The 115,343-nt window shown below is 60.4% G+C and carries 100 protein-coding genes and 9 pseudogenes; 65 read left to right on the forward strand and 44 right to left on the reverse strand.

Annotation, left to right across the window (positions count from 1 at the left end; translation table 11 throughout):
- Both AACY42_RS17275 and AACY42_RS17280 read left to right on the forward strand, forming a co-directional pair.
- Window positions 1-161, forward strand: a pseudogene (locus AACY42_RS17275) (restriction endonuclease); the annotation flags it as partial.
- Between the two features lie 172 nt (window positions 162-333).
- Window positions 334-951 (forward strand): annotated as a pseudogene (locus AACY42_RS17280) (transposase); the annotation flags it as partial.
- Here AACY42_RS17280 and AACY42_RS28695 read toward each other — a convergent pair.
- The 3 genes and pseudogenes from AACY42_RS28695 to AACY42_RS17290 all read right to left on the reverse strand — a co-directional run.
- Window positions 916-1,071, reverse strand: a pseudogene (locus AACY42_RS28695) (nucleotidyltransferase domain-containing protein); the annotation flags it as partial. The pseudogenes AACY42_RS17280 and AACY42_RS28695 sit on opposite strands and share 36 nt — an antisense overlap.
- Before the next feature lie 63 nt (window positions 1,072-1,134).
- A complete protein-coding gene (tssI, locus tag AACY42_RS17285) occupies window positions 1,135-2,451 on the reverse strand; it encodes a type VI secretion system tip protein TssI/VgrG (RefSeq protein WP_339481155.1) in 1,317 nt (438 codons plus the stop codon).
- A gap of 150 nt (window positions 2,452-2,601) precedes the next feature.
- Window positions 2,602-3,705 carry a polyamine ABC transporter substrate-binding protein gene (locus AACY42_RS17290; protein ID WP_339481157.1) on the reverse strand — a complete coding sequence of 368 codons (1,104 nt, stop codon included), beginning with the start codon at window positions 3,703-3,705 and terminating at the stop codon, window positions 2,602-2,604.
- Between the two features lie 137 nt (window positions 3,706-3,842).
- On the opposite strand from AACY42_RS17290, the gene AACY42_RS17295 reads away from it, so the two are divergent.
- Window positions 3,843-4,634, forward strand: coding sequence for a response regulator transcription factor (locus AACY42_RS17295; protein WP_339481159.1), 792 nt, complete (start codon window positions 3,843-3,845; stop codon window positions 4,632-4,634).
- A gap of 28 nt (window positions 4,635-4,662) precedes the next feature.
- Here the strand turns inward: AACY42_RS17295 and argC are convergent, their stop codons facing one another.
- A complete protein-coding gene (gene argC / locus AACY42_RS17300) occupies window positions 4,663-5,592 on the reverse strand; it encodes an N-acetyl-gamma-glutamyl-phosphate reductase (RefSeq protein WP_339481160.1) in 930 nt (309 codons plus the stop codon).
- 113 nt (window positions 5,593-5,705) lie between these two features.
- Here argC and AACY42_RS17305 point away from each other — a divergent pair, with 113 nt between their 5' ends.
- The 3 genes and pseudogenes from AACY42_RS17305 to AACY42_RS17315 all read left to right on the forward strand — a co-directional run bounded on the left by AACY42_RS17305 (window position 5,706) and on the right by AACY42_RS17315 (window position 8,962).
- Entirely contained in the window at window positions 5,706-6,590 is an 885-nt protein-coding gene (locus AACY42_RS17305; RefSeq protein WP_339481162.1) for a LysR family transcriptional regulator, read from the forward strand.
- Between the two features lie 166 nt (window positions 6,591-6,756).
- Window positions 6,757-7,023, forward strand: a pseudogene (locus AACY42_RS17310) (hypothetical protein); the annotation flags it as partial.
- 79 nt (window positions 7,024-7,102) lie between these two features.
- Window positions 7,103-8,962 (forward strand): ABC transporter ATP-binding protein, encoded by a 1,860-nt coding sequence (locus AACY42_RS17315; protein ID WP_339481163.1) that lies wholly within the window; start codon window positions 7,103-7,105, stop codon window positions 8,960-8,962.
- 153 nt (window positions 8,963-9,115) lie between these two features.
- Here the strand turns inward: AACY42_RS17315 and AACY42_RS17320 are convergent, their stop codons facing one another.
- From AACY42_RS17320 to AACY42_RS17335, 4 genes and pseudogenes are all read right to left on the reverse strand, one after another.
- Window positions 9,116-9,559 carry an HIT family protein gene (locus AACY42_RS17320; protein WP_339481164.1) on the reverse strand — a complete coding sequence of 148 codons (444 nt, stop codon included), beginning with the start codon at window positions 9,557-9,559 and terminating at the stop codon, window positions 9,116-9,118.
- Between the two features lie 111 nt (window positions 9,560-9,670).
- A pseudogene (locus AACY42_RS17325) lies at window positions 9,671-9,886 on the reverse strand (hypothetical protein); the annotation flags it as partial.
- Between the two features lie 18 nt (window positions 9,887-9,904).
- Window positions 9,905-11,245: a sensor histidine kinase gene (locus tag AACY42_RS17330; RefSeq protein ID WP_339481167.1), complete on the reverse strand. Its 1,341-nt coding sequence runs from the start codon at window positions 11,243-11,245 to the stop codon at window positions 9,905-9,907.
- Entirely contained in the window at window positions 11,242-11,901 is a 660-nt protein-coding gene (locus tag AACY42_RS17335) for a response regulator transcription factor (RefSeq protein WP_339481169.1), read from the reverse strand. Before AACY42_RS17335 ends, AACY42_RS17330 begins: the two co-directional genes overlap by 4 nt.
- A gap of 131 nt (window positions 11,902-12,032) precedes the next feature.
- On the opposite strand from AACY42_RS17335, the gene AACY42_RS17340 reads away from it, so the two are divergent.
- The 7 genes from AACY42_RS17340 (at window position 12,033) to fnr (ending at window position 20,297) form a co-directional block, all read left to right on the forward strand.
- Window positions 12,033-12,362 (forward strand): PepSY domain-containing protein, encoded by a 330-nt coding sequence (locus AACY42_RS17340; RefSeq protein ID WP_339481170.1) that lies wholly within the window; start codon window positions 12,033-12,035, stop codon window positions 12,360-12,362.
- An 85-nt stretch (window positions 12,363-12,447) separates the two neighbouring features.
- Window positions 12,448-12,918, forward strand: a complete 471-nt coding sequence (locus AACY42_RS17345) for a DUF2271 domain-containing protein (RefSeq protein WP_339481171.1) — start codon at window positions 12,448-12,450, stop codon at window positions 12,916-12,918.
- A 25-nt stretch (window positions 12,919-12,943) separates the two neighbouring features.
- Entirely contained in the window at window positions 12,944-15,124 is a 2,181-nt protein-coding gene (locus AACY42_RS17350; protein ID WP_339481172.1) for a PepSY domain-containing protein, read from the forward strand.
- Window positions 15,114-16,079, forward strand: a complete 966-nt coding sequence (locus tag AACY42_RS17355; RefSeq protein WP_339481311.1) for an FAD:protein FMN transferase — start codon at window positions 15,114-15,116, stop codon at window positions 16,077-16,079. Before AACY42_RS17350 ends, AACY42_RS17355 begins: the two co-directional genes overlap by 11 nt.
- Window positions 16,080-16,329: 250 nt before the next feature.
- Complete coding sequence (locus AACY42_RS17360) at window positions 16,330-17,673, forward strand: OprD family porin (protein WP_339481173.1); 1,344 nt, start codon at window positions 16,330-16,332, stop codon at window positions 17,671-17,673.
- Between the two features lie 584 nt (window positions 17,674-18,257).
- Window positions 18,258-19,406 carry an HD-GYP domain-containing protein gene (locus tag AACY42_RS17370; protein ID WP_339481174.1) on the forward strand — a complete coding sequence of 383 codons (1,149 nt, stop codon included), beginning with the start codon at window positions 18,258-18,260 and terminating at the stop codon, window positions 19,404-19,406.
- A 138-nt stretch (window positions 19,407-19,544) separates the two neighbouring features.
- Window positions 19,545-20,297 (forward strand): fumarate/nitrate reduction transcriptional regulator Fnr, encoded by a 753-nt coding sequence (fnr, locus tag AACY42_RS17375; protein WP_339481175.1) that lies wholly within the window; start codon window positions 19,545-19,547, stop codon window positions 20,295-20,297.
- A gap of 183 nt (window positions 20,298-20,480) precedes the next feature.
- Here fnr and AACY42_RS17380 read toward each other — a convergent pair.
- The 3 genes and pseudogenes from AACY42_RS17380 to AACY42_RS17390 all read right to left on the reverse strand — a co-directional run.
- Window positions 20,481-21,024 (reverse strand): annotated as a pseudogene (locus AACY42_RS17380) (MBL fold metallo-hydrolase); the annotation flags it as partial.
- 111 nt (window positions 21,025-21,135) lie between these two features.
- Complete coding sequence (locus AACY42_RS17385) at window positions 21,136-22,026, reverse strand: universal stress protein (RefSeq protein ID WP_339481177.1); 891 nt, start codon at window positions 22,024-22,026, stop codon at window positions 21,136-21,138.
- A 67-nt stretch (window positions 22,027-22,093) separates the two neighbouring features.
- Window positions 22,094-24,466 carry a phosphoketolase family protein gene (locus AACY42_RS17390; RefSeq protein WP_339481179.1) on the reverse strand — a complete coding sequence of 791 codons (2,373 nt, stop codon included), beginning with the start codon at window positions 24,464-24,466 and terminating at the stop codon, window positions 22,094-22,096.
- A 170-nt stretch (window positions 24,467-24,636) separates the two neighbouring features.
- Here AACY42_RS17390 and AACY42_RS17395 point away from each other — a divergent pair, with 170 nt between their 5' ends.
- Window positions 24,637-25,620, forward strand: a complete 984-nt coding sequence (locus tag AACY42_RS17395; protein WP_339481181.1) for a zinc-dependent alcohol dehydrogenase family protein — start codon at window positions 24,637-24,639, stop codon at window positions 25,618-25,620.
- Here the strand turns inward: AACY42_RS17395 and AACY42_RS17400 are convergent.
- Complete coding sequence (locus AACY42_RS17400) at window positions 25,610-26,503, reverse strand: universal stress protein (protein ID WP_339481182.1); 894 nt, start codon at window positions 26,501-26,503, stop codon at window positions 25,610-25,612. The two genes, AACY42_RS17395 and AACY42_RS17400, sit on opposite strands and share 11 nt — an antisense overlap.
- 246 nt (window positions 26,504-26,749) lie before the next feature.
- On the opposite strand from AACY42_RS17400, the gene AACY42_RS17405 reads away from it, so the two are divergent.
- Window positions 26,750-27,313, forward strand: a complete 564-nt coding sequence (locus tag AACY42_RS17405; RefSeq protein ID WP_339481183.1) for a GNAT family N-acetyltransferase — start codon at window positions 26,750-26,752, stop codon at window positions 27,311-27,313.
- Window positions 27,314-27,364: 51 nt separating this feature from the next.
- Here the strand turns inward: AACY42_RS17405 and AACY42_RS17410 are convergent, their stop codons facing one another.
- A complete protein-coding gene (locus AACY42_RS17410; protein WP_339481184.1) occupies window positions 27,365-28,276 on the reverse strand; it encodes a universal stress protein in 912 nt (303 codons plus the stop codon).
- A gap of 100 nt (window positions 28,277-28,376) precedes the next feature.
- Window positions 28,377-29,627: an MgtC/SapB family protein gene (locus AACY42_RS17415; RefSeq protein WP_339481186.1), complete on the reverse strand. Its 1,251-nt coding sequence runs from the start codon at window positions 29,625-29,627 to the stop codon at window positions 28,377-28,379.
- A gap of 257 nt (window positions 29,628-29,884) precedes the next feature.
- Here AACY42_RS17415 and AACY42_RS17420 point away from each other — a divergent pair, with 257 nt between their 5' ends.
- Genes AACY42_RS17420 through AACY42_RS17430 form a run of 3 tightly spaced genes read left to right on the forward strand, consistent with a single transcriptional unit; the run spans window position 29,885 to window position 34,128 of the window.
- The gene (locus tag AACY42_RS17420) at window positions 29,885-30,808 is read left to right on the forward strand and encodes a universal stress protein (RefSeq protein ID WP_339481187.1); all 924 of its coding nucleotides are present in this window, start codon (window positions 29,885-29,887) and stop codon (window positions 30,806-30,808) included.
- 60 nt (window positions 30,809-30,868) lie between these two features.
- Window positions 30,869-33,616, forward strand: coding sequence for a cation-transporting P-type ATPase (locus AACY42_RS17425; protein ID WP_339481189.1), 2,748 nt, complete (start codon window positions 30,869-30,871; stop codon window positions 33,614-33,616).
- A gap of 32 nt (window positions 33,617-33,648) precedes the next feature.
- Window positions 33,649-34,128, forward strand: a complete 480-nt coding sequence (locus AACY42_RS17430) for a hypothetical protein (protein ID WP_339481190.1) — start codon at window positions 33,649-33,651, stop codon at window positions 34,126-34,128.
- 113 nt (window positions 34,129-34,241) lie between these two features.
- Here the strand turns inward: AACY42_RS17430 and AACY42_RS17435 are convergent, their stop codons facing one another.
- The 6 genes from AACY42_RS17435 to AACY42_RS17460 all read right to left on the reverse strand — a co-directional run bounded on the left by AACY42_RS17435 (window position 34,242) and on the right by AACY42_RS17460 (window position 39,033).
- Complete coding sequence (locus AACY42_RS17435) at window positions 34,242-34,529, reverse strand: cyd operon YbgE family protein (RefSeq protein ID WP_339481191.1); 288 nt, start codon at window positions 34,527-34,529, stop codon at window positions 34,242-34,244.
- Window positions 34,526-34,648: a cytochrome bd-I oxidase subunit CydX gene (gene cydX / locus AACY42_RS17440; RefSeq protein ID WP_339481193.1), complete on the reverse strand. Its 123-nt coding sequence runs from the start codon at window positions 34,646-34,648 to the stop codon at window positions 34,526-34,528. The genes AACY42_RS17435 and cydX overlap by 4 nt, the downstream gene beginning before the upstream one ends.
- A 23-nt stretch (window positions 34,649-34,671) precedes the next feature.
- Complete coding sequence (gene cydB / locus AACY42_RS17445) at window positions 34,672-35,808, reverse strand: cytochrome d ubiquinol oxidase subunit II (protein WP_339481194.1); 1,137 nt, start codon at window positions 35,806-35,808, stop codon at window positions 34,672-34,674.
- Complete coding sequence (locus AACY42_RS17450) at window positions 35,801-37,372, reverse strand: cytochrome ubiquinol oxidase subunit I (protein ID WP_339481196.1); 1,572 nt, start codon at window positions 37,370-37,372, stop codon at window positions 35,801-35,803. Before AACY42_RS17450 ends, cydB begins: the two co-directional genes overlap by 8 nt.
- Window positions 37,369-37,545 (reverse strand): cytochrome oxidase putative small subunit CydP, encoded by a 177-nt coding sequence (gene cydP, locus AACY42_RS17455; protein ID WP_014338536.1) that lies wholly within the window; start codon window positions 37,543-37,545, stop codon window positions 37,369-37,371. The genes AACY42_RS17450 and cydP overlap by 4 nt, the downstream gene beginning before the upstream one ends.
- Before the next feature lie 165 nt (window positions 37,546-37,710).
- A complete protein-coding gene (locus AACY42_RS17460) occupies window positions 37,711-39,033 on the reverse strand; it encodes a sigma-54 interaction domain-containing protein (RefSeq protein WP_339481197.1) in 1,323 nt (440 codons plus the stop codon).
- 227 nt (window positions 39,034-39,260) lie between these two features.
- On the opposite strand from AACY42_RS17460, the gene AACY42_RS17465 reads away from it, so the two are divergent.
- The 7 genes from AACY42_RS17465 (at window position 39,261) to AACY42_RS17495 (ending at window position 44,971) form a co-directional block, all read left to right on the forward strand.
- On the forward strand, window positions 39,261-40,139 hold the full coding sequence (locus AACY42_RS17465) for an MBL fold metallo-hydrolase (RefSeq protein ID WP_339481199.1): 879 nt from the start codon (window positions 39,261-39,263) through the stop codon (window positions 40,137-40,139).
- Between the two features lie 40 nt (window positions 40,140-40,179).
- Window positions 40,180-41,850: a TIGR01244 family sulfur transferase gene (locus AACY42_RS17470; protein WP_339481201.1), complete on the forward strand. Its 1,671-nt coding sequence runs from the start codon at window positions 40,180-40,182 to the stop codon at window positions 41,848-41,850.
- Window positions 41,851-41,878: 28 nt separating this feature from the next.
- The gene (locus AACY42_RS17475; RefSeq protein ID WP_339481203.1) at window positions 41,879-42,682 is read left to right on the forward strand and encodes a sulfite exporter TauE/SafE family protein; all 804 of its coding nucleotides are present in this window, start codon (window positions 41,879-41,881) and stop codon (window positions 42,680-42,682) included.
- A 43-nt stretch (window positions 42,683-42,725) separates the two neighbouring features.
- Entirely contained in the window at window positions 42,726-43,160 is a 435-nt protein-coding gene (locus AACY42_RS17480; RefSeq protein WP_339481205.1) for a YeeE/YedE family protein, read from the forward strand.
- Between the two features lie 2 nt (window positions 43,161-43,162).
- On the forward strand, window positions 43,163-43,582 hold the full coding sequence (locus AACY42_RS17485; RefSeq protein ID WP_339481207.1) for a DUF6691 family protein: 420 nt from the start codon (window positions 43,163-43,165) through the stop codon (window positions 43,580-43,582).
- Between the two features lie 13 nt (window positions 43,583-43,595).
- On the forward strand, window positions 43,596-43,784 hold the full coding sequence (locus tag AACY42_RS17490) for a YgaP family membrane protein (protein ID WP_057448108.1): 189 nt from the start codon (window positions 43,596-43,598) through the stop codon (window positions 43,782-43,784).
- Window positions 43,785-43,879: 95 nt separating this feature from the next.
- A complete protein-coding gene (locus tag AACY42_RS17495) occupies window positions 43,880-44,971 on the forward strand; it encodes an ArsO family NAD(P)H-dependent flavin-containing monooxygenase (RefSeq protein ID WP_339481210.1) in 1,092 nt (363 codons plus the stop codon).
- A 44-nt stretch (window positions 44,972-45,015) separates the two neighbouring features.
- Here the strand turns inward: AACY42_RS17495 and AACY42_RS17500 are convergent, their stop codons facing one another.
- From AACY42_RS17500 to AACY42_RS17530, 7 genes are read right to left on the reverse strand one after another with little or no spacing between them, the layout of a single operon-like run.
- Window positions 45,016-46,383 carry a sensor histidine kinase gene (locus AACY42_RS17500; protein ID WP_339481212.1) on the reverse strand — a complete coding sequence of 456 codons (1,368 nt, stop codon included), beginning with the start codon at window positions 46,381-46,383 and terminating at the stop codon, window positions 45,016-45,018.
- Window positions 46,380-47,042 (reverse strand): response regulator, encoded by a 663-nt coding sequence (locus AACY42_RS17505; RefSeq protein ID WP_092141796.1) that lies wholly within the window; start codon window positions 47,040-47,042, stop codon window positions 46,380-46,382. Before AACY42_RS17505 ends, AACY42_RS17500 begins: the two co-directional genes overlap by 4 nt.
- Before the next feature lie 11 nt (window positions 47,043-47,053).
- Window positions 47,054-47,698: a tetratricopeptide repeat protein gene (locus AACY42_RS17510; RefSeq protein ID WP_339481217.1), complete on the reverse strand. Its 645-nt coding sequence runs from the start codon at window positions 47,696-47,698 to the stop codon at window positions 47,054-47,056.
- On the reverse strand, window positions 47,695-48,504 hold the full coding sequence (locus tag AACY42_RS17515) for an SDR family oxidoreductase (RefSeq protein ID WP_339481219.1): 810 nt from the start codon (window positions 48,502-48,504) through the stop codon (window positions 47,695-47,697). The genes AACY42_RS17510 and AACY42_RS17515 overlap by 4 nt, the downstream gene beginning before the upstream one ends.
- A complete protein-coding gene (locus AACY42_RS17520) occupies window positions 48,491-49,165 on the reverse strand; it encodes a TenA family transcriptional regulator (protein ID WP_339481220.1) in 675 nt (224 codons plus the stop codon). Before AACY42_RS17520 ends, AACY42_RS17515 begins: the two co-directional genes overlap by 14 nt.
- A complete protein-coding gene (locus AACY42_RS17525) occupies window positions 49,162-50,643 on the reverse strand; it encodes an AMP-binding protein (protein WP_339481221.1) in 1,482 nt (493 codons plus the stop codon). The genes AACY42_RS17520 and AACY42_RS17525 overlap by 4 nt, the downstream gene beginning before the upstream one ends.
- Window positions 50,633-51,310, reverse strand: a complete 678-nt coding sequence (locus AACY42_RS17530; protein WP_339481222.1) for a thermostable hemolysin — start codon at window positions 51,308-51,310, stop codon at window positions 50,633-50,635. Before AACY42_RS17530 ends, AACY42_RS17525 begins: the two co-directional genes overlap by 11 nt.
- A 247-nt stretch (window positions 51,311-51,557) precedes the next feature.
- On the opposite strand from AACY42_RS17530, the gene AACY42_RS17535 reads away from it, so the two are divergent.
- Complete coding sequence (locus AACY42_RS17535; RefSeq protein ID WP_339481223.1) at window positions 51,558-53,264, forward strand: amidase; 1,707 nt, start codon at window positions 51,558-51,560, stop codon at window positions 53,262-53,264.
- Window positions 53,265-53,552: 288 nt separating this feature from the next.
- On the forward strand, window positions 53,553-53,951 hold the full coding sequence (locus AACY42_RS17540) for a VOC family protein (protein ID WP_339481224.1): 399 nt from the start codon (window positions 53,553-53,555) through the stop codon (window positions 53,949-53,951).
- A 163-nt stretch (window positions 53,952-54,114) separates the two neighbouring features.
- Here the strand turns inward: AACY42_RS17540 and AACY42_RS17545 are convergent, their stop codons facing one another.
- The 5 genes and pseudogenes from AACY42_RS17545 to AACY42_RS17560 all read right to left on the reverse strand — a co-directional run bounded on the left by AACY42_RS17545 (window position 54,115) and on the right by AACY42_RS17560 (window position 59,254).
- Complete coding sequence (locus AACY42_RS17545) at window positions 54,115-54,393, reverse strand: GNAT family N-acetyltransferase (protein WP_339481225.1); 279 nt, start codon at window positions 54,391-54,393, stop codon at window positions 54,115-54,117.
- 78 nt (window positions 54,394-54,471) lie between these two features.
- Window positions 54,472-56,526, reverse strand: a complete 2,055-nt coding sequence (locus AACY42_RS17550; RefSeq protein ID WP_339481226.1) for a 2Fe-2S iron-sulfur cluster-binding protein — start codon at window positions 56,524-56,526, stop codon at window positions 54,472-54,474.
- A 382-nt stretch (window positions 56,527-56,908) separates the two neighbouring features.
- Complete coding sequence (locus AACY42_RS28700; protein ID WP_445261749.1) at window positions 56,909-57,523, reverse strand: methyl-accepting chemotaxis protein; 615 nt, start codon at window positions 57,521-57,523, stop codon at window positions 56,909-56,911.
- A pseudogene (locus AACY42_RS28705) lies at window positions 57,497-58,264 on the reverse strand (PAS domain-containing protein); the annotation flags it as partial. The pseudogene AACY42_RS28705 and the gene AACY42_RS28700, both read right to left, overlap by 27 nt.
- Before the next feature lie 84 nt (window positions 58,265-58,348).
- Window positions 58,349-59,254 carry a transcriptional regulator GcvA gene (locus AACY42_RS17560; protein WP_339481228.1) on the reverse strand — a complete coding sequence of 302 codons (906 nt, stop codon included), beginning with the start codon at window positions 59,252-59,254 and terminating at the stop codon, window positions 58,349-58,351.
- Between the two features lie 113 nt (window positions 59,255-59,367).
- On the opposite strand from AACY42_RS17560, the gene gstA reads away from it, so the two are divergent.
- Complete coding sequence (gstA, locus tag AACY42_RS17565) at window positions 59,368-59,985, forward strand: glutathione transferase GstA (RefSeq protein WP_339481229.1); 618 nt, start codon at window positions 59,368-59,370, stop codon at window positions 59,983-59,985.
- Window positions 59,986-60,076: 91 nt separating this feature from the next.
- On the opposite strand, the gene AACY42_RS17570 is transcribed toward gstA, so the two are convergent.
- A complete protein-coding gene (locus AACY42_RS17570; RefSeq protein ID WP_339481230.1) occupies window positions 60,077-61,033 on the reverse strand; it encodes a threonine dehydratase in 957 nt (318 codons plus the stop codon).
- A 92-nt stretch (window positions 61,034-61,125) separates the two neighbouring features.
- Here AACY42_RS17570 and AACY42_RS17575 point away from each other — a divergent pair, with 92 nt between their 5' ends.
- The 13 genes from AACY42_RS17575 (at window position 61,126) to AACY42_RS17635 (ending at window position 78,087) form a co-directional block, all read left to right on the forward strand.
- Window positions 61,126-61,941: a helix-turn-helix transcriptional regulator gene (locus AACY42_RS17575; RefSeq protein WP_339481231.1), complete on the forward strand. Its 816-nt coding sequence runs from the start codon at window positions 61,126-61,128 to the stop codon at window positions 61,939-61,941.
- 242 nt (window positions 61,942-62,183) lie between these two features.
- Window positions 62,184-64,058, forward strand: coding sequence for a 3-dehydroquinate synthase (locus tag AACY42_RS17580; RefSeq protein ID WP_339481233.1), 1,875 nt, complete (start codon window positions 62,184-62,186; stop codon window positions 64,056-64,058).
- Complete coding sequence (locus tag AACY42_RS17585) at window positions 64,055-64,945, forward strand: UbiA family prenyltransferase (RefSeq protein WP_339481235.1); 891 nt, start codon at window positions 64,055-64,057, stop codon at window positions 64,943-64,945. Before AACY42_RS17580 ends, AACY42_RS17585 begins: the two co-directional genes overlap by 4 nt.
- Window positions 64,942-65,715, forward strand: a complete 774-nt coding sequence (locus AACY42_RS17590; RefSeq protein WP_339481237.1) for an EboA domain-containing protein — start codon at window positions 64,942-64,944, stop codon at window positions 65,713-65,715. Before AACY42_RS17585 ends, AACY42_RS17590 begins: the two co-directional genes overlap by 4 nt.
- 39 nt (window positions 65,716-65,754) lie before the next feature.
- Complete coding sequence (locus AACY42_RS17595) at window positions 65,755-66,639, forward strand: TatD family hydrolase (RefSeq protein WP_339481239.1); 885 nt, start codon at window positions 65,755-65,757, stop codon at window positions 66,637-66,639.
- Window positions 66,636-67,865 carry a metabolite traffic protein EboE gene (eboE, locus tag AACY42_RS17600; protein WP_339481241.1) on the forward strand — a complete coding sequence of 410 codons (1,230 nt, stop codon included), beginning with the start codon at window positions 66,636-66,638 and terminating at the stop codon, window positions 67,863-67,865. The genes AACY42_RS17595 and eboE overlap by 4 nt, the downstream gene beginning before the upstream one ends.
- Window positions 67,855-69,300, forward strand: coding sequence for an alkaline phosphatase family protein (locus tag AACY42_RS17605; protein WP_339481243.1), 1,446 nt, complete (start codon window positions 67,855-67,857; stop codon window positions 69,298-69,300). The genes eboE and AACY42_RS17605 overlap by 11 nt, the downstream gene beginning before the upstream one ends.
- The gene (locus AACY42_RS17610) at window positions 69,279-70,421 is read left to right on the forward strand and encodes a hypothetical protein (RefSeq protein WP_258690999.1); all 1,143 of its coding nucleotides are present in this window, start codon (window positions 69,279-69,281) and stop codon (window positions 70,419-70,421) included. Before AACY42_RS17605 ends, AACY42_RS17610 begins: the two co-directional genes overlap by 22 nt.
- 10 nt (window positions 70,422-70,431) lie before the next feature.
- Window positions 70,432-72,816, forward strand: coding sequence for a hypothetical protein (locus tag AACY42_RS17615; protein ID WP_339481245.1), 2,385 nt, complete (start codon window positions 70,432-70,434; stop codon window positions 72,814-72,816).
- A gap of 117 nt (window positions 72,817-72,933) precedes the next feature.
- Window positions 72,934-73,854 (forward strand): hypothetical protein, encoded by a 921-nt coding sequence (locus AACY42_RS17620; protein WP_339481247.1) that lies wholly within the window; start codon window positions 72,934-72,936, stop codon window positions 73,852-73,854.
- Window positions 73,855-73,873: 19 nt separating this feature from the next.
- Window positions 73,874-75,178: a hypothetical protein gene (locus AACY42_RS17625; RefSeq protein ID WP_339481248.1), complete on the forward strand. Its 1,305-nt coding sequence runs from the start codon at window positions 73,874-73,876 to the stop codon at window positions 75,176-75,178.
- Window positions 75,179-75,181: 3 nt separating this feature from the next.
- Window positions 75,182-76,999, forward strand: a complete 1,818-nt coding sequence (locus AACY42_RS17630) for a hypothetical protein (RefSeq protein WP_339481249.1) — start codon at window positions 75,182-75,184, stop codon at window positions 76,997-76,999.
- Between the two features lie 32 nt (window positions 77,000-77,031).
- Complete coding sequence (locus AACY42_RS17635; RefSeq protein WP_339481251.1) at window positions 77,032-78,087, forward strand: hypothetical protein; 1,056 nt, start codon at window positions 77,032-77,034, stop codon at window positions 78,085-78,087.
- Between the two features lie 324 nt (window positions 78,088-78,411).
- Here the strand turns inward: AACY42_RS17635 and AACY42_RS17640 are convergent, their stop codons facing one another.
- Window positions 78,412-79,008 (reverse strand): TetR/AcrR family transcriptional regulator, encoded by a 597-nt coding sequence (locus tag AACY42_RS17640; RefSeq protein ID WP_339481253.1) that lies wholly within the window; start codon window positions 79,006-79,008, stop codon window positions 78,412-78,414.
- A 511-nt stretch (window positions 79,009-79,519) separates the two neighbouring features.
- Here AACY42_RS17640 and AACY42_RS17645 point away from each other — a divergent pair.
- The 8 genes from AACY42_RS17645 to AACY42_RS17680 all read left to right on the forward strand — a co-directional run bounded on the left by AACY42_RS17645 (window position 79,520) and on the right by AACY42_RS17680 (window position 90,534).
- Window positions 79,520-80,533 (forward strand): SDR family oxidoreductase, encoded by a 1,014-nt coding sequence (locus AACY42_RS17645; RefSeq protein WP_339481254.1) that lies wholly within the window; start codon window positions 79,520-79,522, stop codon window positions 80,531-80,533.
- Window positions 80,534-80,614: 81 nt separating this feature from the next.
- The gene (locus AACY42_RS17650; protein WP_339481256.1) at window positions 80,615-82,135 is read left to right on the forward strand and encodes a class I adenylate-forming enzyme family protein; all 1,521 of its coding nucleotides are present in this window, start codon (window positions 80,615-80,617) and stop codon (window positions 82,133-82,135) included.
- Complete coding sequence (locus AACY42_RS17655; RefSeq protein ID WP_339481258.1) at window positions 82,125-82,736, forward strand: HAD-IB family hydrolase; 612 nt, start codon at window positions 82,125-82,127, stop codon at window positions 82,734-82,736. The genes AACY42_RS17650 and AACY42_RS17655 overlap by 11 nt, the downstream gene beginning before the upstream one ends.
- A gap of 3 nt (window positions 82,737-82,739) precedes the next feature.
- The gene (locus AACY42_RS17660; RefSeq protein ID WP_339481259.1) at window positions 82,740-84,503 is read left to right on the forward strand and encodes an FAD-dependent monooxygenase; all 1,764 of its coding nucleotides are present in this window, start codon (window positions 82,740-82,742) and stop codon (window positions 84,501-84,503) included.
- Between the two features lie 118 nt (window positions 84,504-84,621).
- Window positions 84,622-85,719, forward strand: coding sequence for an acyl carrier protein (locus AACY42_RS17665; protein WP_339481260.1), 1,098 nt, complete (start codon window positions 84,622-84,624; stop codon window positions 85,717-85,719).
- Between the two features lie 74 nt (window positions 85,720-85,793).
- On the forward strand, window positions 85,794-89,222 hold the full coding sequence (locus tag AACY42_RS17670; RefSeq protein WP_339481261.1) for a beta-ketoacyl synthase N-terminal-like domain-containing protein: 3,429 nt from the start codon (window positions 85,794-85,796) through the stop codon (window positions 89,220-89,222).
- A gap of 3 nt (window positions 89,223-89,225) precedes the next feature.
- Window positions 89,226-89,750 (forward strand): SRPBCC family protein, encoded by a 525-nt coding sequence (locus tag AACY42_RS17675; protein WP_339481263.1) that lies wholly within the window; start codon window positions 89,226-89,228, stop codon window positions 89,748-89,750.
- Between the two features lie 85 nt (window positions 89,751-89,835).
- The gene (locus tag AACY42_RS17680; protein ID WP_339481265.1) at window positions 89,836-90,534 is read left to right on the forward strand and encodes an outer membrane protein; all 699 of its coding nucleotides are present in this window, start codon (window positions 89,836-89,838) and stop codon (window positions 90,532-90,534) included.
- A gap of 72 nt (window positions 90,535-90,606) precedes the next feature.
- On the opposite strand, the pseudogene AACY42_RS17685 reads toward AACY42_RS17680, so the two are convergent.
- Window positions 90,607-90,735 (reverse strand): annotated as a pseudogene (locus AACY42_RS17685) (hypothetical protein); the annotation flags it as partial.
- A 203-nt stretch (window positions 90,736-90,938) separates the two neighbouring features.
- On the opposite strand from AACY42_RS17685, the gene AACY42_RS17690 reads away from it, so the two are divergent.
- Genes AACY42_RS17690 through AACY42_RS17705 form a run of 4 tightly spaced genes read left to right on the forward strand, consistent with a single transcriptional unit; the run spans window position 90,939 to window position 96,088 of the window.
- Window positions 90,939-92,645 (forward strand): molecular chaperone HscC, encoded by a 1,707-nt coding sequence (locus AACY42_RS17690; RefSeq protein WP_339481266.1) that lies wholly within the window; start codon window positions 90,939-90,941, stop codon window positions 92,643-92,645.
- On the forward strand, window positions 92,642-94,306 hold the full coding sequence (locus tag AACY42_RS17695; RefSeq protein ID WP_339481267.1) for a J domain-containing protein: 1,665 nt from the start codon (window positions 92,642-92,644) through the stop codon (window positions 94,304-94,306). Before AACY42_RS17690 ends, AACY42_RS17695 begins: the two co-directional genes overlap by 4 nt.
- Window positions 94,303-95,274 (forward strand): DUF3829 domain-containing protein, encoded by a 972-nt coding sequence (locus AACY42_RS17700; RefSeq protein WP_339481268.1) that lies wholly within the window; start codon window positions 94,303-94,305, stop codon window positions 95,272-95,274. The genes AACY42_RS17695 and AACY42_RS17700 overlap by 4 nt, the downstream gene beginning before the upstream one ends.
- A 25-nt stretch (window positions 95,275-95,299) precedes the next feature.
- On the forward strand, window positions 95,300-96,088 hold the full coding sequence (locus AACY42_RS17705) for a nucleotidyltransferase domain-containing protein (protein ID WP_339481270.1): 789 nt from the start codon (window positions 95,300-95,302) through the stop codon (window positions 96,086-96,088).
- Between the two features lie 87 nt (window positions 96,089-96,175).
- Here the strand turns inward: AACY42_RS17705 and AACY42_RS17710 are convergent, their stop codons facing one another.
- The 4 genes from AACY42_RS17710 to AACY42_RS17725 form a co-directional block, all read right to left on the reverse strand.
- Window positions 96,176-96,676, reverse strand: a complete 501-nt coding sequence (locus tag AACY42_RS17710; RefSeq protein WP_339481271.1) for a GNAT family N-acetyltransferase — start codon at window positions 96,674-96,676, stop codon at window positions 96,176-96,178.
- Between the two features lie 337 nt (window positions 96,677-97,013).
- Window positions 97,014-98,258, reverse strand: a complete 1,245-nt coding sequence (locus AACY42_RS17715) for a saccharopine dehydrogenase family protein (RefSeq protein ID WP_339481313.1) — start codon at window positions 98,256-98,258, stop codon at window positions 97,014-97,016.
- Window positions 98,259-98,283: 25 nt separating this feature from the next.
- Entirely contained in the window at window positions 98,284-99,381 is a 1,098-nt protein-coding gene (locus AACY42_RS17720) for a carboxynorspermidine decarboxylase (RefSeq protein WP_339481272.1), read from the reverse strand.
- A 254-nt stretch (window positions 99,382-99,635) separates the two neighbouring features.
- Complete coding sequence (locus AACY42_RS17725; RefSeq protein ID WP_339481273.1) at window positions 99,636-100,571, reverse strand: Ppx/GppA family phosphatase; 936 nt, start codon at window positions 100,569-100,571, stop codon at window positions 99,636-99,638.
- Between the two features lie 246 nt (window positions 100,572-100,817).
- Between AACY42_RS17725 and AACY42_RS28710 the strand changes: the two are divergent.
- From AACY42_RS28710 to phnE (AACY42_RS17750), 5 genes and pseudogenes are all read left to right on the forward strand, one after another.
- Window positions 100,818-100,892: pseudogene (locus AACY42_RS28710) on the forward strand (hypothetical protein); the annotation flags it as partial.
- A gap of 252 nt (window positions 100,893-101,144) precedes the next feature.
- A complete protein-coding gene (locus AACY42_RS17735) occupies window positions 101,145-101,996 on the forward strand; it encodes a putative selenate ABC transporter substrate-binding protein (RefSeq protein ID WP_339481274.1) in 852 nt (283 codons plus the stop codon).
- Window positions 101,993-102,790: a phosphonate ABC transporter ATP-binding protein gene (locus AACY42_RS17740; protein ID WP_339481275.1), complete on the forward strand. Its 798-nt coding sequence runs from the start codon at window positions 101,993-101,995 to the stop codon at window positions 102,788-102,790. Before AACY42_RS17735 ends, AACY42_RS17740 begins: the two co-directional genes overlap by 4 nt.
- The gene (phnE, locus tag AACY42_RS17745; protein WP_339481276.1) at window positions 102,784-103,611 is read left to right on the forward strand and encodes a phosphonate ABC transporter, permease protein PhnE; all 828 of its coding nucleotides are present in this window, start codon (window positions 102,784-102,786) and stop codon (window positions 103,609-103,611) included. Before AACY42_RS17740 ends, phnE (AACY42_RS17745) begins: the two co-directional genes overlap by 7 nt.
- Window positions 103,608-104,375: a phosphonate ABC transporter, permease protein PhnE gene (gene phnE, locus AACY42_RS17750; RefSeq protein ID WP_339481277.1), complete on the forward strand. Its 768-nt coding sequence runs from the start codon at window positions 103,608-103,610 to the stop codon at window positions 104,373-104,375. Before phnE (AACY42_RS17745) ends, phnE (AACY42_RS17750) begins: the two co-directional genes overlap by 4 nt.
- Window positions 104,376-104,565: 190 nt before the next feature.
- On the opposite strand, the gene AACY42_RS17755 is transcribed toward phnE (AACY42_RS17750), so the two are convergent.
- Entirely contained in the window at window positions 104,566-105,489 is a 924-nt protein-coding gene (locus tag AACY42_RS17755; protein ID WP_339481278.1) for a LysR family transcriptional regulator, read from the reverse strand.
- A 113-nt stretch (window positions 105,490-105,602) separates the two neighbouring features.
- Between AACY42_RS17755 and AACY42_RS17760 the strand changes: the two genes are divergently transcribed.
- The 5 genes from AACY42_RS17760 to yghU all read left to right on the forward strand — a co-directional run bounded on the left by AACY42_RS17760 (window position 105,603) and on the right by yghU (window position 110,473).
- Window positions 105,603-106,598: an aldo/keto reductase gene (locus tag AACY42_RS17760; protein WP_339481279.1), complete on the forward strand. Its 996-nt coding sequence runs from the start codon at window positions 105,603-105,605 to the stop codon at window positions 106,596-106,598.
- Window positions 106,599-106,720: 122 nt separating this feature from the next.
- Window positions 106,721-107,482: a substrate-binding periplasmic protein gene (locus AACY42_RS17765; RefSeq protein WP_339481280.1), complete on the forward strand. Its 762-nt coding sequence runs from the start codon at window positions 106,721-106,723 to the stop codon at window positions 107,480-107,482.
- 1 nt (window position 107,483) lies between these two features.
- A complete protein-coding gene (locus tag AACY42_RS17770) occupies window positions 107,484-108,827 on the forward strand; it encodes a diguanylate cyclase (protein ID WP_339481281.1) in 1,344 nt (447 codons plus the stop codon).
- 28 nt (window positions 108,828-108,855) lie between these two features.
- Window positions 108,856-109,590: a substrate-binding periplasmic protein gene (locus AACY42_RS17775; RefSeq protein WP_339481282.1), complete on the forward strand. Its 735-nt coding sequence runs from the start codon at window positions 108,856-108,858 to the stop codon at window positions 109,588-109,590.
- A 43-nt stretch (window positions 109,591-109,633) separates the two neighbouring features.
- A complete protein-coding gene (yghU, locus tag AACY42_RS17780) occupies window positions 109,634-110,473 on the forward strand; it encodes a glutathione-dependent disulfide-bond oxidoreductase (protein ID WP_339481284.1) in 840 nt (279 codons plus the stop codon).
- A 25-nt stretch (window positions 110,474-110,498) separates the two neighbouring features.
- Here yghU and AACY42_RS17785 read toward each other — a convergent pair whose 3' ends face one another.
- Entirely contained in the window at window positions 110,499-112,025 is a 1,527-nt protein-coding gene (locus AACY42_RS17785; RefSeq protein ID WP_339481286.1) for an FAD-dependent oxidoreductase, read from the reverse strand.
- 215 nt (window positions 112,026-112,240) lie between these two features.
- The gene (locus AACY42_RS17790; protein WP_339481287.1) at window positions 112,241-112,450 is read right to left on the reverse strand and encodes a hypothetical protein; all 210 of its coding nucleotides are present in this window, start codon (window positions 112,448-112,450) and stop codon (window positions 112,241-112,243) included.
- Window positions 112,451-112,708: 258 nt separating this feature from the next.
- Here AACY42_RS17790 and AACY42_RS17795 point away from each other — a divergent pair, with 258 nt between their 5' ends.
- Window positions 112,709-113,554, forward strand: a complete 846-nt coding sequence (locus AACY42_RS17795; protein WP_339481288.1) for a deaminase — start codon at window positions 112,709-112,711, stop codon at window positions 113,552-113,554.
- 124 nt (window positions 113,555-113,678) lie between these two features.
- On the opposite strand, the gene AACY42_RS17800 is transcribed toward AACY42_RS17795, so the two are convergent.
- Together AACY42_RS17800 and AACY42_RS17805 are read right to left on the reverse strand one after the other, a co-directional pair.
- A complete protein-coding gene (locus AACY42_RS17800; protein ID WP_339481290.1) occupies window positions 113,679-113,951 on the reverse strand; it encodes a DUF3077 domain-containing protein in 273 nt (90 codons plus the stop codon).
- On the reverse strand, window positions 113,941-114,381 hold the full coding sequence (locus AACY42_RS17805) for a helix-turn-helix domain-containing protein (RefSeq protein ID WP_339481292.1): 441 nt from the start codon (window positions 114,379-114,381) through the stop codon (window positions 113,941-113,943). The genes AACY42_RS17800 and AACY42_RS17805 overlap by 11 nt, the downstream gene beginning before the upstream one ends.
- Before the next feature lie 79 nt (window positions 114,382-114,460).
- Here AACY42_RS17805 and AACY42_RS17810 point away from each other — a divergent pair, with 79 nt between their 5' ends.
- Window positions 114,461-114,976 carry a DUF2938 domain-containing protein gene (locus tag AACY42_RS17810; RefSeq protein WP_339481294.1) on the forward strand — a complete coding sequence of 172 codons (516 nt, stop codon included), beginning with the start codon at window positions 114,461-114,463 and terminating at the stop codon, window positions 114,974-114,976.
- The last annotated feature ends 367 nt before the right edge of the window (window positions 114,977-115,343 follow it).

A 115,343-nucleotide genomic window follows, 5' to 3' on the forward strand; every position in this document is an offset into this window, starting at 1 on the left:
GCAAACCTATCGCGAGACTCCACTTCAATCGTAGCCAAAAATATCTTGGGATTTTTGACAAAGACAAAGTCGAAACGCGCCACCCTATCAACTCACTCGACGAGATCTATGAGTTTTCAGCCTCGCTCAAAGAGACGATATCTTTTTACCAAGAAGCCTGAGCAAGGACTTCCCAGTCCTTTGCCTACAGGCCCAGGGACTGGGATTACGCTAATCTCCGGCCAATAGCTGGTATTGGTGACTGCCAGCTTTCGGCCGATTCTGTTGAAAAAGTAGCTCCCCTGGCTGGCCTCCGGCAAAATCTGCGCATTGGCCAGCAGGGAAGCACGCAGCATGATGGGACAGTTATCGAGTGGGCAGGAGCGGCTGTTTTACTCGTTCAACCTTGAAGATCACATTCCAGCCAATCATCTTCTGCGCAGCATTGATCGGTGTCTTGATCTGAGCGACCTGCGCCATTACCTCGCCGATTTCTATAGCCCGATTGGGCGTCCGTCGATTGATCCTGAACTGATGATCCGCATGCTGATCGTCGGCTACTGCTATGGCATCCGCTCCGAACGGAGGTTGTGCGAAGAGGCCCATTTGAACCTGGCGTATCGCTGGTTCTGCCGGTTGAGCCTTGAAGATGAAGTCCCCAACCACTCGACCTTTTCCAAAAATCGACACGGCCGTTTTCGGGACAGCGATCTCTTTCGCTGGCTGTTCAATGAAGTGCTGCGTCGTTGCATGGACGCAGGCTTGGTCAAAGGTGAAGGTTTTGCCGTGGACGCCAGCATCATCAAAGCGGATGCCAGCCGGCAGCGCGGTGTACCGGGCGATGAACAGGTCAACTGGAGCGATCCGGCCCTGAGCACCCGAGCCGTGCGTGAGTATCTTGAAGCACTCGATGAAGAGGCTCTGGCCGAAACGCTACCCATAAATATAAATGCCGTCCAGCAGAGGTTCCGACCGAGTGAGTGTCATGCAAACGTCCACCAGTAAATCTTGAAACTGAGGCTGTATCTCGACGTTGGACACGGAGAGGATATAACCGTCTGCGTCGATGCCACGAGGATGGAGTTGCTCCATGAAGCCTTCCGTGAGCTGTGTTCCGAGATAGCAGAACTAATAGTGTGAACGGCTAGCCCCCCCTTACCGACAACACAAACAACCGCTGACCACCGGCTTATCGGGGTCGTTTTCGAGAAATGTGACCACGACTTCCATGCCCGTCCGGGGCGGCCCAATCTCACAACGCCAATCGGAGGCCGCCTTTAGCCAACAACGACTCTTGTCGTCAAATCTATCTTCGCGGTCCCAGGGGAACTTGACCTTGATCCGCCCGAAGCGCCGATCACTCTGGCTCCCCTCGTCTTCTAGAGCGACGACTACAGCGCTCTGGAGGCTTGGCACCAGAGGTTTCTTGTGAGCCAACGGCGGACGATAGGAAACATCCCACGGAAGAACGATAAAGCGGTTGCGGTAACCCTGATGAAAGCCATCTTCGCTCCCAGTGTGGTCACTGGCGACGTTCTCACCCCATTCCTGTGGTTGCCGGCCTTCGTGGATGACCTGGGTCAGTAGCCATAGGGTGTTCCAATCTTGGCGCGGATGGCCTGAGATTTCCAGCACATGCCCGCTGACTAACCGAGTCTGGTCACTTTGCCCCTCAGCTTGTCGATAGGCCGCATGGCGGCGCTCCATAGTACGAAGACGTATCTGTTTGCCGTGCTCATGACCGGTCAAACGCTCCGGCCTGTCATCTTTTTCAATGTCCAGCTGTTGCTCGGAATTATTGCGGTGCGAGATACGACTGGTGAGCTGTCCCAAACGCAAGTTGATGCGTTTGATCAGTGGCTCGTTGGCCACCCTATCGCGCTCATGCTTATAAGCGGTGGGTTGCCCAACCCGAGGGAAAGCCGACTGATCATCGCCAAACACCAGCACGTGGCCTTGAGCACTGTGCTGAAAGTGAAAGTGGATACCCTCTTCTTCGCACAAGCGCTGAATAAAGTGCAAATCCGTTTCGTCATACTGGGTGCAGTAGTCACGCTCGGGATAGGTCGCCTCTAGATGAAACCGATAGGCGTCGCCCAGAATACCGTGCTCTTCCAGTACCAAGGCAACGATTCTCGGCACCGAGAACTGTTGATAGATCCGATGGTTGATGCGGTGGCGCAAGTAGGACAGGTGCGGTACGAGGGCCAGCGTCAAACGCTGACCGTTGCTGCTTTGAGCGATGTGGTAGACCCGCCCATGAATGCCGTTGCCCTTCGAGTCGAAGGTCAGAAAAGCCTCTACGTCGAAGAGGCTGTCGAGATCCAGGTCAGGCTGCTCGCTAACAAACTCCACGCTAAAGAAATAAGGCCTGCTGATAGCCTCCTTCCCAGTGAATGCGAGCACTTGAAAAGCTTGCTCAAAACCGTCGATTGTCAAACTGAAGTGCGTTTGATTGGTTGGATTGAACATCCGCTGTTCTCTTTTTACATAGTCGGCGCAATGAACCGAAAAACTCCAGGTAATGCTGGACTGATGAATAAACAGGTATAACCCACCCGCCCAGCGCCCCTGTATATTGGTGTTTGCGTCTTACTTTCCAGACAGACAGCTCAAGTCAGATCACACACCACTCTTCACTTTGGTCCAGATCCGCGTGCGGATCCGCTCCAACTTCAATGGCAGTGGTTCAAGTGGAATAAGTGTTGCGACAGTTTTTTTGTCTGGATAAATCCAAGGGTTGTCTCGCAGCTTCTGCTCGACGAACTCAGCAGCATCCTTATTGGCGTTAGGGTATAGCGTGTGGTTTGAGGTCTTGGCAATAACTTCTGGTCGCATCATATAATTAATGAACGCCAGGCCTTCTTTGGGGTGGGGAGCATCTTTTAGCAGGACCAAATTCTCCGACCAGGCCAGCGCTCCTTCGCGAGGAAGGCTGTAGGCAATCTTGCGTCCAGTATTGGCCTTCTCGTTGATGGCCTGTGCGGCAAGGGCACCATTAGCCCATCCGACAACTGCACAAATATTGCCGTCAGCCAGGTCAGCGTCGATTCTGGAGGAGTCGAAATAGAGGACATAAGGGCGGATTTTCAACAGCAAGGCTTGGGCTTTCTGGTAATCATCCGGGTTCTTGCTGTTGCTAGGGAGGCCAAGGTAGTTCAAAGCAATCGAAATGATCTCACTTGGAGAGTCAAGCATTGCCACACCACACGACTGGAGCTTACTGATGTTTTCTTCTTTGAAGATCAGGTCCCAGCTATTCACCGGAGCACTATCACCCAGCGCACCCCTGACTTTGTCAACGTCATAACCAATGCCGGTAGTGCCCCATAGATAGGGCACAGCGTAGCGATTACCAGGGTCATTGACCGCGAGCTGGGACAAGAGATCAGGATCGATGTGTGAAAAGTTACTCAGTTGACTACGATCCAACGGCTGAAGGACTCCCGCCTGGATCAGGCTGGGCAACACATTGGAGGTCGCCACAACCACGTCATACCCGGTGCGCCCAGCCATGACTTTGCTCTGCATGATTTCGGCGCTGTCGAACGCGTCCATATGCACGCTCGTACCAGTTTCCTGCTCGAACTCCTTTGGCGTCTCCGGTGCGAGCAACCCGAACCAGTTATACAGATACATCTCGGGCTCTGCAGCCGCCACTGATGTGCTTATCCCTGCACAGAGAAGCGAGGCGGAAAAAATGGTTCGCAAATGTGACTTTCTCATGCAACATCCTTGTCAAGACGATATGCCCTCATGGCCATCGTAAACCTAGCAGTTAATATACCGGGTGTTACCGGATAGTAAATACCCACGAATACTTACCTTTGACCTGTCATTCCCTAACCCTAAAGGGGTAGAAAATGCCGTTTGACCTGCACAGCCTGGCTTGGCATCGATCGATTGGGAAGCTGATCATGCAGCTCAATCGTCCAGATTTCTGGAGTTCACTTGTTCGCACATTGAATGAATATGTACAGATCGACAATTGGGTTGTATTGATTTTCAGCAACCAACACGTTCAGGTCGTTAGCCTTCCTGAGATCGCAGACGCGGAAGAAGTCGACGCATTCATTCATCGCTACGTGAAGGGTCTTTACTTGCTGGATCCGTTCTATATAGCTAATCGGGAAAATCCACAGAGTGGTTTCTTTCACCTATTGGATATTGCACCGGAATACTTTCTTGAAACCGAGTATTACCATCAGTACTTTGCACAGTACATCTCCAAGGATGAGGCGCAGTACAATGTCCAACTCGACCCCGACAGAACGTTATGCATGTCCATCGGCAGCAAAATCCACTTTAGCCAAGAACAAATAACCATGCTCGACATTATCAAACCGTGGGTGACTGCATTGATGCATCAGCGCATGGGTTTTGAAACTGACGTAGAAAAACACCTGATTGAGCCGCCTCTGTGGCCAGAAACGGTCAATCAGCTTGGCACGCAAATAACAGCACGCGAGAGTGACGTACTCCGTTTATTACTCAGCGGCTTCTCCAATAAAGAAATAGCCGGAAAGCTGTCCCTCTCGGCGGAGACCATAAAAGTTCACCGCCGCAACATCTACGCAAAATTAAATATCAAGTCGCAATCAGAGCTATTTGCTCGATTTTTCATGCCCCGGCAGAATATTCCCGCTACGCATTGATGTCAGGGCATCAGGCTGATTGGCGCGCTCATGCGCCTGCAAGCATCCAGTTCAGATTCTGCACCGCCGCGCCAGCAGCACCCTTCCCAAGATTGTCAAACACCGCAGCCAGCAAAACCTGCCCCGTCTCATCATTCTCAAACACCGACAACCGCAAATCGTCAGTTCCGTTAAGCGTTTGAGGATCAAGGGAGGTCAACGCTTTAGATTCCTGCATCGACATCACCTGTACATGGCGCGCATCGGCGTAGTGCTGCATCAAACACGCATGCAACTGACCCGCGTTCACGCCTGGTGCCAACAATCGGGTTTGCAAGGGTATGGTCAGCACGATCCCCTGCCGGAAAGCGCCATAGGCCGGCACAAATATCGGCCGCTCCGTCAGCCCGCTTTGCTGCTGAATCTCCGGAATATGCTTGTGTGCCAGCCCCAGCCCATAGACCTGAAACGCCGAGGCCTGTGCTGCGCCTGCTCCTTCATGCTCTTGCACGCCGACGCGCCCTTTTCCGGAATAACCCGACACGGCATGAATGCTCAGCGGGTAATCCTTGGGCACTAATCCGGCCTCCAGCAACGGGCGCAGCAACCCGATCGCCCCCGTTGGATAGCAACCGGGATTGCTGACCCGTCGCGCAGCGGCGATGCGTTGGACCTGTTGCCGACTCATCTCTGCGAAGCCATAGGTCCAGTCTGGATGGGTGCGGTGCGCCGAACTCGCATCGATCACCCGAACGGCGGCGTTTTCGATGGTCGCTACAGCGTCGCGTGCGGCTTGGTCGGGCAAGCAGAGAATGGCGATGTCGCAGTGGTTGATGGCTTCGGCGCGACGTTGCGGATCCTTGCGATGTTCGGGGCTGAGTGTGAAAAGCCGCAGATCGCTGCGCTCGCGCAGACGTTGATGGATTTGCAACCCGGTGGTGCCTTGGTCGCCATCGATGAATACAAGGGGACTTGCCATGGAATGCTCTCGGACATTGGAAATCAGGAGCCCAATCTTCAGCGACGCTCTAAGATAGTAAAAGTTGAATTTACAAACGATGAAATTCAGTTTTTCTGAACAAGGAATCGCTCATGCGCGAAATCAGCCTCGACCGTCTGCGCACGCTGGTCGCGATTGCCGACCTGGGATCCTTTGCCGAAGCGGCCCGTGTGCTGCACCTTGCACCACCCACCGTCAGTCTGCATATCGCCGACCTGGAGTCGCGCGTGGGCGGCAAGCTGTTGTCGCGCACGCGCGGGCGCGTTCAGCCTTCAGCGATAGGGAACACGCTGGTGGAACGCGCACGGCGCCTATTGGCAGACGCAGAGCAGGCGCTCGAGGACGTGGAGCGTCAGGTTCAAGGATTGGCCGGGCGCGTGCGACTGGGCGCCTCCACAGGGGCCATCGCACAGTTGTTGCCGCATGCGTTGGAGACGTTGAGCCAACGCCACCCCGCGATCGATGTACAAGTCGCGGTGCTCACGTCGCAGGAAACCCTCAAGAAACTTGCCGAGGGCGCTTTGGAGGTTGGTTTGGTTGCGCTGCCGCAGTCCCCGGTGAAGGGCTTGCGGATCGAGCCGTGGCGACGGGACCCAGTCATGGCCTTCCTGCCGGCTCGCTGGGAGTGCCCACAGGTTGTGACCCCCGACTGGCTGTCCGCTCAACCATTGATTTTGAATGACAGCACCACGCGCCTTTCGCGCTTGACTGCGCAGTGGTTCACCAGTGATGGCCGGCAGCCTGAGCCGCGCATTCATCTGAACTACAACGACGCGATCAAGAGCCTGGTGGCGGCAGGATATGGTGCGACGTTGTTGCCCCATGAGGCGGCCACGCCATTGCTTGATAACAGAATCGTCATGCGGCCTTTGAAGCCCTTATTGTGGCGTCAACTGGGGATTGCCCACCGCAGTCGGGACATCGAACGGCCTACGCAACATGTGCTGGATGTGTTGTGGGAGTTGAGTGCGCAGTGACTTTGTCAAAGGAGAACCCGGCATGCCGACAGTGGACATGAGGTATTCTGCGCGGCGTTAAACACGATCCAGGCCTGCGGTGTGCAACCGATGGTCACGCCCCCTTGATCGATCTGATGGCGCGCACCAGGAGGTCTGCATGTTGATTGGACATCGATTCGAGCGCACCGCCCAGAATGACCTGCTCCTTCTAATGGGTGTTTTCCTGGCACTATTGGAAACTCACGTCATCGCCTTGGTACCCGCTCTGTTTACCGGGCGGCTGCGCGTCGGCGCCTTTCGAACGGGCACGACCACCCTCTATTGGGCCGAGCAACCGCTCACCTTTTCATTCAACCTGCTGGTGGGCATGGCCGAGGTGTTGATCATCCGATTCATCGCCTGGGGCTGCCTGCGCACGGCGATCCAAGGCCGGATGAATTCCAATCCCTGAGAGCGGTCAATTCGACCACAGCGCCACATAAGCCTCAAAGCAGCCGTTAAATGGCAGAATGATCGTTTCGGAGACCCCCATGCTTCGCGTATTTGAACAAAGACTCGACCCCTTCCCACCCGACGAGGTACCGCCGCCACCCGAAGGCCTGGCTCGGTTTCTGTGGGCGTGCACACGGGGGGCCCGCGGTTACATCCTTACGTTTGCGCTGCTCAGCGCCGGTGTGTCGATCTACGAAGCCTGGCTGTTTTCCTTCCTCGGCCAAGTCGTGGATCTGCTCTCGACCTGGCAGGCCGGCGGTGAGGCGGCGGCGCAGGAGCGTCGCGTGCTGTGGGGCATGGGCATCGTCATGGTGGCCAGTATTGGGCTGGTGGCGTTGCGCACCATGGTGCAGCACCAGATATTGGCGATCAATCTGCCGTTGCGGCTGCGTTGGGACTTCCACCGCCTGATGCTGCGGCAAAGCCTGTCGTTTTTTTCCGATGAGTTCTCCGGCCGAGTCACCACCAAGGTGATGCAGACGGCGCTGGCCGTGCGCGACGTGCTGTTCACCCTGATCGAGATCGCACCCGGGATCGGCGTGTATTTCATCGCGATCATCGCATTGGCCGGTGGCTTCGCCCTGAAACTGATGCTGCCTTTCCTGGCCTGGATCGTGTTGTTCGGGCTGGCCATGCTCTATTTCGTGCCCCGCCTGGGGAAAGTCGGACAGGAACAAGCCCATGCGCGCTCCTCGATGACCGGACGTATCTCGGACGCTTACACCAACATCACGACCGTGAAACTGTTTTCCCACTCCAATCGTGAAGCGCACTTCGCGCGCGCGGCCATGGAGGACTTCAAGCAGACCGGCTTTCGCCAGATGCGCCTGGTCAGCCAGTTCGAGATCGTCAACCAAGCGTTGGTGGTGGGGTTGATCATGGCAGCAGGCGGTTATGCGCTTTGGCTGTGGCACCAGGGCGAAGTCGGCGCCGGTGCCGTGGCGGCGATCACCGCGATGGCGTTGCGTATCAACGGCATGTCGCATTGGATCATGTGGCAAATGACCTCGCTTTTCGAAAGCATCGGCACCGTGCAGGATGGCATGGCAACCCTGACCCACGGCCCCAAGGTGCAGGATGCGCCGGACGCCGGGGGGCTAGTGACCTCTGGCGGAGCGGTCACCTTCGACAATGTGAGCTTCAACTACAACGGGGAACGCCAGGTGCTCGATGGCTTGAACCTGAACATTCGCCCGGGCGAGAAAATCGGCCTGGTAGGTCGCTCCGGCGCGGGTAAATCCACGCTCATCAACTTGCTGCTGCGTTTCTATGATGTCGACAGCGGGCAGATTCGCATTGACGGACAAGACATTGCCCACGTGACGCAGGACAGCCTGCGCAGCGCCATCGGCATGGTCACCCAGGATACGTCCCTGCTGCACCGTTCCATTCGCGACAACATCGCCTACGGCCGCCCCGATGCAAGCGACACACAAATCCGCCGTGCCGCGGCCAATGCCCAGGCTGACGAGTTCATCAGCCAACTGAGCGACCGCCAAGGTCACAGCGGCTACGACACCTTGGTGGGCGAGCGCGGCATCAAGCTGTCGGGCGGCCAGCGCCAGCGCATCGCGATTGCTCGGGTGATGCTCAAGAACGCCCCGATCCTGCTCCTTGACGAGGCGACCAGCGCGCTGGATTCGGAAGTCGAAGTGGCCATCCAGGAAAGCCTCGATGACATGATGGAGGGCAAGACCGTCATCGCCATCGCCCATCGGCTGTCCACGATTGCGGCGATGGATCGACTGATTGTCATGGATGATGGACGCATCATCGAACAGGGTACCCACGCCGAATTGCTCGCCAAGAACGGTATCTATGCGCGGCTGTGGCACCATCAGAGTGGCGGGTTCCTGGGTGAAGACCGGTGTGAGACCGAGGTTATGGATCAGGTGTGAGCGTCCTTCGGCCCTGGGCAGACAACAGCCGCTTACTTTACCCATCACATCGCCCAATGCTGAGAGGCGCGCGAGACTAGGTTTGAGGCAAGGTCGCCGCCCGTCTTGATGAGTGGGGCACGCCCTGTGCCCCTTGCAGGCTCTTGCCCAGCGTCAGGCCCCCGAGCGAATGCGCTCGACCAGACGCGCCTGGAGTGCTTCCAGTTCCTCGGGATCCGCCTTGCCCCTGCCATGCACACCGGGCGCCTCACCTTCCCAACGAGGGATGATGTGCATGTGAATGTGATAGACCGTTTGCCCGGCCACAGCACCATTGAACTGCGCGACTTGAACCCCGTCCGGCTGCAATTCGTCCACGATGATGCGCGTCAGGCGCTGTACAGCAGACGTCATTGCGCCCAGGACAGCGGGCTCGACCTCAAGGATATTTCGCGCCTGGGAGGCTTTGGGGATGACCAGGACATGGCCGCGCGATTGAGGGAAAAGATCGAGGAAGGCCAACACATCGGCGTCTTCGTAAATCTTGTAGCACGGCGCATCGCCGCGAAGGATCAGCGCAAAAATGTTTTGCGGATCGTACTGACCGTGGAGACTCATGATCACTCCTTGAATGGGTTTAGAGAGGTTGGTGGGCTGCCGGTAAGAGATTTAGCACAGTCAGCGCCCTACTTGAAGCCAAGGGCTGGGCTTGCTCGAGATGGCGGCGGGTCAGTTAGCATCGGGGCTGAATGTCAAGCCGCTTTCACCAGCCCCCAGCAGCGTAACGGCAATCAGCAAGTAGCGCTTATCAGTGCCGAGAAAACTTGGCGACACCAACGCCCCATGGGTATCGACGCCGTAGGCAATCCCGGCGTCGATGCCCATGGCCGAGCCCAGAGACATGGAATCGCTCATGTGGCCGACCTGCAATGGGAACACCGCCGCTGACGAATGGCAGGCGGTTTAACCCGCAACGGTGGCAAGCGGTAGCCAGACCCGAACCTCAAACCCCTCCTGCCGGTCCTTTGCTGGAGACAACAGTTCGATTCGCCCATTGACCCCCTGCACAATCGTCTTGACGATCGCCAACCCCAATCCCGACCCACTGGTTTCGCTCTGACCGCGCACGAAACGTTCGGTCAGCCGCTGCAGGACGGCCACCGGCACCACCGCTCCGGCATTGATCACCCGCAGCAGCGCCTGGTCCGTGAGGGTAACTTCGATGGGTTGATCCATCGCACCGTACTTCAATGCATTCTCGATCAGATTGCGCAACAGGATGCCGAAGGCGTCCGGGTCGACGGTCGAATACACATGGGCCTGGGCAGGAAGTAGCAGCGCGATCTGACGGGTGCTGTTGTGGCGCCACTCATCCACCACATGAGCCAACAAGGGAACCAGGTCCTGGGGCGTTTGCGCGAGCAGTCCACCCCCTTCAGCCTTGGCCAATTGCATGAGTTTTTCCGATAACCGGGCCAATTCGCGCAAAGCGCTTTCGATCGTTTTCGCACGCAACCGCAACGGACCTTCAGGGGCCTCCTGGTACAGCCGCTGGACTTGCGCCAATGTCGCCGCCAAGGGTGTACGCAGCTCATGTGCGCTATTGGCGGTGAAGCTGCGCTCGGCCTCCAGGGCTTTGCGCAAGCGTTCCAGCAGGCGGTTGACCGCGTCCGCCAAGGGGGCGATTTCCGCCGGCAGCCGCGACACCTTGATCGGCGACAGGTCGCCCACCCCACGGGCCTCTACCGCGTAACGACAAACCAGCACGCTGCCCAGGCTCATGCGCACCAATAGCCAGGTCCCCAACAGGCTGATAGGGATCAGCGCCAATAATGGCCACAACAAGGCAAACAAGGCCTGCCGTGCGGCCCCGCGGCGATGGCGCAGTGGCTCGGCGACTTCGATGAATACCGTCCCACGCAGCGCACTGGCGCCATACAGACGGTACTTTCCAGTCCTGGAGAAACCTTCAATCGGATGCTTGCTGAATACCTTCGGGTTGGCATCGTGGGACTGCATCAGGACCCGGCCCCCAGCATCGCGCACCAGATAGCTCAAGTACTCCTTGTGCATCTTCAGGGTGGCAACCTGTTGCGCCTCGCCCGGGTTTTCTCGGTTGCTGATTTCCAGCACGGCCAAGGGCAGGATGCGTTGGGCCGTTTCCTCCAGTGCGCTATCAAAAACCTCGTTCAACTCATGTCGTACCCCACGCCAGGTGCCGACCGTCGCCACCAGCCAGAGCAACGTCATGCCCAGCGTCAGTCCCAGGCCCAGACGCTTTTGCAGACTGAAGGTCGTCTTCATGCCGACACCATCCGATAACCCATGCCCCGCACGGTCTCGATCAGGTCGCGCCCCAGTTTCTTTCGCAATCGACTGATATAGACCTCGATCGTATTGCTCTCGATTTCGGCGCCGAAGGCGTACAGCCGATCTTCGAGTTGTGCCTTGGACAGCAGCGCGCCGGGACGCTGGATGAACGCCTCCAACAGTGCCCATTCCCGCGCAGTGAGGTCCACGGCCACGCCGGCCCGATGCAACGTACGAGCCGTCATGTCGACGTGCAGTTCACCGAGCCTGATCTGGGGATTGGGGTTGCCGCTGTAACGACGGGCCACCGCAGCCACACGGGCCGACAGTTCAAACAGGTCGAAGGGTTTAACCAGGTAATCGTCGGCGCCGGCATTAAGACCGGCGATTCGATCAGATATCTGGTCCTGGGCCGTCAAGATAATCACCGCAGTCACGTCACCTGCGCTGCGCCGCTGACGCAGGAAGTCCAGCCCTCGACCGTCCGGCAACATCAAGTCAAGCAGGATCAGGTCATAAGCGGTGGTACTCACACTGCTGCGTGCATGGGCAAGGCTCTGCACCCAATCAACGGCATGGCCGTCATCGGCGATCTGCTCGCGCACCGCATCTCCCAACCTTGGCGAGTCCTCAACCAATAAAACCCGCATCGGGCAGCTCCTGTAGTCGTGGTGGTACCGCACCTTAGCGGCCTTACCTGACGTGAATCTGAAGATTCAGCTGGTTGTCAGGAATGCACCGTAGGGTATGCCTACAACGAAGCCCCGGCAGGAGACAGATCATGAAATCAGGTTTTATCGCCAGCACTGCGCTGATAAGTGTGCTTGCCAACGGTTACGCCTTGGCCGATGACGACTGCGGCGAACCGGTCAACGACTGGCAACCCCGGGAAACCCTGCGCCTGCAGGTGGAGCAGCGGTACGGCTGGACAGTGCAGCGCATCAAAGTCGACGACGGCTGTTACAAGCTCAAGGGCTTGGACCGCCAGGGCAATGTCATCGAAGCCCGCTACGCACCGGCATCGCTGCACCTGCGCAAGCTCGAGATCTACTTCCGGGACGATGAGGATGCCACCGCCTACCTCACCCCAGCACCCGCACCCGCACCGTGACATTTCGACGCGTTGGCCCTGCCGTTCAGGTTGCTGTCAGCAAGCAGGTCCAGGCTCTCGCCCCAACGATCAAAAGGACAACCCCATGAAAAAAATCATCGCTGCAACCTGCCTCGCCGGCGCCATCATCCTGCCGGGGCTGGCTCAAGCCCGTGAAGTAACCCTCACAACCCAGCTCAAGCGCTACAGCGGCAACGATGCGTACCTGGCGATCTACGTCACCGACGCCAGCGGCAAATACCAGAAAACCCTCTGGGTGGCCGGCAAAAAGGCCAAGTACTACAAGCACCTGACCGACTGGGCCCGTGGAAGCAAGATGAGCCCGAGCGAGTACGACGGCGTCAGCGGCGCCAGCGTTGGCAGCGGCGACACACTCAACGTCAGCGTCGAGCTGGCAGACACCCTGATCGATGCCGGGTATCAGATCCGTATCGATAGCGCCGTCGAGGATAAGCGTGATGCCCGGGCCGACGTCAGCGTGCCACTGACCAGCGAAGGCGCAGGTAAGCCGGCGGCCGGTAATACCTACGTCGAATCCTTTACCTACGATCTGTAGCACCTGCCATTTGCGGAGGCCGAACATGCTTCGCCAGCTCCACGCCCTACCCGGTTTGATCGCCGCCCTTTTGGTCATGCTATTGGCCGTCAGCGGCGCGATATTGTCGCTCGATCCGGCCCTTGAACGGCTGAACAACACGTCCACTGCGGTCGGGCAGGTCAATGTCGCCCAGTTGGCGGGACGCGTCGCCGAGCACTTTCCAGCGGTGGAGCAGATCCAGCGTACGGCCTCCGGTACGGTTATCGTCTACTACAACCGTGACGGCGAGGTCGGCGCCGACGAGGTCGACCCGTTGACCGGTCAAGGCCTGGCACCGTACGAGCCCGGCACGTTCTTACGCTGGATGAAAGACCTGCATCGCTCGCTGTTCCTGGGTTCGCCGGGCCATGGGGTCGCGGGGGCCGGCGCGCTGGTCATGCTGATGCTCTTGGTGTCCGGGGCACTGTTGCTGGTCCGGCGCGTCGGCGGCTGGCGCAACCTGCTGCGTCCACTGCGGGGCAACTTCAGCCAGCGTTGGCATGCTGAACTCGGGCGGCTGGCGTTATGGGGGCTGCTGTTGTCGGCCTTGAGCGGGCTCTATCTGTGCGCCGTGACGTTCGACTTCATCGCCGACGGCAGCCAGGTCGAGCCCGCGTTCCCCGACCGCGTCAGTTCCGCCCCGGCCTTGCCGGTGGCGAACCTGCACGCGTTGGCGTCAATCGATCTGAATGACCTGCGCGAACTCGTCTACCCCAGTCCCAATAACCCGCAAGACGTGTTTTCCCTGCGCACGGCCCAGGGCGACGGTTATGTGGACCCGGCCAGCGGCACCCTGCTGTCGTATCAAGCCCATGACGGAATGCACACCGTCTACGAATGGATCTATCGATTGCACACCGGTGAAGGACTGTGGTGGCTCGGCCTGCTGCTCGGCCTTAGTGCACTCTGCGTACCAGTGATGAGCATCACCGGTATCCTGATGTGGTGGCGTCGCCACAAAGCCGCGCCGAACATCCGTCATGACAGCACCGCGCAATCCGCCGACGCTGTGATCCTGGTAGGCAGCGAAACCAACAGCACCTGGGGCTTTGCCAACACCTTGCATGAAGCCTTGCATCAAGCCGGCCACCGCGTTCACAGCGCGGCAATGAATCAATACGCCAACGCCTGCATCAACGCGCAGCGGGTGTTCATCCTCACCGCAACCCACGGTGACGGCAACGCCCCGGCCTCGGCTTCGCAGTTCCTGGCCCAACTGGCCAGCACCGGCCTGAAACCCGGCCAGGCGTTTGCCGTGCTGGGCTTTGGTGACCGACAGTTTGCCCAGTTCTGTCAGTTTGCTCACCAGGTGCAGGACGCCTTATTGCAGGCCGGTGGCACGCCGTTGATCGGACTGGACACCATCAACCGCCAATCCTCCCAGGAGTTTGCTCGCTGGGGCCACGCCGTGGGTGAGGTGCTGGGGCATGACTTGACGCTGATCCACACCGCACAGCCGCCACGCACCCAACAACTGATCCTGGTCGAGCGCATTGTCTATGGTGAACAGGTTGGCGCGCCCACTCACGTGCTGCGGTTCAAAGCCTCAGGGACATTACCGGCCTTTGAAGCCGGTGATCTGGTCGGCATCCTGCCCCCTGGCACCCCCCTCCCTCGGTTCTACTCGCTGGCCAGCAGCTCACAGGACGGCGTGCTGGAGATCTGCGTACGCAAACACAAAGGAGGCCTGTGCTCGTCATTCCTTCACAGCTTGGAGCTCGCAGCGCCCATCGACGCCTTCATCCAACCGAACCCACAATTTCGCCCCGCGTCGGGTGCGCACCCAGTGATCCTGATCGGCGCCGGTACCGGCATCGGGCCGCTGGCCGGTTTTATCCGGAACAACAAGGCCCACCACCCCATGCACTTGTATTGGGGCGGACGTAACCCGGACTCGGACTTTCTCTACGAAGCCGAGCTCAACCATTACCTGGCTGACCGTCGCTTGACGGCATTGCACGCGGCTTTTTCCCAGGTCATGGACCGTTCCTACGTGCAAGACCGGCTGATCAGCGACGCCCTGATGTTGCGACGGCTGATCGAAAAAGGCGCCCAGGTACTGGTTTGCGGCGGTCGCGAGATGGCCAAGGGCGTGATGCTGGCACTGGATGAAGTGCTGGCCCCTCTCAACCTGAATGTGCTGACCCTCAAGGCACAGGGGCGCTACCGTGAAGATGTCTACTGAATGGCGACGCTACAGTCTGAATGGCGAGACCATGGGCACGCGCTACACCGCCCTGTTCCATGCGCAAGCCGAACCGGATATCCACGCAATCAGCCACGCCCTGGCATGTGCCGTGGCCCGGGTGGACCAGCAAATGTCGACCTGGAAACCCGACTCGGACCTCAATCGCCTCAACAACGCACCTTTGCAAGAATGGATCGCCGTGCCCGAGGCACTGACCACGGTATTGTCTGCGGCGCTGCGCGTCAGCCGCCAATCGGACGGCGCCTTCGACATCGCCGTTGGTGATCTGGTGGACGCCTGGGGCTTCGGTCCCGGCGAGCGGTCCATCATCGAACTGGCGCCTGCGCCTGCGCCTGCGCCAACTCGACGCTCGACCCGTGCAGCGCTGGTCGTTGATTCACAACGCAACCAGGTGCGCAAACAGGCACCGCTTAACCTCAACTTGAACGGCATTGCCAAAGGTTTTGGTGTCGATGAGCTGGCCCGCTGCCTGGACAGGTTTGGCATCACACGCTACCTGGTAGGCATCGACGGCGAGATGCGCGCCCGCGGCAGCAAACCGGATGGGCAGCCTTGGGTCGTGGCCATGGAAAAACCTCGTCGGGGCGTGCGTGAGGTCATGGGTGTGATGGAACTCAGCGACGCCGCCATCGCCACCTCCGGGGATTATCGACACAGGGTCGACGTCAGTGGGCAATCCTTCGCCCACACAATGAACCCGGTCACCGGCGCCCCTCTGTGCAACGCACTCGCGGCCGTCACGGTGGTGTCGACCTCATGCATGCTCGCCGACGCCTGGGCCACAGCGCTGATGGTACTGGGCGAAACCCAAGGCCTGCGCCTGGCACAAGAACGCGGGATGGACGCATTGTTCGTCGTGCGCGACGGTTTTCAGCTCAAGGAAATATCCATAGTCGGCGGACGGTTGCAGGCTCAGGTCCAAACGCGCTGACGCCAAGTCTCAAGTGTTGGGGATCTACAATCGCTCCGGCAGTGAAACAAGGCCCAGCGCCGTACCTGAACGCAATTAACAACGTTTAACTCGCACGCTCGCGCCCCACGCCCAAGAATGAAGCCCTCTGCCCAGACCAGTTTCCTCAAGCGGGAAGCTGCCCGCCCACCATGCGGTGCGCCGGACATTTCCCACCTGGCTGCGCCTAGTGCCGCCCCTTCGCCCGCCCAATTTCACATGGAAATGAAGCATGTTGCCTGCACCACACCACTCAACCGTCGCCCTGAAGCCGCTCTGGCTGCTTACCCTGCTCAGCGGCAGCGCCGCGCCGGCAATGGCAGCTGAATTCGCACAACGCGCGCCTGGTTTTCTCGACGGGGCGACGCTGCAAGTCCTCAACCGCAACGTCTACCTCAACAATGACTATCGCACCCCGACCCCGGCAGGCAAAAGCTACAAACAGGAATGGGCCCTGGGCTTCATCGCCTCGTTCGAGTCCGGCTTCACCCCCGGCACGATCGGCGTAGGCATCGATGCCCACGCGTTCCTGGGAGTGAAACTGGACGGCGGCAAGGGGCATTCCGGAACGGGATTATTGCCGCTGGATGAGAACGGGCGAAGCGAGGACCATTACTCCAGCGCCGGCGGCGCGCTGAAATTCAACACCTCACGCACCACCCTGGCGGTCGGCGAAATGACGGTGCAGAGCCCGGTATTCGATACCGCAGACAAGCGCCTGCAACCCGAATACGCCAGCGGCCTGCTGCTTTCCAGCCGTGAGTTCGAAGGGGTCGACCTGCAAGCGGGTCACTTCAATGCGTTCAAGAATCAGGACGCTTCGACCAGCAAGGGTGATTTTTCCGGGTATGGGGCGACGACGCGCCACGGCGCCATCGACTTCATCGGCGCCGACCTGCTCACTGGCCAAGCCCTGGGCGGCGCGCTCTACGCCTCCGAACTGAGCGATACCTGGCGCCAGTACTATGCCAACCTGCATACCACCCTTGGCGAACTGTTCCTCGACGGCAACCTGTATCACACCCGCGACGATGGCAAAGCCATTGCCGGGGCCATCGACACCACCGCCTATAGCCTGAGCGGCAAGTACCGGCTCAATGCCCAGGCGTTCACCCTGGCCTATCAGAAAACCAACGGCGACACGCCCTTCGATTTCGTCGGCGGCGACTCCATCTACCTGGCCAACTCGATCAAATATGCCGACTTCAACGGCCCCGGTGAGCGTTCGTGGCAAGCGCGCTACGACCTTGACCTGGGCACCTTGGGCATCCCCGGCCTGAGTTTCATGGCCCGCTATGTGACTGGACGCGGGGTCGACGGCAGCCATGCCCCTCAAGGCGGTGCCTACAACCCATTCGATAGCGACACCGGCACTTACAGTCCGCAACAAGGCGCTGGCGGACGCCATTGGGAGCGCGACCTGGACCTGCACTACATCGTGCAGTCAGGCCCGGCCAAGGACCTGTCGTTGCAACTGTCCCATGTCACCCATCGCGCCAACAACAGCCAGGGCGGCGATGACATCGACCGGCTGTATATCGTCGTCCAGTACCCACTCAAGCTGGGGCCGTTCTGAGCCTGCCACAATTGATACCCAATACTTTATCCGTTATGGCGGCTTCACCGGTTTAACCGCGACAGACCGAAGCCGGCCTGACTATCACTTCCCAGTTCACCTTCAAGCCAATCAAGCCAGTCAAGCAGCGCGCCGACCTCAACCCGACCTTCCCCGCCCGGCCGGCTGAACACCGATACCGCATCAGGCAAAGGGACGCTTTCTACGCAAGGTCTCACCCACGCACCGCTCTCAAGCAGCCTTGGGCGGTGCGCCGCCACCCCCAACGCGATGCCATGTCCCGACCGCCGCCTGGCGCATCAAGGGATAGCTATCGAACACCGAGCCCTTGGGAGCGTCGAGGACTTGACAGCCCCTTCATTGCCCAAACGTTGTCGCGATCCGCGCCTGGCAACCTTGTACAAAACAGGTACAAACCGATACTAAGCAGGCTACAATGACATCACCACGACATCACCATGACATCGGCCATAACGGCGCATACTCCGCCTATCCTCAAGCAAGCGCCACTCCGGGAACGCTGAAAACAAAGCCAAGGACGTCCTGAGTAAAAGGGACACCGCGACTCCGAAAGAGCAAAGGCCATGTCGAACGATAAAGAAACCGAAAAACATTACATAAATAGCACTATCGAACCCTGTCGCTCTCGTTCCGAGTCCCCCTATTGGAACGGTCAACCCCCTCATCAAGACACCTCGCACGCCTCCCATTCCCTGGCCCCTCAGGCAAATGATGGAAATTGCCCCTCGATCAATAAGGCTGCTATTGCCAGTATCCAGGTGAGTTCTACGACGCTGAATGAAGAGCTGATCACGGCAAGGGAACTCTGTCGCCAATCGAAGTCGGCAGTCGTGGCGATGTTCAGTGATGCACGAATGGGGCGTGCCATTTCCATCGACCAAGCGGATAAGCTCGTCGACGATATAGCCCGTTCAATCATGCGTCACCCAAGTGCTTTCATCAGTCTGGCCCGACTAAAAACGGCGACTGAATATACGTATATGCATTCAGTCGCCGTCAGCGCCCTGATGATTGCCGTGGCTCAGCAACTGGATTTTCCTGAAGAGCTTATTCATCAAGCTGGACTTGCGGGTTTATTGCATGACATTGGCAAGATGGCCATTCCCGGCATCATTATTAACAAGCCGGGAAAACTGACCGATGATGAATTCGCGGTCATTCGTCAACACCCGCAGCTAGGCGCGCAAATATTGCGAACCTCGGCACCGCTGTGCGAAGCGGTGATTGACGTGTGCCTGCATCATCACGAAAAAATGGACGGGTCTGGCTATCCAGATCGGTTGATCGGTGAGCAGATCAGCCTCTTCTCCCGCATGGCGGCCATTTGCGATGTCTATGACGCAGTCACATCGGAGCGCCCCTACAACGAAGCCTGGTCCCCCGCCATTGCCATTCAAAAAATGTCGGGATGGAATCGACATTTCGATAAAACGGTATTCCAGGCCTTTGTGAAGTCAGTCGGTATTTATCCGGTTGGCTCCATTGTTCGCCTCAGCGGCGGCGCTATCGGCGTGGTCACCGAGCAGAACCCGTGTTCGTTATTGAGCCCAAAAGTAAATACCTTCTTCTCCACCTCTTTAAACGCCTACGTCACCCCCTCGATCATCGACTTGAGTGAACCGACCTCAAGCGAAAAGATCATTGAACGAATCACGGCAAAACAATACGGCTTCAAAAATACAGAAACATTGTGGAGCGGACGTCCCGCATAAAGCTGACACCTGGCGAAATAACCCAATTGCGGTCCCAGCTCAACGACGAATCGACCGAGGGCATGCCTTTAGTCGAAAAAAAACAAGCGCGACAGGATAGCTCTTCTATGCTTGGTCCACCCAAAGGAGCTCATCCGCGTGCCCAAGCCCGAAGCCCAACTTCTACATGTGCACTCCCTCAAGGCTGCTTGCTCCAACTGCAGCGTGCTTGAACTGTGCCTGCCCATTGGCCTGACGGGCGGTGAAGTGGAGCGCCTGGACACGCTGATCGCCCAGCGGGTGAAGGTCAAGAAAGGCGCAGCGCTGTATCGCACCGGCGATCCACTGCGCTCGTTGTATGCGGTGCGATTGGGTTTCTTCAAGACCAGCGTCCTTTCGGTAGACGGTCGCGAACAGGTCACCGGTTTCCAGATGCAAGGCGAAATGCTTGGCCTGGACGCGATCAGTACCGATCACTACGCCTGTAATGCCATTGCCCTGGAAGACAGCGAAGTCTGCCCGCTGCCTTTCAACCTCCTGGAAAAACTGGCCCACGACTTACCGTCGTTGCAGCACAACCTGAACAAACTCCTGAGCCAGGAAATCGTGCGCGATCACAGCATGCTGTTGATGCTCGGCAACATGAACGCCGACGAACGCCTGGCGGCGTTTCTATTGAACCTATCCCAGCGGCTTAACATGCGCGGTTATTCCCCCAGGGAATTCGTGCTGCGCATGAGTCGCGAAGCCATCGGCTCCTACCTGGGCCTGCGCCTGGAAACCATCTGCCGGGGCATCGCCCACCTGCGCCAGGAAGAACTGGTCGACATGCATGGGCGCAATGTCACCATTCTGAATTTGCCCGGTCTCAAGCAAAAAGTCGCCGGTTGCCATCGTCATGCGGAGCTGTGATGCCTGCTTCGCATGACATCTGATCCACATCAATGCCACTCAACGCCTCCAAGCCGAAATTAAGACTCAGCGTTCCAACCCTTCGTGAGCAAACCCGCTCCCACACCGGACCGTGGCGGGCACTAATCCGGCGACTGCAGAAAATTCCCTGTGGGAGCGGGCTTGCTCGCGAAGGCGGTCCACTCAGAGTTCGACGCTATCGCGGTACTCCGGCACCGACCAACCCAACTCGTCGCCAATGCGATGGCGCAAGACATCGGACGCATTGGGCTCCCCATGCACGACATAGGATCGGTACGTCCTTGCCATGGATGCGCACCGCAGGCTCGCCCGCCACAATCCTCACACCTCACACCTCACACCTCGCCCCTCGCGTACCGCCAGCCTGAAAACCGGGCATCAGCAAGGTATTGATCGGGTCGGGTGCCAGGCTCTTGAGGTGGTGCAGCACTCGCCCGCCGGTGGCCATGCCACTGGCGGCGATGATCACCGCCGGGGTGCGTTGCAGGTCCAGGGCCATGGCGTCCTTGACCGAGCGCACCGGATGGGCGATGTGGCACATGCCTTCGCACTCCTCCTTGGAGAGGCGATGCTCGTCGCCAAAGCGCTGGTACAACCGAGTGACGTCGATGGCCATGGGGCTGTTGAGGTAGATCGGGATATCCGGGATCGCCCAGCGTTGTTTCAGGCGATACAAGTGGTACGAGTCAATACGACGCCGAGGAATGTCATGCGCATGGCGATGCGTCTGGATGATCGATAGTCAGTCTATTGGTCACATTGCTTGCCCGGGTTGCCGTTGATCTTTGTCAACAGCCCAGCGGTCAGGTCCGCTTCATCACACCGCCAGAACACTGCACGACACCTGGTAGAGGATGTGTTCGGTCGTGCTGCCCAATAGCCCATGCAGATCATTGTGCTGGAATCGCCCCATGACGATCACGTCCACTTCTTGCTCCAGGGCAAATTCACTCAGGGCCGAGACCGGATGGCCCAGTAGAAAGTGCCTGCGCTCGGCCGGCACGCCGAACAGGTGCGCCAGTTCCAGGAAGGTTTTTTCCAGGCTCATGCGCAGTTCCTTGCTGAGCTGCGACAGCGACAGGCCGCCACCGCCGGCATCCCCCAGATAGACTGACGACACCTCATAGGCGTAAACCAGATGCAGCTCGGCGTCGCACTGCAAGGCCAGCCCCATTGCCTGGCGGATGATCCGGTCATTCAGCCCGCTGTTCTGGGCAAATGCACTGGAAGGATCCACCGCCGCGACCACTTTGCGCGGCAGCGCATGACCGGTGGCCCCCACCAGGTACATCGGAACAGGACAGTTGCGCAGCAGTTGCCAGTCCAGCGGTGTGAAGAAAGCCCGCTTGAGCATGGGCTCGTGTTGCACCTGCTTGATCAGCAAATCGGGCTGGATCTGCGTGACGTGTTGCAGGATCTGCTTGCCCAGTTTCTGGGCCCATTCCACCTCAGTGGTGACCCGCAGGCCGCGGCGACGCATCTTGTCCGCCTCATCCTCCAACCAATGGCGATGGTCCTGGAGATAGTTCTGCCGCGCCTCCTCACGAGGCTCCTCTTCGAGCAGCGAAAGAATGTCCAGCGAAGGAATCAAGGCCGTGACATGCAAGTGCGCCCCGCTGGCTCCCGCCAGGGCCGCGGCGTGATGCAGGGCAGGCGAATGGCGTTGCGCCGGGTTGAGGATCAGCAGCAGGCGTTGATATTGGCTCATGATGGGTCTCCAAAGTCGGGCTCGAGCGCCACGGCGCAGCGTCGATGCCATGAGGCATGGTTGGCCGTCATTGCGGCGTCGGTGTCCAGCGCCAGTTCAAGACATCGGGCATGTCCTGTCCATGCTCGATGAGGTACAGCTGGTGCTTTTCCATGGTTGCCCAGTAGCGATCCCTGGCGCTGTCCACCAGCGGCTGCAACCGCGGCACGCGCTCGATGACATCGAGCGCCAACTGGTAGCGATCCAGATGGTTGATGACCGCCATGTCGAACGGCGTAGTGGTGGCGCCCTCCTCCATGAAACCGCGGACATGGAAGTTATCGTGGTTGTGACGCTTGTAGACCAGCCGGTGGATCAGCGACGGATAGCCGTGGAAGGCGAAAATCACGGGTTTGTCCACGGTAAACAACCCATCGAACTCGACGTCCGGCAACCCGTGGGCATGCTGCTGCGGCGGTTGCAGGGCCAACAGGTCGACGACATTCACCACCCGCACGCGCAGGTCGGGCACGTATTCACGCAGCAGCGTGACAGCGGCCAGGGTTTCCAACGTCGGCACGTCACCGGCACAGGCCATCACTACGTCCGGGTCATCGTCGTTGTTGCAGGCAAAGGCCCAGCGACCGACCCCGATCGAGCAGTGCCGAACGGCCGAATCGATGTCCAGCCACTGCCATTCCGGTTGCTTGCCGGCCACAATCACATTGATGTAATCGCGGCTCTTGAGGCAGTGATCAGCAACGGACAACAGGCAATTGGCGTCTGCTGGCAGGTAGATGCGCACCACGTCAGCGCTCTTGTTTGCCACCAGGTCGAGGAACCCCGGGTCCTGGTGGGAAAAGCCATTGTGGTCCTGACGCCAGACATGGGACGTGAGCAGGTAATTGAGCGAAGCAATCGACGCGCGCCACGGGATCTGGGCGGCGGTCTTGAGCCATTTGGCGTGCTGATTGAACATCGAATCGACGATATGGATGAACGCCTCGTAGCAGGAAAACAGCCCATGACGACCGGTCAGCAAATACCCCTCCAGCCAGCCTTCACACACTTGCTCGCTGAGGATTTCCATCACTCGGCCATCGCACGCCAGGTTCGTGTCGCCCGTCTCCAGCGCCGCCATCCAGGTTTTGCCAGTGACCTCGTACACCGCTTCAAGGCGATTGGAGGCAGTTTCGTCGGGGCCGAACAGACGGAAATTGCCTGCCCGCAGGTTCTGCTTCATCACATCGCGCACAAAACCGCCCAACACCCGGGTGGCCTCTGCCTGCACGCTACCGGGCGCGCACAATTGCACGGCGTAATCGGTGAAACGAGGCAGTTCCAGGGGGTTGAGGAGCAAGCCACCATTGGCATGGGGATTAGCACCCAAGCGCCTATGTCCCGTCGGCGCCAACGCGGCAATGTCCGGCAGCAACGCACCATGGTCGTCGAACAGTTCCTGCGGTCGATAGCTCTGGAGCCATTGTTCCAGCTGCGTCAAATGCATGGGCAGTTCGAAGTGGCTCAGCGGCACCTGGTGGGCGCGCCAGGTGCCTTCGACCTGCTGGCCATCGACGAATTTCGGACCGGTCCAGCCCTTGGGCGTGCGCAACACCAACATCGGCCAGAGCTGACGTTCCAGGGTACGTCCCGACGAGTCCGTGCGGGCCATGCGCTGGATTTCACGAATTTTGAGCAACATGCCGTCCAGGGTCCTGGCCAACTGCTGGTGCACCGTTTGCGGGTCGTCGCCTTCGACAAAATATGGATCGTAGCCGTAGCCATACATCAGGGCCGACAGCTCGTCTTCACTGATGCGCGAAAGCAGCGTGGGGTTGGCGATCTTGAAACCGTTGAGATGAAGAATGGGCAGCACGGCGCCGTCACGCCTGGGGTTGAGAAACTTGTTCGAGTGCCAGCTCGCCGCCAACGTGCCGGTTTCAGCCTCACCGTCACCGATAACGCAGGCCACGATCAGGTCCGGGTTGTCGAACGCTGCCCCATAGGCATGGGCCAGGGAATAACCCAGCTCCCCACCTTCGTGGATAGAGCCGGGAATTTGCGCCGAGACATGGCTGGATAAGCCATAAGGCCAGGAGAATTGCCGGAACAGGCGCAACATGCCGTTTTCATTCTGTTCCACCGAGGGATAACACTGGGTGAAGCTGCCCTCCAGGTAGCTCTGGGCAACGATGGCCGGGCCGCCATGACCGGGGCCGGTGATCAGGATCATGTTCAGGTCATGGGTCTTGATCAGGTGATTGAGGTGCACGTACATCAGATTCAGCCCCGGCGTCGTACCCCAGTGGCCCAGCAAGCGCGGCTTGACGTGATCGCGTTGCAGCGGTGTGTGCAGCAAGGGGTTGTCCTTGAGGTAGATCTGTCCCACGGCCAGGTAATTGGACGCGCGCCAATAGGCGTCAATACCTTCCAGTTGGTCGGGGCTGAGAAAATCGCTCATTACGTCCTCCGCAAAAAAACAGGGTTGCCATGTTTGATTCTGGAACGCAGGAATAAGCGTGACTTGATTTACATCAGAACCAGGGACGCTAAGGTCATACAAGGTGCTTGCTTGACGCCCTGACACCGCGCACTGGCATGGCGGGCGCCCGTTCACACAGGAGAATGCTCATGCGCGCCATGGTCCTGCACACGATCGGCCAGCCCTTGCAACTGGAGGAACGTCCCCAACCGACGCCTGCCGCCGGGCAAATGCTGATCAAGGTGCAAGCCTGCGGTGTGTGCCGCACCGACTTGCATCTGTTCGACGGTGAACTGCCCCAGGCCCGGTTGCCTCGGGTACCGGGCCACGAGATCGTCGGCGAGGTCAGCGCCGTTGGCGGGCAAGTAGCCTCGGACTGGATCGGCCGCCGGGTGGGTGTGCCCTGGCTGGGATGGACGTGCGGCGTGTGTGAGTTCTGCCGCTCGGGCCGGGAGAACCTTTGCGACCAGGCGCTGTTCACCGGCTGTCAGCTGGACGGCGGTTATGCCGATTACACCGTCGCCGATGCGCGATTCTGCTTCCCTCTCCCCGATACACTGGAGGCCGCCGAAGCCGCACCCTTGCTGTGTGCGGGGCTGATCGGTTTCCGGGCCTTGCAGATGGCGCAAAATGCCCCTCACTTGGGCCTTTATGGCTTCGGCGCCGCTGCGCACCTGGCGATCCAGGTCGCCGTGGGCCGGGGCCAGCAAGTCTATGCCTTCACCCGCCCCGGTGATGACAGCGGCCAGGACTATGCCCGTTCGCTGGGCGCGACCTGGGCCGGGGCATCGGATCAGGCACCGCCACACCTGCTGGACGCCAGCCTGATCTTCGCCCCCGTCGGCGAACTGGTGCCGCTGGCGTTGCAAGTTACCGCCAAAGGCGGTTGCGTGGTGTGCGCCGGCATTCACATGAGCGACATTCCCGCCTTCCCCTATCGTCTGTTGTGGCAGGAGCGCAGCGTGCGTTCAGTGGCCAATCTGACCCGTGCGGACGGCGTGGCGTTTTTCGAACAGATCCAGCGCACACCCGTGCATTGCAACGTGACCTGCTACCCATTGGTCCAAGCCAACCAAGCGCTGGAGCGTCTGAGGAGCGGACAGGTCAACGGGGCCATCGTACTCATCCCTTGACCGCCAGCACACTGCCCGGCAATGAGTACAAGGCACGTTCTGTCGTGCTGCCAATCAAACGCTCAAGACCGGCGCGGTGCGCAGTGCCCATCACCACGACGTCGGCCTCGAATTCGTCGATGAACTCGTGGATCACCGGCACCGGCAAGCCGACGATGAAGTGCCGACGCTCCGCTGGTACGCCACAGCGCCCGGCCAGGTTGATAAAGGCCGCATGCAGCGATTCGCGCAGGGCGTCGACAAAGTCGTCATCCCAGGCACCGACCAGCAACGAGGCGTCGCCATTGAAGGCAGGCGACAGGTCGCAGGCATACAGCAGATGCAACGAGGCGTCGCATTGCCGGGCCAGCGCGGTGGCCGTCTGGACGATGCGCTCGTTCAAGGCATCGGCCTCGGGGTCCGAGGGGTCCACCGCCGCCACGACCCGCCGCGGCAAGCCGTGCACCGCCTGGTTGACCAGGTGCACCGGCACCGGACAGTCGCGCAACAAGTGACAGTCAAGCGGTGTGGCGAACACACGCTTGAGCAGCGGCTCGAGCGTGACGTCCTTGATCAGCAGGTCAGGCTGGAACTGCTCGACATAGCGCAGGATGTCCAGCAACGGATGGAGCGTCCAGACCACGTGAGTGGTCACATCCAGGCCTTCCTCCTTAAGCAGCACAGCCTCCTCCACCATCCAGCGCCGATAGCGGTGCAAGTAGCGTTGCTCATTCGCTTCATCGGTTTTTTCACCCCATAAGTGGGTGCGGGCCGGTGGCTGGACGAACGCGCACAAGTGCAGAGCCGCGCCGCTGGCCCTGGCCAGGGCACAAGCCCTGCGCATCGCCGCGGAGGGGTGCAGATCAGGTTCGACGATCAATAGCAAACGCTGGTATTGCCCCATCGCACACCTCCATCGAGTCGATCATCTCAGGCCCGAAACCTCGCACCGGCCTTTTCCGGCGCGATCTTCAGCGTGCGCCCATCAAGGCCCCGGACGGTTTGATCTGCATCAAAGGCAGGGCAATCGACGGACGGATACGTGGGCACTGATCCAGATCAGAATCGATCGCCGTGGCGAGCGTAGAACAGTATCGAATGCGTGGCTTTTTAGCGCACCGCACGTGCACATCCGAGGGAGGATCACACCATGCTCACTGTCAAAGACCACAACGAACGCGCCGCAGCCCTGTATGCCAGCATCAGTGGCAAGCACTGGATCCAGGCACTCAAGGACGGCCGGCATGTCTTGATCCGCCCGCTCAGGGAGCAGGACCGCCAGCGCGAATACGACTTCATCATGCGCCTGTCGCCGGAGTCTCGGCACATGCGCTTCTTGGCGCAGATCAATGAGCCAGGCACGGCGCTGCTCAATCAATTGATGGATGTCGATTGCAAGACCCACATGGCCTACATCGCCCTGGTCCATGACAACGGCGAGTTGATCGAGATCGGTGTCAGCCGCTATTGCGCGACCCAGGAGCACGAATGCGAGTGCGCAGTGACCGTCGCTGACCCTTGGCAACACCTGGGGCTGGGGACATTGTTGATGGAGCACCTGATCGACACCGCGCGTAAAAACGGCTACCTCCAGATGTACTCCGTCGACGCGGCCAGCAATGCCCCGATGCGAGAGCTTGCCCACAGCCTGGGTTTTGAAACCCACAGCGACCCCGACGACACCCGACAGGTCATCCACCGGCTCCACCTTTAGCCCGGACGCTGACGCGAGGCCTTGGTCCGGCCTCGCGCAGCGTTGATCCCGTCACGCTTGCGGCTTGATCGCCAATACGCTGCAGGGCGCCCGTTGCAGCAGGAACTCGGCGGTGGTGCCCAGGCGCTTGTCCAGGCCACGATGGGCCGTGGTGCCCATGACGATGACATCGATCTGCTGATCGGCGACGAACGTGCAAATACTGTTCAGCGGTGCCCCTTCGATGAAGTGACGCAACTTCGGTGCGACCCCGTGCCGCTCGGCCAGTGACTCGAACACCTCATGCTGTGCCTGGCCCAGCGCTTCATAGAGCCCGGTGGCCAGGGGCAACGCACCAATGCCCATGTCCGAGGCGTAGACAGCCGTCCAATCGAAGGCATGCAGCAACTCGACCTGGGCGTTGCATTGTTCAGCCAGTTTGACCGCGGCATCGACGATCTGGTCGTTGAACACCAGGTCCTGATCCTCGCTGCGCAGCACATCGACAATCGCCAGCACCCGCCGAGGCCGGGGGTTACGAGAATCCGTGACCAGATGCACTGGCACCGGGCAGTCACGCAGCAAGCGCCAGTCCAGGGGCGTGAAAAACACCCGCTTCATCGCCGGTTCCGGCTGCGCGTCCTTGATGATCAAGGCCATCGGCATCTCCTTGACGTATTGCTGCAAGGCTTGGAAGGCATCCTTGCTCCAAATCACCTCGCAGGTCACCTCGACGCCATGCCGGCGCGCCAGTTCGGCCTGTTGCCACAGCCAATGCCGATGGGTTTCCAGATAACCCTCACGCGCCTGCTTGACCTGCTCCGGGGCGAAAAGACCGGCCACCGAGAGCAACTCCAGGTAGTCGATCGCCACAATGTGCAGGGGCAGATCCAGCGCCAGGGCCAACTCGGTGGCGCGGTCGAACGCCGGCGTACGGATCATGGCGTCAGGCGCCAATAGCAACAACCGTTGAGTCTGGGACATGGAACACCTCGGTACGTGGCGACAGCCAACTAAAGGATTGAGGGCTCCAGAATGAACATAGGCCAGGGGCAGGTCTTGATCTTCATCAAACAGCCATCATTCAGGTCGACAAACTCGGGAGCAACAGCCCCGCCCACATCGCCAGCGTTACCAGCACCTGGCCGGGAATCACATACCCGGCGAACCTTCGCCCGCCACTGAGCCAGGCTACGACGCACTTGCTCAGGGAGTTGCTGCTCATCGCCATCAAGATCGGCACCGCAATGCCGTCGAAGGGCAACAACCCCCCCTTGGCCAGAGACGCGATGGAGGCTGTCGAGGCATGGGCGTCGAGCAACCCGCTGAAAACGGCGGTGACGGTCACCCCGGCCTGACCAAACGTATCGAGCATCGCCGACGACAGGACGGTGATAGCGGTCATCGCCAGGACCATGGTCAACGCCAGCTTGAGGCTAAAAGCGCCGCCGTGCTTGATGGTTTCATCGGCCCGCGCCCTTGGGCGGGGAAACATCAGCACGCCGGCGTAGAGCAATACCATCAGTATCGCGCACATCAACGGCCCCCACATCCAACGCAGCAGCGCGGGGTCCACGGCCACGAGAATCAGGCCCATTTGGGCCACCGTCGCCAGGTTGGATAACACCGCCGCCGCGCTCACCACCTTGAGATTGAGAGGCTCTTTGGCCGCGATACCGCCCATGGTCGCAACCGTCACGGTGGCAGAAGCGAACCCTGAGGCAATCGCACTGAGGGCATAGCCATAGCGGGTCCCCAGGGTTCGAACCGCGACGTGCCCCAGCGCACCCACCGCCATCAGCATGACGGTAAGGGTGCACAGGTTGCGCAGGTTGATGGCGTCATAAGGCCCGAGGAAACGATCCGGCGCCAGCGGTAGCACGACCAGCGCGGCGATCAACAGCACCAGGCCATCGCGCATCTCGGTGGCGGTCAACTGGTTGCGGGCAAAGTGGTGCAACGCCTGGCGGCTGGCGAGCAGCCCGGCCATCACCACCCCAATCGCGGTCGCCAGGCCCGGGTCGCTCGCACAGAGCGCGCCCAGTGCCAATACCGCGAACAAGGCCACCTCACTGGTAATCCCCGGATCCTTGTCAAGGTTTCGCCAATAGGCCACGCTCACCAACATGCCCAGGGCAAGGGTCATGCCTCCCAGCAACAAGGGACCGCCCGCCTGGACCGCCAGGTAACCGAGCACGGACGTGATGGCGAAGGTGCGCAGACCGGCGAAGTCGCGCCGCTCGCCCTCGCCTTTGCGTCGTTCGCGCTCAAGCCCCACCAGCAGGCCGATGCCCAGTGCGGCGGCGGCATTGGTGAACGCTAGGGTTTCAGTCATGGTAACGGCTCTCTCGCGCGGCTTGCGGTTGTCACTCAATCCAGGGGCACGAGCCAACTGCACTCATGTCCTGGGGCGACTGATCATGCTCAAACATAGCGCGATTGCCTCGCCGTTGCCGCCTTCGATGCAACGCGTTGAAGCGTGTTTGATGCAAATCAAGTTAGCGGGCGCCATGATGTTCATCATTGATGACAGACACCACGCCGCGCGAAACGTCGCCCGGTGCCAACAGGTCCTTGCCCAGGAGGTTTGTCATGTCTACGCAATCACGCTTGATGCTGGTCGTCTCGCCACTGATGGAACACAGCCCGGCGTTCGACCGGGCGGCCGCACTGGCCAGGGCCGAAGGCGCGGCGCTGCACATTGTCGCTTTTGACTACCTCGAAGGCTTGGCCACGGCCGCCCTGGTCAACGAGCAAGCACTGGAGCAGATGCGCCTGGGCTACATCGAGCGCCATCGGCAGTGGCTGGAGGAACAGGCCAGGCCCCTGCGCAAACTCGGTATCGAGGTCACGACAGAAGTGATGTGGGTCGAGCGCCCCCTGCAGGAGATCCTGGTCCACCTCAAGGAAGCGCCTATGGAAGCGCTGATCAAGTCGGTGGACCCTGAGTCGTGGTTTTCCCGACTGATGTTCACGCCGCTGGACGTGCATCTGCTGCGCGAATGCGAAGTTCCACTGCACTTCGTCAACCAGGTCGCCCACGCGCGTCCGCGCAAGATCCTGGCCGCCATCGACCCGTTTCATCAGGACGGGCGCTACGAAGGCCTCAATGACCGGATCCTGAGCGAAGCCAACAAGCTGGCCACCCGCTGCGACGCAACGCTGGAAGTCATCTACGCCTATGATCTTTCGTCCATTACCGCCGCTGAATACGGTTTTGGCAACGGTTCGATGTTCTTCTCCTCGACCCTCGCCCGCCAACTCTACGAGTCCCAGGGCGCCGCCTTCGATGCACTGGCCGAACGCAATGGCATCGCCCCGGATCAGCGACACATGATCATGGGGGACCCGGCCAAGGTGTTGGCGAACTACGCCGCGTCCCATGACATTGATGTCATCGTCATGGGGCGCGTGCGCTACGGCAACGTGGACAAACTGATCGGCAGCACCATCGAAGGCCTGCTGTACAAGCTGCCCTGCAGCGTGTGGGTCATTGCGCCGCAACAGATGGGCTGAAGGCAGAGCTGTGCCGATGACCTGTAGAACAACCGCTCCGTACTCACAGGAACGTGGCTGATGAACCGACCGAGCGATGCACCCGCGGCGCACCCGCCAACGCCCCCACAAAACCTGGCCTGGCACACGCTGCCCGCCGAGCAGGCGCTCAAATACCTGGGTGTCGATGAACAAGCCGGGCTGGACACGGCCGAAGTCCAGGCCCGGCTGGAGCGTACGGGGTTCAACCAGTTGTCAGCGTCTGCCCGGCGGCCCGCATGGCGGCGATTTCTGCTGCAATTTCACAACATCCTGATTTATGTACTGCTCGGTTCTGCGGCGATCACCGCAACGCTGCAACACCTGTGGGACACGGTGGTCATTCTCGCTGTCGTGGTGGCTAATGCAATCATTGGCTATGTCCAGGAAGGCAAGGCCGAACAGGCCATGGATGCTATCCGCAACATGCTGGCGCCTCGTGCAACCGTGATTCGTGCCGGCGAACGCCTGGGCATTGCAGGCGAAGAACTGGTACCCGGCGATATCGTCTTGCTGGAGGCCGGCGACAAAGTCCCGGCTGATCTGCGCTTGCTGCATGCCAACCGGCTCCAGGTCCAGGAAGCCATCCTCACTGGAGAATCCGCACCGGCTGAAAAAAATACCGAAGCGGTGCGCATCGAAGCAGCTCTGGGTGATCGTGCCTGCATGGCGTTCAGTGGCACCTTGGTGACCTGCGGACAAGCAACCGGGGTCGTTGTAGCTACGGCAACCTCGACTGAAATCGGGCGCATCAGCAACCTGCTGTCGGCAGTGGAGCCACTGACGACGCCCCTGATACAGCAAATGAACGTCTTCGCTCGCTGGTTGACGCTATTGATTTTGCTGATCTCCGGCCTGCTACTCGCTTATGGCCACTTTGTCGGGCATTACGCCTTCACCGAGATCTTCATGGTCGTGGTGGGCATGTCGGTCGCCGCCATACCCGAGGGATTGCCCGCCGTACTGACCATTACCCTGGCGGTGGGCGTGCGGGCAATGGCTCGTCGCAATGCCATCGTTCGGCGCCTGCCGGCCATCGAAACGCTGGGCTCGGTGTCGGTCATCTGCACGGACAAGACCGGTACCCTCACCCGTAACGAGATGATGGTGGCGTCCGTCGTCACCAGTGACCTGACCTTCACGGTCGACGGTGTCGGCTACCAGCCCTCGGGCAATATGAACCTTGCCGATCAGTTGATCGACACCTCCCACCACCCGGTGCTAGCCGAACTGGGGCGCGCGGCCAGCCTTTGCAATGACGCAAGCTTGAGGCAGCACGAAGACGCCTGGAAGGTCGAAGGAGACCCCATGGAGGGCGCACTGCTGGTGTTTTGCGCCAAGGCCGGCATCAACGGCGAAGAGGAACGCGGCACCTGGGCCCGCACTGATGCCATTCCGTTCGACGCCAAACACCGCTTCATGGCGACGCTGCATCACAACCATGACCGACAAGCCGCGATTTATGTCAAAGGTGCGCCGGAGCAGATTTTGACCATGTGCACGCGCCAACGGAGCAGCATAGGGGCAACGGCCCCGGTCGATGCCGACTATTGGCACGCGCAGGCCAATGTCATCGCCCGCAAGGGCCAACGCGTGTTGGCGCTCGCCGTCAGGTCAGTGCCGCCCGAGCACGCCATCCTGGAATTTACCGATGTACAAGGGACACTGACCTTGCTTGGCCTGGTGGGAATGATCGACCCGCCTCGCCCGGAAACGATCCAGGCAATCAAGCAATGCCAGGCAGCCGGCATTGTCGTGAAAATGATCACCGGGGACCACGCCGGCACCGCCTGCGCCATCGGTGATCAGATCGGTCTGGATGACCCCGACAAGGTACTGACCGGCAACGACCTGGACACCATGAGCGATGCCACCCTCAGGGAATCGCTCAAGCAAGTGAACATCTTCGCGCGTACCAGCCCCGAGCATAAGCTCCGGCTGGTGACATTGCTGCAACGCAACGGCATGACCGTGGCCATGACCGGCGACGGCGTCAACGACGCACCAGCGCTCAAACGCGCAGATGCCGGCATCGCCATGGGCGACAAAGGCAGTGAGGCCGCCAAAGAAGCCGCGGACCTGGTACTGGCGGACGATAACTTCGCCTCCATCGTGGCCGCGGTGCGTGAAGGACGGACGGTCTATGACAACATAAAGAAAGTGCTGAGCTGGACGTTACCCACCAATGCGGGCGAGACCATGACCCTGATTGTCGCGCTGCTGTTTGGTTTTACGTTGCCGGTCACACCGATACAGATCCTGTGGATCAACCTGATCACCGCCACCACGCTGGGTGTCGCGCTGGCGTTCGAACCGACCGAAGACAACACCATGCGCAGGCCACCGCGCTCACGGCAGGAGCCGTTGATCAGCGGCGCATTGGTCTGGCATATGGTGCTGGTTTCCATTCTGTTCCTGTGCGGTGTCTACGGCATTTTTACCTATGCCCTGGACCGAGGCTACCCCGTCGAACTGGCCCGCACCCTGGCCGTGAACACCTTGGTCGTGATGGAAATTTTCCATCTGTTCTTTATCCGCAATCTCTACGGCACGTCGCTGACCTGGAAGGGCCTTCGAGGTACGAAGGTTGTGTGGGCGACCATCGCGGTGGTGACCGTCGCTCAGTTCGCCATCACCTACGCGCCCCCACTGCAAGCCGTGTTCGCAACCCAAGCGGTCCCCTTCATGGACGGACTGCTGATCATCGCGGTGGGCATTGCGCTGTTCGCCATCATCGAGATTGAAAAACAGATTCGGCTGCGTTTAACCGAGCCTGATCGGCAACCGTGACGATCCCCACCCACCTCGCAAGGACCTGAACCATGAACGCATCCAAACTCGCCGCCCTCGCCCTGACCGCGGTGCTTTTCCCCACGCTAACCTTTGCCCAGCAAGCCACCGACGCCGCCATGCCGACGCCGCCATCGATGAGCATTGAACAATTTGATCAGCAGATGGCGAAGGCCCAGGAAAACCTGAAGAAGATGCAGGAGCAAATGAGCCTGATCCAGAAAACCACCGATCCGGTGCAACGCCAGCAACTCATGCAAGATCACCAGACCATGATGCAGCAAAGCATGCAGATGATGAATGGGATGATGGGGGGCGGCATGATGGGCGGCCACATGAAGGGGAACGGCCCGATGATGGGTTGGAAACAAATGGGCAACCACTATTCCCGGATGACGCCCGAGCAGATGAAGCAACACCAGTACATGATGGACAACTACATGGGCATGCAGCAAATGATGATGGAGCAGATGATGCAGCACCAGCAGAATATGGGTACGCCATCTCGCTAGACCTATCGCCCAGGGCGGTGCAAGGCCTCCAAATGCTGCCCGCCCCACCTGCTCCGTCGGCAGGTGAGGTTTTCGATAACCGTGTGGTCATTGCGGGGCTTGTCGTCAGGCTCTCAGTGCAAGAGCTTCAACGCGCCGGCAAGCGCCAGTGCCACCAGGCAGGTCCAGCCCGAGAACATCCTTCGCCAGACAAGCTTGCGCGGAATGAACCCCACCCCTCTTACAAAGGCCACGCTCATGGCGATGAACAATGCCGTTGCCAGCGCATGGTCGGCTTTCCCGTCCGGCGCCGTCATCAGTGGGGGGTAGAGCGTACAGGCCAGCATGATGGTCACCGCGACGGCCAGGCTCAGCCGATCAAGCCGTGAAGAGGGCTGGCCGTCAGCGACATTCGGCATCATGGCTGCGCCTCGTCACGGTCACTCCTGGCTCGAGCAGCCTCATTCTCGCCCCACATCGCATTGAGTATCGCCAGCAGCAGTGCGAAACCGACTCCCAGCATCCAGGCGAAATACCACATATTGCATCACTCCTTTGTCGACACTAGTACGCCGAATGTTCGTTGGCCTTGATCTGGCTGGCCGTGACTTTGCCCCGCATGACGCGATACGCCCAAGCGGTATAGATCACGATCAATGGCATGAAGAACAACGTGGCCCAGAACATGATGGCCAGGCTCAGATGGCTGGAAACGCTGTCCCACACGGTAAGACTCGCCGCAGGCATCGATGACGACGGCATGACAAAGGGGAACATGGATACCCCTGCCGTACCGATGACACCGACCACCGCAAGCGATGACGCGACGAACGCTGAAAGGGTACGGCGCCTCATCAGCAACAGCGCCGCACCGGCGGCGCCGGCCAGTCCAAGCGCGGGCAGCAGCCACAGCGAAGGATAGCGACCATAATTGGCCATCCAGGCCCCCGCCTCCCTCACGACCGACTTGCCGAGAATGTCGGGCAACCCGGCGGTATCCACGAGCGACGTGATGCGATACCCCTCGATCCATTGCAGCCAGATACCCGCCAGGATGAACGAACACACCAGCACGATCGCCGCGCCTACCGCGCCTTTTATCGCCCGGGACTGAATGTTGCCCTCCGTGCGATGGGCCAGGTACGTGCCCCCCTGCAGCGTAATCATGGCGCTGCTGACCAGGCCGGTCAGCAGCGCGAAAGGGTTGAGCAATTGCCAGAAGCTGCCGGTGTACGTTGACACCAGGTACTCATTGAAGTGAAACGGTACACCCTGCAGCAAGTTGCCAAACGCGATGCCGAACACCAGCGGCGGCACGGCCCCACCCACGAAAAGCCCCCAATCCCAGGTACTGCGCCATACCGGATGGTGGATCTTGCTGCGGTAGTCGAAACCCACCGGGCGGAAGAACAACGCCCAGAGCACAAGGATCATCGCCCAATAGAATCCGCTGAATGCAGTGGCATAGACCACCGGCCATGCGGCGAACAACGCGCCGCCCGCCGTAATGAACCAGACCTGATTGCCATCCCAATGCGGCCCCACGGTGTTGATCACGACGCGGCGTTCCATGTCATTGCGCCCCACAAACGGCAAGAGCGTGCCGACGCCCATGTCGTGGCCGTCCATGATGGCGAAACCTATCAGCAGGACGCCGACCAGCGCCCACCAGATGATCTTGAGCGTGAAGTAATCAAGCATGGTGAAGCTCCTTCAACTTGGCGTCGTGGACGTAACGACCGGTACCGAGGCTGCCGGGGCCCTGGCGGGCGAACTTGACCATCAGGAACATTTCCACCGCCAGCAGCACCGTGTAGAAAACGACGAACCCAGCCAGAGAGCCGTACAGGTTATCGACACTGAGGGTGGAAACGCTCATGTGAGTCGGCAACACACCGTAGATGGTCCAGGGTTGGCGGCCGTATTCAGCCACGAACCAACCCAGTTCGCAGGCAAGCCATGGCGCAGGCAGCATCAACAGTGCGCAGCGCAGTAACCCGCGATGATGTGGGCCGCTCGACTTCAAGGTGCTCCAGAATGCCATCCCAAAAAGCACGAGCATGGCAAAGCCCAGGCCGACCATGATCCGCAACCCCCAGAACATCGGGGTCACGCGCGGTACGGTGTCGTTCACCGCTTTGTCGATGATGGCTGGCGTGGCCTGGTTGACATCCTCGACGTACTTTTTAAGTAGCAGGCCAAAACCCAGGTCGGCCTTGTACGCTTCGAAGGTATCGAACGCGACCTTATCGGTGCGATCGGCGCGCAGCGCTTCAAGCGCATTGACGGCGGTAATGCCCCGCAGAATGCGCGCGCGGTTTTTCGCTTTGATGTCATGGATGCCCGGAATCTGCTTGCTGACCGAGCGCGTGCCGATCAAGCCCATCACCCACGGCACATCGAGTTCCCAGTTATTCCTGGACTCGGCTTCATTAATGCTGGCCACCAGGGTCAAGCCCGCCGGTGCAGGTTTGGTTTCCCACATGGCCTCCATGGCCGCCAGCTTCGTTTGCTGCGCCTCGCCCACCGTGTAACCCGACTCATCCCCCAGTACGATGACACTCAGCACCGAAGCCAGGCCGAAGGCGGCCGCCACTCGAAAGCTGCGCTTGGCAAACTCGACATCACGCCCCTTGAGCAAGTACCAACTGGAAATCGACAACACAAACATCGAGCCGGTGACATAACCGGCAGACACCGTATGGACGAACTTGGCCTGCGCCACCGGGTTGAAGACCACGGCCCAGAAATCCACCATCTCCATGCGCATGGTGATGTAACTGAATTGCGAGCCCACCGGGTTCTGCATCCAGCCATTGGCGATCAGAATCCACAACGCCGACAGGTTGGTGCCAATGGCCATCAACAGCGTGACCAGCAAATGATGTTCTTTCTTCAGGCGATCCCAGCCGAAAAAGAACAACCCGATCATGGTCGATTCGAGAAAGAACGCCATCAGGCCCTCGATGGCCAACGGGGCACCGAAGATGTCCCCGACGTAGTGCGAGTAGTACGCCCAGTTGGTGCCGAACTGAAACTCCAGGGTGATACCGGTGGTCACGCCCAACGCGAAGTTGATACCGAACAATTTGCCCCAGAAGCGAGTCATGTCTTTCCAGATGACATTACCTGTCATCACGTAGACGCTTTCCATGATGACCAGCAGCCACACCATCCCCACGGTGAGCGGCACAAACAGGAAATGGTACAGCGCAGTGGCTGCGAACTGCAGCCGTGACAAATCCACCAATTGTTCTGAGATCACTTACTTGCCCCTTGAGCCGAGGTGGGTACGCCGAACCTGTCGCTGATGGTGTTCGAGTCAACGCTGACGCGCGAATCCTTGATGAACAGCCACCACAGCACTGTCAGCACGACCAGTTTGATCAGCACTGCTGTGAGCAGATGGCGACGCAGTCGTTTATCGGAAATAGTCATGGGGCAAGCATTAGCACGGCTCATGCCAACGCCGGGTTTGATTATTTATTCTTATAAAACAAGGAACTAGTGAAAACCGCCGAAACTCGTCGGCTGGTATGGAGAGAAAAAAGCCTGCCAAACTGCCAGCGATGGCAGTCATTGGCAGTCAAGGCTCGATGGCGCTCAGGCCAGACCTTGTTCTTTCAACCGCCGGTATAACGTGCGTTCACTCACACCCAGGTGTTTGGCCAGTTCGCTGCGGGTGCCTCTGAAAGTGGTCACGAGCTGTTCCAGGTCCCTGCTATCGGGCGCAGGAGCCAAGGCTGGGGCCAACAACGCCACGGGGGGCGCGGGCAGATGCAAGGCGTGAATGACGCCGTCGTCGGCAAACAGCGCGGCTCTTTCCAGGACATTGCGCAACTCGCGGATATTGCCCGGCCAGGAAAACCGCTGCAATTGCATCAGCGCCTCGGGATCGATGGTCAGCCGACGCTTACCGGTCCCGGAACGTTGCAGGAACGAGTCCACCAACAAGCCGATGTCTTCAAGGCGATGACGCAAGGGCGGTAGATGGATGGGAAAAACGCTGATGCGGTAGTACAAGTCCTGCCTGAACTCGCCTTTCTCCAGCATCTTTTCCAATGGCTTATGGGTCGCGGCCACCAACCTGAAATCCGCGTGCAGGGTTTCTACACTGCCGACACGGCGATAGGTTCCAGACTCAATCAGTCGCAACAGTTTCACCTGCATGGCCAAGGGCACGTCGCCTATCTCATCGAGAAACAGCGTACCGCCCTGGGCGGTCTCCACCAGGCCCACCTTGCGCACGGTGGCTCCAGTAAACGCGCCCTTCTCGTGGCCGAACAGCTCGCTCTCGAACAAGGTTTCGGTCAAGCCGGAGCAATCAACCACGACAAAAGGTCCCGCGGCCCGCTCACTGGTTTCATGGACGGCGCGGGCAAACAGCTCCTTGCCTGTGCCGGACTCTCCCAGCAACAGCACCGGTAACATCGAGGGCGCTACCCGCTGCAGTTCCAACAGCGCCTGATTAAAGGCCGGCGAACTGCCCACCAGCCCTTCATTACTGGGCCGGGCCGAGGCGCTACGTACCAAGGTGAGCCGTTCCACATAAGCGCTGATGGCGCCATGTTCATTGAGAATTGGCCGCAGTTCCACGTCGACGTGTTCGGGCCCGCGCGGTGTGTGGTGAATGTGCAAGACCCGATCCGGACTGCGCATTTCCCTGGCCTTTTTCATCGGGCAGTTCTCGCCGGCCTGGTCACAAGGCACGTCGTAGTGGTGGGAAATCTGATAACACTTATGGCCAATGAATGGTTTGTCGGCGCTGCCGAACTGACGCAGGTAAGCCGTGTTCGCCGCCAGGATGTTGTAATCGGGATCAAGGACGATCATCGGCTGGGGCTCGTGCTCCAGAAACGAGACCAGGGACTGCACCTGGTCTGGATGTGGAAGCAGGTCTTGGGTAGGCGACAGGCGGTGTGTCATTGCGGCTCCAGTGAATGCATCCAGCAGGGGTGACACTGCCACTATGCCAACAAATGCTGCCAATGGCAGTTTAATTGTCTGTAGATCGGCAGAGGCCTTGTCGAGACCCGTGAACTTAAATCAATAAAATCATGCAGTTAGGTTTTTATCCAAATCCGGGATCGACATGGCAGCATTATTGCTGTGTCTGTTCTTCAAGCGGCCGAGAGCCCCGAAGGAGACCGTTCATGACCGTAAAACCGCACGTCGAAGGTTTTTTCGATCCCGAGACCCACACCGTCAGCTATCTGGTGCTGGACGAAGCGACCCGCCAGTGCGCATTGATCGACAGCGTCCTGGACTACGACCCCAAATCTGGCCGTACCGCAACCACCTCGGCCGACAAGCTGATGGCCAGGGTGGTCGAGCTGGAGGCGAAGGTCGAATGGATTCTTGAGACCCACGTCCATGCCGACCATCTCACCGCCGCCCCGTACCTGAAGGAAAAACTCGGCGGCACAATAGGGATCGGAAGCCGGATTGCCGCCGTACAGGAAGTCTTCGGCACGCTGTTCAACACACGTGGGGAGATGCCTCGCGACGGCAGTCAGTTCGACCATCTGTTTGTCAATGACGAGTCATTTACTATTGGTACGCTGCAATGCCGCGCGCTCCACACGCCGGGCCACACCCCCGCCTGCATGACGTATGTCGTCAGCGACGGCCAGGAAACGGCGGCATTCGTTGGCGACACCTTGTTCATGCCCGACTACGGTACCGCACGGTGTGACTTCCCCGGTGGCAACGCGCATACCTTGTTCCGATCCATCAACAAGGTTTTGAGCTTGCCGGCCAACACCCTCCTCTACACCTGTCACGATTACCAACCCGGTGGCCGCGAGGTGCAATTTTCCAGCACCGTCGCCGAGCAACGTGCCGACAATGTCCATGTCCGTAACGGCATCAGCGAAGAAGCATTCGTGGCGATGCGCACCCAGCGCGATGCCTCGCTGGAGATGCCGACGCTCATCCTGCCATCGGTCCAGGTCAACATGCGGGCCGGGCATTTCCCGGAGCCGGAATCGAACGGCACGTGCTACCTGAAAATCCCGCTCAATCGACTCTGACGCCCCCCCTATAAGAAAAACAGTCATCACGGAGACATTCATGGACATCCGCCACCTTGCGTCCGGCCTCTCGATATCAGGGCAGATCCATCCCGAACAATTGAGTGAGATCAAAAACAGCGGCTATCGCGCCATCATCTGTAACCGCCCCGATGGTGAAGGCAGCGATCAACCTTTGTTTGCCGACATCCAGCGCGCAGCGCAAGCGATGGGCATCGAGGCGCACTACCTTGCGGCCGAGTCCGGCAAGGTGACCGACGAACAGGGCGTGACCTTCGGCAAATTGTTCGAGTCGTTGCCCAAGCCCGTGTTGGCGTATTGCCGCTCCGGCATGCGCTCGACCACGATGTGGGCACTGTCCCAGGCCGGCCAGCAGCCCTTGCCCCAGATTGTCGAAACAGCCAGCAAAGCCGGCTTCGACATAAAAGGCGTCATTCGCAGGATTGCCAACGAGGGCCGCACGCCTGTGGGCGTGGCCGAAGCCCGACATGCGGTGGTCATTGTCGGCGGCGGTGCGGCGGGCATCGCGGCGGCTTCGAGTTTATTGGCACGCGAGCCAGGCTTGGACATTGCCATCATCGATCCGGCGGATGTGCATTATTACCAGCCCGGCTGGACCCTCGTCGGCGGCGGCGTGTTCGAGGCGCACAAAACTGCCCACACGATGGGCGCGACCATTCCTCGGGGCGTGCACTGGATAAAAGCGGCTGTCGCAGCCTTCGAACCTGAAAACGACGCCATTATTCTCGATGGATGCCGAGTGGTCCGATACGAGCAGTTGATCGTGTGCCCGGGCCTTAAACTGGATTGGCATGCCATTGAAGGCCTGCCGCAGACGCTGGGGCGCAACGGTGTCACCTCAAACTATCTGTACCACCTGGCCCCCTACACTTGGGAACAGGTGCAGCAACTGCGCAGTGGTCGGGCCATTTTCACGCAACCGCCCATGCCGATCAAATGCGCCGGGGCCCCTCAAAAAGCGATGTACCTGTGCGCCGACCACTGGAGACGCCAAGGGGTACTCGGCGATATCGAGATCGACTTCTGCACCGCCGGGACAGTCCTGTTCGGCGTTCCCGACTACGTGCCGGCCCTGATGAAATACGTCCACGCCTATGGGATCGACCTGAGTTTCGGCAGTACGCTGACGTCTGTCGATGGACCGGCACAAACGGCGACCTTCAGGTGCGTCAAGGCCGACGGCAGTACTCACCTTGTGACGCACGACTTCGACTTACTGCATGTAGTGCCCCCCCAGGTTGCGCCGGATTTTATCCGCGTAAGCCCTCTGGCCGATGTGGCGGGCTGGATCGATGTCGATCCCGACAGCTTGCAGCATAAAACCTGGGCGAATATTCACGCATTGGGCGATGCGACCAATACCAGCAACGCAAAAACCGCGGCGGCGGCGCGCAAGCAGGCGCCCGTGGTCGCCCACAATGTGCTGGCGGCCATGGGCAAGGCCAAGGGCAGCGCCCATTACGACGGCTACGGTTCCTGTCCGCTGACCGTGGAACGCGGCAAGGTCGTGCTCGCTGAATTCACCTACGGCGGCAAGCTGGCCCCCAGCTTCCCGTCCTGGCTGATCGACGGTACTCAGCCTTCGAGGCTCGCCTGGCTACTGAAAGAGCGCATTCTTCCGCCGCTGTATTGGAAAGCCATGCTCAAGGGCCGTGAGTGGCTGGCGAAACCTGAACTGGCGGACCTATGAAATCGAACCTCCGCACCAGGAGACCGAGATGATTGCAGTCCTGCTACTGGGCTTTGCGGTGGGCGTGATCCTGGCGCTGACCGGTGCCGGCGGCGGCATACTCGCCGTCCCGTTCCTGGTTTTTGGCGTGGGCTTGAGCATGGCCGAAGCCGGGCCCATTGGTTTGCTGGCGGTAGGCCTGGCCGCCACCCTCGGCGCCGTGATGGGCCTGCGCAAAGGCATCGTGCGCTACAAGGCTGCACTGGTGACGGCCGGAGCAGGCGTCATCTGCTCGCCGCTGGGCCTTTGGTTGGCGCAGCGCACGCCCAACCGTCCGTTGACGATCCTGTTTGCCTTGTTGCTGATGTACGTGGCGTTCCGGGCATTGCAAAAATCATTGCCTTCGTCTGTCAGGAAAAAGGCATCCGAAACACGCAAACCGCCGCCCTGTGTCCTGGACGAAAATCGCGGCAAGCTCAACTGGACCGGCCCTTGTGCGTGGGCGCTCACGGCTTCAGGCATAGTCGCCGGGGTTCTTTCCGGACTGCTCGGCGTCGGCGGTGGTTTTGTCATGGTTCCGGCGCTCCAGCGGTACACCAATTTGACCACCCAGTCGGTGCTCGCCACATCGCTGACCGTCATCGCGTTGGTTTCCATGTCAGGGGTGCTGGCGAGTTCGGCGATGGGCCACCTGCAATGGCCAATAGCGCTACCCTTTTCCATGGGGGCCATCGTCGGCATGCTCGGCGGGCGCCTGGTCGCCGCCAGGTTGCCGGAACCCTATCTGCAAAGAGGCTTCGCCCTTGTGTCGACGCTGGTAGCGGTCGCGCTGCTGGTAAAAACCCTGGGTTGAATCGCGCAGTGAAATATCAACGATGGTGTACCGGAGAACGCTGATGAATCTTGACTGGTTCAACTTTACGCCTTGGTCATCCCTGGCCGGCGGTATGTTGATTGGCTTGGCGGCCAGCCTGTTCGTGGTCGCCAACGGCCGGATCGCCGGCATCAGTGGGCTGATCGGCAGCCTTCTGCAGCGTGGCAGCGAAGGGCTGGGCGAGAAGGCCCTGTTTCTCCTGGGTCTGCTCGTCGCGCCGCTGTTATGGGGCGTGTTTGCGAGGTTGCCGCCGATCGAGTTCCAGAGTGGCTGGTTCGGCCTGACTGTCGCGGGCCTGTTGGTGGGTGTAGGCACTCGTTACGGCTCGGGCTGCACCAGTGGTCACGGCGTGTGTGGCCTATCGCGCCTTTCACCGCGTTCGATGGCCGCCACGGTGTGTTTCATGCTCAGCGGTTTCGCCACGGTATTTGTCCTGCGTCACGTGATAGGGGTTTGAACATGCGCAAACTGACGGCATTCATCGCGGGCCTGTTCTTTGGCCTCGGGCTGCTCCTGGCAGGCATGGCCAACCCGAAAAAGGTGTTGGGTTTCCTGGATCTGGCCGGCACTTGGGACCCGTCCCTGGCGCTGGTGATGATCGGCGCGATCGGCACCGCCATTGTCCCGCTGGCCTGGGCGCGCCAACAGACTCATTCGCTGCTGGGCAGCCCCATGCAGTTGCCGGTCAAGCGCGAACTGGACCCACGCCTGATCGGTGGCAGCCTGGTGTTTGGCATCGGCTGGGGCATCGCCGGCATCTGTCCCGGCCCCGCCGTGGCCATTCTGCTGACCGGACACTGGCAAGCCTTTGTGTTCATGCTGGCCATGTTGGCGGGCATGTTGTTGTTCACCGCGCTGGAAACCCGGCGCGTCCATTGATCGGGAGATTGCCATGAAAGCCAACATCGGAACCATTGACCGCGGCGCACGTATTGCCGCGGGACTTGTCCTCATCATCCTGAGCCTGACGGGCTTGATCGGTGCGTGGGGCTGGATTGGCCTGGTGCCACTGGCCACGGGCATCTTTCGCTTCTGCCCGCTCTATTCGTTGTTGGGCATCAAGACCTGCAAACGTTGCTGAGGCGCACAACGGCCCTCCTCCTGGAACGGCCATTAACCTTGCAAGCCCCCCTTGGCGTCTTGCAACAGACTCCCTCGACCCAAGGAATCATCGCCATGCCCTGCCCACAGCCCGATACGTATGATGTTGTCATCATCGGAGGGGGCCAGGCGGGCCTGGCGGCGGCCTATTTCCTGCGACGCACGCCCCTGTCGTTCATCATCCTCGACGCCCAGGAAGAACCCGGTGGTGCCTGGCGCCATGGCTGGAATTCGCTGCGACTCTTTTCCCCGGCGACCTGGAGCTCGATCCCCGGCTGGATGATGCCCCCCACACAAGATGGCTATCCGTCGCGAGACCATGTGATCGATTACCTCAAGCACTATGAGCAGCGCTATGAATTTCCTAGGGTGCGGCCAGTGCAGGTCACTCGTGTAGAGCGGACAGAAACGGGCATGCGCGTTCATGCTCCTGACAGGCAATGGAACGCCCGGGTCGTGATCAGCGCAACGGGCACCTGGAGCAACCCCTACATCCCTCGCTACCCTGACGCGGCCTTGTTCGCTGGCCAGCAAGTGCATTCGGCGGACTATGTCGAGGCATCCCCTTTCGCCGGCAAGAAAGTCCTGGTGGTGGGCGGCGGTAATTCAGGGGCGCAGATTCTGGCCGAGGTGTCGAAAATCGCCAAGACCACTTGGGTCACTCCCCTCGAGCCGCTGTTTCTTCCCGACGAAGTGGATGGGCGCGTGTTGTTCGAGCGCGCCACCGAACGCTGGAAGGCCCAGCAGGAAGGTCGCGTCATCGACCAGCCTGTAGGAGGGTTGGGTGACATCGTCATGGTGCCGCCGGTGGTCGAGGCCCGTGAACGCAACGTCCTTCAGGCCGTCAGGCCTTTCGAGCGTTTCACCCGCAACGGCGTGATCTGGGTCGACGGCCACGAATCAGCGGTGGACGTGGTGATCTGGTGCACTGGATTCAGGCCCGCGCTGCAGCACCTGGATGCGCTGGGGGTGCTCAACAACGAGGGCCGCGTGGAAGTCGAGGGCACTCACTCGATACAAGAGCCCAGGCTGTGGCTGGTCGGCTACGGCGAGTGGACGGGTTCGGCTTCCGCCACTCTGATCGGTGTCACACGCACGGCACGCAGTTCGGTTGACGAGATAGTCGCCTTTCTTGCCGAACAATCTCCGGCCGATGCGCCTGCTTGAACCACCGCACGGGGCCGGTCACTCGTCATGGCCGCGAGGAACGCTTAGAAACGCGCTATTTCCAAGGTCGCACACAGCCCACCCTCGGTGCGATTGTCCAAGCGTATGCGCCCTCCCAGTCGATCCGCGATGGTGCGGACGATCGTCAGGCCCAGCCCCGCCCCCTGGTCATTGCCGCGACTATAGAACCGCTCGAAAAGCCGCTCACGCTCAGCCTCGTCGATACCCGGCCCCTGGTCTTCGACGGACAGCTCGTAGTGATCGTCTTTCCTGGCCAGTCGTACGGTGATTGTGCCGTTGGCCGGAGAAAAATTGGCCGCGTTGGTCACCAGATTGTTCAAGGCGATGTCGATGACCACCGGGTCGATTCGAACCGGGCCGATGTCATCGCTGACATCCAGCACCGGCTCGAGCCCCTTGCTTAACAACCAGGGCGTCAGTTGAACCAGGCTCGCACGAACCGTGGCGGGCAGGTCGATGGCCGCAGGCGTCGGAACACCCGCCTGCGGTTCGAGCCGCGCCATGGTGAGCAGTTGATTGACCAAACGCGTGGTGCGATCGACACCAGCGATCAGGTGTTCCAGGGACTCGCGACGGTTTTGCTCGCTCGCCGCCTCCATCAGGTTCTGTGCATGCACCCGCAGCACGGCCAAGGGCGTACGCATTTCATGGGCAGCGTCGGCAATAAAACGCCGCTCACGGCCCATCACCTCCTGGATCTGCGCCAAGACGCGGTTGAGGGCCGCCTGCATGGGCTCAAGCTCCGTCGGGAGCGGCATCATTTGCAGCGGTTCCAGTGAGCCAGGATGCCTGGCGCGCAACTTTGCCGCCATATCGACCAGGGGCTTGAGCCCCCAGCCAATGGCCAGCCAGATCACCGCGGCAAGCACCACGCTGCCGATCAGGTTGGGCACGACCGTGTGACGAACAATGCGATCGACCAGGTCGGCACGCACGTCGTCGCGCTCGCCCACCCAGATCGTCAAGCCGTATTGCGCATCGTCCAGCACGAACGTCCGCCATTTACGGTTCGTCTGATCCACGACGTCACTGAAACCGGGCGCACCCGGCGGTGAAGTGAACGACGGTGCGCTGGAGGTATGAACCAGCACTGCCCCCTGTGAGTTCCAGACCTGGAATGCGATCTTGCTTTCATAGGGATGACCATTGACTTCGGGCCCCGCTTGCCCCAACGCCGAATTGAACGCCTGATACAGCTCGGCGTGCTCCTTGCTCGCCATCGGCATGCGCATCACGCCCTGCAACAGCCGGGCATTCTGCGCCAAATGGGCATCGTAGACCTCGGCGATTTCGTGGTTGCTGTCATGTAGATTGAATACGGTGATGATCAACAGGCCAAGGAACAGCAGGCCGAGAATCAGCGTGAGGGTGCGACGCCGGATCGAACTCATCGACGCTCCTCCACCAGGTAACCGACACCACGAATGGTGCGGATCAGGTCGGTGGAGAATTTCTTGCGCAGGTGATGGATGTGCACTTCCAGCGTGTTGCTCTCGGCCTCCTCGCTCCAGCCGTAGAGCAACTGCATCAAATGATCGCGGGTCATGACGCGGCCCGGCGGCGAGAGCAGTTCATGGAGCAACTGATATTCCTTGGGTGTCAGGGCCACCGGCTTGCCCTGGTAACTGACTTGCTGGGTACCGGGGTTCAGGCTGATGCCGGCATGTTCGATCAACGCTTGGGCGCGGCCGGCGCTGCGGCGCAACAAGGCCCTTAACCGGGCCTTGAGTTCCGCCAGATCGAAGGGTTTGACCAGATAATCGTCGGCCCCGGCGTCCAACCCGGCGATGCGATCCTCGGTGGCATCCCGGGCAGTGAGGATCAGCACCGGCAGGTTGGAACCACTGTCACGCAAGCGCCGCAACACTTGCAGACCATCCATGCGTGGCAGGCCCAGGTCGAGCACCGCCAGGTCGAAGGCTTCACTGAGCAACGAATGCAAGGCGCTGCTGCCGTCCTGCACCCAGTCGACGGTATAGCCTTCGCGACTCAGGGCCTGATGGATGCCCTCGCCCAAGGCCACGTCATCCTCGATCAGTAATAAACGCACATGCGCTCCTGTCAGTTCAATTGCTTGTTCACATCCACCAGTAACGCGTCGATCTCCTTGCGGCGCCCGGCATCGGCGGTTTCTCGACCCGGCCGCGGTGCTGCCTGCAAGGCTTTTTGCAGCGCTGCCTTGGCTTCGCCATAGCGCTTTTGACGGTAGAGGTGATCGCCCCAAAAGTACAGGCTGTCGATGCCGTTGGGGTTGAGTTGCAAAGCCTGCTGGAGCAATTGCTCGGCCTTGTCCGAGTCGCCGAATCCCAGCGGCCAGCCCGGCACTCGGTCGTAGAGTGCGCCGAGGCTGGTGTAGGCCGAGCCTTGCAGGGCCTTGGGGTCCAGGGTCAGGGCTTTTTCCAGGTCGCCCTTGGCATCCTTGACCTTGCCCAGCGCGCCGATCCCGCCCTTGGCACCGGCCCAACTGCTGTTGACGATGCCGGACCAGATCCACGCTTCGGCCACCGATTGACGCGCCTGCTTGAACGCCGATGCCTGGACGGCGAGTTTTTCGAACGCATCGGCGCGTTGGCCTTCGGGCACTTCATATTGAATGTGGGCCCAGCGCTGCTGGATGTCGCCGAGACGTTGCTGGTCGGCCGCCTCCAACGCCCAGACGCTTTGGCTCAGGGTGCCGATCAACAGGCAAGCGAGGATTCTTTTCATGGTTTGAGGTGCTCGTCTTCGGGTTTGTGGCTGAGGCGGCGGACCAGCGGCAATTGCTTGCGCAGGCCTCGGTCCACCAAGTTGGGCAGCAGGCTGTTGAGGCCGACGAAAAAGCGTTCAGGCCACCCCAGATAGAGCTCACGACGGTCGCCGATAATCGCGTGGATTACCGCCGCCGCCACGGTTTTCGGGTCATCGACGTTGGCCTTGAGGGCCTGATTGAGCGCATCGGCCGCCGGGCTGTTCATGGCGGTACGGGTGGCCCGGGGCGCCACGTAGAGCACCCCGACACGGGTATCGGCCAACTCCCGGCGCAGGGCTTCGGAAAAACCCCGCAAGGCGAACTTGCTGGCGCAGTAACTGGCATAGCCGGGGTAGCCGATTGATCCATAGGTCGAGCCGACGTTGACCACCATCGCGCTGTCAGCCTGCTTGAGCAGCGGCAAGAGCAGCTTGGTCAGGCAGATCGGCGCGCTGATGTTCAGCGCCAGCATGGCGTTGATCTCGCTGTCGTCGAGTTGTTCGAGCATGGCGAAGTGGTTCACCCCGGCGGCATTGATCAGCAGGTTGATGCCGCCCTGGGCCTGCGCGGCGACCAGCACTTTGCGCCGGTCGGCGAGGAAGGTCAGGTCGGCTTCGACCCAGTTCAAGTGCTGCGGATAACGTTCCAGCAACGGCTGCAAGGCTTCGTGATGCCTGGCCACGGCCAGCACCCGCGCACCACTGGCGCACAGCGCGGCAGCGATAGCCTGGCCAATTCCGCCACTGGCGCCGGTCAGCACGACACGCGCATCACACAGGCGCATGTTCATGCCCTCCATCACGCGGCAGGCCGCGGAACATGTCGGTGTACAACCGGTACACCACCTTGGAGGCATGGATCACCGCAGCCTGGTCCGCCGGATCGTCCAGCCGGTTCATCAAACCGCGATAGGTCTGCATATGCTCAATGTCCAGCGATCCATGGGAACTGAGGTAGCTGAACGCCGTGGGCGGCAATTCCAGGCGCTGACGGATGCTGTCGGCGGCATGGGTCGCCAGGGCGATACTGGTGCCCTCCAGCACGTTGACCATGCCGAACAGGCCTACCGGGTTGCCTCGGGCGATCAAGTCATAGAGGTAACTGACCATCAGCTCGATGGGCAACGAAGGCTGGCCGTTGCGCACCGCTTCCTTATCGCCACCGCACACGGCAATGTCATCCAGCACCCATTGTTCATGGCCGTACTCTTCGTCGATGTATTCGCACACGGCCTTGCGCAGCCATTCCAGGTGCGTTGGCAGGCGCGCCCCGCAAGCCATCATCAACGGCACCGTATGGCGCACGTGGTAATACGCCTGGATCAGGAAGCCCCGGTAACTGGCCAGACTCACCTGACCGTCGAGGGCGTCACCGATGATCGGCAGATTGAACAGGGTCTGGCGCTCTTGCTGGGTGGCTTCTTGCAACGCGTCAAAAAAACTCATGATGGGGATTCCTCGGACAAGGCAGATGAAATGAGCTGCGCGCGGTAATGCTCAACGATGGCCTCCCGGCGTGGCCGGCCATTGGCGGTGAGCATGCCGTTGGCTGCGCTGAAGGGTTGGTCCAGGCGCGTCCAGCGATGGACCCGTGCGTAATCGGGCAGCGTGCCGTTGGCCTTGGCCACGGCCAGCTCCAATGCTTGATCGGTACAGTCGGCGTGGGCGGGCCAGAGCAGTGCATGGTTGTGCGGCATGGCTTCGCCATAAACGAAGGCCTGGGCAATGTCACCGCCCTGGGTGAGTTCGGCTTCAACCCATTCAGGGTTCACGTTGCGCCCGAAACTGGTGACGAACTGGTGCTTCTTGCGACCACGCAGATAAAGGAAACCGTCTTCGTCGAACTCGCCCAGGTCGCCGCTGGGCCACCATTCGCTGACGTGCGGTGGCTCCCCCAGGTAACCGAGCAGCGTCGAGCCTTTGATCAGGACTTCGCCGTCATCGGCCAAGCGCACCTCCACATGGGGCAGCGGCTGGCCGACACTGCCGGCACTATGAGCCTGTGGCCGATTGAGGCAGACCACCGAGGCGCACTCCGACAGCCCATAGCCTTCAAACACCGGCAGGCCAACCCGCTGGGCCCGCTGCAACAAATCGTGGGACACCCGTGCCCCGCCAACGGCGGCGAAGCGCACGATGTGCGGGTTGAACATCTTCTGTTCGGCTGCCGTGACCAACATCAACAGCAGCTGCGGAACCAGGATCAGGCTCTGCGCTCGACGCTCGGCCAGGCACCCCAGCAGCCGCAACGGATCAACCCCGCTGGCGCCCTGGATACCGAGCGTCTTCTGGCTGGGCAGGCTCAGCATGGCACCGGCATACAACGCCGCGTAGCAGCCAAGGTTTTCCAGCAGAATCGCCAGGGGCAGCAACGCCAGGTGATGCCTGGCCTCGACCGGTTCGCTGGCCTGCTCCAGTTCACGGGCCACCCGCAACAGGCTGTCGGCGCTCAGGCAAACGCCTTTGGGCGTGCCGGTGGTGCCGGAGGTGAATGTCAGCTTGGCGGTGCCTGCCGGCAGACGACTCGGTCCGTCGAAGTGCCGCCGCCAGAACTCGCCACTGTGCTCGTATCCGGTAGCTTGCAGTTGCGCTTCGAATGCCGGCTCGGCAATCACTCGCTCGGCCTGGCTCTGTTCCAGGCAGTGCCGACGTTGCGCCTGGCTGAAAAACCCGGGCAGGATGACGCAGGTCAGCCCTTCGAACAGTGCGGCAAGGTCCCAGAGCATCACTTCGATGCCGTTGTCCAGGGCCAGGGCGACAACACTGATGTGTTCGTCGCGCAGGCGTTGCTGGCGGTACACCACTTCGGAATAAAGTGTCGCGTAGTCAAGCTGCGAGCCGTCACCCCACAGCGCCACGGCGTGGCCCCTGCGCTCAGCATGACCACGTAGGGTGCGCTTGAAGCGTTCCATTTCAGGCAACATGGCTGGTTTCTCCGAGGTCCGTCGGCAGTCCCAGGCGATTGAACAGGCCGGTATTGCGCAAATGAATGAAACCGGCGCGGATGTTGCCGACATGAACCCACGGCTGGCTCTCGTAGTAGCGACCCCATAGATGACGGTCGTCGCCGAGGCGCTGCGGGTCGGCCGGGCACAGCGTCGCAGGCTTGAGGCCCAGGCGGTGGAAGCTGTTGACCAAGCCGATGTTGCCCGTGAACGCAACCCACTCCAGGCCGCCCATGGCCAACAGATAAGTGATCGCGATGATGCTCAGCCGGGCGCTGCCCGTGTCGCTGGCGGCCAGGTTGCCAACCTCGACGATGCCGACGCGGTCCACCGGACGGTCGGCGGCGGCACTGATCAAAGGCTCGATGGGGCTGTCCAGGTAACGCTCGAGAAACAGTGGCCCCTGGGCGGCCCGGCGCACGCCAGCGGCTGCGCAGAGCGTGCCGCGGACATCGTCGAGCCCGAACAGCTCCGGCATGAAGTGCCGAATATCGGCGCCGTGGACCTGGCGAAAGCGCTGCTGGATGAACGCTTCGAACTCAGTTCGCCGAGGTTGCCCCGGCAAAGTCCGGTGCAAGTGGCGAACCGGCAGGCCGGCGTCGCCAAACGCCAGCGGCAGGTGGATGTTCCAGTCGAAATCGGGCATGGGTCAACGTTCTCCCTCGGGCTATTGGGAGAAAGTATCGGGGCCGTTTCTTAACGAAGTCTGAAGGTGGCAAATTTGGGGTCGGTCGAAAAATAGTCCGGTCAAACCCGGGCTGCCCTTGATCGTTTTTCCGTAGTACAGTAGGCAAAACCCGATAAATATCCACCTTGAGATGACCCTGACGTGCCAGGCCCCAACCTCAACGGACCCGCACACCCCATCATCCTCCTGCCGCGGCGGTAACTGCATGATCGACATCACCGAAGTTTCCATTGCCCAACTGCGCGCCGCGCTGGAATCGGGCCAGACCACGGCGGTAGCGCTTGTCCAGGCTTACCTGGCCAGGATCGATGCCTACGACGGCGCCGATACGCCCACAGCCCTCAACGCGGTGGTGGTCCGCAACCCCGATGCATTGAACGAGGCCCAGGCCTCCGATGCCCGGCGGGCCAGCGGTCAGACCCTGGGGCCGCTTGACGGCATTCCCTATACGGCCAAGGACAGTTACCTGGTCAAGGGGCTCACTGCCGCTTCCGGCAGCCCGGCGTTCAAGGACCTGATTGCTTATCGCGATGCGTTCACCGTCGAACGGCTTCGCGCCGCCGGGGCCATCTGCCTGGGCAAGACCAACATGCCGCCCATGGCCAACGGCGGCATGCAGCGCGGGGTGTATGGCCGTGCCGAGAGCCCATACAACGGCGATTACCTCACCGCACCCTTTGCCTCGGGCTCCTCGAACGGTGCGGGCACGGCAACCGCCGCCAGTTTCGCAGCGTTCGGTCTTGGGGAAGAAACCTGGTCGAGCGGACGCGGCCCAGCGTCGAACAATGGCTTGTGCGCGTATACACCATCGCGCGGCGTGATCTCGGTGCGTGGCAACTGGCCGTTGACGCCGACGATGGACGTCGTCGTACCCTACGCCAGAACCATGGCCGACCTGCTCGAAGTGCTGGACGTGGTGGTCGCCGAGGACCCGGACACCCGTGGCGACCTGTGGCGCCTGCAACCCTGGGTGCCGATTCCCAGCGTCGAGTCGGTTCGCCCGGCCTCGTATCCGAGCCTTGCCAGCAATCCGGGGGCGCTGGCCGGCATTCGGTTCGGCGTGCCACGGATGTACATCAACGCGGACCCTGAAGCCGGTACGGCAGAGTCCCCCGGCATCGGCGGCCCGACCGGGCAGCGAATCGTCACCCGCGCCTCGGTGATCGATCTTTGGGAACAAGCTCGCAAGGCCCTGGAGGCTTGTGGCGCCGAAGTGGTCGAGGTGGATTTCCCGCTGGTGTCCAACTGCGAGGGCGACCGTCCCGGCGCACCGACGGTGCTCACCCGCGGCCTGGTTTCCAAGGAATTCCTGCACCATGAATTGTGGGACCTGTCGGCCTGGGCATTCGATGATTTCCTGCGGGCCAACGGCGATCCAACGTTGAATCGCCTGGCCGACGTCGACGGCCCGAAGATCTTCCCCCACGACCCGGGCACCCTGCCCAACCGAGAGGACGATCTGGCCGCTGGCATGGATGAGTACGTAAAGATGGCCCAGCGCGGTATCACGCCGTGGGACCAGATCCCGACCCTGCCCGACGGCCTGCGTGGACTTGAAGAGACACGTCGAATCGATCTGGAAGACTGGATGGAGCGCCTGGGCCTGGATGCGGTGATCTTCCCGACCGTCGCCGATGTCGGGCCGGCCGATGCGGACATCAACCCGGCGTCTGCCGATATCGCCTGGAGCAACGGGGTCTGGGTCGCCAACGGCAACCTTGCCATCCGCCACCTGGGTGTGCCCACTGTCACCGTGCCGATGGGCGTCATGGCGGACATCGGCATGCCCGTCGGGCTGACGTTCGCCGGACGCGCCTATGATGATTCGACGCTGTTGAAACTGGCTGCGGCGTTTGAATCGATTGGCTCCAAACGCCTGATCCCACCTCGGACGCCGCCGCTGTCGGCTTGATCTGAGCATTGAGCTGGCTGGGTCTTGGGGTTGCTGCGCAGTCCCAAGACCCGGTTCTACAGCCGGAAATATTGTTGCATGGCACGGGAAAGCAGGCTCACGGCCTCATCGCCGTACGATGCCTGGGATCGCGTCAACGCCACCTCGTGCTCCTCGATGACCGGCACCAGGCACCAGGCTTCTGAACCGGCGCTCTAACCACCCGGGCTTGGCAGCGCGATGACGCCTGTGGCAGCGTAGGCTGGAATTTCAAACAACCCTCGCGCCCACAGCAAAACGGTAGCCATCATGATCTCGCATGTTTTTCTAGGTATCGCCGATTTTGATCGCGCCTTGGTGTTCTATTCAAAGGTCATGGCAGGGCTGGGCCTGACATTGAAATTTAGCGACGCCCGCAAAGGCTGGGCGGGCTGGGTTGCCGAGCATTCACCTCGCCCGATCTTCGTGATTGGGAAACCCTTTGACGGCAAGGCGAACGAACCCGGCAACGGACAAATGGTGGCTCTGCTCGCACCCAGCCGGGAAGCCGTGAGGGACAGCTACGCGACAGCACTGGCACTGGGCGGGACGTGTGAGGGAGAACCCGGATTGAGACCCCACTACCACCCCGACTACTACGGCGCCTACTTTCGAGATCTCGATGGCAACAAGCTTTGCGTCTGCTGCCATGATTCGGTGTCGACTTAGCCGTGGCACCGCGGACAAGAACGTTGGCGAGACCTGTTTCCTGACCGTTTCGCCCCGGAGGCAATTACAGGAACTGGCGGCCGGCCAATGGTGAGGAATTTCCCGCTCTATTGGGCGTTGCTGAAAACCAAGCCGTTACCTATTGGGGGCTTTCTTTCCCTGCCTAGCCAATGTACGAATAAACAGCGAATTCAAACCCATTGAACGGAAAACAAGCGACCTCTTTCATCCCCATCTTCAAGTGCGCACGAAGCGACGCTTCATTGTCTTTACGTATGAAAAGAATACCTTCGCGCCCAGGCTCGCGCCGCCGAAGATCGGCGAACATTCGCTGGGCCAAGCCCTTGCCACGTTCTTCCTCGCCTACGCAGATCGGGCCATAGACATAGGCATCCGGTGCGCCAGGATAAGCGGTGAACATTGCCTGTACGATCTGATCCATAGACGACACCCAAACATTGCATTGCAACCAAGTTCGGGACATCTACGGCGAGGCGCCAGGACGAGTGCGCCGTGGGGCCTAGACCTCAAGCACCAACGGCTCACTCCCCCGGGCCGGCACGGCGCAACAGATCAGCACCTCACCTTCGCCAACCGGTTCGGCCGGCATGCTCAGATAGTGCACCTGGCCGCGGCTCAAGCGGGTTTTGCAGGTACCACAGGAGCCGCCACGGCAACTGAATTCCGGGTTCAGACCACGCGCTTCGGCCAACTCCAGCAGCGTCCCACTGCCGGGCTCCCAACGTGCCTCCTGGCCAGCGCTGGCGAACAAGACCTTAACCGCTTCATTAGCGGCCGGCACTTGCACCGGCGCAGGTACGCTGACTTCCAGATCCCGCACAAGCGTCGAGGGCCCGAAGGTTTCCGCATGGATGCGATCGTCAGGGATGCGCAGTTTGCGCAATTGGTCGTACAGCGCCTGGGTAAAGCTGCCCGGCCCGCACAAATAGAAGTCGTAGTCGTTGAACGGCAGCAGTTGCTTGAGCAGTTCCACATTGATCCTACCCGCCAGGTCATAGCCCTCAGCGCCCCCTGCCTCAGAGGCCGACTGGCTGACCATGCGCAGAACCTGCAGCTTGTCGCCGGCACGGGCGGCCAGTTCGTCGATCTCGTCACGGAAAGCCAGGTCGGCCACCGAACGGGCGCTTTGCACCAACCAGACCGGGCGCATGCGGCTGATGCGTTGGCCCTGATAAACCACCTCGCGCAGCATCGACAACAACGGGGTAATGCCCACTCCCGCCGCCAGCAAGACCAACGGACGCCGCTCGGTGGCCTGGACAGTGAAATGGCCCTGGGGCGCTCGCGCCTCAATCTCATGCAGCGCCTGCACCTGTTCATGCAGATGGGTGGACACCGAGCCATCGCGCTTGACGCTGATGCGCAGGAAATCATCCGACGGCGCGCTGGATACGCTGTAGGTCCGGATCGACGGCGTGCTCTGCCCTTTCAGTAAGATCCGCACCGGCAAATGTTGCCCGGCTTCAAACCGGGGCAACCCCAAGCCATCGCTCGCCTGCAAATAGAACGAGCGAATGTTGTAGCTCTCATCCACCACCCGCGCGACCCGCAACGCACGCCAGCGGCTACGCAGCGCCTCGGCCTGCAAGCGCTCGGCGGCCTGCTCCCAACTGCCGGTCATCAATGAATTGGGCGAGTCGCCTTCGTCCTGCTCCGTCCAGCGCAGCGCAATGGCGGCCGGGCGATAAACGATGCGTTGCGGGATAAAGCGCAACAGCCGCTCGGCGCCCTGGAACGCGCTGATATCGGGATCGTCCAGCAGCACTTGCGCCGAGCCACTCATTTGCAGCAGATCGCCCGTCTGGAAATCGACGAACACCAGCCCGGCCCGAGGGTTGAGCAGGACGTTGCCCAGCGTGTTGAAGAACAGGTTGCCGGAAAAGTCCGGAATGGTCAGCGATCCGTCTTCATCCATGCGCACAAACCCCGGCTTGCCACCACGATGAGAAGCGTCGACCTGACGTTCGCCATCGCGCACCACGTAGGTGGCGATATAGAACGAGTCGGCCGCCGTCACCAGGCGTCGCACCTGCGGGTCGGGCACGGTCAGTTGACGCGGCGCCACGATCTGCGCGTCGACAAAGTGGTACTGGCGCAGGTTGATGTAGCGAGGGCAGTTGCCATACGCCTGGCTCACTGAAATCTCGAGCCCCGGGGCAAGCTGACGGCGCACGACACCGTTCATGCGGTTGCGCCGGCGGGTGTGCAACTCGATGCCCAGCATCCCGATGGCATCGCCCTCGCCCATGCCCTCCTGGGCCGGGTCGTTCGGCTCAGGCGCGAGGTTGATGTGCAGGGTCTGCGGATCGGGCGAGTTCATGAAGCCCGGTTGCCCAGCGCGCAGGGTCGCCCAGACGTCGCCTTGCCGATCCACCACCCCCAATACCACAAAAGGCAGTTGGGCATAGAACTCCCGGTGCTGGTCCGGCATCCACCTGCGCGCCAGTTGCCGTTGACCGACACCGGCCATCATGTCGACTGCCCCGACGGAGCGCTGCAAGGCCAGCTCTCCTTCGTGCCAGGGTGAGGTTTGTGCTTGCACGACTTCGTCCATCAGCGACTCCTCGCGCTCGCAGCCTGAACGCCTGCAACAGTGCGCTACGGTTAGGGATTCTCCGCCACCTTCTGCACGGGTGTGCAAGTGGATGGCGTCATCTTCTGCCCAAAGCGACTGCGCAGGAATACGCACAAACTGCAATCCACCGTTTCATAAAATGGAAGGGTGGAAACAGGCTTATGAGTGCGGCGTGCCCATTAATGCGCGCGTGCCCTTACCGCGCCGGGAGCCCAGCGAGTTAATCAGGTGGATGATTCGCTTGACGATGGACAACCCCAGTCCCTCGACGTCCTTGTCACGGAAGTGGCGTACCCGTGCGAGCGGTGCTGCTTGAAGGGGGGCAAACGCATGGATCTCAGGGGCGAGGACTCAGCTCACCTCAACCCACCCAGCCGATAGCCGTTTTGGGAATCACCTCGGACTCGTCGAGCTTGGACGCAAACATGCTCACTGCCTCGAGTGCATCCGTGGTCCCGTTCCGGATTTGCACGATGACCGAGCCGGCCTGGTCTGCCAGGGTTACGCCGCGCAATGCGCCTTCATGGGTCACGTTCATGCTGGTGACGGCATCGCGGGTTTCGGAGAGGATCATGCCGATCATTTCGGCAATCTCAGAGGTGGAGCGACTGGTGCGCCCGGCCAGTTGCCGGACCTCGTCGGCCACCACCGCGAACCCCCTCCCCTGATCCCCGGCCCGCGCCGCCTCGATCGCCGCGTTGAGGGCCAGAAGGTTGGTCTGGTCGGCAATGCCGCGAATGGTGTTGACGATGGCCGTGATCTCTTCCGAACGCGCCCCCAGTTGCCCAACCAGACGCGCGGACGCGCCAATGTTGTCGGCGATCTCGCGCATCTCCTTGGCGGTTTGGTGGATCACCTGGGCGCCCTGCTCGGCCACGCGTTCGGTCTCGGCGGAGATGTGATACGCACGGGAAGCACCGCGCGAGTCCTCTTCGAATTTCTCCACCCGCTCGGTGATATCACTGGCGAACTTCACGATCTTGCACAACTTGCCTTCAGCGTCGTAGACCGGGTTGTAGCTGGCTTCCAGCCAGACGACTTTGCCGTTTTTGCCGAGACGCTTGAATTGGCCGCTGAAAAACTCACCCGCATTGAGACGCCGCCAGAAATCACTGTACTCCGAGCTACCGACCAGGCTCGGTTCGCAAAACATCCGATGGTGCTTGCCCTTTAGCTCTGCCAGCGAGTAGTTCATGACATTCATGAAGTTGTCGTTGGCAGTCAGGATGTTGCCGCCCAGGTCGAACTCGATCACCGCCATGGCACGATCAAGTGCCGCCAGCCGACCACGAGTTTCGGCCTCGTTGGCAACCTTGGCGGTGACATCGAGCGCGTACTTGACCACCTTCACGACGCGCCGTTGCTCGTCCACTACCGGGTTATAGCTGGCTTCCAGCCACACGTTCTGCCCTTGCGCGCTGCGGCGCTGAAACGTGCCGGAAACGAATTGACCGGCGCGCAACTGGTTCCAGAATTCACGGTATTCGGCGCTGCCCGCCAGCGCTGGAGTGCAGAAATCCCGATGGGACAGACTGGCCAATTGATCCGCTCGGTAGCCCATCGTAGCGAGGAAATTCTCGTTCGCCCTAAGGACCTTGCCATCGGGGCTGAACTCGATAACAGCCATCGACCGTTCCAAGGCGCCGACCAGTCCTTTGTAGGTTGCCAATTCGGCCGTCCTAGCCGTCAGTTCATTTTTTAGTGTTGTATTAAACATGACGTACCCTCGGTGAACCCTGAAAGTAAGCGGACCTCGTTCTTATATCGGCTCGCTGACTGACGGCTGAACGGCACGGTGTAATCATGTTTCGGCGCCAAACCCCGCCGAATCCATCAACCAGGTTCTAAAGGCCTGCACTTTTGGGGTGTCGGCTGTTTCATGCGGGCTCACGAAATAGAAGCCGAGTTCAGATTTCAATCGCAGATCGAAGGGGGCAACCAATCGCCCGGCCTTCAGGTCGTCCTCGACATAAGTCGAACGCCCGATGCAGACCCCCAGGCCGTCAACCGCAGCCTGAACAGCCATCATGGCAAGGTCAAATGTCAACCGGCTGCCTTCGGCCAGTTTTTTCGGTTGGCCGGCGGCACTCAACCAGGCACTCCAGTCATCGTGGGTCACCCCGCTGACCTGCAACAAAGTGTGCTGGGTCAGATCGTGCGGACTCTCTAAGGCTGTCGGACCTTGCAGCAGTCTGGGGCTGCACACCGGAAAGATTTCGTCGGCCATCAGCCAGTCAGCCCGCAACCCCTTCCATTCGCCGGAACCGTAACGAATGGCCGCGTCGACGCCGCCTTTACGAAAGTCCACCCGTTCGGTGGATGCCGTAACGCGCACATCAATGTTGGGATACGCCTGCTGGAAAGACGCCAGTCGCGGCAACAACCATTTGGAGGCAAATGAAACCAGGGTACTGATCGTCAAGACGCTGTTATTGCGGCTCTCGAGCAACGTCTGCGTGCAATAGCGCAGCTCATGGAATGCCGCACGAACGCCAGGAAAATAGTCATGGCCTTCATTTGTCAGAGCCAGGCCATCCTTGAGCCGCAGGAACAAGCGCACGCCCAGTTCCTCTTCGAGCCGGCGGATTTGATGGCTGATGGCGGTTTGTGTGACGTTCAGCTCTTCTGCGGCCTTGGTGAAGCTCATGTGCCTGGCGGCTGATTCGAATGCTTTCAGGCCATTGAGGGAAGGTATTCGGGTGGCCATGGAGGTCTGACTTACTCATGAGATTTTGTCATACGCTAGCACCGAAGATGTCCTTTGAAAATGTTCCAGCCCTCGTGGATTCTGGCGGCACGTCCCCCGACCTTGAGGAAACCATGAAACTGTACTTCGCCCCCATGACCTGCTCATTGTCCCCGCACATCGTGCTGCGGGAATTGGGCCTGCCCTTTGAATTGATTCGGGTCGACAACAAGACCAAGCAAACCGCCGACGGGCTCGACTTCCTGACCATCAACCCCAAGGGCTACGTGGCAGCCTTGGTGCTGGATAATGGTGAAGTCCTGACCGAGGGTGCCGCCATCGTCCAGTACCTGGCCGATCTGATTCCCGCAAATGCACTCGCGCCGGCCAACGGCACCTGGGAGCGGGTCCGCCTGCAGGAATGGTTGAACTTCATCACATCCGAGATCCACAGCGGATGTGCGCCGCTGTTCAACGCCGAGATTGCAGAGCCGACCAAGGCCATCTTCAGGGCGAAACTGTTCAGGCGCCTGGATTACCTCAACCAGGCCCTTGAACAACAGGATTACCTGATGGGCACCTTTGGCCTGGCCGACGGCTACTTGTTCACCGTCTTGAACTGGCTGCCGTTGTTCAATATCCAGATCAGCGACTGGCCGGCACTGGCGGCGTTCATGGCGCGAATCGCCGCACGCCCCAGCGTCCGGGCGGCCATGGCCGCGGAGGCGGCATCCACTCTCAGTGCGATCTGACCCGCCGCTATCGCGAGCAAACTCGCTCCCCAAGGGGGTTGTGGTGCATGCAATGTCTGCGAGCGACTCAATAAAGCGGCTCTGAAGCGGTTCAACCAATCAACTTGGCATACACCGGCCGGTCGATATTCCCACCGGACAGAATCACCGCCACCCTTTTCCCCCGCATCGCTTCACGCTCCTGCATCAGCGCTGCCAAGGCGGCAGCACCGGCACCTTCGGCGAGGTTGTGGGTGTCGGTGTAATACGCCCGCATGGCTCCGGCAATTTCAGCATCGCTGACCGCTACGATTCGCGCCGCCGCGGCCCCGTAGATGGCAAAGGCCTCGGGAACGGGTCTGCGCACGGCCAGGCCGTCGGCAAAGGTATTCGCCGAACCGGTCTCACATAGCGCACCCGTTTCAAACGACACCTTCGCCGCAACGGCCTCGGTGGACACCACGCCCACCACGTGGGTCTTCAAGCCCAAGGCATCGCGGGCGGCGATGACCGCGCAAATCCCCGAGCCACAGCCTATCGGCACATAGACGGTGTCCAGGTCCGGCACCGCGCTGAACAGCTCCAGCCCATAGGTTGCCACGCCCTTGACCAACTCGGGATGGAACGGCGGCACCAGGTAGAGGCCATGCGCTTGAGCCAGGCGTGCGGCTTCTTCACGGGCCTCGTCGAAATCGCGGCCATACTCGACCACCTCGCCGCCAAAACCGCGCATGGCGTTGTTCTTCTCCACCGAGTTACCTTGCGGCACGACGATCAACGCTTTCAAACCCAATGCAGTGGCCGCCAGCGCCAGGCTTTGGCCATGGTTGCCGCGAGTCGCCGTGACGATGCCTTTTGCCTCTGGGTGCTCGTGCTTGAGCCAGCGCACAAAGGTCAGGCCGCCGCGCACCTTGAAGGCCCCCGTCGGGGTGTGATTCTCGTGCTTGACCCACACCGTGCAACCCAGCCGCTCAGCCAACAACGGCCAGGCGTACTGGGCGGTGGCGGGCATGACTTGGTAGAGGTGGTGGGCAGCGTGTTCGATGTCGTCGCGGGTCAGTGTGTGCATGATGGGCCTCCAGGTTTTGCCCAGTCTAATCAGGGCGCCACCGGCGGGCTTTCAGAAAACTGACCTGACTTTCAGGCCCTCTCTTCACTACTATGCTGTTCATGAACCCTCGAAACCGCCAACCGCCGCCCTCACCTGAACCGGTCCGTCGTATCGAAGCTGGGCCCTGGGCGATCGAATTGCTGCCCGGCTGCGCCTACGCCACCCGCTATGTCGCAACCCAGTCGGCGATCGGCTTTGCCTTCGACAGCCAGCGCGGCCTGCACGCCATCGGTAGCGACCGCGTGCAGCCCTTCGAGGCGACCCCCAACGGCCTGGCATTCGTCCCTGCCGAATGCGACGTGTTCTCCGAATCCCCCAGGGGCGGTGAATACCTGCGGGTCGTGCGCACCGACGGTGTGGCGTTGCCGGGGCAGCATGCGTTCAACAACCGTATCGACTCGCAGGCCATCACCCTCGCGCTGAGAATGCGCAGCGCACTGCTGCGTGCCACCCCAGAGGATGATTGGGAGGCCTGGACGCTCGGATTGGCTGAACGGGTGAAGGACCACAAGACATTATCGGCATACCCCCACGGCGCCCTCACGGGCAGACGAATGCGCCTGCTCGACGAGTTCATCGACGCCGGTCTCGACCGTCCGCTAGGGGTAAAGGAAATGTCCGGACTGCTTAGCTTGTCCGAGGGCTATTTCATGCGGGCATTCAAACAGGCAACCGGCCAAAGCCCCCACAGCTACCTGATCGACCGGCGCCTGGCCAAGGCACGGGCGCTGATGCGTGACGCCGCCGCCCGACTGACCGATATCGCGCACACCTGCGGTTTCAACTCCCAGGCGCACATGACCACGCTGTTCAAGCAACGCCTTGGCGTCAGCCCGGCGCAATTGCGCGGGTATTCGAAGCCCTGAACGAGCGGGACAAACCGCTGATACCGGTCATCTGAAAAGCGAAGTGGCACGCCAAATCAAATTGCCATCAGATGGCCTTGCAAAAACACCCGGGCCGTCTAGATTCAAACCTGTCTCCAACCACATCATCAACCACACCTGAGAGCCCTTCGAGCGAGAACGTCTATTGGCCTAACACACACACTTGGCATTGCTTTCAATTACTGACACGGAATCAGTCATAACAACAAGAGGGATGCTTGATGAAGCATGGCCGTGGGTATCGTTTGCTCTCGCAAAAAGGAGCAGCCAGACATTTCTGGCTGTCATTGGTTTGCTTTTCAGCCCTGGTGATCGCCAGCTTCTTGCTGTTCGAACAACAGATCCAGGACTTCCTGACCCATCTCAACCTGTACCTGCCCTCGACGCCCGCGCAGAAACTCTACCTGGCGATGTTACTGATCGCCCTGCTGACGCTGGACGTGGTGCTGCCGGTGCCGTCGAGCATGGTCGCACTGCTGGCCGTGGCCATGCTCGGCAGCGTGGGGGGTTACCTGGCGATTTTCGTGGGTCTGTGTCTGGGCGCCGGGCTGGGCTATGCGCTGGGAGCCGGTTATTTACGCTTGCTGTCCGGCCGCCTGGGCCTGCATCAACGCCAGCCGGGGCAACTGGCGTACCGGTTGGGCACACTGTCGTTGATCTGCCTGCGCGGGGTCCCGGTATTGGCGGAAACCTCGGTCGTCGCCGCCGGCATGCAACGCTACCCACTGCGCGCGTTCATCCTGGTCACCACCCTGGCCAACGCCGGCCTTGCATTGGCTTACAGCGCCATTGGTACCTTTCTCGTCGAGCAGAACGCGCTGTTGGTGACCCTGCTCGCCAGCATGGTATTGCCCGGGCTGTTCATCGCCGGGTACAGCCTGTTCAAGAACCTTCGCCGGCATGACGCGCAGCAAGCGTTGCACGGGCGCTTCAAGGTCAGCTACGACTACCCGGTGGTGTTCACCGATCATGTATTCGATCCGCTCAATCCCTGCCTGCACCGCCAGCTCATGGCCGGCCACAGGGGCCCGGTCACGGTGTTGATATTCGCCGATGAACAACTGCTGGACAGCGCCCCGCACCTGCTGGAACAGATCAACGCCTACTTCGCCAGCCACTTTCCAGACCTGCACCTGCAGGCGCCGCCGATCGCGGTTCCGGCCGGCGAGTCGAGCAAGGATTCACAGGTGTTGCAGCGGCTGTACACCGACATGCTGAAACATGGCTTGGACCGGCATTGCCATGTGCTGGCCCTCGGTGGCGGCGCGGTGCTGGATGCGGTGGGCTACGCCTGCGCCACCTTCCACCGCGGCATTCGCCTGATTCGCATCCCAAGCACTGTGCTCGCCCAGAACGACGCTGGTATCGGCGTGAAAAACGGCATCAACGCCTTCGGCCAGAAGAACCTGCTCGGCGCCTTCTATCCCGCCACCGCGGTCATCAACGACTTTCAATTGCTGACCAGCCTGACCCGGCGCGACCAGATCGCCGGGCTGGCCGAGGCGGTCAAGGTGGCGCTGATCAAGGACCAGGCGTTTTTCCAGTGGATGGAACAGCAGGCCGACGCCCTCGCCCACTTCGAACCAGGGGCCAGCCGCTATGCGATCCGCCGCTGCGCCGAATTGCACCTGGCGCACATCACCGGTGCCGGCGACCCATTCGAACGCGGTAACGGGCGGCCATTGGACTACGGGCACTGGGCCGCCCATAAACTGGAGAATCTCTGTCAGCACCGACTGCGCCATGGCGAAGCCGTCGCGGTGGGCATGGCCCTGGATGGGCTTTACGCCAATGCCCTGGGGTTGTTGAGCGACAGCGACACCGAACGGGTGCTGAACCTGCTGCTCAAGCTCGGCTTCTGCCTGAACCCGCCGGAGCTGACCTTGAAAGATGCACTGGGGCGCTCGCAGGTTTTGCTGGGGCTGGAGGAGTTCCGCCAGCATTTGGGCGGACAACTCTCCATCCCCATGCTCAGTCGGATCGGCGAGTCGGTGGACTTGCATGAAATCGATACCGCGCGAATGGAGCAGGCCTTGCAGCGCCTGTCCACCCAAGTCGACCTTGCCCCGACCCTGAACGAGCGCTGTGCGCAATGAACCAGACGGCGCCGACCCTCAAGGCCTGGCTGACCCTCGGCCGTGTGTCCAACCTGCCCACGGTGTGGACCAACACCCTGGCCGCCGCCCTGCTCGCCAGCAGCGCCGGGGCCCTGGCACCGCCGTCGTCCCTGGTGTGGATCCTGCTACTGGCGGCACTGTCGCTGCTGTACCTGGCCGGCATGCTGTTGAACGACCTGTTGGACGCCGACTGGGACCAACAACATCATAATCCCCGCCCCATTACCCTGGGCCTGGTCAGCCGCCAGCAAGTACGGTTGGCCACTGCGTTGTTGCTGGTGCTGGCCGCGGCCTCGCTGCTGGGCCTGAGCCGACTGATCGAGCAGCCGCACTGGCTGCTGGCCAGCGCCACCCTGTTGGTGGGCTGCATCCTCGGTTACAACCTGCTGCACAAAAAATACACCCACAGCGTCTGGCTGATGGGTGCCTGCCGCTCGGCGCTCTACCTCACCGCTGCGGCCAGTCTGGCGGTGCCACCCGAACCGATCTGGCTCTGCGCCATTTTGCTGGGGGTCTACATCAGCGGCCTGACCTACCTGGCTCGCCAGGAACACCGCAACCAACTGATCAGCCGCCTCCCCCTGCTGCTGATGCTGAGCCCGCTGGCCTTGGCGATCTACGCCGGCAGCGCCTGGTTTTGGCCGGTGCTGCTGTTATGGCTGGGCTGGTTGGGCTGGCACTACTGGCGCAACCTGGCCAACCCACGGCAACGGCAGGTTCGCGCCTTTATCGGCGCCGGCTTGGCAGCCCTGCCGCTGTTCGATGCCCTGGTGCTGGCCGTGGCTAACCAGCCCTTGGGCAGCTTGTTATGTGTCCTGGTGTTTTTCCTGCTTCCTCATTTCCAACGCTGGATCAAACCAACATGAACACGGACGTGACTGCACCGGCATCGGCGGCCCTCGACATGCGCCACGACTGCCTGAACGAACAACGCCAGCATTTCATCCGCCAGTTCGAGGAAACCGAACGGCGATGGTGGCATCAGGCACAGGAACGGCTTGCCCGACACCCGGACGCCAACACCGCGGCGCTCATGAGCAGCCAATGCAAGCGCAACCTCAAGGAGCGTGCGCAGCCCGGCAGCGACGGCTGGAGCAACGTCCAACTGGCGCGGGCGTTGCTGCTGGCCCAGGTGCTGGAGCAGCAGCCCGCCGCCGGGCAAATCCCCCTGTTGCACCAATTGTTCCTGTGGGGCGACGACCAGGAAAAAATCGCCACCTTGAAGGCCCTCGATTGGCTCGATAGCTGCGGGGTGTGCGTGGAGCTTGCACGCCAGGCCGGGCGCACCAGCAACAGCCAGGTGTTCGCCGCCCTCGCCCTGGACACCGCCTACCCGTCGCGTCACTACAACGAACAGGCCTTCAACCAACTGGTGTTGAAAGCGCTGGGCATGGGCCTCGATGTACGACGCCTGATCGGCCTGGCGCAACGACAAAGCGTCACCCTCAACCAGTTGGCCCTCGACCTGTTGGACGAACAACTCGCCGCCGATCGAACGGTGTCCGCCGGACTGCCCCACGTGATTGCCTTCGATCTGCTGAGCCCGGCGCAACGTCAGCGCCTGGCCGGTCTGGGCCAGCAACGACGCTTGCCGGCGCAATGGCACAAGCACCTGGGCGGCGTTTCGCCGAGTTGATGCCCAACCGTCCCCCGCTTTTTTTGACGAGGATTCACCATGCTCAAGTACTTCGACCCGCATATCCATATGGTCAGCCGTACCACTGACGATTACCAGAACATGGCGGCCGCCGGCATCACCGGGGTGATCGAGCCGGCCTTCTGGCAGGGTCAGGCCAGGACCAGCGTCGGCAGCTTCATTGACTATTTCGACACCTTGCTGGGCTGGGAGCGTTTTCGCGCCAGCATGTTTGGCATCCATCACTTCTGCACCATTGGCCTGAACCCCAAGGAGGCCAATGACCTGTCGGTGGCCAATGAGGTGCTGGAGATTCTGCCGCGCTACCTGGTGAAAGACGGCGTGGTGGCGGTCGGTGAAATCGGCTACGACGACATCACCCCGGAAGAGGATCGCTTTCTCGCCGCCCAATTGGAGCTGGCCAAGCAATTCAATCTGCCGGTGCTGGTACACACCCCGCACCGCGACAAGATTGGTGGCACCAAGCGCACGCTTGCGGTCATCCGCGAGGTCGGCATTGCCGAGCACCTGGTGATCATTGACCACCTCAACGAACTGACGCTGCCCCTGGTGCTGGACAGCGACTGCTGGCGCGGCCACTCCATCTACCCCAATACCAAGATGTCGGAACAGCGCATGGTCGCGCTGCTGCAGCAGTACGGCACGGAAAAAATGGTGGTCAACAGCGCCGCCGACTGGGGCATCAGCGACCCGCTCAAAGTGCCCAAGACCGGCCAGGTGATGCTGGTCGCAGGCTTCAGTGAAGCGCAAGTCGAACAAGTGCTGTTCCACAACCCGGTGGACTTTTTCGCCCAGAGCGGCCAGTTGGACAAAACCCTGGTCAGCACGCCCCTGCCCATCGATCAACGGCGACAGTGGCAGGACAACTCCGCCCTGCGCGGCCAGGAACCGGTGATCAAATGAGTGCCCGCACGGGTTGGACGGCCATGCAGATCGGCTATTGCAGCAACGTGCACCCGACCCATGACCTGGGCGGGCTGCGCGCATCCGTCGAACGGCATTTCCAGACCGTACGCACATTGCGCGGGCTCGACACCCAGGACAGTGGCTTGTGGATCAGCGCCCGCGCCGCCGCCGAACTCCAACAAGCGCCGGCCCGCGCGGATTTCCTCGACCTGCTGCAACGCAGCGGACTGCGCCTGACATCACTCAATGGGTTCCCCTACGGCCAATTTCACCAAGGCGCGGTGAAAGCCGACGTCTACCTGCCCAACTGGGCCGATCCGCAGCGGCTGGCGTACAGCCTGGACCTGGCTCGATTTCTCGCCCAGGCCCTGCCAGCGGACTGTGCCCAGGGGGTGATCTCCAGCCTGCCGCTAGGCTATTCCGCCCACTGGAGCCCGACGCTACAGCAACGTGCCGAGCACCAACTGCGCGAGCTCACCACCGCGCTGGCGCGTCTACAGCGGGAGACGGGCAAGAAGATCGTGGTCTGCCTGGAAATGGAGCCCGATTGCGTGCTGGAAAACACCGACCAGGCCATCGCCTTCTTCCGCCACTGGCAAGCCACGGACCCGCACCATGAACACCTGGCGCTGTGCTTTGACGTTTGCCACCAGGCCGTGATGTTCGAAGACTGCTATCAATCACTGGACCGATTGCGTCAGGCCCAGGTCCCCATCGGCAAGATCCAGTTATCCAATGCACTGATTTGTCATCTGCCTGAGGACGAGCACAGGCGCGAACAGGTGCTCAAAACGTTGAGCAGCTTTGCCGAGCCCACCTACCTGCATCAAGTGAAGGCCCGCGATGGGCGGGACCGGTTGTCGGCCTGGGCGGACCTCCCCGCGGCCCTGGATGATTGTGAGCAGCGCCGCGCCTCTCATCCCGAACTGAGGATTCACTTCCACATTCCGCTGTTCAGCGAACACCTGCTGCTGCCCGAACTCAGCGGCAGCCAGCTTGCCCTGGCGCAGACGTTCGAATTTTTGGCCGACCATGGGGATGTTCGCCCCGTACTGGAAGTGGAAACCTACAGCTGGGGCGTCCTGCCCAGCCAGCTACGGCCCACGACCGAGCACGCCCAACTCCAGGGCATCGCGGCGGAGTTGCATTGGGTCGAGGATCAGTTGCAGCAACGCCGCTTGCTGCAACCTCAAGCGCTGGAGGTTCGTGCCCATGCGCGCTGATCCTGTGCGCCAGCCGCTGCTGCTGATCAACGTGGTCGGCCTGACGCCCGCGCTGTTGGGTCCCGCGACACCCTGCATCAATGCGCTGTTGAAAACGGCCAAGATGGCCACGCTGCAACCGGTGTTCCCGGCGGTCACCTCGACCGTGCAGGCTTCGATCCTTACCGGACAGCCACCATCGGAACACGGCATCGTTGGCAACGGCTGGTATTTTCGCGATCAGGCCGAGGTACGTTTCTGGCTGCAACCCAATGCACTGATCCAGGGGGAAAAGGTCTGGCAGACCCTCAAGCGTCAGTACCCCGGGTTTCGCTGCAGCCAGTTGTTCTGGTGGTACAACATGTATGCCGACGTGGACGCCGCCATTACCCCACGGCCGCATTACCCGGCTGATGGCCGCAAGATGTTCGGCCTGTATTCGGCGCCGGCCTCGTTGCATGAGCGTATCGAACAGCAGATTGGCGAGTTTCCCTTTCCGAGCTTCTGGGGACCGGCGGCCGGCATCGCCTCAAGTCGCTGGATCGTCGATTGTGCCATCGCCGAATTCCAGCTCAACCGTCCCGACCTGCAATTGATCTACCTGCCCCACCTCGACTACAGCCTGCAACGCCTGGGGCCCGATCACCCGGCGATTGCCGACGAGGTACGCGCCATCGACAGCGAAGTCGGGCGTCTGCTGGCCTTTGCCCAAGCGCAAGGCGCGGCGGTGATGCTGCTGTCTGAATACGGGATCGAAGCCGTCTCCCAATCTATCTCCATCAACCGGTTATTGCGCGCCGAAGGCTTGTTGCAGGTACGTCAATCGCTGACCTGGGAGTTGCTCGACCCCGGTGCCAGTGCCGCGTTTGCCGTGGCCGATCATCAGGTCGCGCACATCTACGTGAAACAGGCGCACGACATCCCTCGGGTCAAGGCGCTGTTGCAACGCCAGACCGGCATCGAGCAGGTACTGGATAAAGCCGAACAACAGGCCTGGCAACTGGATCACCCCCGTAGCGGCGAGCTGGTGGCCGTGGCCGCCGCCGGTTACTGGTTCGATTACTACTACTGGTTCGACGAGCGCAAGGCCCCCGACTTTGCCCGCACCGTGGACATCCATCGCAAGCCAGGCTACGACCCGCTCGAGCTGTTCATCGACCCGGCCATTCGCTTCCCGACATTGAAAGTGGCGCGCCGCCTGCTTCAGAAAAAGCTCGGCTTTCGCTACTACATGGACCTGATTCCGCTGGACACCCGCCTGGTCCGCGGCAGCCACGGACGGCTGCCCATAAGCGAGAAAACCGGCCCGCTGCTCATCACCAATTGTGATCTGGCGTTGCCGCAGCACCTTGCGGTCACGGCGGTGAAGCAACTGCTCCTGGAACACTTCCGGGGGCACCCTCATGCCGATACGGCGAATGCCAAGGAGCTTCCATGCGGCGAGCCATTTCCATAACTGTTCTCAGTGCCCTGGCCGGTTTGGCCCAGGCACAGGACACCAACAACTTCGATTGCAGTAACTTCCTGCAGTTTGGAGCAGACATCAACCAGACTCGGACCGCGTTTGCCCAGAGCCCCGAGACCATGGCCTGGAACTGGTTCGTCTGCTTGAACCAACCCAGTACCGCGCAAAGCAGCAATCTCGTGTGGGAGATGATGAAGCCCTCGGACCAGGTCTACCTGCCCAACGGCGCTCCACCGGGCACCTATGACAGCTCCGCGCCGCTCCCGGACGCGGTGGTGACGCAAGCCAAGGCACAAGGCATGGACCTGTCCCGATCCTTCCATAACATCAATGCCACCCAACAGGTCGATGGCCTGATCCTGCAAATGGGCGGTGCCGTGCCCGATCCCCAACAAGGCCATCCGGTACGCTTTCAGTTGCTGATGGGCAAGGACACGTTCGATTACGTCGTGAAGAAGCAGGTCTACAACATGAATGGCCAGGCCGCCCTGGCCAACGACCTGGACTTCCCCCCCACCGCCTGGGAGTTGAAAGCCGCGTGGCTGTGGATCGGCACGGACACGACCTACCGACAAACCCTGGTGAACGACGGCTACTACATTGCCCAGGCCTACTACCGGCAGGACGACGGTACTTACCAGGTCGGCTATGTGGCATTGAGCGGCCTGCATGTCGTCAACAAACTGAATGCCGACTGGGTCTGGACCACCTTCGAAAACATCAACAACAGTAAATACACCGTCACCAATGCCGCCCCGCCTGCGCCGATGACCAACACCACGGGGCCGACCCCGGCCGCCAAGCCGGTGAATGCCAGCTTCCAGGCCAACAATCGGAACCTGTCGAAGTACGAGTTGATCGGGGTCGAGTTCCAACCCATCACCCAGGTACTGGCCAACTCACAACTGGAATCGGCGTTCCAGAACACCTCGTCCTGCCTGGCCTGCCACGGCACCGCCGCTTACTCGAACGACAAAGGCTACTTCAATTTCGCTCTGAACCAGGGGGGCGGCATCGTCTATCCCACCACCCCGCTGCCGCCCTCGGCATTCGATGGCTACAAAAAACTGGACTTTGTCTGGTCGCTGAAACGCGCCCAGTGGCAACGCTAAGGAGCATGACATGAGCGTATTGAATTTCCCCCGTATCTACCTCAACGGCCATATGTTCTGGAACCCGCCAACGGCCAATAACAATGACGTGTATCCGCTGTATGACGCGGTCAACGCGGACATCAACTGGCCGTTCATGAGCCACTTCGACATCAACGCCGCGAACGCCCCCACCCTACTGATGCCCTGGGCCATCAAGCCCCTGACAATGGCCGAGCTGCCGGCCTATATGCTGCAGGTACCGACCAATGCCAACCCGAAAACCTACCCGTACATGCCCGCCGAATGGGATCTGTTTGGCGACAACGCCTGCGGCACGGTGAGCTACAAAGGTACTCGCTCAACGATCATTGGCGGCGAGCTGCAGGCCAACACCTACATCACCGAGGATGCGTTGGTTGGCAGGGACTACCAGCTGCTCGGCAATCCCTTTGGCAGCAACGCTCCGACTGCCGCGCGCTTCGTGGACGTCAGCCCGTGGCAGAACACCTTCACCGCGTTGTACTTCGACAAGCTGATGCTGGGGGATACCACCTGTGGCCTGACCCTCAATCGCCAGTATCGGATGATGGACCGGTTCCTGAATTTCAATTGGGGCGCCTTCGGTGGCCTGGTGTATGTCACCACCACCTGGCAGTCCTGCTTTCCCCAGGAAAACCTGGAATGGGTCATCGGCGATTCGGCGCTGCTGAGTAACCTCCAGCAGCAGATGAAGCTGCAAGGGGCGAAGGGCCTGATGTTCAGGTTCTCCACCTACCTGACCTGCTACGACAGGAACGGTGTTTTCAACGACTTCCCGTACGTCAACACCCGTTCCAATGCCCCCTCGGATACGGCTCGTCTGCAAGCGATGTATCAGAAGGGCCTGGACAACGTTTCCGGCATTTTCTTCAACCCCGCCTACAGCCGCACCGCCGCGACCCTGGGCCTCTGGTTCGCCGACGAATACCCGACCGCCCCCGCCGGCCTGCGCCTGGTGCCCGCGAAGGCCGTATCTGTTGTTCAACCAGGCGGGGCTCCCCAAAACGCCACACTGGGCGTGACTTCGGTGCAGATTACCGGCAACACCCTGTCGCTGGATCTGGCCAACACGTTCCCGTTCTATCCGGTAGAGCCCGATGCCCCCATCCTGACCGCCGAAAAATTCCAGGCCGGCGACTATCAACTGGGTGTACGCGAGGGTGATCAATTCACGCCGGTCGTGGACTTCGGTTTCGACCGATATAACCAGGCAGCCTTCGACAAACGCTCCGGCCTGCAGGACTTCCCCCTCAGCGACGCGGACCTGACGAAACTACAACCAGGTCATCCATTGGAGCTGCGACTGAAGCCCACAGCCGCCCCGACACCGGTGATCGCCGCCACCCAACAGACCTGGACCGCCGAAGTGGTGGAGAGCGGCAGTTTCATCGACGTGGGCGACCACAAGACACTGACCATCATGGTGCAGAAAAATGGTCAGCCGGCGGCCAATACCACGCTGTGGGTGGCGGAATATGGTAACCCCTACATGGTGACCACCAGCGACTACTACCTGGCCTCCAGCAACGCGGCCAATTTCACGCTGTTCTTCGACCACCCGAACGACCCCAACCTGAACAAGGCCAATCTGCCGAACTTCAATAACGCGCCGCCCGTACAAAACTATCTGGCCGAAGGCAGCGGCCGCCGACTGACCGCGCTGCAGAATACGGATCAGTCCAGTGGAGACCCGATCGGTTATCAGCAATTCCTGCAGGGCGACGGCAAACCGGTCACGATCGACTTGCACCCTTGCCTGGCATTCGATGCCGGCGTCTACGCCACCGGAACCCTGAGCGACGACGTCCACGCCACCCCGGTGGATTACTCCTATGTAACGACTACGACCGACGCCAACGGCATCGCCCAGGTGAGCTTCAGGGCCGTGGCCCCGGGCTTCCCGACCTTGCGCTTTTTCGTCAAGGAAGGCACCAGCGATCCGGTCATTCCCTTCAGCTTTCCCCTGCCCCAAGCCTACATCGACTTCCTCACGCCGCTCCGTGTCCTGCCCTTGGACCTGCAGCTGCAACAGGACTTCATCAACTACTGGAACACCGTCTACAAGGATCAGAACGCCGCCACGCAGCTGTGGGAGGGCTTCCTCTACCCACGCATCCTGCAGACCTTCTATTACCTGTACCCGATCATGAACAAGTACATGCCGCTCAACTCCCAGGCACGTGTCGAAGGCGCCATCGACCAGTTGATTGTGCTGATCAGCAAGCCCTACCAGGAGGAAAGCACGCTCTCGATGCCCATCACCCGTGACATGTCCCAGAGCCGTCGTGCGGTATTGGAGCTGTGGGCCAAGAAGCTGGTGAAGCGCAACTACCCGCCACAACAACTCAAGATGAGCGATTACGACAACCTCTGACCGTAACGCTGTTCATCCCAGGAGGATAAACCACTGTGGGAGCGAGTCGGTGGGAGCTGAGCTTGCTCCCACCGACTCGCACACAGTGTCACTTGGTACTTTTCAAAGGAATGACCTATGAAAACCAGTCTCTTGAACCGGTTGTTGCTGTTGATCCTGCTGTTCAGCCCACCTCTGTTCGCCGAGGACAGCGGCGCGGTGTACTTCACCATGGGGGTGCACAACACCGAGGGCTGCAACGAACAGAATGGCAACTGCATCGCCAAGCGCGCCCCGGGCGACCCTTCCGATCCTTTTTTCCCGGCGTTCTGGATCAGCGATTGGACCATGTACCGGGTGATGCACAACTACGAAAAAAACCCGCCGCCCTATAGCAATCCGCCCTCCACCCTGACCCCGGCGGACTACACCGTCTCCCAAGGGACCAGCTACTACGACACGGCCTATATCCCGGCCGATGGCGACGGCTTCGGTGCGATGATGGAGCACTATGAGAAGTACTGCCTGCCGATCTTCCCGATCAAGAACAACAACTACACCTGCTCCTTCGTGTCCCTGGGCAACAAAGCGTACTTCCTGACCTACCCGCAGGATCGCCCCAAGGACATGCCGGCCTGCTGCATGTTCTCGCCGATGAATCATCCGCCGCGGCAAAACTTCATCCAGCACCTACCCTACAGTGCCGAGCGCAGCAAAAACCTCAACGGTAGCGTGCAGGCCTACGCGCTGGACCTCCAATCGCCGCAGGGTCCGATCCTGTTCGGTTATGCCTTCTACAAAAAGATGTTGGGGCACCCGCCCTACCGGCAACCCCAATCGTTCTTTTTCTCCGGTGACACCAGCGTCGCCAATGCCCCCATCGTCAGCCAGAACTACACCAACTTCCGCACCGCCAAACCGGACCCGGCCCAGACCTGGGCGCAGGTGGCCGCGATGTGCCCGGCGAATCCACCACCCTGCCAGTTGTTCGAGCCACCGGCTTCACAGAGCAACGGGCAAAAGGCGCAGTGGAACAAGCTCATGCAGCGCAAACCCTGACCAATGACGAGGGATCGCCATGAACACTTCAGTGCGTTTCACCCTGGTACTACTGGGTTTAGCCACTCTTCCGGCCCTGGCCCTGGAGCAATCCCAGGAACACGCCTTGCGACAGGCGCAGGCCACCAGCCTGAATTGCCAACCGCCCAGCACCGCGCCGGCGGCCAACGCCAGCCAGGATCTGTTCGATCAGTACAGCTGGCAGCTGTTCATCGCCGTGAACTGGCCCGCCCAGGCGGGGCAGCGCGGTGATCCCGACTGCAGCAAACAACCGGGGGACCCTGGCTACACCGTCTGGCAGACCTACAAAACCGTGGAAGAAACCTTCCTGCCACTGGGGGCCGATCCAGGGCCCTGGAACACCCCGCAGCTTGCCAAGAGTCTGGGCATCATCAACATCGCCGCGCTGAAGAACAGCTCCCTGGTAAATGCCGTCGACCAGGCCGTCGGCGGTTGGCTGATCGACCAGGCCGGCAACCCGACCTACTACGACATCTCGGCCAACGAGACCTCCTACAACTACATCGTCGCCAACCAGTTCTATAACGCCGATGTGGTTTCCAAAGCCAACAACATCAACTTTCCCTACGGGGTCATCGAGGTCAAATCGAGCTGGCGCATCCTCACCCCCAACGACAATGCCAGCCACTACCTGACCATGTTGGCGCGCGTGGCCACGTTCGACGACCAAGGCCAGCGCACCGGCGTCACCGAGGCCTACCTGGGCCTGGTGGGGCTGCACCTCATCACCAAGGTGAACGGCTATCCGCAGTGGATCTGGTCGACCTTCGAGCAGATCGACAACGTTGCGCCCAAAGCACTGGTGAACGGTGTGTGGGCCGACCAGCCGGCCTCCGGCACGGCCTATTCCTACTTCAACGCCAGCGCCCCGCCAGCCACCCTCAACCAGTCGCCCTGCGACTGGCAGACCCAGGGTGCGCACCTGGTCTGCGTGCCCAAACCTGGCACCACTTTCCAGACCCCGAACCCATTGAACCGGTACACCCCGATCGCCGAGATCACCAACGAGGTCAACGCCCGCTACCGCAGCGACCCGGACCTGCAACGCAGCGTGTTGAAGTACTACCAACTCATCACCACCCAGCGCCCGCTGATGCCGGACAACCCCAGCAACCCGCTGGGCCAGCCGACCCCCGCCCTGTCGGCCAACGTGACCATGGAAAGCTACATCCAGCCCAACAGCAGTTGCATGAACTGCCACTCCATGGCGACACCGGTCAAGAGCCCCTACAAATCCGATTACTCCTACCTGTTCAAATTCGCCAATGCGCCTGTCGGCAACACCATCAAGGACGAGGAATAACTCATGAGCATCCTGAACGGACCACGGCTGAACTTCTGGGGCGGCATCCGCACCGACGTCAGCCTGCCGAACAACTCCCCGACCATTCCTTACGATGGCAACGATGACTGGCCGCTCTTCGACCTGACCACCTCGACCCTGGCACCGGGCGCCGAGCCCTACACCGATGACCAGTTGAACAACATGATCAATGCTCCCGCCGGCAACTACTACACCGCCGGTGGCTGGAATCACTACGGGCAGCATGTCGTCGACATGCAGAATGCCCTGATCAGCTCCCAGGGCATCCCCGGCAGCATCAACACCACCGGCGACCTGGTGGGCCAGGCCGTCTATTTGCTCGGCTCGGTGGACCCGGTGACCGGCCAGGGGCCCGTTTCCGGCCCGATGATGGTGGACTTGGACCCCACCGCCTCGACGACCACCCAAATCTTCGTCGGCGGCCTGCAAATCGGTGGCAACGACAACATCCAACTGCTGATCCGCAGCAACACCGTGTGCAGCAGTTTCGACGTGGCGGGACGTGTGCTGCTGCCGAAAAAAATGGACGCGCCGGGCTCTTTCCACGCCAGCGGCACCTTTCAACTGACCTTTCCCTTGAGCAGCATTGTCAGTTGGAACCAGAACAGCAGCGGCCTGCGCTCGATCATCCAGGCACCGGGGGCGACGGGCATCGTCCTGCGTTTCGTCATGTTCGAAATGTGCCCCGCGATGACCACCGAACAACTGGACGCTGACTATGCCGCCGGCCGGTACACGCCCAACCCGAGCATCGGTCGGGTCATCGGTACACTGGCCCCGGCCTTCGCCGACGAGCCGTTGAACTGCCAGCCGGGCCGGCAACTGGTCAACCAGAGCACGGGCAATGCCGGCTATGCCGACCTGGACAACACCGGTTACCTGAGCATCGACATGGTGAATGTCATTCCGAAGGAAACCTTCCGGGCCGTCAGGGACGACATCACCAGCCCGATCGGACCCAACGCCAATTACGGGACCGTGACCATCAGCGCCGGCGCCACCCCCCTGATGACCCTGGAGCCGACCAGCCGCTTTTTATTCGACTACTACGTGTATGGCGGCATCGTCGACCTGCCCCTGACCGCCGACCAGCTACAGGCAGTACGGACCTCTGCCTTGGCGATCAACGCACCGGGCAAGGTCGCCGGGACCACGTTGCAAGCCACTGAGTCGACCTATCGGATCTATGCCGACCAGCGCAACGTCTACTTGGAGGACTACCCCAACGGTCTGTCGATCACCTTGCAGGTCAGGTACCTGGGTGGGGCGGTCCCCAGCCCCACCGAAATCGGCCTGAAGGCAATCCCGGCAGCGGATCCTCCCACGTACAAAGAACCGCAGTACTGGGACTTCCTCGACTACCCTGACTCGCTGACGGTCAGCGCCGGCCAGCTTTCAGCCAGCTTCCCCGTCACCGTCAAACCGGGCAGCGCCGCCCAGGCCGGCTTCGTCGCCCTGACCTGCACGGCCAACGGCCTCGACAGCAGCGCTTACTTCACCAACTTTCGCAAGTACGCCCAGACCGACTTCGGCATTCCCCAGGGCACCACTATCACCTGGCCGCTGATGTACCCCAACGTCCTGCGCTTTCACTACCTGGCGTTCCCCGCCATGTCGCGCTATATCCCGCTGAATCAGCCCGACGCCATCATGGGCGCCAAGAACCCCATCCTCGCCCGCACCTCGGACGCCTACAAAGGCACCACGCTGTTCATGCCGGTGGTGCGCTCGATGTCGCCCTGCCAACGGGCGTTGCTGCGGGCCTATCTCACCGGTGAACCGTGGCAACCGCCGCAATGACCGTATCCCCTGCTCATTCACGGAGAGAGCCTATGCCCGTTCCCCTTCAGATCCCCGCACACCCCGGGGAAAGCCTGCGCCCCAGCACCTTTGTCGCCGAGGACCTGCTCAACCCTCGCGGCCTCTGCCTGCAAGCCGACGGCAGCCTGCTGCTCACCGAAGCAGGCTCGGGATTGCCCGACCAACCCTTCAGCGGCCGTATCAGTCGACTGCGACCGGATCCGCAGCGACCCGGCGCCTACCTGCCCCGCGAAACCCTGGCGCAAGGGTTTCGCGCGATGAACATGCAGGCGCGCATGCTGCGCGATGAAATCATGGGGGTGTCGGACATTGCCTGTGGTGACGGACGCTGCCTGGTCAGCCAGACCGATTACATCACGGGCTCCAAACTGCTGGACCTGCAATTCACACCGCCCGAACCGGTCTTTCATAGCCGTGGCAACCTGAATGCGCTGTGCTACCACCCGACCCGCCGCAGTTGGCTGGCCGTCAAGCCCGATACCAATCAGTTGGTGGAGTTCGTCACAGGCCAGCAAGAGCGTGTGCTGGTCCAACTGCCCGAACTGGATCAAGGCCAGGAAGCCGTTCCCGTTACCCTGGTGTACGAACCGGCGACAGACGCCGTGCTGATCAGCCTGTTCTCGGGCGAACTGCACAGCGACCCGAGCCGCAAGGGCATCGACTTTGCCGAGAAAGCCGGCCAGGTGATCCGGGTCTGGCCCGCCAACGCCAGGATCGACATCCTGATTCGAGGCCTGCAACTGCCCACCGGGCTGGCGCTGCGCCCCAACGGCCAACTGCTGGTGCTGGAACTCTGCGAGCGCCTGCAACAACCGCTGCTCCCCGACTGGAACGGCGAACCCCTGCATGGCGGCTTTACCCGCTTCAGTGGACGACTGCTGAGCTGCGACTTGCTGACAGCCCAGGTCACCGTGCTCGCCCGCGACCTGGATACCCCTTCCAACCTGTGCCTGTTACCCGACGCGGTACTGGTCAGCGAAGGCATGGGGCTGGTCGGGCGGCCACTGCCTACGCCAGATGGAAGCGTGGTGCCGTTAAACGGCAGACTTCGGCGGGTGCAACTCTGAACAAACACTCAAGGCCGTTTTTGCTTGCGTCAGCCAGCGCTGACCATCACGCCACCATTCGCCATGACAACCGATACAGCTGGCACGGTCCGACGCCAGTAACGCAACCACCTACACCGCTTTCGCGAGCAGGTTGGCTCCCACAGGGGGATTGGCGATGGACGAAAATCTTGCAGCCGCCCCCAAAAAACGTGGAAGCGAGCTTGCTCACGATGACAGTTGTACGGTCAATATCGATTCATGGGACCGTCGATCCAGGCAGCGGTATTAGCGAACCAGATGCTGGACACCCGTCGCTGGTCCATCAGCAAGGCTAGCGGAGGACTACAGGGGTTCTGCAGTCTGGATGAGCGAGTTCAACACCAGCTTGATTTCAACAGCTGGGTCTTTATGCCCTTGCAATATCAGGCCTTCCGCCAGGGCAGTGAAGGTTTTGGCAAGCGCGGCGCAGGCCAGCGGCGGCTTTTTGCCGGCATGATTGAATATGATGGTAATCAACTGGCCCAAGGCCTCGCTGTTTTCCTCATGCAAGTCGTAGTAATGCGGCGAGAATTCTTCATCGCGCAAGGCGATCAATTGCAACTCGGCATCGAGGATCGCACAGCGGGTATTGTTCTTCAGCGTGTCGATATAGGCATTCAAGCCGTGGCTCAACTGCTCCGCCGAATATCCCGATGCCAAGGTCGTACTCAGTCGGTCGATCTCAACTCGCTTGAAGCGTTGAGTCAATTGCAGCAGCAAGTCCGATTTACTTGAAAAATTTGAAAAAAAAGCGCCTTTGGAAAAGCCCGCCTCTTCGGAAATAACGTTGACGCTGGCGGCATGAAAGCCCTTCCGAATCATCAGCTCAGTGGCTGTGTCGAACAATTTATCTCTTGTTACTTGCTGGCTCTCTTCTCGACCTAGTCTCTTTTTAATCACGCCCTCGGCTCCTTTGGCCAAACAAGATAGCTATGTGTAACTGAATGCAACGAATCGACTACTCACTGTACAGAGCCCGTTTTCGCCATCATATCTTATACGCGCCTTGTTCTATCATTTACATTTTAACTTTCAGGAAGTGCCATTTATGTCCCTAGAAGTTGGTACAGCCGAAAGGGCACGCTAGATGGGCTACCAACCACGGTGTCTGCTGGGATACGGGTGAATCAAAATCTTCGCTTCGCCCCACTTGATGATTCCCTATCGTCCCGTTGAGCGGCTCAAACCGGGTATTTTCCTGCCCTCCACCACGCGCTGGAACGTAAAAAACCGGGCATGAAGTCCGGTTCAGAGCCGTCCGTTCTACAATCCGACGAAATACCACTTGATTTTCAGATACCGAATGGTTTTTAATTGCGCCGTTGGTGGAGCCCAACGCCTGATCAGCGCATCGAGTCAGTGACACCGCTCTCGATGCCATACCAGGTCACCTCACAGGAGCGGGATTTTAATGGAATATGCCTTCGTTACAGGCGCTACTGGCCTGCTCGGGAATAATGTCGTTCGCGCGCTGTTAAAGCGGAACATCAAAGTAAAAGCGCTGGTTCGTTCCGTAGAGAAAGCCAGAAAACAGTTCGGCAACTTGCCTGTGGAGTTGGTCGAAGGCGACATGCTGAATGTCGAGGCCTTCGCCCATGCCCTGCAAGGGTGTGATGCCCTGTTTCATACGGCGGCCTATTTCCGCGACAGTTACAAAGGCGGGAAACATTGGCAAAAACTGTACGACACCAATGTGACCGGCACCGAGCGCTTGTTGCAAGCCGCTTATGACGCCGGTATCCGTCGTGCAGTCCACACCTCTTCCATTGCCGTATTGAAAGGCAATCGGGATCAAGTGATCGATGAAACCATGTCTCGCAGTGAGTTGGAGGCTGACGATTACTACTTGAGCAAAATACTGTCCGAACAGAAGGTCCAGGAATTCCTGACGCAGCACCCGGACATGTTTATCGCCATGGTCCTGCCAGGGTGGATGTTCGGCCCCGGCGATATCGGTCCTACTTCCTCGGGACAGTTCCTGCTCGACTTTGTCGGACAAAAATTGCCCGGTGTTCTCCCCGGCAGCTTTTCCGTTGTCGATGCCCGGGATGTGGCCGAACATCAAATCGCGGCCATCACCCGCGGCAGGTCCGGAGAGCGCTACCTGGCCGCTGGCAATCACATGGACATGAAGAGCATTTTCCAGGCGCTGTCCAGCGTCAGTGGCATAAAAGCCCCAGAACGAAAAGTGCCCCTGTTCATGCTGCGAATCATCGCGCTTATCTATGAAGGTTATTACCGGATCACCAAAAAACCGGTACTCATCAGTACGTCCACGGTCAAGCTCATGGAGCAAGAACAAGGCCGCACTCATTTCAGCCATAACAAAAGTTCAAGGGAATTGGAGTGCAAGTTCCGTCCCGTTGCTGAAACCCTGACCGATACGCTTGATTGGTACCGGAATAACAACTACACAGATGCTTAATTGAAACAATTTAGCTATAGCCTGCCTCTGTAGTACTTTTTTTGACTAGCCATACATCCAAGGATTGAGAGAGGTTGGTAAATGAAAAGCCTTTCATATAAAGAAGGTTTTCTGCATCGCTTTGTCGGTTTTTCGGAATCGTTCCCCGAGCAAGTTGCTATTCGGCATCTGGACACGGAAGAAGATACCGTTACCTATCGCGAGTTGCGCATCAAGGCTGAACAATGCAATGGCGCCCTTACAGCGCTCGGTGTATTGCCTGGCGACAAAGTAGCGCTGGTGTTGCCCAATGGGGTGGCGTTCATCGCTTATTACCTGGCGATCATCGGGCGGGGTGCCATTCCGGTCATCCTCAACTACAAGTTGACGCCCTTCGAAATGACCAGTGTCGTCAGCCTCGCCAGGCCGACGCTCGTGGTCACGACCGAAACGCTATGGGTGCAACACAGTGAGGTATTCCAGGCCGGCAATGGCGTCAGGCACTCCTTGGTACTGGAGGGTGGGAGCGAACTGTCATCGCCCTTGCCCGCCAACGCAACGGCCCTCTCTCAACTGCCTTGCCAGATCGAACCCTTGTTGTTGCCCGAGGGCAATCCGATCGTCTCGGTACAATTCACCTATCGAGGCATTGGCAGGCCCCTGGCTGTTTCTCACCGCTATCTCGACCTGACGCAATCGAGCGATGGGTTGCATGAGCACTTTCATCTGCAAGGCGTCGGATCCGTCCATCTGGTGACGCTGCCGCTGTATGCCATCTTCGGCTTGTCCGTGATGATGGTGTTTCCCCTGAGCATCGGCGCCACCCTGCTGATGACCAACACCCTGCTCAATCGAGACCTCGCTGAAGTCCTGTCCGAACATCAGGTCACCTTTGCCTGCCTGGTGCCCGACGTCATTCGCTACTTCAATACGCGTCTGGCCAAACGCAAAGGCGCGCTCTTGCCGTTGCACCCACGGCTGATGATTTACTCGGGCGGCAGCCACCTGCCGGCCGATGAAGCCGAGAAGCTAGGGAAACTGCTGGGGTGCAATCCGGTGCTGCAGGGCTATGGATTGACCGAAAGCATGCCCGTGATTGTCCAGAGCTCGGTTGGTACGGTGCACCGTGGCGCCATGGGCCAGCCGATCAGCGGTGTGCAGCTACGAATCGTCGATGCCCAGGGCCAGGACGTGGCGCCTGGGCGCATCGGTGAACTGCTGATACGCGGCTCGATGGTGATCGACGGCTACAACGATGCCGAGGACACCAATGCGCGGTTCTTCCGCGATGGTTGGTTCCACAGCGGCGACCTGGTCTGGCAGGACGACGATGGGCATGTATTTTTCTATTGCCAACGCCTGCGAATCTCGAAGATCAAGGCGCAGATGGTCGACCTGGTGGAAATCGAATCCATCGCCCTCAAGCACCCTGACGTGGTGCGCGCCAAGGCTTATATCGTCCCGGACCACAAGGAAGTCAACGTACTGCACCTGTGTGTAGAAGGGAACGGCGAGCTGACCCAGAACGCGCTATCCACCCTGCTTTCGGGCTACCTATCGGGCTTCAAGCTGCCCAAGACCATCGAGATTACTTCTCTCAAGGAAGAGGCACATGCACGCTAACAGCACACAACCGGTCCTGGCCGTTTTTGACTTCGACGGCACATTGACCGACCGGCACACGTTCTGGCGCTACATGCGTTTTATCGTGGGCACCCGTTCGTTCTGGCTCAGAATCATTCCCCTGCTGCCCAAGATGCTCAGCGTGATCGTCGGCATCACCCCGCTGATGCAGGCGCGCCTGGCCTTCATTGCCTGTTACCTGGGCGGCCTGTCGGTGGAGCAAGAGCGTGAGCATGCCAGGTATTTCATCAGCGAGCAGTTGCCGCTCTGGCTCAGGCCCGAGGCGCTGCGGCGGCTGCAATGGCATCAATCCATGGGGCACGTCACCGCGCTGGTCAGCAATTCGCCGGAAAACTACCTGATCCCCTGGGGCCAGGCCGCGGGTTTTGACTATGTGTGCGGCACCCGCCTGGCAACGGCAAAGAACAAACTGACCGGCGGGATATCCGGTACCAACTGTGTAGAGCGAGAGAAAGTCACGCGGCTCAAAGGCTGCTTGAGCAACCTTGATGATTTTTACATTTATGCCTACGGCGACTCATCAGGCGACGATGCCCTGCTCGGCATTGCCAACTCTCCCTTCTACAGAAACTGGTACTGATCGATGAACACTCTGAACACGTTAGCCCCCAAGCATTTCAAGCGACCTGGCAGCGCCCCGACCGTGATGATCGTCGGCGCCGGCCCTATTGGCCTGTCCCTGGCAATTCTGTTGAAGAAATGGGGCGTGTCGTTCCGCATCATCGAAAGGAACGCCGGCCCCTCGACGGCGACCAAGGCAATGGCTATCCATTCCCGGACCCTGGAAATCTTTCGGGACCTGGGCGTTGCCGAGCAAGCCATCAGCGACGGCTTCACGATCAACCAGTTTTCGGTGCAGTCGAATGCCAAGCGGGTACTGAACTACAACTTCTCTTACCTGGATGCGACCTATCCCCTGCTCCTGAGCCTGCCACAGCCGCAAACGGAAAAAATTCTCCTGAAGCGACTCAAGGAACTGGGTGCCGAGGTGGAGTGGAATACCGAACTGGTGGACATAGAAAACCTGCCGGGTTCGGTGCGCATGACGCTCAAGCATGCCGACGGCACCGACGAACACTTCACCAGTCGTTGGGTGGCCGCATGCGACGGTGCTCGCAGCAACATCAGAAAACGCCTGGACATGACCTTCGAAGGCTCGTCCTACGACCGCTTCTTCATGCTCGCCGATGCCGACATCGAGTGGTCCGGCAGCAAGGATGAGGGCGCATTCTTCCTCGGTGCGCAGGACGGTTATGTGGCCGTTGCACCGATCAGCGCCCAATCCCGTTATCGGTTGTTCATCGAAATGCCCTACAACCTGCCGCCAGAAGGCGAGCGTCCGTCCTTGAGCCTGGAGAACTTCCAGCGCTTGTGCGAAGGGCGTGGGCAGAAGATGACGCTGTCCAACATTTCATCGACCACCATCGCCTCTTTCCAGCATCGCCGCGTGCAATCGATGCAACAAGGCTCCGTGTTTCTGCTGGGAGACTCGGCGCATATCGGCAGCCCCATCGGTGGGCAGTGGATGAACCTGGGGGTTTCCGAGGCCTATAACCTGGCCTGGAAAATGGCCTATGTCGATCAGGGCCTGGCGAATCCGTCCTTGCTGGACAGCTACAACGAAGAACGCTATCCGGTTGCCCTGGAAGTCGAGAACACCGCACACCGGCTGACGGGACTGATTACGGTCAGGCGTCGCGCCCTGGTCTGGCTGCGCGACAATGTCCTGCCGCTGTTGAGCAACCGGAAAAAGGTCCAGCGCAAACTGCCGTCGATGATTTCCGGTCATCAGTATCACTACAACAAAAGCGAGTACATTCAAGAATCGCTGACAAAGAAGCAGCGCAAAAACTGGAGCAAGAAAGGAAAGAAACCCGAGTTCCAGACCGCACCGCCTCGCGCCGGGCAACTGGCGCCCGATGTCGAATTATGGCAACTGCAAGGGATGCCAAGCAAACGCTTGATCGACTTGTTCCACGGGACATTCACGCTGTTGATTTTCAGCGCAACCGATCAGTTTTCCCCGTTGCTGCCAAGCTACTACACGCTCGCCAAGTCGGTGGAAAAGGACTACCCAGGCATCAAGGCCTATTGCGTGATCGACGCCTTGAACAGCGCCGGCCTGCCGGCTTGGCACTCAACGTTGCTGGACCCCGATTGGCGCCTGCACAAGCGCTACCACGCCAAGGAAGGCACGATGATGCTGATTCGTCCTGACGGCTATATCGCTTTCCTCGGCGCCGATGCAATAACGCTGATGACGTATCTGAACGTAAGGTCCGGGTTGCTCAAGGGCGCCAAAAAAACAATAACTTGCGAGACCGACGCAGTGGAACTCCAACTTTAAGTCGCTCCATGGCTACTGCCAGTTTTATGAATTGATATAAACAAGGCCCTGCCCTGGGCCATGATTTTTGATCTTTCTTACTTATAGAAATATCGACCGACTTGGTTAGGAGAATCTTATGCGCTTGCAACTTAATGATGTTGTGCAGGAATTCATCGTGTCCAATGGGAGGATAGCCCATAGTTATTTCTCTCTTTCCGAAAAGATTATTGATTCACTGTGCGAATCCAACATCGCTAAAGAATCGATATTGCTGCAACTTCTGGAACAGGCTGAAACAGTCACTGCGCATTATTTCAATGCTCATCAACAAGTCCTTGAAGGCGTTTATGCCAATGGGAACGAAGCGCCTGCCAGCAACAGTGTTCCCGTGCTGGAGCCGGCTCACTCGAACCCGACAACACCGACCCCGACGCCTGCCGCCGAAGCCGAAGCCGTTGAACAAGCTACCGCACTCAGCTACGGGCAATGGTTGCGCGCCGAAATCAGCTCGGTCACTGGGTTCCAAGCGCAACAGATCGACTTCGATCAAAGCTTCGAGAGCCTGGGGATCGACTCGCTGGGACTGGTGGATATGTTCGAATCCTTGGCCCAGCACTTCCCGGAAAAGAAAGAGCTGACCTCGCAGCTCTTCGATGCCCCTACCCCGACCGCCTTGCTGGCACGGCTTGAAGCCGATCCGCAGGCGCCAGCGGTGGATGTCCAAGCGTGGGTATTGGAGCAATTGGCGAGCATCACCGGCTTTACGGTTGAGCAGATCGACCCGACACAAAGCTATGAAAGCCTGGGCCTGGATTCGCTGGTGCAGTTGGACTTCCTGGAGTCGGTGGTCGCCATGTGGCCGCAGCTCAAGGCCCACGGCACCGAGCTGGCCAACGCCAAGTTCCCACAGGCAACCATTGCCCTGATTCAAGCCGCCCTGGCCGATCCAAAACCGCAGGCAGCGCCTGACGTCGAGCCTTCACCGGCCACAACGGACACTCAAGGGCCGGAACAAAACCTGCTGCTCAACGCCCTGTCTCCGTTGATCCCGGGCACTGCGCAGTCGATCGACATCCAGACGCCGTTCGCACAACTGGGCCTCAACGGCTTTGCCCGAGAGGCGCTCTGCCAATCCATGGCGCAACAGTGCTCTACCAGCGAGTTTGCCGGCGAAGCGCTGATGTCCCGTCGCACGCCCCAGGATGCCTTGTCACTGCTGGCCAGGCTGAGCTGAGCCCCGTAGCAACAGGAATGGAATCCGGGTGATCGAACAGATCACCCCGCATTTTGGCGACCAGGGAGACAGGTATGAATGACGCAGTAACAACAGCGGGCGATTTTTGCTTCAGCGCGATGGCGGGCGAATTTCCGGGGGCACCGTCCACGGATGCGCTTTGGCAATTGCTCTCGCAAGGGCAGATCGCACCGATCGAATCGATGCCGACACGCTGGGAATTGGACAAGGCATCAATCTATTCAAGCACGACCGGCGAGAAGGATCGCACGTATCTGGACAGCGCTTTTTGCCTGACCGATGACGCCTCGACCCCGTCACGGCACGAAGGACGACAGGTCGCCATTGGCAAAAAAGTGATCCAGACGCTGCTCACCCAACTCGCCGCGCAAGGCTCGGCGCTGAGCAGGGAGCGCACCGCGCTGGTGGTCGCAACCTCCTGGAGTGACGAGAGCTATTTCGTCACCGGCGCGTCCGGAAAAGCCGCCACACCGCCGGGCTTCACGCCGGGTGAGCAAGTGGCAGAGCTGGCGGCCGCCTTTGCCTTGGGTGGGCCGGCGTTATCGGTAGACACCGCGTGCAGTTCGTTCCCCTATGCCCTGGATATGGCCCAGGCGCTGGTCAACAGTGGCCAGGCCGACAACGCGATTGTCATGGCCCTCAACACCGTGCTGCCACCGGCGCTGTTCCTGGGTTTCTCGCAGTTGACGGCTTTTTCCGCCCGCGCGCGGATGGAAGCATTCGGTCAGGACGCCGACGGCATCGTGCCGGGCGAATGTGCCGTGGCCTTTCTGGTCGAACCGCTGGCCCAGGCCCTGACGGCGCAGCGTCGTCCCCTTGGCGTGCTGCGCGCCTTGGGCATGTCCGCCGACGGCGCCGAAGGCTCGGTGTTTGCACCAGGCAAACAGGCCCAGTACTCGGCCTACCAACGTGCCTATCGCGGCCTTGATCCACGCGATGTGGACTACATCGAGACCCACGGCACCGGTACACCGCTGGGGGACGCAACGGAGCTGGCCTCGCTGAACAGCTTCTTTGCCCCCCATCGCCCGGACGGCAAGAAAATCACCATCGGCTCGATCAAGTCGGTCATCGGCCATCCCCTGGCCGCTGCCGGAGGTGCTTCGCTCGCCAAAGCATTGATGATACTGCGCCATAAAGGCATTCCCCCGCAGCCCGGTTACCGCCCCAGCACAAAGGTCGACGAGACCTGCCTGCGACTCGCCACCCAGCAGGTTCACCCGCTGGAGGAGCATCAATCTGCAATCCGGATTGGCATCTCCAGTTTTGGTTTCGGCGGTGCCAACGCGCACCTGGTGGTGGATGAATACATTCCCGACAACCACCCTGCCGCGCCACTGACCGCCCCGGCGAGCGCCAGCGGCGTGGTGATGCTGGACCTTGCCATTGTCGAGGCAGAAGCAGCGCTGGGCAGCCACCGTTCCTTGCAGTCATTCCAGCAGCAACTCGATCAACCCGCCGCCCCGTCGGTGATGTTCCCTTATGGGCGTTTCGTTGATTACACCCCGGCACCCGGCCAACCGCTGCTGGGAAAATTTCTCGCACAAGACCACGTCATCGATATCGATGGCTTTGGCATGGGCCCCAAGCCATTGGCACATGTCGACCCGTTCAAGCTGTTGATCACCGATCGCGTCAATCATTTGCTGCGACGCTTGCCAGGCGTGGCCGGTTCGCCCGGCACAGCGATGGTCATGTGCTGCAACATGGGTGGCGAGCGCTTCAGCAATGCCTACAGCAGCGCCCATAACTTCTATTCCCGGGCGCAAGGTACGGCACCGGGCGTCGAGGTGACGGACGTGGCAACCATGCTGCCGAACATGTTGTCCGGCTACCCGGCGCAGATTTTTGACTTCAAGGGGTTCCATCAGACCCTGGTCGGCACCGCGGGCCTGTTCTGGCAAACCTTGCTGGCCTCGCCGCAATGGTTCAACGACGGCATTACCACGCTGCTGCTCGGCGCCGGGCGTTTTGTCAGCGGTGAAATCGAGGTCGAGCGCGCCCGGTGCAGCACGATCACGCAAGGTGAAGGACTGGGGCTGATCGCGCTGCGTCGCTATCAACCGGATGCCGCTGACAACCCCCTGCTAGTGATCCGTGCGGCGGTCCTCGCCCACGCTGCCGGCTCGTTGGAAGACGCTTGCCAACGGTTGGGCAAAGCGCCGAGCGACTATCCGAACGTTGACGTCTGTGAGTTGCAGCCTGCTGCGACGCCTGCCAGTGGATCACTGCAGGAGATGACCGGCTTCCTGGCTGAAGCCAGTGGCATCGAAACCCTGTTGGCGGTGATGTTGAAGGGCGCGACCCATTCCGTGATTGAGGTGCGCGACGCCGGCAAGACGGTGATGTGGTTGTTTACCGAGAAGCTTCGCCAATGGAGCCCGACGGCGGCCGAGGCCAGTTCGCCCATCAAACATCCCTTCATGTTGCGCTTTGCCCATTCGTCATCCCACGAACTGCAGCAGGTCATCACGTCTGCCCGGCCTGTCAGCCTGGTCCGCGAAGCGCCGAACGATGGCGTCGACGTGCAGCAACTCAGCGACATGCTCACCAGCACCCTGCTCTCCGGGCTGCGGGTGCGGGTTCGCGCCATGGAAAGCCTGTTCGCCCTGCACCGTGGCGACGCCAGCCAGCGCCCGACGCACTGGCAGCGCCGCGCGGAACATATTGTGATCGCCAACGCCCAGCGCAGCCCACAGTCGCTGCAGGCCCAACTGGTGGTGGATGAAGCGCACCCGTACTTTTTCGATCATCCCCTGGATCACATCCCAGGCATTTTGTTGCTCGAAGGCGTGCTGCAACTGATCGAACTGGCGATGCCCCCTCTGAGCGGGCGGGTCGCCTACATCAAGACCCTGACGATCAAGTTCCAGCAATACGTACAGAAGCAGGGCGTGATCGATCTGTATGTCGAGCGAGGCCAGGATCCCCAGGTGTTCAATGCGAAGGTCATGCAGGCCGGGAAAGTGATGTGCACCTGCGTCCTCGGGATGGCCTACAGCTCAGCGTTCGAGACATCGCCAGCCGGTGAATTCACCGCCACGCCCTGCCGTAACAAGGCACTGTTGCACAAGGCCAGGGAGGAGAACGTCATCGTCAGCGACATGAGCAGCGTCGCCCAGGGCCTGAGCGTGGACACCGTGAAGCTGCCACAGGAACACTTCTTCCAGGCAGGTGATCCCGGGCACTATTCGATGGTGTATTTCCTCGAAGTCGCTCGCCAGTGCTACATGCAGATCGCCCACAGCCATCTGCGGATTCCACTCAATACCCCGATGAATCTGCTGGCCTTGAGCTTCACCCTGGATCGACCCATCCCCAGGAACAGCCCGCTGTCATTGGCGCCGCAGGCTGGCTTGGATGCGTCGTTCCAGGCATTCAAGACCAACCGCATCTATATCGACCTGTTCAACCGGGGCGAAAAAATCGGTCAAGCGACCATTACCGCCCAGGTGCTGAGTCAATCCGCACCGGCAGCCTGAGCCTTGAATGAATCAACCCTCCTGCATGACCGTGCCCCTCACAACCAAGGTGTCGCCGTGAACGATGTCAAAGTGCAAATCATAGTCAAATCGCCCCCTTCTGAAATCTGGAAGATCTGGAGCAATTTTGCAGAAGCGCCGTTATGGGATACCGACGTTCGCCAGTGTCAACTCGACGGCCCTTTCCAGGCGGGGACACGCGGCAAATGTGTCCTCAAGAACGGCTTGAACATGCCACTGAAACTGGAAGCCGTGAGCCTGCACGAAAGCTATCGCAACAGTGCACGGCTGCTTTGGATCGACCTCGAATTCGATCATCAGATGCGCAGGTTTTCTGCCGATGAAACCCATGTCATCCATAGCGCGAAAATTTCCGGACCGTTGAGTTTTCTCTATCGCGGACTGCTGCGCAAAGCGTTGGCCGCCGCGATGACCACGGCACTGGACAACCTGTGCACGCTGGCTGAACAACGGGCCATCGGCGCTCCGGGGCACGCGAAAACCGCGACGCCTTTGCACCTGATGTGAATACCTCCCGGAAGGACGCGCGCTGAACGCGTCTTCCCGGACGCGCTTCGCTTACTTCTCGATAACAGCACATTTCGGATCTCGCATGAATCTACAGAAAAACACCCAATATCTTGTCATGGCCATCGTTGGTCTGGGGGCTATCGCACCCGCATCGAGTTTCGGCGACAACCTCGGCCCCTACGTCAGTGGCATGGGTGGCGTGAACTGGGTCGCTAAACAGGATCTGACCCAGAACAACAACGATTTCGTCGAGATGGAATTCAATCAACCGCTGCACTCCGGCTACGCTACCGGACTGGCACTGGGCTGGCGGTTCCCGGTCGGCCTACGGCCCGAGGTGGAACTGAGCTACCGCCGCAATACCCTGGACCAATTCAATAACCGGGTCTACGAGGGCGGAGGCAGTATTGAGGGTAAAGGCGAAGAGCAAGCCAGCAGCCTCATGGCCAACCTCTGGTATGACATCCCGAACCTGCCTGCCCCCTTGAGCCGCTTCACACCTTATGTGGGCGGTGGCCTGGGCTACGCGGTGCTGACCATCAAGGGCCTGGAAGCAGGCGGCGTCGAGTTCGGCGGCACCCATCGCGACACCGTCTCGGCCTGGCAACTCGGGGCCGGCATCGCTTACGAGCTTAGCGAGCATTGGTCCATGTCCCTGGATTACCGCTACTTCAAGACCGGCGAAGCGAACTTCGGCAAAATCCAGGGCCTGCCCCCGGCTGATGTGGAAACCGAATACAACGCCCAGTCCTTGATGCTTGGTTTGCGGTACTGGATGTAAGCGCTAGATGGATTGGCGCCTGGCCTTGGTCAGGCGTCGATTATCATCCCGACTAACGCAAAGTGCCTGGCGCCCAGCTTGTTCAATCATTGCCTCAGGTATCAGGCGCTCCAGTAACAGCGTCATCCCCTCTCGGAACAGCGGGTGTTCGTCTGCCACGATGATCCGACAAATCTTCTGGCCCCGAAACGCGTCGTTCATTGCGCCTCAAACTGCATCTTGATGACTTCACTGATTCTCTGCGCAACGCCATTGGCCAGCGGCGTGACGGATCGGATCGACTTCATGCAAACTCGCCCATGATCACCCCAAAGTTTCCCATGAATACGCCGATACATGCCTGATAAACTGACCGGCTCGCAGATAGCCCCTTGCGACGCATCGATTAAGGAGATCCAACGGACATGATTGTCGGCATTGACCTGGGCACCACCCATAGCCTGATCGCAGCATGGCGCGACGGCGCGGCGCAACTGGTGCCCAACGCATTGGGCGAGTGGCTGACACCGAGCGTGGTAGGCCTGGACGACGAAGGCCGCGTCATGGTCGGCCGCGCGGCGCTGGAGCGCCTACAGACCCATCCCCAGGTCACCGCCTCGCTTTTCAAGCGCTACATGGGCAGCGCCCGCCTCACCACGCTTGGTCATCAACAGTTCAGGGCCGAGGAACTCTCGGCCATGGTATTGCGCAGCTTGCGCGAGGATGCCGAGCGGCATTTCGGCGAACCAGTGGAAGAAGCCGTCATCAGCGTCCCCGCCTACTTCAGTGATGCCCAGCGCAAGGCCACGCGAATTGCCGGTGAGCTGGCGGGCTTCAAGGTCGAGCGACTGATCAATGAACCCACCGCAGCCGCACTCGCCTATGGCTTGCACCAGCGCGATAACGCCAGCACCTTCCTGGTTTTCGACCTCGGCGGCGGGACTTTCGACGTGTCCATCCTGGAGCTGTTCGAAGGCATCATGGAAGTGCGCGCCAGCGCCGGCGACAACTACCTGGGCGGGGAAGATTTCGACACGCTGCTACTCCAGGATTTCGTTGCCGCACAGACGGGCAACACCGAGGGGCCACTGGCCCTTGAAGACGCGCAGCTCTACGGTCGGCTGCGCCGTGAAGCCGAACGCGTGCGCAAATCCCTGGGCCAGGAATCAAGCGCAACGTTTGCAGTACGCCAGGGCGAGCGCGAATGGCGTCGCGAATACACCCAGGCCGGTCTGACCGATCTGTATGCACCCCTGTTCAGCCGCCTTCGAGCCCCTATCGAAACCGCTTTGCGCGATGCCCGTATCCGCGCCAGTGAACTGGACGAAGTGTTGCTGGTGGGCGGCACCACCCGCATGCCCCTGGTGCGTAAATTGGCCGCCAGCCTGTTCGGACGTTTTCCCTCGATCCAGCTCAACCCCGATGAAGCCGTGGCATTGGGCGCCGCCGTGCAGGCAGGGTTGAAAAGCCGCGACGCGGCACTTGAAGAAGTCGTGCTCACCGACGTCTGTCCTTATTCCATGGGCATCGAAATTACGGTCGAGTATGGCGGCAAGCTCGAAAGCGGCCATTACCTGCCGATCATCGAACGCAACTGCGTGGTGCCCGTGAGCAAGGTCAAGCGCGTGTTCACACTCCAGGACCAGCAAAAGGTCGTACTGCTGAAGGTCTATCAGGGCGAAAGCCGTCGGATCAGTGAAAACATTCTCCTGGGCGAACTGGAAATTCCGGTGCCGCTTATGCCTGCCGGGGAAGTGGGGATCGACGTACGTTTCACTTACGATACCAACGGCCTCCTGGAAGCCGATGCGCAGATCGTCCAGACGGGAGAACAACGCAACCTGGTGATCGCCAATAACGCCGGCGTGCTGGATAGCGAAGAGATCAGCCAGCGCCTCAAGGCCCTGGAAGCGCTGAAGATCCATCCACGGGATGAACAACCCAATACCTTGCTGATCGCCCGGCTGGAACGTCTTTACCAGGAAAGCCGCGGTGATCTGCGCCAACAGATCGATGAGCTGGCTACCCGTTTCGCCCAGATGCTCGATACCCAGGAACTGCACGACATCCGCGCGCTTCGGCTGCAGATCAGCGCGCAACTCGACAGCCTTGAAGAAGGTGTCTGGCGATGACTTGCTGGGTGGTACTCGGGCTGCCCGAAGACGCCGATAAGCGCAGCATCAAGCGCCAGTATGCAAGTCTGCTCAAACAGCATCGCCCAGACGAAGATCCCGAAGGTTTCCAGCGCCTGCGTGAGGCTTACGAGCAGGCATTGGAATGGGCTGACTGGCAGCAGGACGTGTCCGTCGACGAAGAACAGCCCGCCCCCATCGAGCTGCCCCTCATGGAACTGCCAACCCCGAGGCAGGCACCGACAGGGCCCTCCCCCAGCCAGCGTCTGGCGGCGCAATGCCTGGAGGCGATAGACGCGACCAACCTCGCCAGCCGCCTGACGCAGGCGCGTCTTTATGCCTGCGAGCGTGAATTCGAACACGGCCTGCTGGAGTTTTGCCTGGCGCAGGAAGATACCTACGACCTGGCCGAAGCGGCCATTGCCCAATTGCACTGGCTGACCCCTTGGCAACGCGAGGACCTGCCCAGCGCCGCCACCGAGCAACTGCGCGGCAGGCTCATGGATCTGGCATGGTCTCGCCTGACCGGGGCCTGGCACGATAGTCAACGCTTTCTCGATGTCGCCCGCCAGCTCGACGCCAGTCCTTGGCTACAGACCCTGGACGCTCGGCAATGGCTGAACCGCTGCCTGGCCATGGCCCTGCTGCAAGCACCGACTTGGTCCGAGCAGTTGTTCGATGCCATCTGCGCACAACAGGGCTGGAAGCAGACCGGCCACCATAGCCCGTGTCCAGAACCCTGGTGGAGTCAACTCCTGGCGCGCAGCCATTGCGCCACGTTCCTGGCGCAACAGGCTCGCCTCACTCAGTTCTTCGACAGCAGCGAGTCCCAGGCCTCGCGCATGCTGTTTGGATCACTCGATGAAGACGCCCGAGTGCGTTTGAGCATGACCTTCAGCGCTGCGGACTGGGATGCCTGCGATACGCTGTATCGCACCGTTCAGCTTCGCTACCCGCAGATACTGCACGAAAAGCCACAACTGAGCCCGGACAACTGGCGTGCGCTGCGGCGCCAGCCGCCGATCCTGGCCGTGCCATTGGCCATACTCGGCACTTCGATCTGCATGAGCTGGCTCTATGAATATCGACTAGGCGGCTCGTTCTACACCAGCGTGATCGATATGTTGCTTCGCGCCCTGCTGCTGGGTGTCGTCGGCTGGGGACTTCACGCAGTGTGCAAGAAACTGAGCCGCAAGGCCTGGCGCCTGGACGATTGGATAAATGTTCGTTACGGCCGCTGGCTGAGTTTACGACGGCCCTCCCCGTTGCCGATCCGCGAAAACCTCTGGGTCGCGCTGCTGGGCGGGCTCATCTACGTAGCCGGCGGATTGCCCGGGGCGGCGACCTATTTCGCAATTCTCGGTGTGCTGGGTGCCTTGAGCCGGCGCGCGCCCTTCGAACGCGGCAAGTCTATCCTGACCCGACTCTATGACCGGGTGCCTGGCGATGTGCTTATCGGCCTGTTCCTGGGCATGCTCGTGCCCATGGTCTTGTTGGGTAATACCTGGGCCAACGGCGTGTATCTGGGCAAGAACGAAGGCCTCCAGGTCTGGCCACAGCGCATCTGTGCTGCTCGAGAGTCGACGGCTTCGCCGTGCCCAGCGGGACTTTCTGCAACCCAGTGGCAAGCTTTCAAGGAACCCCAGGTCAATCAACCATGATCAGTACCCGCGCATTCATCACGGCGGTTGTCGTGCTACTGACGATGACTTGGCTGGTCCAGCGCCTGGCCGGGCCGACGAACGACGATAAGGAAAACCGCGCACATTGGGCCGAGGTACAGGAAATAAGTACCTGCCTGGTGGACGGCGCGGAGCTATTTGAGCAACGCTATATCGACTACCGTACCCCCCAGGCCTTGCCGGAGGAGGAATGGATTCGCAGGATGAGATTCAAAGGCTTCGGCATGGGCTCGGGCATCGACGCCGAGGAGTTCATCCGGCCTCAGGGTAGGTCGCCATCACCCTGCAAGCATGGGTTTAGTGGCGGCGAGCCCGGTAGCCTGCAGGCTCTCGCTCGAAATTACATCAAGGCCTATGACGACCTGCGTCCCATCGCCCAGACCGCCGAACTATGGCTGAACAACCATCGCGATCAGCCTCTGCCTGGCGAGCTCGAAAAAGTGGATCGTGCCCTGACCCTGCATCTGCAGGACGCGCGCGCCCAGGCGATACCGTTGCGCCAGGCGTTGGAGCAGCCGCAGCTGCAGGTACGTGAGCAACAGCTGGCATCCATCGAAAAGCATCAGGGACAGGACCAGCATTGGCACACGCTGCGCTTCATGATCCTCGCCCGCCAGACCATCAACGCCCTCGACGCCATGACCGAAGGGGCCCCCCTGACGCCGCAACAACTGCTCACTCTGCATCATTCGCTGGCAACCAACTGGACGGAGACCGAAGCCTTCGTGCAAGCCCTGCCCCGTCTGCGCTCGGCTAACGGTGGCCCGCCCGTGTGGAACAAAATCAGCCTGGCAGCCAAGGAATGGCTTGCCGCCCTCGAACGTTTGCAACAACACTGGGGGTCTGGAGACGACGCCGCGGAACTGAACCAGGACCTTGCTGCTGCACGGGCCGGGTATGACGAATTGCGGATGCGTTACAACGCTGCGGTGCAGCTCCAGTATTGAAAACTCATTGAGTTGGAGTGGGCCTATGGTTTCCATAGCTGTAAAGGAAGAAGTCCGGGAACGTCTGCGTCGTGCCGAGGACGAGCATGCAGTGAAGATCCTGCTTGCCGTAGAATCAGGCAGCCGCGCCTGGGGATTCGCGTCCCCCAATAGCGACTACGACGCACGCTTCATCTACGTCAATAAACCTGAGTGGTATCTCTCGGTCGGCCTTGAGGAACAACGTGATGTCATTGAATACCCGATTGTTGATGACATGGACATCAATGGCTGGGATCTGCGCAAGGCCTTGAGGCTTTTCTGGAAGTCAAATCCGGGGTTTGTCGAGTGGGTTCAGTCCACCATCGTCTATGAACACTCCGGCTCCTTCCACGAACGTGCCAAAGCGTTACTCCCGCAGGTGTACTCGGTTGAAAGCGGTATCTACCATTATCGCAGCATGGCAAAAACCAATTACCGGGGGTACTTGCAGGCTGCTGAAGTACCGCTAAAAAAATATTTCTACGTACTGCGGCCATTGCTATCGGTACGGTGGCTGGAGCGCTTCGATCAACCCGCCCCCATCGAGTTTGACAAGCTGCGCGAAGTCATCGACGGCGAGCCCGAGTTGCACCTTGCCATCGATGACTTGCTTGCGCTCAAGCGCGCATCACCAGAAATGGGGCTTTCGCCTCAGATCATGCCTATTCAGAAATTCATTGAGCGGGAACTGAATAGACTTGAGGAGATCAAGCCGACCCGTAGCGAGCGCAAGGAAGTAGAGCCGTTACTGTCGGAACTGTTTCGCTCGGTACTGAAGGAAACGTGGAGATAACCCAAGTCATTGGCTTCATCGAAAGTCGCTTGGACGAATTTAAAACGTACAAGCGCCCCCTAACGCGGTCCAGCGTGAATCAAATTTCTAGATCGAAAGCGCAAAGCGGCCTCCACCCTCGACTTCCTCGCTACCCAACAGCGCTTCAGGCACAAACCCGCACCGTTCAAGGACCTTCCTTGAGCCGACGTTGCTCTCATAGACATAAGCCACCAGTTGCGTAAGCGCCCAACGCATCCGTGCCGCCTCGATCAGATGTTTCAGGGCCTGCGTTGCCAGCCCTTGCCCGCAAACGCGTTGATCAATGCGATAGCCCACTTCGGCGCAACCGTGTGGTGAATGGATGCCTTTCAAATTCGCTCGCCCGACGATTCTCCCGCAGGAATCTTCGATCAAAAACGGGTGCCAGGCGCCCTCGGCAAAATCGGCCAGATAGCTTTCAATGTGATCAGTGACGCCCGTCCGTGAATAAAAGGCTGGGGCGCGGGCGTCGATATGCGACTCGAACCATTCACGGTTGAGGATCTCGAAGGCCAGAAGCGCTTCGACGTCGGTACTCTCCAGCTCGCGAATCCTGAATGGTGTCACTGATTGCTTCTCCCGGGGCTGAAGCGCAATCGTAAGGTCGAGTGATGGTTCATGGCGAGGATTTCTGCTTGAGCGGTCTTGTGTTGGGGGGGCTGCTGCGCAGCCCAGCGGGGCGGTGCGACGTTTCGCTAAATCCCCTCGCCACAAGGTTATTCATTTGACGCGGGACATAAACGAAAAATGCTCCGTACCTTTCGATACGGAGCATTTCTTCAAGACTTCCGCGGATTGCCAGGGCTTCACGCGACGGTGAGTCTCCTGGTTCAATCGCCTGCAGAATTCAGAGGGATTCTGCATCTCCTATCGGGGAGTCGGAACGGAACCTGCCTGGCGTCCTTCAGGCGTTTTGGTTCCAGGGACGGTCTCCATGCTCGTCCTTGATGCGCGTCGGCAAGCCCATCACATCCAACGCCTCGAGGAACGCCTCGGCGGGCAGCTCCTCGACGTTGACCATGCGCTGCACGTCCCACTCGCCACGGGCCACCAGCAAGGCTGCGGCCACGGGTGGCACGCCTGCGGTATAGGAAATACCCTGGCTGTCGGTTTCGGCGTAAGCGTCCTCGTGGTCGGCCACGTTGTAGATGAACATCTCGCGCGGCTGGCCATCCTTGACGCCCTTGACCAGGTCACCGATGCAGGTCTTGCCGGTGTAGCCCGGCGCCAGCGAACTCGGATCAGGCAGCACGGCCTTGACCACTTTCAGCGGCACGACTTCCAGGCCTTCGGCGGTCTTGACCGGTTGCTCGGAGAGCAGGCCGAGGTTCTTCAGTACGGTGAACACGTTGATGTAGTGCTCGCCGAAGCTCATCCAGAAACGCACGTTGGGCACGTCGAGGTTCTTCGACAGCGAGTGCACTTCGTCGTGGCCGGTCAGGTACAGGTTCTGCGAGCCTACGACCGGCAGGTCGTCGGTGCGCTTGACCTCGAACATGGTGTTGCTGGTCCACTGGCTGTCCTGCCAGCTCCACACCTTTCCGGTGAACTCACGGAAATTGATTTCCGGGTCGAAATTGGTGGCGAAATATTTGCCATGGGAGCCGGCATTGACGTCGAGAATATCGATCGAATCAATGCGGTCGAAATGCTGTTGCTGCGCCAGTGCCGCATAGGCATTGACCACACCCGGGTCGAAGCCCACGCCGAGAATGGCGGTGATGTTCTTTTCCTGGCACTCCTGGAGGTGGTTCCACTCGTAGTTGCCGTACCAGGGCGGCGTCTCGCAGACCTTGCCCGGTTCTTCGTGGATGGCGGTGTCCAGGTAGGCCACGCCGGTATCGATGCAGGCACGCAGCACCGACATGTTGAGAAAGGCAGAGCCGACGTTGATGACGATCTGCGACTCGGTTTCGCGAATCAGCGACTTGGTCGCTTCGACATCCAGAGCGTTCAGTGCAAAGGCCTTGATGTCGGCGGGTTGCTTGAGGCTACCCTTGGCCTTGACGCTGTCGATGATGGCCTGGCATTTGGAGATGTTGCGCGACGCGATAGCAATACGACCGAGTTCGTCGTTGTGCTGCGCGCACTTGTGGGCCACCACCTTGGCGACACCTCCTGCACCAATGATAAGTACGTTCTTCTTCAATTTCTTCATTTCTCCTTCCGCCAGCTCAAGACAGGCTGGACAGATAGTCGTCGTAAACAAACTCGCGAACCACCTCGACGCTGCCGTCGAGTTGCTTCACTACGATGGACGGCATTTTCAGGCCGTTGAACCAGTTTTTCTTGACCATGGTGTAGCCCGCTGCGTCGATGAACGACAGCCGATCGCCGATGGACAGCGGACGATCGAATTGGTACTCGCCGAAAATGTCTCCGGCCAGGCAGGATTTGCCGCACACCATGTAGGTGTGTTCGCCCTCGCTCGGTGCCAGCTTAGCGTCCAGGCGATAGATCAGCAGATCGAGCATGTGCGCCTCGATGGAGCTGTCCACCACGGCCAGGTGCTTGCCGTTGTAGAGCGTGTCGAGCACGGTGACTTCCAGCGATGCACTCTGGGTGATCGCGGCCTCGCCCGGCTCCAGGTAGACCTGCACGCCATATTTTTGCGAGAAGGCCTTGAGCCGTGCGCAGAAGGCGTCCAGGGCGTAGCCCTCGCCGGTGAAGTGAATGCCGCCACCGAGGCTGACCCACTCGACCTTATGCAGCAAGTGACCAAAGCGCTCTTCGATAGTGCCCAACATCTGGTCGAACAAACCGAAATCGCCGTTCTCGCAGTTGTTGTGGAACATGAAGCCGGAGATATGCTCGATGACTTGCTCGATTTTCACCGGATCCCATTCGCCCAGGCGGCTGAACGGTCGCGCCGGGTCGGCCAGCAGGTAATCGGAGCTGCTCACTTGCGGATTGACCCGCAGGCCGCGGACCTTGCCGGCCGACACTTCGGTGTAGCGCTGCAACTGGCCGATGGAGTTGAAGATGATCTTGTCGCAGTTGGCAAGCATCTCCTCGATTTCATCGTCAGCCCAAGCGACGCTGTAGGCGTGGGTCTCGCCCGCGAACTTCTGCCGGCCGAGCTTGAGTTCATAGAGCGACGACGACGTGGTGCCGTCCATGTACTGCTGCATCAGGTCGAACACCGACCAGGTGGCGAAGCACTTGAGCGCCAGCAAGGCCTTGGCCCCGGACTGCTCACGCACGTAGGCGATCTTCTGCATGTTCGCCAGCAGCTTTTGTTTGTCGATAAGGTAGTACGGGGTTTTGATCATTTTCGAGGCCTCCGGGCAAGGCGAGCCAAAAAAGGATGCGCATTGTGCCTTCACTGACTGCAGATCGAAAGAGCGAAAAGCCCCGTTCACGCAATCATCCTGATCCAGGCCCACGCTTTGCGATAACCGGACATACCGACTGCCCAGGCGATGAAATGCTGGATGATCGGGTAAAGAAGGGGTCGCCGAAGAGGCGTCGATGCTCGAAATCGAGCCATCGCCGATAGACGGCAATGGGCAACAACCGTCCGTGATCAGTGCTGATGCATCAGGTCATGCAGAACGCCGAACCTCAGGCCCGGCTCGGAAGCAATCATCTGCGAGATACCGAAGACCTTGAATGCCGCCAGCATGATCGCCAGGCCACCGGGCAGGATGCCCAGGCGATGGCTTTGCAAGCCGGCCAACCTGAGCTGGTCGACATGGCCGACTTCCAGCAACCGCAGCGACAGACGCAACAATCCACCGTAGGTAATGCCGCCTTGCCCAACATCGTTGAAACCATTGGCCTTGAGCACTTTGGTCAACATCCGCGCCGTACCGGAAGAACCGATTGCCTGCTGCCAGCCCTGGGCGCGATAACCCGCCGCGACTCTTTCAAACTGCAGGACAGCCACTCGCTCCGCCTCCAACAGCGCCTGGGCGGTGATGCATCCGCCCCGAAAGTAACGCGCACCAAAGGTGCCACTGCCGATGGCGATGCTTTCCGTCAGCAACGGTTGAGCGCCCTGCCCCAGAATCAATTCGGTCGAGCCACCACCGATGTCCACCACCAGCCGCGGGTGCTCGACACCGGGCACCGTATGGGCAACACCGGCGTACACCAGCCGCGCTTCTTCATGCCCGGACAGCACGTCGATCCGAAACCCCAGGTGCCGCTCGGCGCTGGCCAGGAACAGCTGGGCATTCGCCGCTTCGCGCACGGCACTGGTCGCCACCGCCCGCACCCGTCCGGCTTCAAAGCCACGCAGTTTTTTGCCGAATCGGGCGAGCGCCTGCCAGCCCCGATCCAGCGCCAGCTCGTCCAAAGCCCCGGCCTGCAGGCCCTCGGCCAATCGGACAGGCTCGCGCAGGGTTTTCACTTCCTGGATCATCAAGCGTCGATTGCGCTTGACCGACTGGCCGATCATCAAGCGGAAGGCGTTAGAACCCAGGTCAATGGCCGCGAACAGAGGGGCGTCGCCTTTCATAGCGGTGTTCCTTGATTCATCAGCCAGCAGGCACAGGCGCTGCGGACTTTCCACGATGGTTTGCGAGGATCCTGCCATGGATTCGATGACACCTGGATGACACCCCTGGCGCTCGGCCATGGAAAACAGACGCGTGCCGACGAAATTTCGGCGAGCCCCGGCCTTCGAGCGCAATCGATAAAACCCGATCGTGAAGGCATCCTCCACAGATGGACAAAAACAAGGTCGGCCACTTCGACGCCGACACCCGCCGAAACCGTCGCCATGCTGACCATCGACGCCGCCGACATGTTCGGTTTGCCGGTGTCCACGACCCATGTGCCTCATATGACTAAGGCCTCGTGACCGCCTGTGGGAGCGAGCCTGCTCGCGAAGGCATCGACACCACCGCCATCTCCACACACTGGCCCACTGCTATCGCGGGCAGGCTTGCTCCCGCAAGGGTTTGGGTGAGTTCAGGGCAAGAAACGGTTAATATCGCGCTCTTTCGTCTACCCTCACAGAGCGGCGTACCGCCCTCCACGTGGGCGTGATGCGTCACCATTCCTTGCCTTCATGTACCGGAGATCCTCCATGCTCAAGCGTTCCCTGGCATTGGCCGTCGGCGTTGCCCTGTCGTTTTGCAGCCTGCTGTCCCTGGCCGCCGACACCCTGAAAGTCAGTGCAATTCCCGATGAGGCGCCGACCGAGCTGCTGCGCAAGTTCAAACCGCTGGGTGCCTATCTGGAACAGCAAACCGGCATGAAAGTCGAATTCGTCCCCGTCAGCGACTACCCCGCCGTGGTCGAGGCACTGGCCACCGACCGGATCGACATGGCCTGGCTGGGGGGGTTCACCTTTGTGCAGGCACGCCTGAAAACCGGCAACGCCATCCCCCTGGTCCAGCGTGAACAGGACGCCCAGTTCACCAGTAAATTCATCACCGCCGACCCGGCCGTCAAATCCCTCGCCGACCTCAAAGGCAAGACCTTTGCCTTCGGTTCGGTGTCGTCGACGTCCGGTAGCCTCATGCCGCGCTATTTCATGCTCAAGGACGGCATCAAGCCTGAAAGCTACTTCAGTCGCGTAGGCTACTCCGGCGCCCATGACGCCACCGTCGCCTGGGTCCAGGCCGGCAAGGTGGACGCTGGCGTGCTGAACGCCAGTGTCTGGGAAAAACTGGTCGCAGCCGGCAAGGTCGACACAACCAAGGTCAAGGTCTTCGCTACCACCCCTGCCTACTTCGACTACAACTGGACGGTGCGCGGTACCCTCGACCCAGCGTTGGCGGCCAAGATAAAGGCCGCCTTCCTGGCACTCGATCCGGCCAACCCGAAGGACAAGGAAATCCTCGATCTGCAGGCCGCCAGTCGCTTCATCGAAACCAAGCCTGAGAACTACAAGGGCATCGAGGAAGCCGCACGCGCCGCCGAACTGCTCAAATGACCCTGCAACTGACCCAGGTCAGTGTTACCCATGCCAACGGCGTCCAGGCGCTGCGGGGCATCGACCTGCACATCGGTGCCGGCGAACAGGTCGCCATCATCGGCCCGTCTGGCGCGGGCAAGTCAAGCCTGCTCAACCTGCTGGCCACCGCCCTGCGCCCAGGTAGCGGCGCGCTGCAGTTGCTCGGCGAACGCGCCTGGCAACTGTCTGCCCGCCAGCGTCAGCGCCTGCGCGCTCGCATCGGCCTGATCCACCAATCGCCGCCGCTGCCGCCACGTCAACGCGTGGTCACGGCGGTCCTGGCCGGAAAGCTCGGTCAGTGGGGCATCGGCAAAAGCCTGTTGAACCTGCTGCATCCGCTGGATATTCCAGGCGCCAGGGCGGCGTTGGCCCGGCTGGACCTGGGCGACAAATTGTTCGCCCAATGCCAGCAGCTGTCGGGCGGACAGCTGCAACGCGTGGGCATTGCCAGGGTGTTGTATCAGGCGCCAGAGGTGCTGCTGGCCGATGAACCGGTTTCGGCCATGGACCCGGTATTGGCCCAGCACACGCTTTCGGTGCTGTGCCGCCATGCCCGGGAGCACAACGTCACCCTGGTCGCCAGCCTGCACGCGGTGGAACTGGCCTTGGCCCACTTCTCCCGGGTCATTGGCCTGCGTGATGGACAGATCCTGTTCGACCTGCCAACCGAAGCGGTCGACCGCCAGTTGCTCGACGCCCTCTACGCCAACGAACAGCTACAGTCTTCGCCAACGCCCCCCTCTTCCTTGAGCGTGCAGATCCCCCGATGCTGACACGCGATACCCGAGACCCCGCCACCCGCCCGCGCCTGCTGCTCAGCCTGCTGGCCCTCGTGCTGCTGTGGCCGGGCATCCAGTTCAGCGAACTGGACCTTAGTGTGTTGGTGGCGAGCGACAGCCAGAGTGAAATGGGCCGGTTTGTAGCGGCCTTCTGGCCTCCCGCCCATGGCGACGAATTTGTCGAACTGCTGTGGCAAGCCACCTTGCAGACGCTGGCGATCGCCACGGCCGGCATGGCGTTGGCGTTGCTATTGGCGGTGCCCGCGAGCCTGCTGGCCAGCCGCGCCCTGTCGTTGTCGGCGGCCTCCCGTGCCGGACACCCAGGTTATTGGGGCCAACTGCTGCGCTGGCCGGTGCGCGGCCTGCTGATCTTCCTGCGCAGCGTCCCGGAAATTGTCTGGGCCTTGCTCTTCGTCCGTGCCGTCGGCCTCGGCCCTACGGCTGGCGTACTGGCGATTGCCATTACCTACAGCGGCATGCTGGGCAAGGTCTATGCAGAAATCTACGAGTCGGTCGACCAGCGTCCGGCCCACGCGCTCCTGCAATCCGGCAGCAGCCGGCTCGCCGCTTTCTGCTATGGGATCCTGCCCAATGTCGCGGCGGAGCTGTTGTCATACACGGTGTATCGCTGGGAATGCGCCATCCGCGCCTCGGTGGTGATGGGCTTCGTCGGTGCCGGTGGCCTGGGCCAGCAAATGGACCTGTCGCTGAGAATGTTCGCCGGCGGTGAAGTGGCCAGCCTGCTGCTGACGTTCCTGGCGCTGGTGCTGCTGGCCGATCAACTCAGCCGCCTGCTGCGCTGGAGGCTGGCATGAATCGCCTGATCAACGCGGTCATTGTCCTGTGCATCGGTGCGGCAGTCGTCGTCTCGTTCCGCTACCTGGGCATCGACCTCGGCGAGCTCGGCGACAGCCGCAATTTGCACCAGATGGGCGCTTATGCGCAGCGTTTTCTCAGCCCGGACCTGAGCCTGGGCCATCTGAAGGCGATCGGCCACGGCGCCCTGGAAACCCTCGCCATGTCGGCCCTTGGCACCCTGCTCGCGGCGGTCTTCGGCCTGCTATTGGCCTTGCCTGCGGCCGGGCGTTTTGGCTGGCCGCTGCAGAGCGCTTCGCGGCTGGTGCTCAATGCCTTGCGCGCGGTGCCAGAACTGGTGTGGGCGGCGTTGATGGTCCTCGCCGCCGGGCTCGGCCCCAATGCCGGCACCCTGGCCTTGGCCCTGCACACCACCGGTGTGCTCGGCCGGCTGTTCGCCGAAGCCCTGGAAAATACCCCATCCGAACCGGCCGACGCCATCCGCCTGCAAGGTGGCAATGCGGTATTGGCGTTCTGTTACGGCACGTTACCCAACCTCCTGCCCCAGCTACTGGCCTATGTCCTGTACCGCTGGGAAAACAATATCCGCATGGCCAGCGTGCTCGGCTTCGTCGGCGCCGGGGGCTTGGGGCAAATGCTCTACGTCAGCCTCAGTCTGTTCCAGGAGGCCCAAGGCAGCACGGTGATCCTGGCGATGTTGCTACTGGTTTTCGCGGTCGATACGTTGAGCAGTTGGAGTCGCCAACGCTGGGTCAAGGCTTGAGAGCCTGGGGCGTGAAGCCACGCTCACACTGGCCCTGAGTAGGAGCAGGCGAAGCCTGCGATCTTTTGATCTTTTGATCTTTTGATCTTTCGCTTGAGACTCAAGTGTTTTTGGGAAGATCGCAGCCTCGTTGCACTCGACAGCTCCTACACAGTTCCTACACAGCGCCTATACCGCGCCTACTCGGTTTCTACACCCTCTCCATCAGCGCCTCCTGCGCATCCGCCTCGCCGTGCAACAGCTCGATCACCCAGTCGATAAACACCCGAACCCTGGGTGACAGCTGTCGATGGGGCGGGTACACCGCAGAGATCGGCCAGGTTGGCACGTTGTAATCCTCAAGTACCTGAACCAACCGGCCCTCGGCCAACTGCTGTTGCACGTGATAACGCGGCGCCTGGATCAAGCCGAATCCCGCTTCACAGGCCGTCACATAGGCGTCGGCATTGTTGACGTTCAGCTCACTTGGCAATTGCATTTCGCGAACCCGCCCCGCCACCTCGAATTCGAACGGGAAGAACCGCCCATTGCCGGACGCAAACCCGATGGCCCGGTGCGCCGTCAAATCCTCCAACCGCCCGGGCGTGCCGGCGCGGGCCAGATAGCCGGGGCTGGCACACGTCAGTTGATGCAGGCGCACGATGGGGCGCGCCACCAGCGCCTGGTCGACGACATTGCCGGCGCGGATTGCACAATCCACGCCCTCGCGCTGCAGATGGACCTGACGGTCATGGAAGCCGATGTCCAGTTGCAACGCTGGGTAACGGCAATAGAAATCCGGCAGGCGCGGCACGATCCAGGTGCAACCAAAGGCGATGGGCATGTCCACTTTCAGGGTGCCGCGCGGCTGGCTGCGTTGCACCGACAACGAACTTTCGAGGTCATCGAGGTCGTCCAGCAACTGGCCGCTGCGCTGGTAATACGCTTGCCCATCAAGCGTTGCCCGCACCTGCCGGGTGGTGCGCTGCAGCAGTTGCACCCCTAGATGCGCTTCCAATTGCTGGATCAGCAGGCTGACGGTGGCCCGCGGCAGCCCAAGGTCATCGGCCGCCTTGCCAAAACCGCCCAGTTCAACAATGCGCCGGAACACCTGCATGGCCTGTAATCGGTCCAATCTCGCGCCTCACTATTTAGATATCACGAACAGTTAAACCAATAATCATGGATTTATCCAGGAAACCGTTTGATAGAGACTGCACAGGTCGTTCATTTCCAGGAGCTATCAGCATGAAGACTCGCCAACTCGGCCATCACGGCCCGCACGTTTCCTCCATCGGCCTGGGCTGCATGGGCATGTCGGACTTCTACACCACGGGCGTGGACGAGCGCGAAGCGATTGCCACGCTCCACCGCGCCGTGGAACTGGGTGTGACGCTGTTCGACACCGCCGACATGTACGGGCCGCATACCAACGAAGAATTACTCGGACGGGCCCTGCGTGGCAAACGTGAAGGCCTGTACCTGGCGAGCAAGTTCGGCCTGGTGCGCAGCAGCGATCCCCATGCCCGTGGCGTCAATGGCCGTCCTGACTACGTCCGGCAATCTATCGATGGCAGCCTCAAACGTCTCGATACCGATTACCTCGACCTTTACTACCAGCACCGCATCGACCCTGAAGTGCCCGTCGAAGACACCATCGGCGCCATGGCCGAGCTGGTCAAAGCCGGCAAGGTTCGCCACATCGGGATCTCGGAAGCCAGCGCCGAGACCATCCAGCGGGCCCACGCCGTGCACCCCCTGGCAGCGGTGCAAAGCGAATACTCGCTGTGGTCCCGTGAGCCCGAACACAATGCCGTGCTCGACACTTGTCGGCGCCTGGGCATTGCATTCATCGCCTACAGCCCCTTGGGCCGGGGCTTTTTGACCGGCGAGCTGAAATCACCGGAGGACTTCGCCGCCGATGACTATCGCCGCTTCAACCCGCGCTTCCAGGCCGACAACTTCAATCGCAACCTGGCCCTGGTAGCGCGGGTCAAGGCATTGGCCCTGGACAAGGGCATCAGTGCTGCGCAGTTGGCCTTGGGCTGGGTATTGGCCCAGGGTGACCATGTCATCCCGATCCCCGGCACCAAGCAGCGCAAGTACCTGGAAAGCAATGTGGCGGCCGTTTCGGTGATGTTGAGCGCTGACGAACTGGCCCAACTGGATGGGATTTTCGCAGGCGAAGGTGCCGTGGCGGGCGACCGATACCAGGCGCACACGATGACGCTGTTGAACGGTTGATCCTACGGCGGGGCCGACCATTTCGACAGGCCGGATTCAAGCCGGCGCCAGCCCAGCCGATAACCCTATTAAGAATAGCTACCAGACCTCCGGGTTCTGCCAGTTGCATAGGGTGATAATCAATGGGTTTGCCGCTTAATCGCCTACTGGTGTGGGGCGTCCTGATGTTCCTCGCTGCAAGCGCTTGCGCGGCAGAGACGCCGTTGCGCATCGTGACGGAGGAACTGCCGCCCTACAACATGACGCAGAACGGCCGAGTGACCGGCATGAGCACCGAGGTGGTCCAGGCCGTGCTCAAGGAAGTCGGCATCGACGCGCCACCTATCCAGTCCATGCCGTGGGCCCGGGCCTACGAACTGGCGCTCAATGAACGCAATGTATTGATCTACTCGATCGTCCGCACGCCTGCACGCGAGCCGCTTTTCCAGTGGATCGGCAGCATCGGCCCGACGCAGTGGTACATCTACTCGCTGGCGGACCGGCCGGTGAAACTCGACTCGCTGGCCGATGCCCACGGGCACCAGATCGCCACGGTCAATCAGGACGTGGGTGAGCAATACCTGATCTCGAAGGGTTTTCGCATCGGCAAGGAATTGCAGTCGAGCACCAAGTACGAACACAACTACCGCAAGCTCAAGGTCGATCACGTGGAGCTGTGGATTTCCAATGAGCTCAACGCGCTGTACCTGACGCGTCAAAATGGCGAAGACCCGGACAAGTTGCTGATCCGCTCGCTCGCGCTTCCCGAGATAAGCAGCGCCGACGGCTTGAGCATGGCGTTCAGCCGCAATACGCCGGCCGATACGGTGGCGAAGTTCCGTGCTGGCCTCGAGGCCATCCGGCGCAATGGCGTCTACGATGCCATCCTGCGCAAATGGTTATGACATGGATGCCAATTTTCGTAAGGCCTCCTCCCTACAACCAGAGACCAAAGCGTTCAGCTCCCTAGGACGCCGCCTGGTATTGGCAACGCTGTTGTTCTGCCTGCTTTTTACCCTGGCAATGGTCACCTGGCGTACCTGGTTGGCCTGGGAAAACAACCTGGCGGAAATGAATTCGGAACTGGCCCTGATCGACCAAGTGTTCCAGAACACCCTGGCCCATGCCATTTGGGAACTGGACCGTGAATCCCTCGACCAACAAATCGCCAGCGTCGCCATGGCAGCACCCGTGGGTCGCGTGGTGTTGAACATCCTGCGCCCCGGACAAGCGCCTGAAGTCATCGAGGTCAATCGATACGCCGTCGATCAATCAGGCGTGGTGCCGGTGTTGCATCGCCAGCTCATCGCACAACCCTACGCCGGGGCCCATGAAATAGTCGGTGCGCTGACCATCGAAGGCGACGATAACCTGCTGTGGGAGCGCCTCTGGGACGAAGCACGCAGCATCGTCATCACCCAGCTCATCCAGTCCTTGCTGCTGGCCGGGTTGATCATGACCGTGTTCAACCGCCTGGTGACCGTGCATGTGGTGCACATCGCCCGGCACCTGGGCGAACTGGCGCCGCAAGCCCTCAAGTATCACCTCAAGCTGCAACGGGCGGTAAAGCGCCAGGACGAGCTGAGCCTGCTCGAATTCCAGGTCAATACACTCCAGGACAATCTTCGCGCCCATTTGGAACGTCAGCATTCGGACGAACTGGCCCTTGCCGCCAGCCGCGACCAAATGGCCGAACTGGTCGAGGCCCGCACCGCAGAATTGAAGGCGGCCAACCAGGCCCTCGAAGCGCTGTCACGTCACGATGATTTGACGGGGCTGGCCAATCGTCGCTATTTCGACGAGTTGAAGGACATCGAGTTTCGCCGGGCGATACGCCACAGGACCCCGCTGGCCGTGCTCATGTGTGATGTCGATTTCTTCAAGATCTACAACGACACCTACGGCCACATGCAGGGTGACTTGTGCTTGAAAGAGATCGCCGAGACCCTGCGCAGCGTGTTCGGCCGCTCTGGTGAACTGACCGCGCGCGTAGGCGGTGAAGAGTTCGTCGTGGTCCTGCCCAACGTCGACGCCGCCCAGGCCTGCGAGGCCGCCCAACGTTTGCGTACAAGCCTGGCGGAGCGTGAACTGCCCCACAGCGGTTCCAAGGTATCGCCGTTTGTCACCGTGAGCATCGGCGTCGCCGAGCTGGACCCGGAGACCATGGACCACTTCGATCAACTGCTGCAACGCGCCGACCAGGCGCTGTACCGGGCCAAACACAAGGGACGCGACTGCGTTGCCCTGTAAAAACCATCGCGCGCCATGAGGTCTGCATATGCACATTCGCCTGATACTCTGTTCATGCTTGCTACTCACCTCGATCAGCCTGCAAAGCCACGCCGAGACGATCGAAGTCGTGACCGAAGATTCCCTCTATGCCTACCTGCATGACGACAAGGTCGTCGGGCCGGGCAGTCGTATCGCCGAAGAAACACTGAAAAACGCGCAGCTCACCGACTACAGCCTGACGCTGTACCCGTGGGCCCGGGCCTACGAAAAGGCGCTGCACGAGCCTAACGTGTTGATTTTCCCGCTGGACCGCACCCCGGCCCGCGAGCAGTTGTTCAAATGGGTCGGTGAAATACATCGGGTGGCGAGCCGACTCTATAAGCTGCGAGACAGTGAAGGCATCGCCGTCAACAACCTCGAGGATGCCAAGCAGTACAGCATCGGCGTGGTGCGAAACGACGCCAAACAGATTTACCTGCAACAGCGTGGGTTTACCCGACTGGTCATCTCGTCCAACTACCACGACAACTTTAAAAAACTGCTGAATCGCCAGATCCAGTTGCTGCCGATGCCGGAGAACACCGCGCGCCTGATGAGCAAGGATGCCAAAGTGGATTTCACTTCGCTGGAAGAGGTCTATACCCTCGACGAGCAACCCCACAGGGTCCACCTGGCCTTCAGCCTGAGCACTCCGGACGAAGTCGTCGCCAAGGCCCAGCGCGCTTTCGAGCAGCTCAAGGCTTCTGGTGAAGTGGCGCGGATCATGCTCGAACAGCGGTAGACTCTGGGGGATCACACCACAAGCAACGATGAGGTATGTCCCGATGAGCCAAGCGTCCTACGTTCCGCCCAAGGTCTGGAAAAATGACGCCCCGTCTGGCGGCCAGTTCGCTAGCATCAACCGCCCTACCGCTGGGCCGACTCACGAAAAAACCTTGCCGATTGGCAAACACCCGTTGCAGCTCTATTCCCTGGCCACGCCCAATGGCGTGAAGGTGACCATCCTGCTGGAGGAACTGCTGGCGTTGGGTCATACGGGCGCGGAATACGACGCCTGGCTGATCCGCATCAGCGAAGGCGACCAGTTCTCCAGCGGTTTTGTCGAGGTCAACCCCAACTCCAAAATCCCGGCCCTGCTGGACCGCAGCGTGGAACCTGCCACCCGTGTCTTCGAGTCCGGTTCGATCCTGCTGTACCTGGCGGAAAAATTCGCCGCCCTCCTGCCCACCGACCCGGCGGGCCGCACCGAAACACTGAACTGGCTGTTCTGGCAGATGGGCTCTGCCCCGTACCTGGGTGGCGGCTTCGGGCATTTCTACGCCTATGCGCCGGAGAAATTCGAATACCCGATCAATCGCTTCACCATGGAGGCCAAGCGTCAACTCGACGTCCTGGATCGCCGCCTTGGCGAAAGCCAATACCTGGGAGGCACCGACTACACCATTGCCGACATCGCGGTCTGGCCTTGGTATGGCCAACTGGTGCGCAACAACGTGTACGGCGCCGCCGAGTTCCTGAGTGCCCACGAATACACCCATGTGCAGCGCTGGGCCGAAGAGATCGCCAAACGACCGGCCGTCCAGCGCGGACAGCGGGTCAACCGCACGTGGGGTGACGAAGCGAGCCAAGTGCCAGAGCGGCATGAGGCTGGGGATCTGGACTGAGGGCCAATCGCCACACCTGACGCGTTCAAGCCGGCAGTGTCAGGCCCCGGTCGCTGAAATACCGGCTCAACGTTGCCGCAGACGCGTGGGGATCCGCCAGGGCGACGTAGGTATCGGGACGCAGCAGATAAGCGGCGTCCCGACACAACCCGGCTTTATGATGCTCATCCTGCCAGGTGAACGTGTGCAGGGGGATCTGGTGCTGGCAGCTCCAGGCTTCCAGATCCGCCCGGGCCTTACCATAGACATGCACCTGCCAGCCGATGGACGCGAGCGGTTCGTAGTTGTCGGCGCCCGGCACCGGAACCCATGGCAAACGGTCACCGCCCAGCACGTCACCCGCCTTACCGGCACTCAACGGGCTCTCGTGATAATTCAAGGTGGTTTGGGACACCATCCGGAACAGGTACTCACGCACGTTCTCGCGTTTATAGGCAACGCTCGCAAAAAGCGGGGCGATGCGTGTGCGCACGAAGTCGGCAAAATTGCCTTGGGTGGTTGCAAAGGTGAACAGCCGGTCCGTCGTTTCCACCAGTTTTTGCGCAAACGCCTGGCGTTCGGCCTGGTAGCTGTCGAGTAACGCGTCGGGGGCCTGTCCCTTCACGACCGCCGCCAGTTTCCAGGCCAGATTGATCGCGTCGAGGATGCCAGTGTTCATGCCTTGGCCACCGGCCGGGCTGTGGACGTGTGCGGCGTCTCCGAGTAGAAATGCCCTGCCCCAGCGAAACTGATCCGTGACGCGATGATGGACCCGGTAGGTGGAGAACCAATTCACGTGATTGATCCTGATGTTCAGGCCGTTGATGGCGTCATGACCAACGTCCTCGAACGTGAGCGTCTCTGGAAGTTCTGCGCGTTCATCGCGAACCGTACCGATCAGGCGATATTGGTCAGTTTCGCCATAGAAAAACGCCAACACGAATTCGGATTTATCAAAAGCGATATGGGCCTCATCCGCAGGCTCGAAACCGCTGGCAGACACGTCCGCCACGTAGAACAGCTGCTTATAGGTACCGCCCTCGAAGCCGCTTCCCACCTGATGACGCACGAGCGAACGCGCGCCATCGCATCCTGCGAGGTAAGCGGTCGTGAGCGTTTCTTCGCGACCCTGGGCGTGTTGCAAGCGCGCGGTAACATGCTCGCCACGGTCCTCGAAGGACACCAGTTCGGTCTGCCGCTCGACTTCGACACCCAGGGTCTGAAGCTGCTCGACCAACAGCCGCTCATGACGGTCCTGGGGGTAAATGAGGACAAAAGGATAAGGCGATACATCCCCACCAGCGTCCACCAACGCAATCCGCGCCTTGCGTTTCCCCCGGGCCCACAGGTTCATGGCTGGGGTTTTGTACCCGGCCTCGATGACCGCACCGGCCATGTCGAGCTGGCGATAGAGTTCAAGTGTGCGGGCCTGGACGGCCATGGCACGCGAGGTTTCCCCCGGTCCGCGACTCTTGTCGACAATCCTGACAGCAAGCCCCTGCCGGGTGAGCCATAAAGCCAGAACCAATCCAGTAGGACCGGCTCCCACAATGAGAATGTCCGTTTGCGCCATGTTCAAGCCTCTGGAGGACGGATGACTCTGGAGGCACTTAATAATGGTCGAGGAAGGCCGGATGTCAACGAACGGGCGGCGGGCAAGCTGACTGCATGGGTTCTGTGGCTACTGTGGGAGCTTGCTCGCGAAGGCGTCATGACATTCAACATCGAAGTCGACCGACACACCGCTATCGCGAGCAGGCTCGCTCCCACCCGTTTTTCATCAGGTGTTCAGCGCTTGGTCGCCAGCTTATACCCAGCACCCGCCGACGCCGGAGCCGTTTCATTGGCCAGCGCAAAAACACACTCATCCAGATAAGGCCTGACATCCGCCCATTTCCTGCGATCGGCGATAAAACCTCTCAGCTTCTTGCCCGCATCCACGACATCCGGTTCATGGGCCATCAGCATGAGCCTGACTGGGGCTTTTTGTGGCGGCATCGCTTCAGATCCTATGCAGTCGGAGGTCAGAATGCCGCATCGAGCACCGAGCCGGTAATCGGGTTCTCAAGGAGTGCACGCGACCGGCTTTTTTCCTTTTCCTGGGGTGTCGTTTGTGCTGTTGATGCCGTGAACCAGGCCCAACTGCACAGCGAATGTTCTGGATGTTGGCGTCGTCGACTTGAACATTGTTGGAGCCGCATCGTAGGGCTAAACACTGTATTCTGACCGCGTTTTGTCGCTACCAAGGACCCAGGTATGTCGCTTCCCGGCGAGCACAATGCTTTCTCCGACATAGACGGATTTTTCATGAAACAGGCTCTGGATCAAGGCAGACGCGCACTGCCTGATTGCCTGCCCAATCCGCCTGTAGGGTGCGTCATCGTGCGCAGTAACTCGATTATTGCCAGTGGCTACACCCAGCCTCCGGGACGGCACCATGCAGAGGCGATGGCGCTGTCAAAACTGGAACAAAATTTCGACGAACTGACGGCTTACGTTACGCTGGAGCCTTGCTCATTCGCGGGCCGAACACCTTCATGCGCCCTGGCGTTGGTGAGCGCGGGCGTTACCCGAGTTTATGTTTCGATGCTGGATCCCGACCCTCGCAACGCTGGAGCGGGTGTCGCGATGCTTCGACGAGCAGGAATAGACGTTACAGTCGGCCTACTCGAAGAGCAGGCCCGTCGGGATTTGGGCCCGTATCTGCACGACGAGCAGCCGGCTGGCCAGCACAAAACCATGAAAGCCTTATCAATTGTGCGCCCTAGTGGAGGAAGGATCGCTTCAGGGCAGAAGACGCTTGAAGTCCGCCGCTGGCATCCGCCGCTGGCCCCCTCTGAAGATCTTCTTATCGTTGAAAATGGGCGATACCTCCACGCCGAGGGTGACGAGGATGAGGGAACTGCTGTCGCAATTGTGCGTGTGAACGCAGTTCGCCCATTCGCTGTTGCTGATATGCAAGCCGCCTGTGCAAGCAGTTTTTCAGAGGGCTGGCTCGCTTGGGAATTAAGCGATGTAAGACCCATCAAACGCCCGTTCGTGGTACGAGCAGCGCGAGGTATCTACGAGGTAGATCTCCCATACGTTGATCGTCCTCTTTAAACCAAATGCCAGGCCGAGATCAGTGCCTCAGGGACAGACCACGATTTGAATTCACCTGTAATCTTTCCGCCCCATAATCGCGGTCTGCCCCCGCCTTTCCCCTTCGAAGAATCGGGATGCGTCGTTAGCTATGGGAGTGTTTTGATTCCTCGGGTCTAACCGTCATGACTTTCACTGCATCATCAATCACTGCTTTGCTCATCTCCATTAAATGATGAGCGTCCCAGGCATGACGGTCCGTTTTCCTTTCGAAGATTGCGTCCTCTGCAAGCCGGTAGGCGAGATGCAAGAGATCTGACGCTTGTAGCAACGTTTCATTTAACGGAACACCGCCGTTAACGCGGAACAGCTGACTATCGGAGAGGGTTGCTATCGATCCATAGCATTCACACTCCACGTCTGCGCAGGTGCCCCTTTCCGGTTTTTCTCTTGATATCCCCCTTCCTGACAGCGTTTAGCAATTTCTGGAACGTTGAGCATTCAATGTGACGAGCAGCCGGGCAGCCCGCTACTAGACGAAGCTCGTCGCGTATGACGCTGAGTCGCTCGATAGTACGGTCTAGTTCGTCTGCCTTTTCGTTAAGCCGCTGACGATCAATGTCAGGCTGTCCCTCTGCGTCCAGCATGGCGAAGAGATCGTCTAGTGAAAGCTCTGCCGATTGCCCGAGCGCGATCAAGGACAAACGCTGGAGTACATCGGCACGAAACACACGACTCAGGCCACGACGACCGATTGAACTGATAAGACCTTTCTCTTCGTAGTAGCGCAGCGTTGAAGCCGGTAGACCGGAACGTCGTACCACCTCACCAATATCCAGCTCTTTCATGCTTGACCTCAAGTCGACTTGAACTTGCAGACTGCTGGGATCAAACCGCCAAAACAGGCTCAAGGCAAGGAGCAATACCATGGGAATAGCCGAGACCACACTGCGCATTCTGTTTGTTGGAATGGGGGCCACGTTGATTATGGACGTGTCGGGTTTTGTTCAAGCACGGGTGTTTGGTCTAGCGTCGCTTGACTATGGCTTGGTTGGTCGCTGGCTGGGCCACATGTTGCAAGGACGGTTTCGTCATGCCTCGATCATGGCGGCGCCTCCTATCAGGAATGAATGCCTGATGGGGTGGGTGTTCCATTACGTCACAGGCATTGTTTTCGCGATGGTGCTGATCGGTGCGAAAGGGCCTGCATGGATCTGTAACCCCACGCTAGTACCTGCGCTGGTGATGGGGGTGGTCAGTGTGATTGCGCCTTTTTTCATCATGCAGCCGGCGCTCGGTTTCGGCGTTGCCGGTTCGAAGACAGGGGTACCTAGCGTGGCAAGGCGCAGGAGCGTCATTGCACATCTGACATTCGGACTGGGACTTTTTGTGGCGGCATCGCTGTTGATGATGCTCTTTCCGACATCGTTCTGCCTAAGTTGAACACCTTTGGTACATCGGTGGTGCTCAGGGTGCGATATGGCTGGAATACGGAATGACCAAACTGCACCGGCCCTCTTCAAGTAATGATTTGAATACTCGGCTGTGAGCTGATAGTTCAGCCTGGTTGTTGGCTTCGATCAGTGCTTGTGCACTGGCCCGGGTGTAGCTAGCCGTGGGGCGTTGTACTTCAGATTCGATGCTGTCTGGGGGAACGGTCGGTTCGGGTTTGTTCGGCAGGACTCAGTACACCATGAGAATCGCGATGGCGCACCTGTCGATCGGCGAAGGGCGATGACGAGCAGGTTCTCGTCTTGCACCTGGGGTGGTGGGCGTGGTGATTGCCAAGACGCCATCATCGATGGCATAG

Origin of the sequence: Pseudomonas sp. RL_5y_Pfl2_73 (assembly GCF_963970515.1) — a bacterium.
Taxonomy (GTDB): Bacteria; Pseudomonadota; Gammaproteobacteria; order Pseudomonadales; family Pseudomonadaceae; genus Aquipseudomonas.

Coding starts and splice junctions, on each gene's coding strand:
- AACY42_RS17610 (WP_258690999.1), top strand. CDS start 69,279: ATGCGGCGAGCCATTTCCATAACTGTTCTCAGTGCCCTGGCCGGTTTG.
- AACY42_RS17700 (WP_339481268.1), top strand. CDS start 94,303: ATGATCAGTACCCGCGCATTCATCACGGCGGTTGTCGTGCTACTGACG.
- AACY42_RS17355 (WP_339481311.1), top strand. CDS start 15,114: ATGTCTACTGAATGGCGACGCTACAGTCTGAATGGCGAGACCATGGGC.
- AACY42_RS17360 (WP_339481173.1), top strand. CDS start 16,330: ATGTTGCCTGCACCACACCACTCAACCGTCGCCCTGAAGCCGCTCTGG.
- AACY42_RS17495 (WP_339481210.1), top strand. CDS start 43,880: ATGCCCTGCCCACAGCCCGATACGTATGATGTTGTCATCATCGGAGGG.
- AACY42_RS17525 (WP_339481221.1), bottom strand. CDS start 50,643: ATGTTGCCTGAAATGGAACGCTTCAAGCGCACCCTACGTGGTCATGCT.
- AACY42_RS17705 (WP_339481270.1), top strand. CDS start 95,300: ATGGTTTCCATAGCTGTAAAGGAAGAAGTCCGGGAACGTCTGCGTCGT.
- AACY42_RS17500 (WP_339481212.1), bottom strand. CDS start 46,383: ATGAGTTCGATCCGGCGTCGCACCCTCACGCTGATTCTCGGCCTGCTG.
- phnE (WP_339481277.1), top strand. CDS start 103,608: ATGAATCGCCTGATCAACGCGGTCATTGTCCTGTGCATCGGTGCGGCA.
- AACY42_RS17810 (WP_339481294.1), top strand. CDS start 114,461: ATGGGAATAGCCGAGACCACACTGCGCATTCTGTTTGTTGGAATGGGG.
- AACY42_RS17655 (WP_339481258.1), top strand. CDS start 82,125: ATGCACGCTAACAGCACACAACCGGTCCTGGCCGTTTTTGACTTCGAC.
- AACY42_RS17305 (WP_339481162.1), top strand. CDS start 5,706: ATGCGCGAAATCAGCCTCGACCGTCTGCGCACGCTGGTCGCGATTGCC.
- AACY42_RS17740 (WP_339481275.1), top strand. CDS start 101,993: ATGACCCTGCAACTGACCCAGGTCAGTGTTACCCATGCCAACGGCGTC.
- AACY42_RS17395 (WP_339481181.1), top strand. CDS start 24,637: ATGCGCGCCATGGTCCTGCACACGATCGGCCAGCCCTTGCAACTGGAG.
- cydP (WP_014338536.1), bottom strand. CDS start 37,545: ATGACTATTTCCGATAAACGACTGCGTCGCCATCTGCTCACAGCAGTG.
- AACY42_RS17625 (WP_339481248.1), top strand. CDS start 73,874: ATGAACACTTCAGTGCGTTTCACCCTGGTACTACTGGGTTTAGCCACT.
- AACY42_RS17695 (WP_339481267.1), top strand. CDS start 92,642: ATGACTTGCTGGGTGGTACTCGGGCTGCCCGAAGACGCCGATAAGCGC.
- AACY42_RS17760 (WP_339481279.1), top strand. CDS start 105,603: ATGAAGACTCGCCAACTCGGCCATCACGGCCCGCACGTTTCCTCCATC.
- AACY42_RS17615 (WP_339481245.1), top strand. CDS start 70,432: ATGAGCGTATTGAATTTCCCCCGTATCTACCTCAACGGCCATATGTTC.
- tssI (WP_339481155.1), bottom strand. CDS start 2,451: ATGTTCAATCCAACCAATCAAACGCACTTCAGTTTGACAATCGACGGT.
- AACY42_RS17725 (WP_339481273.1), bottom strand. CDS start 100,571: ATGAAAGGCGACGCCCCTCTGTTCGCGGCCATTGACCTGGGTTCTAAC.
- AACY42_RS17390 (WP_339481179.1), bottom strand. CDS start 24,466: ATGAGCGATTTTCTCAGCCCCGACCAACTGGAAGGTATTGACGCCTAT.
- AACY42_RS17770 (WP_339481281.1), top strand. CDS start 107,484: ATGGATGCCAATTTTCGTAAGGCCTCCTCCCTACAACCAGAGACCAAA.
- AACY42_RS17805 (WP_339481292.1), bottom strand. CDS start 114,381: ATGAAAGAGCTGGATATTGGTGAGGTGGTACGACGTTCCGGTCTACCG.
- eboE (WP_339481241.1), top strand. CDS start 66,636: ATGAGTGCCCGCACGGGTTGGACGGCCATGCAGATCGGCTATTGCAGC.
- AACY42_RS17345 (WP_339481171.1), top strand. CDS start 12,448: ATGAAAAAAATCATCGCTGCAACCTGCCTCGCCGGCGCCATCATCCTG.
- AACY42_RS17595 (WP_339481239.1), top strand. CDS start 65,755: ATGCTCAAGTACTTCGACCCGCATATCCATATGGTCAGCCGTACCACT.
- AACY42_RS17575 (WP_339481231.1), top strand. CDS start 61,126: ATGCTGTTCATGAACCCTCGAAACCGCCAACCGCCGCCCTCACCTGAA.
- AACY42_RS17315 (WP_339481163.1), top strand. CDS start 7,103: ATGCTTCGCGTATTTGAACAAAGACTCGACCCCTTCCCACCCGACGAG.
- AACY42_RS17510 (WP_339481217.1), bottom strand. CDS start 47,698: ATGAAAAGAATCCTCGCTTGCCTGTTGATCGGCACCCTGAGCCAAAGC.
- AACY42_RS17690 (WP_339481266.1), top strand. CDS start 90,939: ATGATTGTCGGCATTGACCTGGGCACCACCCATAGCCTGATCGCAGCA.
- AACY42_RS17480 (WP_339481205.1), top strand. CDS start 42,726: ATGAATCTTGACTGGTTCAACTTTACGCCTTGGTCATCCCTGGCCGGC.
- AACY42_RS17765 (WP_339481280.1), top strand. CDS start 106,721: ATGGGTTTGCCGCTTAATCGCCTACTGGTGTGGGGCGTCCTGATGTTC.
- AACY42_RS17550 (WP_339481226.1), bottom strand. CDS start 56,526: ATGGACGAAGTCGTGCAAGCACAAACCTCACCCTGGCACGAAGGAGAG.
- AACY42_RS17665 (WP_339481260.1), top strand. CDS start 84,622: ATGCGCTTGCAACTTAATGATGTTGTGCAGGAATTCATCGTGTCCAAT.
- AACY42_RS17475 (WP_339481203.1), top strand. CDS start 41,879: ATGATTGCAGTCCTGCTACTGGGCTTTGCGGTGGGCGTGATCCTGGCG.
- AACY42_RS17670 (WP_339481261.1), top strand. CDS start 85,794: ATGAATGACGCAGTAACAACAGCGGGCGATTTTTGCTTCAGCGCGATG.
- AACY42_RS17470 (WP_339481201.1), top strand. CDS start 40,180: ATGGACATCCGCCACCTTGCGTCCGGCCTCTCGATATCAGGGCAGATC.
- AACY42_RS17580 (WP_339481233.1), top strand. CDS start 62,184: ATGAAGCATGGCCGTGGGTATCGTTTGCTCTCGCAAAAAGGAGCAGCC.
- AACY42_RS17295 (WP_339481159.1), top strand. CDS start 3,843: ATGCCGTTTGACCTGCACAGCCTGGCTTGGCATCGATCGATTGGGAAG.
- AACY42_RS17560 (WP_339481228.1), bottom strand. CDS start 59,254: ATGGCCACCCGAATACCTTCCCTCAATGGCCTGAAAGCATTCGAATCA.
- AACY42_RS17370 (WP_339481174.1), top strand. CDS start 18,258: ATGTCGAACGATAAAGAAACCGAAAAACATTACATAAATAGCACTATC.
- phnE (WP_339481276.1), top strand. CDS start 102,784: ATGCTGACACGCGATACCCGAGACCCCGCCACCCGCCCGCGCCTGCTG.
- AACY42_RS17590 (WP_339481237.1), top strand. CDS start 64,942: ATGAACACGGACGTGACTGCACCGGCATCGGCGGCCCTCGACATGCGC.
- AACY42_RS17515 (WP_339481219.1), bottom strand. CDS start 48,504: ATGCGCCTGTGTGATGCGCGTGTCGTGCTGACCGGCGCCAGTGGCGGA.
- AACY42_RS17320 (WP_339481164.1), bottom strand. CDS start 9,559: ATGAGTCTCCACGGTCAGTACGATCCGCAAAACATTTTTGCGCTGATC.
- AACY42_RS17430 (WP_339481190.1), top strand. CDS start 33,649: ATGAACGCATCCAAACTCGCCGCCCTCGCCCTGACCGCGGTGCTTTTC.
- AACY42_RS17680 (WP_339481265.1), top strand. CDS start 89,836: ATGAATCTACAGAAAAACACCCAATATCTTGTCATGGCCATCGTTGGT.
- AACY42_RS17490 (WP_057448108.1), top strand. CDS start 43,596: ATGAAAGCCAACATCGGAACCATTGACCGCGGCGCACGTATTGCCGCG.
- AACY42_RS17350 (WP_339481172.1), top strand. CDS start 12,944: ATGCTTCGCCAGCTCCACGCCCTACCCGGTTTGATCGCCGCCCTTTTG.
- AACY42_RS17405 (WP_339481183.1), top strand. CDS start 26,750: ATGCTCACTGTCAAAGACCACAACGAACGCGCCGCAGCCCTGTATGCC.
- AACY42_RS17645 (WP_339481254.1), top strand. CDS start 79,520: ATGGAATATGCCTTCGTTACAGGCGCTACTGGCCTGCTCGGGAATAAT.
- AACY42_RS17720 (WP_339481272.1), bottom strand. CDS start 99,381: ATGATCAAAACCCCGTACTACCTTATCGACAAACAAAAGCTGCTGGCG.
- cydX (WP_339481193.1), bottom strand. CDS start 34,648: ATGTGGTATTTCGCCTGGATGCTGGGAGTCGGTTTCGCACTGCTGCTG.
- AACY42_RS17535 (WP_339481223.1), top strand. CDS start 51,558: ATGATCGACATCACCGAAGTTTCCATTGCCCAACTGCGCGCCGCGCTG.
- AACY42_RS17385 (WP_339481177.1), bottom strand. CDS start 22,026: ATGAGCCAATATCAACGCCTGCTGCTGATCCTCAACCCGGCGCAACGC.
- AACY42_RS17785 (WP_339481286.1), bottom strand. CDS start 112,025: ATGGCGCAAACGGACATTCTCATTGTGGGAGCCGGTCCTACTGGATTG.
- AACY42_RS17620 (WP_339481247.1), top strand. CDS start 72,934: ATGAAAACCAGTCTCTTGAACCGGTTGTTGCTGTTGATCCTGCTGTTC.
- AACY42_RS17520 (WP_339481220.1), bottom strand. CDS start 49,165: ATGAGTTTTTTTGACGCGTTGCAAGAAGCCACCCAGCAAGAGCGCCAG.
- AACY42_RS17290 (WP_339481157.1), bottom strand. CDS start 3,705: ATGAGAAAGTCACATTTGCGAACCATTTTTTCCGCCTCGCTTCTCTGT.
- AACY42_RS17410 (WP_339481184.1), bottom strand. CDS start 28,276: ATGTCCCAGACTCAACGGTTGTTGCTATTGGCGCCTGACGCCATGATC.
- AACY42_RS17460 (WP_339481197.1), bottom strand. CDS start 39,033: ATGACACACCGCCTGTCGCCTACCCAAGACCTGCTTCCACATCCAGAC.
- AACY42_RS17660 (WP_339481259.1), top strand. CDS start 82,740: ATGAACACTCTGAACACGTTAGCCCCCAAGCATTTCAAGCGACCTGGC.
- AACY42_RS17485 (WP_339481207.1), top strand. CDS start 43,163: ATGCGCAAACTGACGGCATTCATCGCGGGCCTGTTCTTTGGCCTCGGG.
- AACY42_RS17650 (WP_339481256.1), top strand. CDS start 80,615: ATGAAAAGCCTTTCATATAAAGAAGGTTTTCTGCATCGCTTTGTCGGT.
- AACY42_RS17465 (WP_339481199.1), top strand. CDS start 39,261: ATGACCGTAAAACCGCACGTCGAAGGTTTTTTCGATCCCGAGACCCAC.
- AACY42_RS17635 (WP_339481251.1), top strand. CDS start 77,032: ATGCCCGTTCCCCTTCAGATCCCCGCACACCCCGGGGAAAGCCTGCGC.
- AACY42_RS17435 (WP_339481191.1), bottom strand. CDS start 34,529: ATGATGCCGAATGTCGCTGACGGCCAGCCCTCTTCACGGCTTGATCGG.
- gstA (WP_339481229.1), top strand. CDS start 59,368: ATGAAACTGTACTTCGCCCCCATGACCTGCTCATTGTCCCCGCACATC.
- AACY42_RS17570 (WP_339481230.1), bottom strand. CDS start 61,033: ATGCACACACTGACCCGCGACGACATCGAACACGCTGCCCACCACCTC.
- AACY42_RS17790 (WP_339481287.1), bottom strand. CDS start 112,450: ATGCCGCCACAAAAAGCCCCAGTCAGGCTCATGCTGATGGCCCATGAA.
- AACY42_RS17545 (WP_339481225.1), bottom strand. CDS start 54,393: ATGGATCAGATCGTACAGGCAATGTTCACCGCTTATCCTGGCGCACCG.
- AACY42_RS17540 (WP_339481224.1), top strand. CDS start 53,553: ATGATCTCGCATGTTTTTCTAGGTATCGCCGATTTTGATCGCGCCTTG.
- AACY42_RS17585 (WP_339481235.1), top strand. CDS start 64,055: ATGAACCAGACGGCGCCGACCCTCAAGGCCTGGCTGACCCTCGGCCGT.
- cydB (WP_339481194.1), bottom strand. CDS start 35,808: ATGCTTGATTACTTCACGCTCAAGATCATCTGGTGGGCGCTGGTCGGC.
- AACY42_RS17735 (WP_339481274.1), top strand. CDS start 101,145: ATGCTCAAGCGTTCCCTGGCATTGGCCGTCGGCGTTGCCCTGTCGTTT.
- AACY42_RS17425 (WP_339481189.1), top strand. CDS start 30,869: ATGAACCGACCGAGCGATGCACCCGCGGCGCACCCGCCAACGCCCCCA.
- argC (WP_339481160.1), bottom strand. CDS start 5,592: ATGGCAAGTCCCCTTGTATTCATCGATGGCGACCAAGGCACCACCGGG.
- AACY42_RS17795 (WP_339481288.1), top strand. CDS start 112,709: ATGTCGCTTCCCGGCGAGCACAATGCTTTCTCCGACATAGACGGATTT.
- AACY42_RS17335 (WP_339481169.1), bottom strand. CDS start 11,901: ATGCGGGTTTTATTGGTTGAGGACTCGCCAAGGTTGGGAGATGCGGTG.
- AACY42_RS17330 (WP_339481167.1), bottom strand. CDS start 11,245: ATGAAGACGACCTTCAGTCTGCAAAAGCGTCTGGGCCTGGGACTGACG.
- AACY42_RS17400 (WP_339481182.1), bottom strand. CDS start 26,503: ATGGGGCAATACCAGCGTTTGCTATTGATCGTCGAACCTGATCTGCAC.
- AACY42_RS17340 (WP_339481170.1), top strand. CDS start 12,033: ATGAAATCAGGTTTTATCGCCAGCACTGCGCTGATAAGTGTGCTTGCC.
- AACY42_RS17420 (WP_339481187.1), top strand. CDS start 29,885: ATGTCTACGCAATCACGCTTGATGCTGGTCGTCTCGCCACTGATGGAA.
- AACY42_RS17775 (WP_339481282.1), top strand. CDS start 108,856: ATGCACATTCGCCTGATACTCTGTTCATGCTTGCTACTCACCTCGATC.
- AACY42_RS17630 (WP_339481249.1), top strand. CDS start 75,182: ATGAGCATCCTGAACGGACCACGGCTGAACTTCTGGGGCGGCATCCGC.
- AACY42_RS17605 (WP_339481243.1), top strand. CDS start 67,855: ATGCGCGCTGATCCTGTGCGCCAGCCGCTGCTGCTGATCAACGTGGTC.
- yghU (WP_339481284.1), top strand. CDS start 109,634: ATGAGCCAAGCGTCCTACGTTCCGCCCAAGGTCTGGAAAAATGACGCC.
- AACY42_RS17415 (WP_339481186.1), bottom strand. CDS start 29,627: ATGACTGAAACCCTAGCGTTCACCAATGCCGCCGCCGCACTGGGCATC.
- AACY42_RS17530 (WP_339481222.1), bottom strand. CDS start 51,310: ATGCCCGATTTCGACTGGAACATCCACCTGCCGCTGGCGTTTGGCGAC.